Source organism: Pseudomonas sp. MCal1 (assembly GCF_026341415.1).
In the GTDB taxonomy this organism is placed as follows: Bacteria; Pseudomonadota; Gammaproteobacteria; order Pseudomonadales; family Pseudomonadaceae; genus Aquipseudomonas.
The window spans coordinates 56,663-168,263 of record NZ_JAKUMP010000006.1 but is presented as its reverse complement, the minus strand read 5'-3'; the positions used below and the strand labels follow the sequence as shown (position 1 = coordinate 168,263).

Annotated in this window: 110 protein-coding genes, 1 tRNA gene, 1 other RNA gene, 2 pseudogenes and 1 riboswitch (1 of these 115 only partly in view); of the genes and pseudogenes, 46 read left to right on the top strand and 68 right to left on the bottom strand. The window is 60.6% G+C overall.

What is annotated here, in order from left to right; all coding sequences use genetic code 11:
- Nucleotides 1–63 precede the first annotated feature (63 nt).
- On the top strand, nucleotides 64–882 hold the full coding sequence (gene suhB, locus MKZ87_RS12240; RefSeq protein ID WP_085699846.1) for an inositol-phosphate phosphatase: 819 nt from the start codon (nucleotides 64–66) through the stop codon (nucleotides 880–882).
- 95 nt (nucleotides 883–977) lie between these two features.
- On the opposite strand, the gene MKZ87_RS12235 is transcribed toward suhB, so the two are convergent.
- From MKZ87_RS12235 to queA, 6 genes are all read right to left on the bottom strand, one after another.
- Nucleotides 978–1,526: a glycine zipper 2TM domain-containing protein gene (locus MKZ87_RS12235; protein ID WP_011335818.1), complete on the bottom strand. Its 549-nt coding sequence runs from the start codon at nucleotides 1,524–1,526 to the stop codon at nucleotides 978–980.
- 121 nt (nucleotides 1,527–1,647) lie between these two features.
- A complete protein-coding gene (gene secF / locus MKZ87_RS12230) occupies nucleotides 1,648–2,562 on the bottom strand; it encodes a protein translocase subunit SecF (protein WP_085699848.1) in 915 nt (304 codons plus the stop codon).
- Between the two features lie 9 nt (nucleotides 2,563–2,571).
- The gene (secD, locus tag MKZ87_RS12225) at nucleotides 2,572–4,443 is read right to left on the bottom strand and encodes a protein translocase subunit SecD (RefSeq protein WP_085699850.1); all 1,872 of its coding nucleotides are present in this window, start codon (nucleotides 4,441–4,443) and stop codon (nucleotides 2,572–2,574) included.
- A gap of 64 nt (nucleotides 4,444–4,507) precedes the next feature.
- Nucleotides 4,508–4,843, bottom strand: a complete 336-nt coding sequence (yajC, locus tag MKZ87_RS12220; protein ID WP_065257675.1) for a preprotein translocase subunit YajC — start codon at nucleotides 4,841–4,843, stop codon at nucleotides 4,508–4,510.
- Between the two features lie 43 nt (nucleotides 4,844–4,886).
- Complete coding sequence (gene tgt, locus MKZ87_RS12215; protein ID WP_161794909.1) at nucleotides 4,887–6,002, bottom strand: tRNA guanosine(34) transglycosylase Tgt; 1,116 nt, start codon at nucleotides 6,000–6,002, stop codon at nucleotides 4,887–4,889.
- Between the two features lie 14 nt (nucleotides 6,003–6,016).
- Entirely contained in the window at nucleotides 6,017–7,066 is a 1,050-nt protein-coding gene (gene queA, locus MKZ87_RS12210) for a tRNA preQ1(34) S-adenosylmethionine ribosyltransferase-isomerase QueA (RefSeq protein WP_085701759.1), read from the bottom strand.
- A gap of 108 nt (nucleotides 7,067–7,174) precedes the next feature.
- Here queA and MKZ87_RS12205 point away from each other — a divergent pair.
- Together MKZ87_RS12205 and MKZ87_RS12200 are read left to right on the top strand one after the other, a co-directional pair.
- Nucleotides 7,175–7,259 (top strand) — tRNA-Leu (locus MKZ87_RS12205).
- Between the two features lie 93 nt (nucleotides 7,260–7,352).
- The gene (locus tag MKZ87_RS12200) at nucleotides 7,353–7,682 is read left to right on the top strand and encodes a hypothetical protein (RefSeq protein WP_085701760.1); all 330 of its coding nucleotides are present in this window, start codon (nucleotides 7,353–7,355) and stop codon (nucleotides 7,680–7,682) included.
- A gap of 42 nt (nucleotides 7,683–7,724) precedes the next feature.
- Here MKZ87_RS12200 and MKZ87_RS12195 read toward each other — a convergent pair whose 3' ends face one another.
- Nucleotides 7,725–8,474: a hypothetical protein gene (locus MKZ87_RS12195; protein WP_085701761.1), complete on the bottom strand. Its 750-nt coding sequence runs from the start codon at nucleotides 8,472–8,474 to the stop codon at nucleotides 7,725–7,727.
- Between the two features lie 118 nt (nucleotides 8,475–8,592).
- Here MKZ87_RS12195 and MKZ87_RS12190 point away from each other — a divergent pair, with 118 nt between their 5' ends.
- The 3 genes from MKZ87_RS12190 to MKZ87_RS12180 all read left to right on the top strand — a co-directional run bounded on the left by MKZ87_RS12190 (nucleotide 8,593) and on the right by MKZ87_RS12180 (nucleotide 11,816).
- The gene (locus MKZ87_RS12190) at nucleotides 8,593–8,967 is read left to right on the top strand and encodes a hypothetical protein (RefSeq protein WP_085699875.1); all 375 of its coding nucleotides are present in this window, start codon (nucleotides 8,593–8,595) and stop codon (nucleotides 8,965–8,967) included.
- Nucleotides 8,968–9,078: 111 nt separating this feature from the next.
- Nucleotides 9,079–9,825 carry a hypothetical protein gene (locus MKZ87_RS12185; RefSeq protein ID WP_085701762.1) on the top strand — a complete coding sequence of 249 codons (747 nt, stop codon included), beginning with the start codon at nucleotides 9,079–9,081 and terminating at the stop codon, nucleotides 9,823–9,825.
- A 71-nt stretch (nucleotides 9,826–9,896) separates the two neighbouring features.
- The gene (locus MKZ87_RS12180; protein WP_085701763.1) at nucleotides 9,897–11,816 is read left to right on the top strand and encodes an alkaline phosphatase D family protein; all 1,920 of its coding nucleotides are present in this window, start codon (nucleotides 9,897–9,899) and stop codon (nucleotides 11,814–11,816) included.
- A gap of 51 nt (nucleotides 11,817–11,867) precedes the next feature.
- Here MKZ87_RS12180 and MKZ87_RS12175 read toward each other — a convergent pair whose 3' ends face one another.
- Nucleotides 11,868–13,040, bottom strand: coding sequence for an aspartate aminotransferase family protein (locus MKZ87_RS12175; protein ID WP_266200970.1), 1,173 nt, complete (start codon nucleotides 13,038–13,040; stop codon nucleotides 11,868–11,870).
- A 102-nt stretch (nucleotides 13,041–13,142) separates the two neighbouring features.
- On the opposite strand from MKZ87_RS12175, the gene MKZ87_RS12170 reads away from it, so the two are divergent.
- The 4 genes from MKZ87_RS12170 (at nucleotide 13,143) to MKZ87_RS12155 (ending at nucleotide 15,965) form a co-directional block, all read left to right on the top strand.
- A complete protein-coding gene (locus MKZ87_RS12170; RefSeq protein ID WP_085701765.1) occupies nucleotides 13,143–14,048 on the top strand; it encodes a LysR family transcriptional regulator in 906 nt (301 codons plus the stop codon).
- 45 nt (nucleotides 14,049–14,093) lie between these two features.
- Entirely contained in the window at nucleotides 14,094–14,498 is a 405-nt protein-coding gene (locus MKZ87_RS12165) for a GNAT family N-acetyltransferase (protein ID WP_085701766.1), read from the top strand.
- Between the two features lie 64 nt (nucleotides 14,499–14,562).
- Entirely contained in the window at nucleotides 14,563–15,087 is a 525-nt protein-coding gene (locus tag MKZ87_RS12160; protein WP_085701767.1) for a hypothetical protein, read from the top strand.
- Nucleotides 15,088–15,260: 173 nt separating this feature from the next.
- Complete coding sequence (locus MKZ87_RS12155; RefSeq protein ID WP_085701768.1) at nucleotides 15,261–15,965, top strand: hypothetical protein; 705 nt, start codon at nucleotides 15,261–15,263, stop codon at nucleotides 15,963–15,965.
- Nucleotides 15,966–16,034: 69 nt separating this feature from the next.
- Here the strand turns inward: MKZ87_RS12155 and MKZ87_RS12150 are convergent, their stop codons facing one another.
- The 6 genes from MKZ87_RS12150 to cyoA form a co-directional block, all read right to left on the bottom strand.
- Entirely contained in the window at nucleotides 16,035–16,526 is a 492-nt protein-coding gene (locus MKZ87_RS12150) for a RidA family protein (protein ID WP_085699892.1), read from the bottom strand.
- A gap of 230 nt (nucleotides 16,527–16,756) precedes the next feature.
- A complete protein-coding gene (gene cyoE, locus MKZ87_RS12145) occupies nucleotides 16,757–17,644 on the bottom strand; it encodes a heme o synthase (protein ID WP_039765651.1) in 888 nt (295 codons plus the stop codon).
- A gap of 10 nt (nucleotides 17,645–17,654) precedes the next feature.
- On the bottom strand, nucleotides 17,655–17,990 hold the full coding sequence (gene cyoD / locus MKZ87_RS12140; protein WP_065261339.1) for a cytochrome o ubiquinol oxidase subunit IV: 336 nt from the start codon (nucleotides 17,988–17,990) through the stop codon (nucleotides 17,655–17,657).
- Nucleotides 17,990–18,616, bottom strand: coding sequence for a cytochrome o ubiquinol oxidase subunit III (locus MKZ87_RS12135; RefSeq protein ID WP_065261340.1), 627 nt, complete (start codon nucleotides 18,614–18,616; stop codon nucleotides 17,990–17,992). Before MKZ87_RS12135 ends, cyoD begins: the two co-directional genes overlap by 1 nt.
- Before the next feature lie 3 nt (nucleotides 18,617–18,619).
- Nucleotides 18,620–20,650 (bottom strand): cytochrome o ubiquinol oxidase subunit I, encoded by a 2,031-nt coding sequence (gene cyoB, locus MKZ87_RS12130; protein WP_085701769.1) that lies wholly within the window; start codon nucleotides 20,648–20,650, stop codon nucleotides 18,620–18,622.
- Nucleotides 20,651–20,653: 3 nt separating this feature from the next.
- Complete coding sequence (gene cyoA, locus MKZ87_RS12125; RefSeq protein WP_085606895.1) at nucleotides 20,654–21,595, bottom strand: ubiquinol oxidase subunit II; 942 nt, start codon at nucleotides 21,593–21,595, stop codon at nucleotides 20,654–20,656.
- Between the two features lie 347 nt (nucleotides 21,596–21,942).
- Here cyoA and MKZ87_RS12120 point away from each other — a divergent pair, with 347 nt between their 5' ends.
- Nucleotides 21,943–22,278 (top strand): hypothetical protein, encoded by a 336-nt coding sequence (locus tag MKZ87_RS12120; RefSeq protein ID WP_139834795.1) that lies wholly within the window; start codon nucleotides 21,943–21,945, stop codon nucleotides 22,276–22,278.
- A 141-nt stretch (nucleotides 22,279–22,419) separates the two neighbouring features.
- On the opposite strand, the gene MKZ87_RS12115 is transcribed toward MKZ87_RS12120, so the two are convergent.
- From MKZ87_RS12115 to hmpA, 3 genes are all read right to left on the bottom strand, one after another.
- Nucleotides 22,420–22,929, bottom strand: a complete 510-nt coding sequence (locus MKZ87_RS12115; protein WP_007956723.1) for a disulfide bond formation protein B — start codon at nucleotides 22,927–22,929, stop codon at nucleotides 22,420–22,422.
- Nucleotides 22,930–22,954: 25 nt separating this feature from the next.
- Complete coding sequence (locus tag MKZ87_RS12110) at nucleotides 22,955–23,515, bottom strand: ester cyclase (RefSeq protein ID WP_085701770.1); 561 nt, start codon at nucleotides 23,513–23,515, stop codon at nucleotides 22,955–22,957.
- 219 nt (nucleotides 23,516–23,734) lie between these two features.
- Nucleotides 23,735–24,916: an NO-inducible flavohemoprotein gene (gene hmpA / locus MKZ87_RS12105; protein WP_085701771.1), complete on the bottom strand. Its 1,182-nt coding sequence runs from the start codon at nucleotides 24,914–24,916 to the stop codon at nucleotides 23,735–23,737.
- A 163-nt stretch (nucleotides 24,917–25,079) separates the two neighbouring features.
- Here hmpA and norR point away from each other — a divergent pair, with 163 nt between their 5' ends.
- From norR to MKZ87_RS12080, 5 genes are all read left to right on the top strand, one after another.
- Nucleotides 25,080–26,633: a nitric oxide reductase transcriptional regulator NorR gene (norR, locus tag MKZ87_RS12100; protein ID WP_085700815.1), complete on the top strand. Its 1,554-nt coding sequence runs from the start codon at nucleotides 25,080–25,082 to the stop codon at nucleotides 26,631–26,633.
- Nucleotides 26,634–26,756: 123 nt separating this feature from the next.
- Entirely contained in the window at nucleotides 26,757–27,659 is a 903-nt protein-coding gene (locus tag MKZ87_RS12095; RefSeq protein WP_085700816.1) for a chemotaxis protein CheV, read from the top strand.
- Between the two features lie 27 nt (nucleotides 27,660–27,686).
- Nucleotides 27,687–28,145: a GNAT family N-acetyltransferase gene (locus tag MKZ87_RS12090; protein ID WP_085701772.1), complete on the top strand. Its 459-nt coding sequence runs from the start codon at nucleotides 27,687–27,689 to the stop codon at nucleotides 28,143–28,145.
- A 171-nt stretch (nucleotides 28,146–28,316) separates the two neighbouring features.
- A complete protein-coding gene (locus MKZ87_RS12085; RefSeq protein WP_085701773.1) occupies nucleotides 28,317–28,634 on the top strand; it encodes a hypothetical protein in 318 nt (105 codons plus the stop codon).
- A gap of 87 nt (nucleotides 28,635–28,721) precedes the next feature.
- Nucleotides 28,722–29,471 (top strand): YkgJ family cysteine cluster protein, encoded by a 750-nt coding sequence (locus tag MKZ87_RS12080; RefSeq protein ID WP_085701774.1) that lies wholly within the window; start codon nucleotides 28,722–28,724, stop codon nucleotides 29,469–29,471.
- Here the strand turns inward: MKZ87_RS12080 and MKZ87_RS12075 are convergent.
- The 4 genes and pseudogenes from MKZ87_RS12075 to MKZ87_RS12065 form a co-directional block, all read right to left on the bottom strand.
- Entirely contained in the window at nucleotides 29,468–30,532 is a 1,065-nt protein-coding gene (locus tag MKZ87_RS12075) for a methyl-accepting chemotaxis protein (RefSeq protein WP_371918953.1), read from the bottom strand. The two genes, MKZ87_RS12080 and MKZ87_RS12075, sit on opposite strands and share 4 nt — an antisense overlap.
- Nucleotides 30,533–30,775: 243 nt before the next feature.
- A pseudogene (locus tag MKZ87_RS29015) lies at nucleotides 30,776–31,057 on the bottom strand (PAS domain-containing protein); the annotation flags it as partial.
- Between the two features lie 147 nt (nucleotides 31,058–31,204).
- Complete coding sequence (locus MKZ87_RS12070; protein WP_085701776.1) at nucleotides 31,205–31,432, bottom strand: hypothetical protein; 228 nt, start codon at nucleotides 31,430–31,432, stop codon at nucleotides 31,205–31,207.
- A 133-nt stretch (nucleotides 31,433–31,565) separates the two neighbouring features.
- The gene (locus MKZ87_RS12065) at nucleotides 31,566–31,925 is read right to left on the bottom strand and encodes a DUF6124 family protein (RefSeq protein ID WP_085700822.1); all 360 of its coding nucleotides are present in this window, start codon (nucleotides 31,923–31,925) and stop codon (nucleotides 31,566–31,568) included.
- Between the two features lie 1,015 nt (nucleotides 31,926–32,940).
- Between MKZ87_RS12065 and MKZ87_RS12060 the strand changes: the two genes are divergently transcribed.
- The 7 genes from MKZ87_RS12060 (at nucleotide 32,941) to MKZ87_RS12030 (ending at nucleotide 42,835) form a co-directional block, all read left to right on the top strand.
- Nucleotides 32,941–34,101 carry an efflux RND transporter periplasmic adaptor subunit gene (locus tag MKZ87_RS12060; protein ID WP_085701777.1) on the top strand — a complete coding sequence of 387 codons (1,161 nt, stop codon included), beginning with the start codon at nucleotides 32,941–32,943 and terminating at the stop codon, nucleotides 34,099–34,101.
- Nucleotides 34,098–37,199, top strand: coding sequence for a multidrug efflux RND transporter permease subunit (locus MKZ87_RS12055; protein WP_085701778.1), 3,102 nt, complete (start codon nucleotides 34,098–34,100; stop codon nucleotides 37,197–37,199). The genes MKZ87_RS12060 and MKZ87_RS12055 overlap by 4 nt, the downstream gene beginning before the upstream one ends.
- 8 nt (nucleotides 37,200–37,207) lie before the next feature.
- Nucleotides 37,208–37,885, top strand: coding sequence for a heavy metal response regulator transcription factor (locus tag MKZ87_RS12050; RefSeq protein ID WP_227233495.1), 678 nt, complete (start codon nucleotides 37,208–37,210; stop codon nucleotides 37,883–37,885).
- A complete protein-coding gene (locus MKZ87_RS12045; protein WP_085700826.1) occupies nucleotides 37,875–39,239 on the top strand; it encodes a heavy metal sensor histidine kinase in 1,365 nt (454 codons plus the stop codon). Before MKZ87_RS12050 ends, MKZ87_RS12045 begins: the two co-directional genes overlap by 11 nt.
- Nucleotides 39,240–39,482: 243 nt before the next feature.
- The gene (locus MKZ87_RS12040) at nucleotides 39,483–39,707 is read left to right on the top strand and encodes a hypothetical protein (protein ID WP_085700827.1); all 225 of its coding nucleotides are present in this window, start codon (nucleotides 39,483–39,485) and stop codon (nucleotides 39,705–39,707) included.
- Nucleotides 39,708–39,900: 193 nt separating this feature from the next.
- Nucleotides 39,901–41,217, top strand: a complete 1,317-nt coding sequence (locus tag MKZ87_RS12035; protein WP_234205965.1) for an OprD family porin — start codon at nucleotides 39,901–39,903, stop codon at nucleotides 41,215–41,217.
- Nucleotides 41,218–41,329: 112 nt separating this feature from the next.
- Nucleotides 41,330–42,835: a sensor domain-containing diguanylate cyclase gene (locus MKZ87_RS12030; protein ID WP_227233500.1), complete on the top strand. Its 1,506-nt coding sequence runs from the start codon at nucleotides 41,330–41,332 to the stop codon at nucleotides 42,833–42,835.
- Between the two features lie 61 nt (nucleotides 42,836–42,896).
- On the opposite strand, the gene lpxC is transcribed toward MKZ87_RS12030, so the two are convergent.
- The 18 genes from lpxC to rsmI all read right to left on the bottom strand — a co-directional run bounded on the left by lpxC (nucleotide 42,897) and on the right by rsmI (nucleotide 62,451).
- Nucleotides 42,897–43,808, bottom strand: a complete 912-nt coding sequence (gene lpxC, locus MKZ87_RS12025; RefSeq protein ID WP_007956752.1) for a UDP-3-O-acyl-N-acetylglucosamine deacetylase — start codon at nucleotides 43,806–43,808, stop codon at nucleotides 42,897–42,899.
- 112 nt (nucleotides 43,809–43,920) lie between these two features.
- Nucleotides 43,921–45,117 (bottom strand): cell division protein FtsZ, encoded by a 1,197-nt coding sequence (gene ftsZ, locus MKZ87_RS12020; RefSeq protein ID WP_085700830.1) that lies wholly within the window; start codon nucleotides 45,115–45,117, stop codon nucleotides 43,921–43,923.
- A gap of 68 nt (nucleotides 45,118–45,185) precedes the next feature.
- Nucleotides 45,186–46,445, bottom strand: a complete 1,260-nt coding sequence (ftsA, locus tag MKZ87_RS12015) for a cell division protein FtsA (protein ID WP_266200967.1) — start codon at nucleotides 46,443–46,445, stop codon at nucleotides 45,186–45,188.
- A gap of 15 nt (nucleotides 46,446–46,460) precedes the next feature.
- On the bottom strand, nucleotides 46,461–47,327 hold the full coding sequence (locus MKZ87_RS12010) for a cell division protein FtsQ/DivIB (RefSeq protein ID WP_085700832.1): 867 nt from the start codon (nucleotides 47,325–47,327) through the stop codon (nucleotides 46,461–46,463).
- Nucleotides 47,328–47,331: 4 nt separating this feature from the next.
- Nucleotides 47,332–48,306, bottom strand: coding sequence for a D-alanine--D-alanine ligase (locus MKZ87_RS12005; RefSeq protein WP_007956758.1), 975 nt, complete (start codon nucleotides 48,304–48,306; stop codon nucleotides 47,332–47,334).
- Nucleotides 48,303–49,763: a UDP-N-acetylmuramate--L-alanine ligase gene (gene murC / locus MKZ87_RS12000; RefSeq protein ID WP_085700834.1), complete on the bottom strand. Its 1,461-nt coding sequence runs from the start codon at nucleotides 49,761–49,763 to the stop codon at nucleotides 48,303–48,305. The genes MKZ87_RS12005 and murC overlap by 4 nt, the downstream gene beginning before the upstream one ends.
- Nucleotides 49,756–50,826, bottom strand: coding sequence for an undecaprenyldiphospho-muramoylpentapeptide beta-N-acetylglucosaminyltransferase (gene murG / locus MKZ87_RS11995; protein ID WP_085701782.1), 1,071 nt, complete (start codon nucleotides 50,824–50,826; stop codon nucleotides 49,756–49,758). The genes murC and murG overlap by 8 nt, the downstream gene beginning before the upstream one ends.
- Entirely contained in the window at nucleotides 50,816–52,033 is a 1,218-nt protein-coding gene (gene ftsW / locus MKZ87_RS11990; protein ID WP_085700836.1) for a putative lipid II flippase FtsW, read from the bottom strand. Before ftsW ends, murG begins: the two co-directional genes overlap by 11 nt.
- Nucleotides 52,030–53,376: a UDP-N-acetylmuramoyl-L-alanine--D-glutamate ligase gene (gene murD, locus MKZ87_RS11985; protein WP_266200966.1), complete on the bottom strand. Its 1,347-nt coding sequence runs from the start codon at nucleotides 53,374–53,376 to the stop codon at nucleotides 52,030–52,032. Before murD ends, ftsW begins: the two co-directional genes overlap by 4 nt.
- A gap of 5 nt (nucleotides 53,377–53,381) precedes the next feature.
- Nucleotides 53,382–54,464, bottom strand: a complete 1,083-nt coding sequence (gene mraY / locus MKZ87_RS11980) for a phospho-N-acetylmuramoyl-pentapeptide-transferase (RefSeq protein ID WP_085700838.1) — start codon at nucleotides 54,462–54,464, stop codon at nucleotides 53,382–53,384.
- The gene (locus MKZ87_RS11975; RefSeq protein WP_266200965.1) at nucleotides 54,464–55,831 is read right to left on the bottom strand and encodes a UDP-N-acetylmuramoyl-tripeptide--D-alanyl-D-alanine ligase; all 1,368 of its coding nucleotides are present in this window, start codon (nucleotides 55,829–55,831) and stop codon (nucleotides 54,464–54,466) included. Before MKZ87_RS11975 ends, mraY begins: the two co-directional genes overlap by 1 nt.
- On the bottom strand, nucleotides 55,824–57,287 hold the full coding sequence (locus MKZ87_RS11970; RefSeq protein ID WP_085701785.1) for a UDP-N-acetylmuramoyl-L-alanyl-D-glutamate--2,6-diaminopimelate ligase: 1,464 nt from the start codon (nucleotides 57,285–57,287) through the stop codon (nucleotides 55,824–55,826). The genes MKZ87_RS11975 and MKZ87_RS11970 overlap by 8 nt, the downstream gene beginning before the upstream one ends.
- Entirely contained in the window at nucleotides 57,287–59,026 is a 1,740-nt protein-coding gene (locus MKZ87_RS11965) for a peptidoglycan D,D-transpeptidase FtsI family protein (RefSeq protein WP_170929795.1), read from the bottom strand. Before MKZ87_RS11965 ends, MKZ87_RS11970 begins: the two co-directional genes overlap by 1 nt.
- Complete coding sequence (gene ftsL / locus MKZ87_RS11960; RefSeq protein ID WP_085700842.1) at nucleotides 59,026–59,319, bottom strand: cell division protein FtsL; 294 nt, start codon at nucleotides 59,317–59,319, stop codon at nucleotides 59,026–59,028. Before ftsL ends, MKZ87_RS11965 begins: the two co-directional genes overlap by 1 nt.
- Entirely contained in the window at nucleotides 59,316–60,263 is a 948-nt protein-coding gene (gene rsmH, locus MKZ87_RS11955; RefSeq protein WP_085700843.1) for a 16S rRNA (cytosine(1402)-N(4))-methyltransferase RsmH, read from the bottom strand. Before rsmH ends, ftsL begins: the two co-directional genes overlap by 4 nt.
- A complete protein-coding gene (gene mraZ / locus MKZ87_RS11950; RefSeq protein ID WP_003205355.1) occupies nucleotides 60,260–60,715 on the bottom strand; it encodes a division/cell wall cluster transcriptional repressor MraZ in 456 nt (151 codons plus the stop codon). Before mraZ ends, rsmH begins: the two co-directional genes overlap by 4 nt.
- Before the next feature lie 403 nt (nucleotides 60,716–61,118).
- Nucleotides 61,119–61,472: RNase P RNA component class A (gene rnpB / locus MKZ87_RS11945), an RNA gene on the bottom strand.
- Between the two features lie 73 nt (nucleotides 61,473–61,545).
- Complete coding sequence (rsmI, locus tag MKZ87_RS11940) at nucleotides 61,546–62,451, bottom strand: 16S rRNA (cytidine(1402)-2'-O)-methyltransferase (RefSeq protein WP_266200961.1); 906 nt, start codon at nucleotides 62,449–62,451, stop codon at nucleotides 61,546–61,548.
- A gap of 177 nt (nucleotides 62,452–62,628) precedes the next feature.
- On the opposite strand from rsmI, the gene MKZ87_RS11935 reads away from it, so the two are divergent.
- The 4 genes from MKZ87_RS11935 (at nucleotide 62,629) to MKZ87_RS11920 (ending at nucleotide 66,073) form a co-directional block, all read left to right on the top strand.
- Nucleotides 62,629–64,440 (top strand): penicillin-binding protein activator, encoded by a 1,812-nt coding sequence (locus MKZ87_RS11935; protein ID WP_085701786.1) that lies wholly within the window; start codon nucleotides 62,629–62,631, stop codon nucleotides 64,438–64,440.
- Nucleotides 64,440–64,802 (top strand): YraN family protein, encoded by a 363-nt coding sequence (locus MKZ87_RS11930; RefSeq protein ID WP_085701787.1) that lies wholly within the window; start codon nucleotides 64,440–64,442, stop codon nucleotides 64,800–64,802. Before MKZ87_RS11935 ends, MKZ87_RS11930 begins: the two co-directional genes overlap by 1 nt.
- 102 nt (nucleotides 64,803–64,904) lie before the next feature.
- Nucleotides 64,905–65,498, top strand: a complete 594-nt coding sequence (locus tag MKZ87_RS11925) for a phosphoheptose isomerase (RefSeq protein WP_007928463.1) — start codon at nucleotides 64,905–64,907, stop codon at nucleotides 65,496–65,498.
- Nucleotides 65,495–66,073 (top strand): BON domain-containing protein, encoded by a 579-nt coding sequence (locus MKZ87_RS11920; RefSeq protein WP_085700847.1) that lies wholly within the window; start codon nucleotides 65,495–65,497, stop codon nucleotides 66,071–66,073. Before MKZ87_RS11925 ends, MKZ87_RS11920 begins: the two co-directional genes overlap by 4 nt.
- Before the next feature lie 52 nt (nucleotides 66,074–66,125).
- On the opposite strand, the gene MKZ87_RS11915 is transcribed toward MKZ87_RS11920, so the two are convergent.
- From MKZ87_RS11915 to rplM, 7 genes are all read right to left on the bottom strand, one after another.
- Nucleotides 66,126–66,539 carry a ClpXP protease specificity-enhancing factor gene (locus MKZ87_RS11915; RefSeq protein ID WP_085700848.1) on the bottom strand — a complete coding sequence of 138 codons (414 nt, stop codon included), beginning with the start codon at nucleotides 66,537–66,539 and terminating at the stop codon, nucleotides 66,126–66,128.
- 16 nt (nucleotides 66,540–66,555) lie between these two features.
- Nucleotides 66,556–67,173, bottom strand: a complete 618-nt coding sequence (locus MKZ87_RS11910; protein ID WP_085700849.1) for a glutathione S-transferase N-terminal domain-containing protein — start codon at nucleotides 67,171–67,173, stop codon at nucleotides 66,556–66,558.
- Nucleotides 67,174–67,321: 148 nt separating this feature from the next.
- Entirely contained in the window at nucleotides 67,322–68,104 is a 783-nt protein-coding gene (locus MKZ87_RS11905) for a cytochrome c1 (protein WP_085700850.1), read from the bottom strand.
- Nucleotides 68,104–69,315, bottom strand: coding sequence for a cytochrome b (locus MKZ87_RS11900; RefSeq protein WP_085684715.1), 1,212 nt, complete (start codon nucleotides 69,313–69,315; stop codon nucleotides 68,104–68,106). Before MKZ87_RS11900 ends, MKZ87_RS11905 begins: the two co-directional genes overlap by 1 nt.
- On the bottom strand, nucleotides 69,315–69,908 hold the full coding sequence (petA, locus tag MKZ87_RS11895; RefSeq protein WP_041479967.1) for a ubiquinol-cytochrome c reductase iron-sulfur subunit: 594 nt from the start codon (nucleotides 69,906–69,908) through the stop codon (nucleotides 69,315–69,317). The genes MKZ87_RS11900 and petA overlap by 1 nt, the downstream gene beginning before the upstream one ends.
- Nucleotides 69,909–70,176: 268 nt before the next feature.
- The gene (gene rpsI / locus MKZ87_RS11890; protein WP_007956794.1) at nucleotides 70,177–70,569 is read right to left on the bottom strand and encodes a 30S ribosomal protein S9; all 393 of its coding nucleotides are present in this window, start codon (nucleotides 70,567–70,569) and stop codon (nucleotides 70,177–70,179) included.
- Between the two features lie 14 nt (nucleotides 70,570–70,583).
- Entirely contained in the window at nucleotides 70,584–71,012 is a 429-nt protein-coding gene (rplM, locus tag MKZ87_RS11885) for a 50S ribosomal protein L13 (RefSeq protein ID WP_003228062.1), read from the bottom strand.
- 244 nt (nucleotides 71,013–71,256) lie between these two features.
- On the opposite strand from rplM, the gene MKZ87_RS11880 reads away from it, so the two are divergent.
- Complete coding sequence (locus tag MKZ87_RS11880) at nucleotides 71,257–72,297, top strand: NADP(H)-dependent aldo-keto reductase (RefSeq protein WP_085700851.1); 1,041 nt, start codon at nucleotides 71,257–71,259, stop codon at nucleotides 72,295–72,297.
- Nucleotides 72,298–72,353: 56 nt separating this feature from the next.
- Here the strand turns inward: MKZ87_RS11880 and MKZ87_RS11875 are convergent, their stop codons facing one another.
- Complete coding sequence (locus tag MKZ87_RS11875; protein WP_085700852.1) at nucleotides 72,354–73,490, bottom strand: acyl-CoA dehydrogenase family protein; 1,137 nt, start codon at nucleotides 73,488–73,490, stop codon at nucleotides 72,354–72,356.
- Between the two features lie 246 nt (nucleotides 73,491–73,736).
- On the opposite strand from MKZ87_RS11875, the gene MKZ87_RS11870 reads away from it, so the two are divergent.
- Nucleotides 73,737–74,633 carry a GlxA family transcriptional regulator gene (locus MKZ87_RS11870; protein WP_170929796.1) on the top strand — a complete coding sequence of 299 codons (897 nt, stop codon included), beginning with the start codon at nucleotides 73,737–73,739 and terminating at the stop codon, nucleotides 74,631–74,633.
- A 61-nt stretch (nucleotides 74,634–74,694) separates the two neighbouring features.
- Here the strand turns inward: MKZ87_RS11870 and zapE are convergent, their stop codons facing one another.
- The 3 genes from zapE to MKZ87_RS11855 form a co-directional block, all read right to left on the bottom strand.
- Nucleotides 74,695–75,789 (bottom strand): cell division protein ZapE, encoded by a 1,095-nt coding sequence (gene zapE / locus MKZ87_RS11865; protein ID WP_085700854.1) that lies wholly within the window; start codon nucleotides 75,787–75,789, stop codon nucleotides 74,695–74,697.
- A 90-nt stretch (nucleotides 75,790–75,879) separates the two neighbouring features.
- A complete protein-coding gene (locus MKZ87_RS11860) occupies nucleotides 75,880–77,235 on the bottom strand; it encodes a tryptophan--tRNA ligase (protein ID WP_085701790.1) in 1,356 nt (451 codons plus the stop codon).
- Between the two features lie 24 nt (nucleotides 77,236–77,259).
- The gene (locus MKZ87_RS11855; RefSeq protein ID WP_085700926.1) at nucleotides 77,260–77,889 is read right to left on the bottom strand and encodes an alpha/beta hydrolase; all 630 of its coding nucleotides are present in this window, start codon (nucleotides 77,887–77,889) and stop codon (nucleotides 77,260–77,262) included.
- 144 nt (nucleotides 77,890–78,033) lie between these two features.
- On the opposite strand from MKZ87_RS11855, the gene MKZ87_RS11850 reads away from it, so the two are divergent.
- Nucleotides 78,034–78,468 carry a YhcB family protein gene (locus MKZ87_RS11850; RefSeq protein WP_039766275.1) on the top strand — a complete coding sequence of 145 codons (435 nt, stop codon included), beginning with the start codon at nucleotides 78,034–78,036 and terminating at the stop codon, nucleotides 78,466–78,468.
- Between the two features lie 67 nt (nucleotides 78,469–78,535).
- Here the strand turns inward: MKZ87_RS11850 and MKZ87_RS11845 are convergent, their stop codons facing one another.
- The 7 genes from MKZ87_RS11845 to MKZ87_RS11815 form a co-directional block, all read right to left on the bottom strand.
- Complete coding sequence (locus MKZ87_RS11845) at nucleotides 78,536–79,267, bottom strand: OmpA family protein (protein WP_085700856.1); 732 nt, start codon at nucleotides 79,265–79,267, stop codon at nucleotides 78,536–78,538.
- Nucleotides 79,268–79,381: 114 nt separating this feature from the next.
- Nucleotides 79,382–80,026, bottom strand: coding sequence for an MBL fold metallo-hydrolase (locus MKZ87_RS11840; protein WP_085745362.1), 645 nt, complete (start codon nucleotides 80,024–80,026; stop codon nucleotides 79,382–79,384).
- 101 nt (nucleotides 80,027–80,127) lie between these two features.
- Nucleotides 80,128–82,863 (bottom strand): LuxR C-terminal-related transcriptional regulator, encoded by a 2,736-nt coding sequence (locus MKZ87_RS11835; RefSeq protein WP_227233509.1) that lies wholly within the window; start codon nucleotides 82,861–82,863, stop codon nucleotides 80,128–80,130.
- A 187-nt stretch (nucleotides 82,864–83,050) separates the two neighbouring features.
- Entirely contained in the window at nucleotides 83,051–84,415 is a 1,365-nt protein-coding gene (locus tag MKZ87_RS11830) for a DUF1329 domain-containing protein (RefSeq protein WP_085700859.1), read from the bottom strand.
- Between the two features lie 28 nt (nucleotides 84,416–84,443).
- Nucleotides 84,444–86,333: a DUF1302 domain-containing protein gene (locus tag MKZ87_RS11825; RefSeq protein WP_085700860.1), complete on the bottom strand. Its 1,890-nt coding sequence runs from the start codon at nucleotides 86,331–86,333 to the stop codon at nucleotides 84,444–84,446.
- Between the two features lie 336 nt (nucleotides 86,334–86,669).
- The gene (locus MKZ87_RS11820; RefSeq protein ID WP_266200954.1) at nucleotides 86,670–88,352 is read right to left on the bottom strand and encodes a fatty acid--CoA ligase; all 1,683 of its coding nucleotides are present in this window, start codon (nucleotides 88,350–88,352) and stop codon (nucleotides 86,670–86,672) included.
- A gap of 156 nt (nucleotides 88,353–88,508) precedes the next feature.
- A complete protein-coding gene (locus tag MKZ87_RS11815; RefSeq protein WP_085700862.1) occupies nucleotides 88,509–89,138 on the bottom strand; it encodes a LysE family translocator in 630 nt (209 codons plus the stop codon).
- Between the two features lie 91 nt (nucleotides 89,139–89,229).
- Between MKZ87_RS11815 and MKZ87_RS11810 the strand changes: the two genes are divergently transcribed.
- The 3 genes from MKZ87_RS11810 to MKZ87_RS11800 all read left to right on the top strand — a co-directional run bounded on the left by MKZ87_RS11810 (nucleotide 89,230) and on the right by MKZ87_RS11800 (nucleotide 92,063).
- Nucleotides 89,230–90,195, top strand: coding sequence for a 2-hydroxyacid dehydrogenase (locus MKZ87_RS11810; RefSeq protein ID WP_234205977.1), 966 nt, complete (start codon nucleotides 89,230–89,232; stop codon nucleotides 90,193–90,195).
- A 33-nt stretch (nucleotides 90,196–90,228) separates the two neighbouring features.
- Nucleotides 90,229–91,227 carry a class I SAM-dependent methyltransferase gene (locus tag MKZ87_RS11805; protein ID WP_227233512.1) on the top strand — a complete coding sequence of 333 codons (999 nt, stop codon included), beginning with the start codon at nucleotides 90,229–90,231 and terminating at the stop codon, nucleotides 91,225–91,227.
- A gap of 40 nt (nucleotides 91,228–91,267) precedes the next feature.
- Nucleotides 91,268–91,390, top strand: a riboswitch (yybP-ykoY riboswitch).
- 88 nt (nucleotides 91,391–91,478) lie between these two features.
- Nucleotides 91,479–92,063, top strand: coding sequence for a TMEM165/GDT1 family protein (locus MKZ87_RS11800; protein WP_007956837.1), 585 nt, complete (start codon nucleotides 91,479–91,481; stop codon nucleotides 92,061–92,063).
- 44 nt (nucleotides 92,064–92,107) lie between these two features.
- Here MKZ87_RS11800 and MKZ87_RS11795 read toward each other — a convergent pair whose 3' ends face one another.
- Nucleotides 92,108–92,926 (bottom strand): M48 family metallopeptidase, encoded by an 819-nt coding sequence (locus MKZ87_RS11795; RefSeq protein ID WP_085700865.1) that lies wholly within the window; start codon nucleotides 92,924–92,926, stop codon nucleotides 92,108–92,110.
- 262 nt (nucleotides 92,927–93,188) lie between these two features.
- Here MKZ87_RS11795 and MKZ87_RS29010 point away from each other — a divergent pair.
- A pseudogene (locus MKZ87_RS29010) lies at nucleotides 93,189–94,475 on the top strand (HAMP domain-containing protein); the annotation flags it as partial.
- A 12-nt stretch (nucleotides 94,476–94,487) separates the two neighbouring features.
- The gene (locus tag MKZ87_RS29005) at nucleotides 94,488–95,330 is read left to right on the top strand and encodes a methyl-accepting chemotaxis protein (RefSeq protein ID WP_416383550.1); all 843 of its coding nucleotides are present in this window, start codon (nucleotides 94,488–94,490) and stop codon (nucleotides 95,328–95,330) included.
- Between the two features lie 138 nt (nucleotides 95,331–95,468).
- Here the strand turns inward: MKZ87_RS29005 and MKZ87_RS11785 are convergent, their stop codons facing one another.
- Genes MKZ87_RS11785 through MKZ87_RS11775 form a run of 3 tightly spaced genes read right to left on the bottom strand, consistent with a single transcriptional unit; the run spans nucleotide 95,469 to nucleotide 96,581 of the window.
- A complete protein-coding gene (locus MKZ87_RS11785) occupies nucleotides 95,469–96,092 on the bottom strand; it encodes an SOS response-associated peptidase (protein WP_266200953.1) in 624 nt (207 codons plus the stop codon).
- A gap of 36 nt (nucleotides 96,093–96,128) precedes the next feature.
- A complete protein-coding gene (locus MKZ87_RS11780; RefSeq protein WP_085684752.1) occupies nucleotides 96,129–96,389 on the bottom strand; it encodes a putative signal transducing protein in 261 nt (86 codons plus the stop codon).
- 9 nt (nucleotides 96,390–96,398) lie between these two features.
- On the bottom strand, nucleotides 96,399–96,581 hold the full coding sequence (locus MKZ87_RS11775; protein ID WP_007951671.1) for a CPXCG motif-containing cysteine-rich protein: 183 nt from the start codon (nucleotides 96,579–96,581) through the stop codon (nucleotides 96,399–96,401).
- 139 nt (nucleotides 96,582–96,720) lie between these two features.
- Here MKZ87_RS11775 and MKZ87_RS11770 point away from each other — a divergent pair, with 139 nt between their 5' ends.
- Nucleotides 96,721–97,887 (top strand): 1-acyl-sn-glycerol-3-phosphate acyltransferase, encoded by a 1,167-nt coding sequence (locus tag MKZ87_RS11770; RefSeq protein WP_234205979.1) that lies wholly within the window; start codon nucleotides 96,721–96,723, stop codon nucleotides 97,885–97,887.
- A 49-nt stretch (nucleotides 97,888–97,936) separates the two neighbouring features.
- Here MKZ87_RS11770 and MKZ87_RS11765 read toward each other — a convergent pair whose 3' ends face one another.
- A complete protein-coding gene (locus tag MKZ87_RS11765) occupies nucleotides 97,937–98,215 on the bottom strand; it encodes a hypothetical protein (RefSeq protein ID WP_085700869.1) in 279 nt (92 codons plus the stop codon).
- Between the two features lie 193 nt (nucleotides 98,216–98,408).
- Here MKZ87_RS11765 and MKZ87_RS11760 point away from each other — a divergent pair, with 193 nt between their 5' ends.
- Nucleotides 98,409–98,615 carry a hypothetical protein gene (locus MKZ87_RS11760; RefSeq protein ID WP_039766399.1) on the top strand — a complete coding sequence of 69 codons (207 nt, stop codon included), beginning with the start codon at nucleotides 98,409–98,411 and terminating at the stop codon, nucleotides 98,613–98,615.
- Nucleotides 98,616–98,672: 57 nt separating this feature from the next.
- On the opposite strand, the gene MKZ87_RS11755 is transcribed toward MKZ87_RS11760, so the two are convergent.
- The gene (locus MKZ87_RS11755) at nucleotides 98,673–99,257 is read right to left on the bottom strand and encodes a YajG family lipoprotein (RefSeq protein WP_085684758.1); all 585 of its coding nucleotides are present in this window, start codon (nucleotides 99,255–99,257) and stop codon (nucleotides 98,673–98,675) included.
- 190 nt (nucleotides 99,258–99,447) lie between these two features.
- Here MKZ87_RS11755 and MKZ87_RS11750 point away from each other — a divergent pair, with 190 nt between their 5' ends.
- Nucleotides 99,448–99,681, top strand: coding sequence for a hypothetical protein (locus MKZ87_RS11750; RefSeq protein ID WP_234205981.1), 234 nt, complete (start codon nucleotides 99,448–99,450; stop codon nucleotides 99,679–99,681).
- Between the two features lie 700 nt (nucleotides 99,682–100,381).
- A complete protein-coding gene (gene mqo, locus MKZ87_RS11745; protein ID WP_085700870.1) occupies nucleotides 100,382–101,890 on the top strand; it encodes a malate dehydrogenase (quinone) in 1,509 nt (502 codons plus the stop codon).
- Nucleotides 101,891–101,965: 75 nt separating this feature from the next.
- Here the strand turns inward: mqo and MKZ87_RS11740 are convergent, their stop codons facing one another.
- The 3 genes from MKZ87_RS11740 to MKZ87_RS11730 all read right to left on the bottom strand — a co-directional run bounded on the left by MKZ87_RS11740 (nucleotide 101,966) and on the right by MKZ87_RS11730 (nucleotide 103,537).
- Nucleotides 101,966–102,253, bottom strand: coding sequence for a PA4642 family protein (locus MKZ87_RS11740; RefSeq protein ID WP_085700871.1), 288 nt, complete (start codon nucleotides 102,251–102,253; stop codon nucleotides 101,966–101,968).
- 63 nt (nucleotides 102,254–102,316) lie between these two features.
- Entirely contained in the window at nucleotides 102,317–102,796 is a 480-nt protein-coding gene (locus MKZ87_RS11735) for a hypothetical protein (RefSeq protein ID WP_234205982.1), read from the bottom strand.
- Between the two features lie 183 nt (nucleotides 102,797–102,979).
- Entirely contained in the window at nucleotides 102,980–103,537 is a 558-nt protein-coding gene (locus MKZ87_RS11730; protein WP_007951681.1) for a hypoxanthine-guanine phosphoribosyltransferase, read from the bottom strand.
- Nucleotides 103,538–103,702: 165 nt separating this feature from the next.
- Here MKZ87_RS11730 and upp point away from each other — a divergent pair, with 165 nt between their 5' ends.
- Together upp and MKZ87_RS11720 are read left to right on the top strand one after the other, a co-directional pair.
- Complete coding sequence (upp, locus tag MKZ87_RS11725; RefSeq protein ID WP_011335903.1) at nucleotides 103,703–104,341, top strand: uracil phosphoribosyltransferase; 639 nt, start codon at nucleotides 103,703–103,705, stop codon at nucleotides 104,339–104,341.
- A 2-nt stretch (nucleotides 104,342–104,343) separates the two neighbouring features.
- Nucleotides 104,344–105,618 (top strand): uracil-xanthine permease family protein, encoded by a 1,275-nt coding sequence (locus tag MKZ87_RS11720; RefSeq protein ID WP_085700874.1) that lies wholly within the window; start codon nucleotides 104,344–104,346, stop codon nucleotides 105,616–105,618.
- Between the two features lie 159 nt (nucleotides 105,619–105,777).
- Here the strand turns inward: MKZ87_RS11720 and hemH are convergent, their stop codons facing one another.
- Nucleotides 105,778–106,803, bottom strand: a complete 1,026-nt coding sequence (hemH, locus tag MKZ87_RS11715; protein WP_085700875.1) for a ferrochelatase — start codon at nucleotides 106,801–106,803, stop codon at nucleotides 105,778–105,780.
- A gap of 13 nt (nucleotides 106,804–106,816) precedes the next feature.
- Nucleotides 106,817–107,719, bottom strand: a complete 903-nt coding sequence (locus tag MKZ87_RS11710) for a TIGR01777 family oxidoreductase (RefSeq protein ID WP_227233519.1) — start codon at nucleotides 107,717–107,719, stop codon at nucleotides 106,817–106,819.
- Nucleotides 107,720–107,916: 197 nt separating this feature from the next.
- Between MKZ87_RS11710 and MKZ87_RS11705 the strand changes: the two genes are divergently transcribed.
- From MKZ87_RS11705 to phrB, 5 genes are all read left to right on the top strand, one after another.
- Complete coding sequence (locus MKZ87_RS11705) at nucleotides 107,917–108,903, top strand: NAD(P)/FAD-dependent oxidoreductase (protein ID WP_007951687.1); 987 nt, start codon at nucleotides 107,917–107,919, stop codon at nucleotides 108,901–108,903.
- A complete protein-coding gene (locus MKZ87_RS11700) occupies nucleotides 108,900–109,115 on the top strand; it encodes a TIGR02450 family Trp-rich protein (protein WP_085684777.1) in 216 nt (71 codons plus the stop codon). The genes MKZ87_RS11705 and MKZ87_RS11700 overlap by 4 nt, the downstream gene beginning before the upstream one ends.
- A gap of 110 nt (nucleotides 109,116–109,225) precedes the next feature.
- Complete coding sequence (locus MKZ87_RS11695; protein ID WP_234205984.1) at nucleotides 109,226–110,188, top strand: YbgA family protein; 963 nt, start codon at nucleotides 109,226–109,228, stop codon at nucleotides 110,186–110,188.
- A complete protein-coding gene (locus MKZ87_RS11690) occupies nucleotides 110,188–111,129 on the top strand; it encodes a MerR family transcriptional regulator (RefSeq protein ID WP_085701802.1) in 942 nt (313 codons plus the stop codon). Before MKZ87_RS11695 ends, MKZ87_RS11690 begins: the two co-directional genes overlap by 1 nt.
- Nucleotides 111,130–111,149: 20 nt before the next feature.
- Nucleotides 111,150–111,601, top strand: the beginning of a protein-coding gene (gene phrB, locus MKZ87_RS11685) for a deoxyribodipyrimidine photo-lyase (RefSeq protein WP_234205986.1). It continues 994 nt past the right edge of the window; only the first 452 of its 1,446 coding nucleotides appear in the window; its start codon is at nucleotides 111,150–111,152; its stop codon lies beyond the right edge, outside the window.

The following is a 111,601-nucleotide window of genomic DNA, read 5'->3' as shown; positions in this document are numbered from 1 at the left end:
TCACCTGAAGAAAAGTTCTGATAGAATGCGCGGCTTTCTTTAACAACCTTAGGTGACACATCCATGCAGCCCATGCTGAATATCGCGCTGCGCGCCGCCCGCAGCGCCAGTGAACTGATCTTCCGCTCCATCGAGCGCCTGGATACCATCAAGGTCGACGAAAAAGACGCCAAGGATTACGTATCCGAGGTGGATCGCGCTGCCGAACAGAAAATCATCGACGCCCTGCGCAAGGCTTACCCGAATCACTCGATCATGGGTGAAGAGACTGGCCTGCACGCCGGCACCGGCATCGAAGGCGAAGAATACCTGTGGATTATCGATCCACTGGACGGCACCACCAACTTCCTGCGCGGCATTCCTCACTTCGCTGTCAGCATTGCCTGCAAATACCGCGGCCGCCTGGAACACGCCGTTGTTCTGGATCCGGTTCGTCAGGAAGAATTCACCGCCAGCCGTGGTCGCGGCGCTCAACTGAATGGTCGTCGCCTGCGTGTCAGCGGTCGCACCAGCCTTGAAGGCGCCCTGCTCGGCACCGGTTTCCCGTTCCGTGACGACCAGATGGACAACCTCGACAACTACCTTGGCATGTTCCGCGCCCTGGTTGGCCAGACTGCCGGTATCCGCCGCGCCGGTGCGGCGAGCCTGGACCTGGCTTACGTAGCCGCCGGTCGTTTCGATGCGTTTTGGGAGTCGGGTCTGTCCGAATGGGACATGGCTGCCGGCGCCCTGCTGATTCAGGAAGCAGGCGGTCTGGTGAGCGACTTCACCGGCGGTCACGACTTCCTTGAAAAAGGCCACGTCGTTGCCGGCAACACCAAATGCTTCAAGGCAGTTCTGACGGCGATCCAGCCGCACCTGCCGGCCTCGCTGAAGCGCTAAGCGTTTCGCGAAACCAAAAACACCCTTCGGGGTGTTTTTTTATGGGCATGAAAAAAGCACCTCGAAAGGTGCTTTTTCTATAAGCCATCAGCCAATCACTGACCTGGCTGGTTCTGCGACAGGATCAGCTTGCCTTCCTTGTCGACCGGAATCTGGTTGCCCGGATCACGATCCATCCGCACCTTGCCTTCCTTGCCGTCCAGCGAATACCGGACGTCATAGCCCACGACCTTGTCGCTGATGTCATTCACCGTGTTGCAGCGAGTCTGAGTCGTCGTGTAGGTATCACGCTCCTGCATACCCTCCTGAACCTTGTTACCGGCGTAACCGCCACCGACCGCACCGGCCACCGTGGCAATCTTCTTGCCGGTACCGCCACCGATCTGGTTACCCAGCAGGCCACCTGCCAGCGCACCGACCACGGTGCCGGCGATCTGGTGTTGGTCTTTCACCGGCGCCTGCCGGGTCACCGTCACATCCTTGCACACTTCACGTGGAGTCTTGATCTGTGTCTTGACCGGCTCTACCGCCAGCACTTGCGCATACTCAGGGCCGCTTTTCACCAGGCTGTAGGTGGCAACAGCACCCCCGGCAGTCACACCGACAGCACCCAATACCGCACCAACCAGCAACGACTTGTTCACATGAACCTCCTGACCATCACATGCGGGAACGCGCCCGCGCTTCTCCCAGCCTTGGAGCAAAAAAAAAGACGCGAGTTCAACTCGCGTCTTTTTTGACTGACCGCCGGGAAAACGATGGCCGTTATGGACGGTCGTCGACTTCCTTCTCGGTGTTGGCCGGAGGAATGAGATCTTCAGAACTCAGGTTCAGCCAGATCAACACCACGTTCGCGATGTAGATCGACGAGTAGGTACCCGCCAGAACACCGATAAACAGGGCGATGGAGAAGCCGAACAGGTTATCGCCACCGAAGAACAGCAGCGCCGCGATCGCCAGCAGGGTGGAGATCGACGTCGCCATGGTCCGCAGCAGAGTCTGAGTTGTCGAGATGTTGATGTTCTCGATCAGCGAAGCCTTGCGCAGGACACGGAAGTTCTCACGCACCCGGTCGAATACGACGATGGTGTCGTTGAGCGAGTAGCCGATGATCGCCAGCACCGCCGCCAACACCGTCAGGTCGAAGGTGATCTGGAAAAACGACAGGATACCGATGGTCACGATCACGTCATGGACCAGCGATACGATGGCGCCGACCGCGAACTTCCACTGAAAGCGGAAAGCCAGGTAGATCAGGATGCCGCCGAGTGCCAGCAGCATGCCGAGGCCGCCCTGGTCACGCAGCTCTTCACCGACCTGCGGGCCGACGAACTCCACGCGCTTGACGGTAGCAGGATTATCGCCGCCGACCTTTTGCAGCGCTTCTGCAACCTGATGACCCAGTTGCGGGTCTTCACCCGGCATGCGCACCAGCAGATCGGTGGTTGCACCGAAGTTCTGCACGACGGCCTCGTGGTAACCCGAAGTCACCAGCTGCTCGCGCACCTTGGTGACGTCAGCCGGACGCTCGTAGGTCAGCTCGATGAGCGTACCACCGGTGAAGTCCAGTCCCCAGTTCATGCCCTTGTGGAACACACTGAAGATGGCCAGCAAGGTCAGAAATACTGTGACGCCGAACGCAAAGTTGCGGACGCCCATGAAGTTGATTGTACGTAACATGGCAGCCCCTTAAATCCACAACTTCTTGAAGTCACGTCCGCCAAAGATCAGGTTGACCATTGCGCGGGTCACCATGATGGCCGTGAACATCGAGGTAAAGATCCCGAGGGACATGGTCACTGCAAAGCCCTTCACCGGGCCGGTGCCCATGGCGAAGAGGATGCCGCCGACCAGCAAGGTGGTCAGGTTGGCGTCAAGAATCGCAGTGAATGCCCGGCCGAAGCCTTCGTTGATTGCACGCTGCACGGTCATGCCGGCGGCGATCTCTTCACGAATCCGCGAGAAGATCAGCACGTTGGCGTCGACCGCCATACCCATGGTCAACACGATACCGGCGATACCCGGCAGGGTCAGCGTAGCCCCCAGCAGCGACATCAGCGCCAGCAGCAACACCATGTTCACTGCCAGAGCAACGGTGGCGATGACGCCGAAGAAACGGTAGATGGCGATGATGAACAGCGAGACGAACAGCATGCCCCACAGCGATGCATCGATACCCTTGGTGATGTTGTCCGCACCCAGGCTCGGGCCGATGGTGCGCTCTTCAGCGAAGTACATTGGAGCAGCCAGGCCACCGGCACGCAGCAGCAGCGCCAGTTCGGACGACTCGCCCTGACCGTTCAGGCCGGTGATACGGAACTGCGCACCCAGCGGCGACTGAATGGTCGCCAGGCTGATGATTTTCTTCTCTTCCTTGAAGGTCTGCACCGGAACGTCTTTCTCGACGCCATCAACCATTTGCTTGACGTAAGTAGTGACCGGACGCTGCTCGATGAAGATCACCGCCATGCTGCGACCGACGTTGCTGCGGGTCGCGCGGTTCATCAGATCGCCACCGTGACCATCCAGGCGGATGTTCACTTCAGGCGTACCGTGCTGCGAATCAAAACCGGCCTTGGCATCAGTCACCTGGTCACCGGTGATGATCAGGCCACGCTCGATCTGGGCAGGAGGACGCTTGCCTTCACGGAACTCGAAGGTTTCGGAAGTGGCTTTCGAAGCGCCAGGTTCTGCAGCCAGACGGAACTCGAGGTTGGCGGTCTTGCCGAGGATACGCTTGGCTTCGGCAGTGTCCTGCACGCCCGGCAGCTCAACCACGATACGGTTGGCGCCCTGACGCTGGACGATCGGTTCGGCAACACCCAGCTCGTTGACGCGGTTACGTACCGTGGTCAGGTTCTGCTTGATGGAGTATTCACGGATTTCCGCCAGCTTGGCCGGGGTCATCGCCAGACGCAGCACCGGTTGACCGTTGAGGTCGGCCGGAACAATGTCGAAATCGTTGAAATTCTTGCGGATCAGCGCGCGGGCCTGTTCGCGGGAGTCAGCATCGCTGAAGCCCAACTGAATGGCGCCATTGAGTTGCGGCAGGCTGCGATAGCGCAGTTTCTCTTTGCGCAGCAGGCTCTTGACGTCGCCTTCATAGACTTTCAGGCGGGCGTCGAGGGCTTTGTCCATATCCACTTCCAGCAGGAAGTGCACACCACCGGACAAGTCCAGACCCAGCTTCATCGGGTGCGCGGCCAGGTTGCGCAACCATTGCGGGGTGGTTTGCGCCAGGTTAAGCGCGACGACGTAGTCATCACCCAATGCCTTGCGGACAACGTCCTTGGCCGGCAGCTGGTCTTCAGCCTTGGTCAGACGGATCAGACCGCCCTTGCCGTTCGCAGCCAGGCTCGAAGCCTTGACGTTGATCCCGGATTCCTTGAGCGCGGTGCTCGCGCGATCCAGATCGGCCTGATTGACCTGCAGGGCCGTGCTGGCGCCGCTGATCTGAATGGCCGGGTCATCGGGGTATAGATTCGGAGCGGAATAAATCAGACCGATCGCCAGCACCGCCAGGATCAGAATGTATTTCCACAGAGGGTATTTGTTCAGCATCACGCCGCCCGTTATGAACGCGGGGCGCCTTGCGCGCCCCGTCGATTGAGTAGAAGTTGGAACCTTAGATCGCTTTCAGCGTGCCTTTTGGCAGCGTGGCGGCGATGGCGCCCTTCTGGAACTTCATTTCCACGGTGTCGGAAACTTCCAGAACCACGAAGTCATCGGCCACTTTGGTGATCTTGCCGGCGATGCCGCCGGTGGTGACCACTTCGTCGCCCTTCTGCAGGCTGTTCAGCAGGTTCTTCTGCTCTTTGGCGCGCTTGGCCTGTGGACGCCAGATCATCAGGTAGAAGATGACCAGGAAGCCGACCAGGAAAATCCACTCGAAGCCGCCGCCCATAGGCGCTGCAGCCGGTGCAGCCGCGTCAGCCATGGCATTAGAGATAAAAAAGCTCATTTAGCACTCCAGTTGCAAATGTTGAATCTTGGGGTCAGAAAACTCAGTCCAAAGGCGGAACGGGAAGCCCGCGTTTGGCGTAGAAGGCATCGACAAAGGCGGCCAATGTACCCTGTTGAATAGCCTCGCGCAAACCAGCCATCAGCACCTGATAATGGCGCAAATTGTGGATGGTATTGAGCATGCTGCCGAGCATTTCGCCGCACTTGTCCAGATGATGCAGATAAGCGCGGGAGAAGTTCTGGCAGGTATAGCAATCGCAGGTGGGATCCAGAGGCGAATCATCATGGCGATGGAACGCGTTACGGATCTTCAGCACGCCTGTATCAATGAACAGATGCCCGTTGCGGGCATTACGGGTTGGCATCACGCAATCGAACATGTCCACACCGCGGCGCACACCCTCAACCAGATCTTCCGGTTTGCCAACGCCCATAAGGTAACGAGGTTTGTCAGCCGGCATCATGCCTGGCAGGTAATCCAGCACCTTGATCATTTCGTGCTTGGGCTCGCCCACCGACAGGCCGCCGATGGCCAGGCCGTCGAAACCGATCTTGTCCAGGCCTTCCAGCGAGCGCATGCGCAGGTCCTGGTGCATGCCGCCCTGGACGATGCCGAACAGCGCCGCCGTGTTGTCGCCGTGGGCGTTCTTCGAACGCTGGGCCCAACGCAGCGACAGCTCCATGGAGACACGGGCAACGTCTTCGTCAGCCGGATACGGGGTGCATTCGTCGAAGATCATCACGATGTCCGAGCCCAGATCGCGCTGAACCTGCATCGACTCTTCCGGGCCCATGAACACTTTCGAGCCGTCGACCGGGGAGGCGAAGGTCACGCCCTCCTCCTTGATCTTGCGCATGGCGCCGAGGCTGAACACCTGGAAACCGCCGGAGTCGGTCAGGATCGGGCCTTTCCACTGCATGAAATCGTGCAGGTCGCCGTGTTCCTTGATCACTTCGGTACCCGGGCGCAGCCACAGGTGGAAGGTGTTGCCCAGAATGATCTCCGCGCCGGTGGCGACGATGTCACGCGGCAACATGCCCTTGACCGTGCCGTAGGTGCCCACCGGCATGAAGGCCGGGGTCTCGACGGTGCCACGCGGGAAGGTCAGACGACCGCGACGAGCCTTGCCATCGGTGGCAAGCAGCTCAAACGACATACGGCATTGGCGACTCATAGTGTTTCCTCAGGGCCACGTGGTGCGGGATTACGGGTAATGAACATCGCATCACCGTAGCTGAAAAAGCGGTATTGGTTGTCGACGGCAGCTTTGTAGGCGGCCATGGTCTCGGGATAACCGGCAAACGCCGAAACCAGCATCAACAGCGTGGATTCGGGCAAATGGAAATTGGTGACCAGCGCATCGACCACATGGAACGGCCGGCCCGGGAAGATAAAGATGTCGGTGTCGCCGCTGAACGGCTTGAGCACGCCGTCGCGGGCGGCGCTTTCCAGCGAACGCACGCTGGTGGTGCCGACAGCAATCACTCGACCGCCACGGGCGCGACAGGCCGCGACCGCATCGACCACTTCCTGACCGACTTCCAGCCATTCAGTGTGCATGTGGTGATCTTCGATCTTCTCGACGCGCACTGGCTGGAACGTACCCGCGCCAACGTGCAGCGTGACGAACGCAGTCTCGACGCCCTTGGCGGCGATCGCGTCCATCAGCGTCTGATCAAAATGCAGCCCGGCGGTCGGTGCCGCCACCGCGCCGAGCTTCTCGGCATACACGGTCTGATAGCGCTCGCGATCCGAACCTTCGTCCGGGCGATCTATATAAGGAGGCAACGGCATGTGCCCGACGCGATCGAGCAGCGGCAACACTTCTTCGGCAAACCCCAGCTCGAACAGCGCATCGTGACGCGCCAGCATCTCGGCTTCGCCGCCGCCGTCGATGAGGATCTTCGAACCCGGTTTCGGCGACTTGCTGGAGCGCACATGGGCCAGCACGCGGTGGGAATCGAGCACGCGCTCGATGAGGATTTCCAGCTTGCCGCCGGACTCCTTCTGCCCGAACAGGCGCGCCGGAATCACCCGGGTATTGTTGAACACCATCAGATCGCCGGGGCGCAAATGCTCCAGCAGATCAGTGAATTGACGGTGTGCCAGGGCGCCGCTGACCCCATCCAGGGTCAACAGGCGACTACCGCGACGCTCGGCCAAAGGATGGCGGGCAATCAGCGAATCAGGAAGCTCGAAGGTAAAGTCAGCAACGCGCATGATGGGGTTCGTCTAGCAGGGCCGGAAAGTCTAGCGGAAATATCGAAAATTGACCATGAAACGTGATTGACCAACGGTAGGCACCTCTCTATACTTCGCCGCCATTGAGCCCTGATGGCGGAATTGGTAGACGCGGCGGATTCAAAATCCGTTTTCGAAAGGAGTGGGAGTTCGAGTCTCCCTCGGGGCACCAAAATCAAGAAAGGTCTTGCTTAGCAAGGCCTTTTTTTTCGTCTGTCGGAAAGTGCCGCTGGCCCTCCGGCGTGATCTCGCACAGGTTCACCCCATGGAAACGTCACTGGAAACCGTCGCCCTTTTCTCCCTGAAACTCGCTTACGAGGAAGAAGGCCTGAGCCCGATTCTGCGCGATGACATGGTCATGGGCGACTATCAGAAAGACGTATTCGAACTGCTGGTGCGCCGGGGTGATGTCGAGACGATCCAGTTCAAGATGAACGAGTGCCTGGCGCTGGCGATGGATGCGTTGGGTGGCGTCGAGAAACCGCTGGGGCGGGAACTGCACAAGTTGTCGACCGACCTCAGTCAGGCGCAATCGCTGGAGCAGCTGGATCAGCCGCTCCTCGCGCTCAAGGGTTATCTCAAGGACATTCTGTAATTCAGACGCGCGATCCGGAGAAACGGTGCGACTGCTTTGCAGTCAGCGCCGAGCCTTCAACACCCGAACATCCGTCGCAAAACCGTCCGCACCGACCATTTTCTTCCAGCCCACATACTGGAATTCGCCCCGCCCATCGATGTAATCCCCCTTCTCCACCGACCTGCCGCCGACGATCGCCACGCGTTTTTCCTCACCACAGCCGCCATCCGACGGCCGAACGGTGTAGATCACATACGGCTTCACATATTGCGTGGCGCGAAAGTATTGGCCGCAGACTTCATCGACGGTAATCAGCATGGTTTTCAGGCGTGCTTCGCCGTCCGTGTCTTCGTGAAGTTTGAGGAAGGAAATTTCGCCGACATCGCTGAAGCCGAGCGAACGGGCGCGTTGGTATTCGGGGGAGTTCTGGTGGGCGATGCGGCCTTGCTCGGCGGCCTGGTTCATTCTGTCGGCGAACTCGGCTTTGCCACGGGCAATCATCGCATCGGCCTCGGCCGCCACGTTTTCGCATTGAGCGAATTCCCGCGAGGCGAGGTATTGGGGAGGCAGGTTCGTGCGGCGTTCATTCATGCTCCCCAGGCTGTTCTCCAGATTGCCCATCACCTCAAAGGCGCCGGATACACGACCGCTCTGGACGTCGGCCATTTTTTCCTGCATGCGCTGACAGTTGGCAAGGTAATACTTCCAGCTGTTTTCCGGGTGCTCTTTCCAGGCGGCGAATACCGGGGTCATGGCGCTGGCGAAAGTGATTGCACACAGCAGACGCAGAGCAGGGGCGACTTTTGACATGAGTAGTCCATTACAGGAATCAGGAGTGGCGCGAAGCTACTATTTTGCTATCGTGCCGTCCACTGTCGCCAGGCTTATCAAACGCATGCAACGCGACTGATTCAAAAGGATGAATTCGATGGATGGTGTGATTGCCTTAATGGCTTGGGCCGGCATGTGGGTGTGGGTTGTCCGGCAACGCGGCGCGTGGAATCTGCTTCTCGCCAATGTGCTGGGCGCAGCCAGCGGCATGGTGGTGGCTGTGACGGTCAGCGAGCTCTGTATCGGCCTGTTCGGATCAACCCGACCGCCGATTTACGGCGTCATGGGCATATTGCTGGAAATAATGGCAACGGTTGCCACGCTGGTGGGTGTCTGGATGCTGGTTGCCCGTCGCTCGCAGGCTGAACACCCCGCCATGCGTCAGCTTCAAGGCGCCGCATGCGGCATGGGGGCGTGCTTGGCGGCGATCATATTGTTTGCAATCATCAATTCACCCAAAAACGGCATGTAAATGTCTTCGTGGCGTCAGACTTCCATTTTGGTATCTTGCCGCCCCATCGTCGGGACTCATTCTGCGCGACGCACTGTTTTCAGGTTTTTGCAGGTTTAAGGAAAGGATCGAATGGAGTTTCTGCGTTTTCTGGCATTTGTCGCGGCCTGGGGTTTGATGTGGCGCTGGGTGGTGAAAAACCGCGGCAGCTGGCATTTGTTTTACGCCAACCTGGTCGGTGTAGCGGGCGGTTTCATTGTTTCGATGGTGGTGCTGGCGATCACGTTTTCGCTGTTCCCGTCGGCGCATCGCTACGAAACTGCGCAGACTGAAAACGTCGTGGCACAGCAGGAAGCCGAGCCGACCTCGTTGCTGCCGGAAGCCGAGGCGGTCGCAAGCCCTGCTGTGCTGAAAGACGCGCCGGTGTTTGCCGCTATCGAGCCGGACAACAAGCCTTCTCCAGCGGATTCCGCATTGCTGCCGAACTACGCCAGTCGCGCCCCGAAGACGATGTCGGTGCAAACCGTGATCGACCAGAGTGACGATCAGGGGCGCAAGGCCCTGACGGCGCTGAGCAAAAAATCGCGCGCCGACGCCCAGGGCGACAAATCAATGCTCGCGTATGTGATGTGCAGCCCGTTTGTGACCAGCACCTTGCGCTTCCCCGCCTCTGCCCGGTTTGCCGACAGCAAAAGCCTCACGCCACAGCGCTTCAAGGATCAGGTTTACTCGTTCAGCAACACCGTCACCGCACGGAACATGAATGGCGACGACGTGACCTACCGCTTCGACTGCTCCGTACAGGAACGGCCAAGCGTCGACGCGACACCTGCCGAATGGCGCCTGCTGGCGCTGAAGCTGGAAAAAGCCGGCTCTTAAGCCTGGTTTAAGGGTTCAAGGCGCCGGCTGCGCTATCATCGCCGGCCTGTGCGCCTTGAGCTTTTTCCCCAATGCCTGCGACACCTGATGACCTGAGCCCGTTGCCTGCTGTTCTGGCCGGGCCACTGCTGCGCCGACTGGAACCGACGCGCCTGGTGCTTTGGCTGGTCGGCAGCCGCGAGCTGTCGCTGACCTTGCGCCTGCAAGGCGTAGGAGACATTCCACTGGATGCCGGGAAATGCACGGTCATTCCTGTGGGCACCGGGGCGTTTGTTCACCTGATCGACGTTGCGCTGGAAACGGCCCTGCCCTGCGACACCCGCATCGACTACGACCTGTTGATCGATGGCCAGCAGCCCATCGCCGACTGGGCGCCACACCTGCTCTACGACAACGCCAGCGGCCCGAACTTCGTCCTGCGCTCGCGCATCGACCAGTTGCTCCACGGTTCCTGCCGCAAGCCGCATCACCCGGCCGCCGACGGTCTGCTCTGCGTTGACCGGTTGCTGGCCGCCGAAACTGATCCGCAGCAGCGCCCCGCGCTGTTGATGATGAGTGGTGATCAGGTTTACGCCGATGACGTGGCCGGTCCGATGCTGCGGGCAATTCATGCCCTGATCGAGCGCCTCGGCCTGTTTGGTGAGCACCTCGAAGGCGCGGTGGTCAGCGACAGCGCGATGCTCTACGAACACCCGGCCAGTTACTACCACCGTGCGGATTTGCTGCCGGCACTGGAAAGTAACGAGACACTGCGCGAGCGTTTCTTCGGGGGTGCGCGCAAGCCGATCTTCACCAGCAGCAGCGCCGACAATCACCTCGTGACGTTTGCCGAAGTGATGGCGATGTATTTGCTGGTGTGGTCGCCAACCCCTTGGGCACTGGTCAACCCGCAACCGCCAGCGCTGACGACTGAACGCCTCAAGCGCTATGCCCTCGAGCAGACCCGCATTGACGGGTTCAAGGCCGGACTCGGCCAGGTTGCCCGGGCGTTGGCGCACTTGCCGAGCCTGATGATTTTCGATGACCACGACATCACCGACGACTGGAACCTGTCCGCGCAATGGGAGGAAACGGCCTACGGCCACCCGTTCTCCAAACGCATCATCGGCAACGCGCTGATCGCCTACATGCTGTGTCAGGGCTGGGGCAACCATCCGGATGCATTCAGCGCAGTGCTGGAGAAAACCCGAGGCCTGAGCGCGAGCGGTGACGATCGCTACCTCGACGCGCCCGTGCAGGACGCATTGATCGAGGAACTGCTGCGTTTTCAGCAATGGCATTTCGTATTGCCGACCAGCCCGGCGCTGGTGGTACTCGATACCCGCACCCGACGCTGGCGCAGCGAAATGGCGCTCAAGCAACCGTCGGGTCTGCTGGACTGGGAAGCTCTGAGCGAACTGCAGCAGGAACTGCTCGACCACCCTTCGGCGATCATCGTTTCGCCGGCACCGATCTTCGGTGTGAAGCTGATCGAAACCGTGCAACGAGTCTTCAGCTGGTGCGGTTATCCCCTGCTGGTGGACGCGGAAAACTGGATGGCCCATCGCGGCGCGGCCCAGGTGATCCTGAACATTTTCCGACACTCACGTACACCGGGCAGTTACGTGGTGCTGTCAGGCGACGTGCATTATTCCTTCGTCTACGAAGTCCTGATCCGACATCGCAAGGCCGGCCCGCGCATCTGGCAGATCACCAGCAGCGGCATCAAGAACGAATTCCCGCCGACCCTGCTGGAATGGTTCGACCGCCTCAACCGCTGGCTCTACTCGCCGCGCTCACCGCTCAACTGGCTGACCAAACGCCGCCGCATGCGCATCGTGCCTTATGTGCCCGAGCACGCCGAAGCGGGTGAACGCCTGTGGAATTCGGCGGGGATCGGCCAGGTGTTTTTCAATCAACAGGGACAGCCGAACGACATCATTCAGCACAACGCGAACGGCGCACCGAAGACCCGAATGCTGGCGCCGGATTTGTCGGACTACCCTGATTAAAAAAAATGGCTGCCGAAAAAACGGCAGCCATTTCAGACGCGACCGGGACAATCAGCTTTCGCCCAGCACCCGAGCCACCCCTCTGACAATCATCCCCACCTCCCGCTCATCAATCGTCAGCGGCGGCAGCAGCCGGATCGTCTTGCCGCGAGTGACGTTGATCAGCAGTCCATGATACCGCGCGGCAATCAGTGTCAGGTCGCGGACCGGCTGTTTGAGTTCGATGCCGATCATCAACCCTTGCCCCCGAATCGCCAGCACATTCGGATTGTCCGCCAACTCTGCGCGCAAACGGGTCAGCAGTCGCTCGCCTTGAACCCTGGCATTTTCCAGCAGGCCTTGTTCTTCGATGATCTCAAGCACGGTGCAACCCACCCGACACGCCAATGGATTGCCGCCGAAGGTGCTGCCATGGCTGCCGGGGGTGAACAGATCCGCCGCCCGGCTCCGTGCCAGGCAGGCGCCGATCGGCACGCCGTTACCCAGGCCTTTGGCGAGGGTCATGACGTCGGGAACGATGCCTTCGTGCTGGAACGCGAACCAGCGGCCGGTACGACCGATACCGGTCTGGATTTCGTCGAGCATCAGCAGCCACGCGTGGCGGTTGCACAACTCGCGCAGGGCCTTGAGGTAGCCAGGCGGTGCCAGTTGCACGCCGCTTTCGCCCTGGATCGGCTCGACCAGAATCGCCACGATCCGCTGGCCATGCTTGCGCTGCACTTGCTCCAGCGCTTGAAGATCGCCGAACGGCACTTTGACGAAATCCCCGGGCAAGTGATTGAAACCCAGGCGCACCGCCGGGCCATCGCTGGCGGACAGGGTGCCGAGGGTACGGCCATGAAACGCGTTGGCCATCACCACCACCAGCGGCTGTTCGATACCTTTGCGCCAGCCGTACAGACGCGCCAGTTTCAGCGCGGTTTCGTTGGCCTCGGCACCGGAGTTGTTGAAGAACGCCCGCTCCATCCCCGCCAGCCGCGTCAGCTTCTGCGCCAGCGATTGTTGCCAGTCGATGCTGTAGAGATTGGAAGTGTGCAGCAGCAATCCCGCCTGCTCGCTGATCGCCGAGACGATGCGCGGGTGCGAATGGCCGACATTGGTCACCGCCACGCCCGCCACCGCATCCAGGTATTCGCGGCCCGCCTGATCCCAGAGTCGGGTGCCCAGGCCTCTGATGAAGCTCAAGTCCAGCGGTTGATAAGTGTTCATCAGGGCGGCGGTCATGTCGGCAAACTCCAGCGAGGTGAGAGGTGCTGGCAGTATGGTTATCCACCTGAACTGGATAAACTCGGTAAAACTTCAATCATTTAAAAGCCGGGCTTGATAATGGATTTGTTCCAGTCGATGAGCGTGTACGTCAAGGTTGTGGAATCCGGCAGCATGACGGCGGCCGCGCTGCAGTGCGAAATGTCCACGACCATGGTGGGCAACCACCTGCGGGCGCTGGAGCAACGGCTCGGCGTACAACTGTTGCAACGCACCACCCGCCGCCAGCGACTGACCGAGTTCGGCAGCGTTTACTACCAGCGCTGCCTGGAAGTGCTCGGTCTGGTCGCCGACTCCGAGCGGCTCGCCGAGCAGACGCTCGATGAACCGCGCGGCATCCTGCGAGTTACTGCGCCGCTGACCTTTGGCGTCGAACGCCTGGCCCCGGCGCTCAGTGAGTTTTCCCTGCAATGCCCGCAGGTCAAACTCGATGTGATCCTGACCAACCGCCGTCCGGATCTCCTGGAAAGTGGTCTCGATGTGGCCTTCCGACTGGGGCACTTCGACCAGTCCAACCTGATCGCCCGCCCGCTGATCGACTACACCCTGACCGTCTGCGCCTCCCCGAAATACGTGGCCCGACGCGGCATGCCGCTCACGCCTGAGGAACTGCGCCAGCACGACTGCCTGTCCTTCGCCTATCCCGCCGGTGACGACTGGCAATCGGTGGAAAAGCAGTGGCGCCTCAGCGGCCCGGACGGCGAAATCATGGTCGATGTCAAAGGCCCGATGCTGATCAACAGTTCCGCCGGCCTGCATCAGGCCGCGCGCACCGGCATGGGGATCGTGATGTTGCCGGACGCGCTGGTGGAACAGGATCTGCGCGACGGCCGACTGGTTGTCGTGATGCCGCAATACCAGCCGCCAAACCGCCCGATGCATCTGCTCTACGCGCCTGATCGCTATCGGCTGCCGAAACTGCGTCGCTTCGTCGAGTTCGCCATGCAGACGTGGGGCAGACCGTAAACAACGCGACTACCGTTGGAAATACACCAGGGAAGGGATCAACGAATGAACGAAGACATTTCAGTACGCGATCTCATGTCCACGGAAGTGGAGGCAGCAAGGCAGTTTCTCGAGCGGCACGGCTGGGGCCATCGCACCGGCACCGCCGAACATTTCGCACAGCTTGTTCAGAACTCTCAGCGCACCGCCGTGGCATTGAGCGGCCAGCAGATTGTCGGTTTCGCCCGAGGCCTCACCGATGGTTTGTCCAACGGTTACCTGTCGATGGTAGTGGTCGACGGGCAACATCGGCGCTCGGGCATCGGGCGGGCGCTGGTTGAACATGTGATGGGCGACAACACCGACATCACCTGGGTCCTGCGTGCCGGGCGCGAAGGCGCGGAAGCGTTTTTCGCCAGTCTGGGATTTGAAACATCGGTGATTGCGATGGAGCGTTTGCGGCTGAAATAGCCGACGTTTACTGTGACCCCGGCTATGCTCCACCCTCCTCCTTCTCCAGCATGGATGCTGCGCAATGCTCACGATTCTGCAAAACACCCCGTTGCGGGTTTACCTGATTCTTCTGCTGGTGGTCTGTCTCGGTATCAAGGCATTTTCTCCTCGCCGTGAAAGCCGCGCCTCAATGCTCATAACACCCCCGGCGTTTCTCGCGTGGTCGCTGTACTGCGTGAGTCTGACGATCAACCCGGTCTTGTTTTTGAGCATCTGGTTCGGTTCGCTTATGTTGGGTGGAATCTCGGCCTGGCTGGTGTTCTCCCGGCGGGGCATAGAGCTCGACGACTCCGCGACCGGGCTGATCATGCCCGGCACGGTAAAAACCCTGATCATGTATTTGATGTTCTTTTTCGCAAACTACTACTTCAATTATCAGCATGACGTGCATCCGGAGCGTTCTGCGTCGCCGGACATGCTGCTGTTCAAGGCCGGCATTGCGGGTTTCATGTGCGGCCTGATCGGTACCCGCTCGTTGAAGCTCTACTGGACGCTGCGTAACCTGGCGTCCCGGCGGTTACCGATAAATGCCGTCGCCAATGAATAACGCAGGGCGCTCGCGGTGCCTGGTTACCCATCAGAAAACATCAGGATAAATAATCGGCACCGCCGGCCCCTTGCTCCGTGACAACGCCGCCGCGCTCCCCTAAATTAGTCGGCCTGAAAAAGCCTTCAGCGCTTTCTCGTCTCATCTCAAGTTAAAAAAGTAGTGAAATTTCAATGTCCGATTTCAACACCGCTGAATCCGTAGTCACTCTGTCGTCCAAAGCGGAATACGAAAACTCCATCAATCTTTCACAACACATCCCACAGGCGAAGATCATCAGCGAGATGGTGCTGGACGCGTTCCAGTCGAGCCGCGAGAGCGATCAGATCCGCGAGTTGCGCGCCGCGATCCGTCAGGCCCATGATCGCTTCGATGACGATCAGGCTTACGAACTGATGGGTCAGCTCAAAGCGCTGAAGGACGCCGAGGCCGCTGACACCGCCGCGCTCGAAGACCTGAGCAGCAAATTCCCGATCAGCCGCATCCTGTCCAGCTTCAAGGACGATCCGGCGTTCCAGGAAATCGTCTACGGCCTGGCCCTCAAAGTGCTGAACCAGACCCATCAAGCGATCAGCAACCCGAGCGGCGGCAAGGGCAAAGCCGCACGCGCCAAGAAAGACGTCGAAGTATTCAGCATCAGCAAGGACGGCATCAGCGTGACCTTGCCGATGCGCACACCACGTTCGCGCCTGAGCGTGGATCGCGAGGCGCTGGAATTCCTCGGTTTCACCTTCGTCGGTGAAGGCGATGAGGCGGAAATCGAAGGCGAAACGTTCGTCGACAACGCTGGCACCGAGCACGCGATCAACCGCAAGAACATCATCACCGCCCTGCAACAGCAGACCGCGTTCGACGGTTACAGCATCGCCGCCCAGTAATACCGGCGCTGACGAAAAAGCCCCGCTCTGAAATTCAGGCGGGGCTTTTTGTTGGGCTCTGATTGGCGATTATGCCGATGGGTGCACGGCGGCAATCATGTCGACTTCGATGGCTGCATTCTTCGGCAACTGATAAACGCCGACGGTGGTGCGAGTGTGACGCCCGACATCGCCCAACACATAACTGAATACATCCGAAGCGCCGTTGGCGACTTCGCTGAGGTCAACGAAATCCGGCGTGGACTTCACGTACACCGTGACCCGCAACAACGCCCTGACCTTGTCCAGCGAACCGACTGCATCGACGATGAACGCCAGGCAACGCATGGCGCTGATGCTCGCGGCGGCTTGCGCATCCTTGAGCGTCAGCTCCAGCCCGACCCGGCCGGGATACTGAATCTTGCCCTCGGTGCGCGGCACCATGCCACTGATGTACAGCTCATCGCGATGACGCACCAGCGGCGCGTAATTGCCGCCCACCGTGTTCTCGCCATTGATGTCGTAATTCAGCTCTTTTGCCAGGGCAATGAAGCGCTCGTCGCAGGTCATCCTCTCAGTCATTTCGCCCAGCCTCTTGATCGATGCATGTCGTTGGATCCGAATCTAGGGCTTTTGCCTACCGACCGCAACCTGTCGATTTCGAGCGAGTCGCTTCGGGAGAATGGCTGGTTACCGCGCCCTTTTGGGAGAAGGTCTGTCGGCGACAATTGACGTCGTTTCTCCAGCATCCGAGCAACAAAAAACCCCGCTCATCTCTCGATGAACGGGGTTTCTCGTACAACGTTCGAACCTTACGGCGCGTACGTCAGCAGCAGCTCGGTCGGCACCTTGAAGTCCAGGGACATCATGACGCTCAACGCGGTGATGGTGAAGATCGAGAACACGAACAGCTTGCGTGCCCAGACCGTGTCATCCACCGCCTTGTAGCCGGTCCAGGCCATGTACAGCCAGTACATGCCCATGGCCGCGGCGACGGCGAGGTAGCTCATGCCGGCGTAGCCGCTGAAGGTCAGCATCAGGGTCGCCACGAGGAAAGCCAGGATGTAGAACAGGATGTGCTTCTTGGCCACCTGGATCCCGCGCTTCACTGGCAGCACCGGAATCGATGCGGCCAGGTAATCGTTGAAGCGGAAGATCGCGATGGCGTAGGAATGCGGCATCTGCCACAGGCTGAACATCACCAGCAGAGTCAACGCGGCCATGTCGAAGCTGTTGGTCACGGCCACGTAACCGATCACCGGCGGCATGGCGCCCGACAGACTGCCCACCAGCGTGCCGTGAACCGACTTGCGCTTGAGGTACAGGCTGTAGAAGCCGACGTAGATGATGAAGCCGATCACGGCGAACAGGGCAGCCAACGGGTTGGCCACCTTGTACAGCAACGCAACGCCGGCGACACCCAGGACGGTCGCATAGACCAGGGCCAGTTTCAGGGAGATCAAGCCCTGAACCAGCACCCGGTTTTTGGTGCGCTCCATCTTCAGGTCGATGTCGCGGTCGATGCAGTTGTTGAACACGCAACCGGAGGCCACGACCAGGGAAGTGCCGATCATGGCGGCCAGGAACACCGCCAGATCCACATGCCCTTTCGAGGCCAGGAAGAACCCGCCTGCCACAGAAAGCACGTTACCGAAAATGATCCCCGGTTTGGTGATTTGGATAAAGTGCTTGAGCGACATCGGGTCTACCTCACTTCGCCATCATGAACGTGTGGATGCTGAACATGATCCACAGCGACAGGCCGACCAGCAGCAGGATCACGATGGCCGTAAAGACGAACGCGATCACGTTGTTACGCTGAGCCACGGAGCGGTCCAGGTGCAGGAAGTAATACAGGTGAACGATCACCTGGATCACGGCGAACAGCAGGACGATTGCCAGCGTCGTCGACTTCGGCAGGGTCGGGAACATCACCAGGCCGAACGGGATGACGGTCAGGATTACCGACAGGATGAAGCCGATGGCGTACGACTTTACGCTGCCGTGGCCAGCATCATGGCTGTCATGGGAGTGTGCATTAGCCATTACAGGGTCCCCATCAGGTAAACAACGGTGAATACGCAGATCCACACCACGTCCAGGAAGTGCCAGAACAGGCTCAGGCAGCTCAGACGGGTCTTGTTGGTCGCCGTCAGGCCGTGCTTGTTGACCTGGTACATCATGATGCCCATCCAGATCAGACCCGCGGATACGTGCAGACCGTGGGTACCGACCAAGGTGAAGAACGCCGACAGGAAGCCCGAACGGCTAGGACCGAAGCCCTCGGAGATCAGCAGGTGGAACTCGTTGATCTCCATGGCGATAAAGCCTGCGCCGAGCAGGAAGGTCAGGAACAACCAGCCCAGAACCTGCTGCTTCTTGCCTTTGTACAACGCCAGCATGGCGAAGCCGTAGGTGATCGAACTGAACAACAGCAGAGCGGTTTCGCCCAGCACGTATGGCAGTTCGAAGATGTCGTGGCCCGACGGGCCACCGGCGACGTTGTTTACCAGTACCGCGTATACCGCGAAGATCGACGCAAACAGAATGCAGTCGGTCATCAGGTAGAGCCAGAAACCGTATACGGTCATCTCGCCCGAGTCGTGGTGATGGTCATCGTGCCCATGGTCGTGGCCATGGGCGTGTCCAGCATTGGTCACTAAGTTCGACATTGTTTAAGCCTGTTCCAACTTGGTTTCAACACGGGTCGCGGAAGCAGGGATCTTCCCGGCCGCTACCAGACGCTTGTGCTGCTCGGCTTCGATGCGCTCGATCGTTTCAACCGGAACCATGTAGCCCTGGTCGTCACGTGCAGCGTGGATCACGAAGTAGATGACAGTGCCGGCCAGGCTGGCGATCGCCAACCACCAGATGTGCCAGATCATCGCGAAACCGAATACGGTCAGCAGTGCGCCCATCACCACGCCAGTGGCGGTGTTGTTCGGCATGTGGATCGGCTCGTACTTGGCCGGAGTCTGGTACGCAGTACCGTTTTCCTTGGCTTCGGTGAACGGGTCGATGCAGTCAGCCTTAGGCAGCACAGCGAAGTTGTAGAACGGAGGTGGCGACGAGGTCGACCATTCCAGGGTATGGGCATTCCACGGGTCACCGTGTTCGCACATGTTTTCCGGCTTGTTGCGGTCACGTACCGAGACGTACAGCTGGATCAGCTGGCAAGCGATACCAACGGCGATCAGGATCGCACCGAACATGGCAACGTACAGGTACGGTACCCACTCAGGGTTGGTGGTGGCGTTCAGACGACGGGTCATGCCCATGAAGCCCAGTGCATAGAGCGGCATGAACGCGACGAAGAAGCCCGAGATCCAGAACCAGAACGCTGCTTTACCCCAGCCTTCGTGCAGCTTGAAGCCGAACGCTTTCGGGAAGTAGAAGCCGAAACCTGCGATGTAGCCGAATACCGCACCGCCGATGATCACGTTGTGGAAGTGCGCGATCACGAACAGGCTGTTGTGCAGAACGAAGTCAGCACCCGGGATGGCCAGCAGTACGCCGGTCATGCCGCCGATGGCGAAGGTCACCATGAAGCCCAGAGTCCACAGAACCTGGCTGGTGAAGCGCAGACGGCCCTGGTAGATGGTGAACAGCCAGTTGAACAGTTTCACACCCGTCGGGATGGAAATCAGCATCGTCGCCAGACCGAAGAAGGCGTTGACGCTCGCACCCGAACCCATGGTGAAGAAGTGGTGCAGCCAAACCATGAAGCCCAGTACCGAGATCGCGCCCGAAGCGTAGATCATCGAGTGGTGGCCGAACAGTTTCTTGCCGGTGAAGGCCGAGATCACTTCCGAGAAGATGCCGAAGGCCGGCAGGATCAGGATGTAAACCTCAGGGTGGCCCCACGCCCAGAACAGGTTGACGTACATCATTGGATTGCCACCAAGTTCATTGGTGAAAATGTGGAAATCCATGTAACGGTCAAGGGTCAGCAGTGCCAGGGTAGCGGTCAGGATCGGGAACGAAGCCACGATCAGAACGTTTGCCCAGGTGCAGGTCCAGGTGAAGATCGGCATGTCCATCAGCTTCATGCCCGGGGTACGCATTTTCAGCACGGTCGCCAGGAAGTTAACCCCGGTTAACGTTGTACCCAGACCCGATAGCTGTAGCGCCCAGATGTAGTAGTCCATCCCCACGCCAGGGCTGTACTGCAGACCCGACAGCGGTGGATAGGCAACCCAGCCGGTCTTGGCGAATTCGCCGACGCCCAGGGACAGGTTGATCAGCACGACGCCGGACACCAGCAGCCAGAAGCTCAGGGAGTTCAGGAACGGGAACGCAACGTCACGCGCGCCGATCTGCAGCGGCACTGCAAGGTTCATCAGGCCGGTGAAGAATGGCATCGCCATGAAGATGATCATGATCACACCGTGAGCGGTGAAGATCTGGTCATAGTGTTCAGGTGGCAGGTAGCCAGGCGAACCCTCGGTGGCCATGGCCAGCTGGGTACGCATCATGATGGCGTCGGCAAAGCCGCGCAGCAGCATGACCATGGCGACGATGATGTACATCACGCCGATTTTCTTGTGGTCGACCGACGTCAGCCACTCGGTCCACAGGTAAGTCCACTTCTTGAAGTAGGTGATTGCAGCGAACAACGCCAGACCACCGAGCGCGATCATCGAGATGGTGACCATCACGATCGGCTCGTGGAAAGGGATCGCTTCCCAACTTAATTTACCAAACATCGTTTACTCCTCTGCCCCGGCAGCTGAATGCGAATTCGAGTCCATATCCGTTGCCGCCACTTCTTTCTCTTTCTTCTCGTGCTTCAGCGGCTTGCCCGGTTTCATGCCTTCGTACTTGTCGACGATGGTCTGGAACAGGTTCGGCGTGACCGAGGAGTAGAGCTCGACTGGATTGTTCTGGCTTGGCTTGGCAAGGGCTGCGTATTCAGCTGGTTCAAGCTGTTTAGGTGCCTTTTTGACTTCACTTACCCAGGCGTCGAAATCTTCCTGAGAAGTTGCGATCGCTTTGAATTTCATACCGGTGAAACCAGCGCCGCTGTAGTTGGCGGAGATACCGTCCATTTCAGCGTTGCGGTCAGCGATCAGGTGCAGCTTGGTGGTCATGCCCGCCATCGCGTAGATCTGGCCGCCCAGGCCCGGGATGAAGAACGAGTTCATCACCGCGTCCGAAGTGATCCGGAAGTTAACCGGGGTGTGCGCCGGGAACACGATCTTGTTGACCGTGGCGATGCCTTGTTCCGGGTAGATGAACAGCCACTTCCAGTCCAGCGCGACCACTTCGATGGTCACCGGCTTGACGTCGGATTCGATCGGACGATACGGATCCAGCGAGTGGGTCGACTTGTAGGTGATGTAACCCAGGGCAATGATGATCAGGACCGGGATGGTCCAGACTGCCACTTCGATCTTGGTCGAGTGCGACCATTTCGGGGTGTAGACGGCGTTCTTGTTCGAGGCGCGGTACTTCCAGGCGAACAGGAAGGTCATGACGATGACCGGCACAACAACCAACAGCATCAGCAGCGTAGCGGTGATGATCAGGTTGCGCTGTTCCAGGCCGACCTGGCCCGTTGGATTGAGCAAGGTCATGTTGCAGCCTCCCAGCAACAACGTGCCGAGCAGCGGCACTAGGCCTAGTAATCTGGGGTACCTGTTTTTACTCATCTCACGACCTCTAAAGCAGCTTGCGCAATGCAGTTGGGTTTTGATCGCCAACACTTCACCCTGCCAAGGGTTGGCATTTTCTTTGGATTGAATAAGGGCCGCCCGTCGCGCGTCAGACGCTCGACAAAACCTGGGACAGCGTTCAGTTCTTATTCGAATTCGTGGTCAAAGGCCTTGTTACAGACCAATTCCATTTGGTGCGGAAAGTTGGAAGGCACCGACACCTGGGTGTCTCGCATGCCTCTCGGCTGCTCGACACCCGACTTCCTGCTCGCCTCCTTAATAAAGGCTGAACAGTGCCGGGAATTCAGTGCGGGCGATTGTAGATAGGTAGCGCCCTATACACCATGTCTTATCCCGAAATAATTTTTATCGCTCAGAGCAACAATCCATCACCGTTTTTGCAAAAGTTCCGCATGTTATCGAAATCGATTCTCAACAAAAACACCAAAAAATGTAGGTCTATCGGCATCAGTTCAGACAGCTCCGAGGGCTTTTTCCCACCGCGCGATCCGCGCAAAGCCCGATATGCCAAGGCTTTTGGCCATCTGTCGGAGTCTGTTAAAACTGCCTGTTCCGGCACACGCGTGCAAAAACCGAAAAACGCTGAAACAGACCAATCCTTTTTTGTAACAGCACTCCAATGCGGCCCTGTGAATCGCCCTGCGACAGGGCGTGTGTGACAACATGTCGCACACCTGTCGCACCCTTCCTTGCCGTTCGTCACGGTGTTTTCACACAGACCCTGAAATGCAAAACGCCTCGAGTCGCATCACTGCAAATCGAGGCGTTTGTTTTATCGGCGCAAGCGCCGAAAAGTTGATTCAGCGCAGTGCTTTTCGGTTACGCGAGGTCAGCAGCGGCACCAGAATCACCACCAGCACGAAGGCCACCAGTGCCCATTGCGCCAGCGACAGGCCAAGGATCGGCGGGTACGGCGTCGAACAGAAACCGTCGACCTGGAAGCCCAGCGGGAAGATCTTCGCCAGCGGCAAATCATCGACGATCGGCTGCAACACATCGATGCCGCAACTCACCGCCGGATAAAACTGGGTGTACACGTGATGCCCGGCAACACCGGCCCCGGCGATGGCACAAATCACCACCAGCACCTCAAACACCGTGATGCTGCGGCGGGTGCGCATGGCCGCGCCGATGAACGCGAACAGCGCGATCAGCAGCAACGCATAACGCTGCAGGATGCACAGCGGGCACGGTGCCTCGCCCAGCACGATCTGCATGTACAGCGCGCCGCCGATCAGCGCCAGGCAGATGATGCCCAGCAACACCAGATAGCGCCGCTCACGTCCCAATCGAATCGTTTCCTCGCTCATCGCGTTTCCCTTTCATGTCCATGGTTCAGCTGGCCGGCGGCTGCGCTTGCAGTTGCGCCATCAGGCTGATGTTGTCTTCGATATGCCAATTGGCCGCGATGCGACCGTTGTCGATCTGATAGATATCGGTAGCCCGGAAGTCTACACGCTGGCCCTGCCCTTTGAGAGCCTTGAACGTGCCGGTGAAATGCCCGCGAAAGTGCAGATGCACCACCACGCGATCCCCGGCGACGATCATTTGCTCGATCTCGCAACTCAAGTCCGGCACCGCCGTGCGAAAGAACTTCGATGCCAGCAGTGGCCCGGTCGGCCCCTGCACCCGGCCTTCCGGTGGAGTCTTGTCGACAAACTGCGGCGACAGGGCCGCAGTGGCCAGCGCCTCTTCGCCGGTGTTCCAGAAACTGCCGTAACGCCGTGCCGCCAGTTCCATCGCATCACGCTGCGCCTTGGGCAGGCTCTGATCGACGATCAGGGTCCGGGGTTCGATCAAGGCGGACTCGGCAAAGGCAAACGGGCTGGACAACAAGGCAACCGACAGGCCCAACGTGGCCAGGCTGAAACGACGGGAAGAGGCGAAGTGCGACATGGGGCGATCCTGATCATGTAAACGAACGAGCGCCTATCATCAGCATCGGGGAATAAACGATAAACCGGTTAAGAAACGATTAACCTTTAAACAGAATTTAAGAATCAAGACCGCATAACGGCCAATCGTCGGATCGCCGCCCGGAGCAGGCTCGCTCCCACAACGGATTGCATTCCAGTATGGGAGCTTGCTCGCGAATGAAGGCGACTCGATTCCGGATTATTCCAGAGCAGCAGCCGGCCCGAAGAACTCATACCGGCTCTGCTTCTCCGGAACGCCCAGTGCCTTCAGATGACGCTTGATCGCCCCCATGAAGCCTTTGGGCCCAAGGAAGTAGGCGTCCACATCACGCTCCGCCGGCAACCACTCGCCCAGTTGCTCCTCGCTCAACAACCCGACCTTGTCCGCCGCCGGGCTCACGCCGTCATCTTCGGCGTAGCAATAGAAGCGCTTGAGCTGCGGATGACGCGCCGCGAGCCCGTCGATCCAGTCACGGAACGCATGCACGCTGCCGTTGCGGGCGCTGTGGATGAAGTACACCGGACGCTCGGTTTCCAGTGCCGCTTCCAACATCGCCAGCGTCGGCGTGATACCGACGCCGCCGCTGATCAGTACCAGCGGTTTGTCGCTGGCAGTCAGGGTGAACTCGCCCGATGGGGGGAACAGTTGGATGCTGGAACCGACATGCAACTGATCGTGCAAATAATTGGAAGCTCGGCCACCCGGTTCACGCTTGACGCTGATGCGGTACTGACCTTTGTTGGCCAGGGCCGACAGCGAGTAGTTACGGCGGATTTCTTCGCCGTCGAGCATCAGCTTCATGCCGATGTACTGACCGGGCTCGGCTGCCAGGATCGGGCCCTTGTCCGCCGGCTCGAAGTAGAACGAAGTGATTTCCGCACTCTCTTCGACCTTGGCTGCGACGATGAACTCCCGCGCCCCGCGCCAGCCGCCGACGGCTTGCTCTTTCTGGTCATAAATGGCGGTTTCGGCGCCGATCAGGATCTCGGCCAACTGACCGTAGGCAGCGCCCCAGGCACTCATCACTTGCGGCGTGGCGATTTCTTCGCCGAGCACTTCGGAGATCGCGCGCAACAGGCAGGTGCCAACGATCGGGTAGTGTTCCGGCAGGATCTGCAACGCCACGTGCTTGTTGATGATCTTCGCCACCAGATCGCCCAACTGGTCGAGCTGATCGATGTGACGGGCGTACATCAACACGCCGTTTGCCAAGGCGCGAGGCTGGTCACCGCTGGCCTGGTGGGCCTGGTTGAACAGCGGGCGGACTTGCGGGTATTCGGAGAGCATCATGCGGTAGAAATGGGTGATCAGCGCTTCACCGCCGCTTTCCAGCAGAGGCACAGTGGATTTGACGATGGCACGATCCTGGACGCTAAGCATAAGGGTGACTCCTGAGCTTTCTCTAAAAGTGCGTCATCCATTCCAGTAATCGTGCCAACTATTTTTTCTATATAAATCAAGCATTTGAAAATTATGTAGTCAGATCGACACAAGCACCTCTATAGTCGCTTCGACTACAACATGTCTCTTTGACTACAAACCCATGTCCGCCAAATCATTGCTCACCGCCCTGCTCCCCCTGGTCTCCGACCTGTCCCGCGAACTGCCCGAAGGCGAGCGCTACCGACGCCTGCTCGAAGCCATGCGCGCCCTGCTGCCGTGCGACGCTGCGGCCCTGCTGCGTCTCGACGGTGAATGGCTGGTGCCACTGGCGGTGGACGGTTTGAGTACCGATACCCTCGGCCGCCGCTTCAAGGTCAGCGAACATCCGCGTTTTGAAGTGCTGCTGGCCGGTGAAGGACCCACCCGCTTTGCCGCCGACAGCGATCTGCCCGATCCGTATGACGGACTGGTCGACGGCCTCGACGACCACCTCGAAGTTCACGATTGCCTCGGTTGCCCGTTGTTCGTCGATGAAAAACTCTGGGGGCTGATCACCCTCGACGCCCTCGATCCCGAACGTTTCGAACCGATCGAACTCGACGCCCTGCAAGCCTTCGCCAGCCTCGCCTCGGCCACGGTCAATGCCGCCGAACGCATTGAGCGCCTGGCCATTCGTGCCGAGGACGAACACCAGCGCGCCGAGGTCTATCGCCAGGCCAGCGGCCAGCAGAACCGCGAAATGATTGGCCAGAGCAAGGCGCATAAACGGCTGGTGGAAGAAATCAATCTGGTCGGTGGCAGCGACCTGACCGTGCTGATCACCGGCGAAACCGGGGTCGGCAAAGAGCTGGTGGCCCAGGCGATCCACGCCGCATCCAAGCGCGCCGACAAACCGATCATCAGCCTCAATTGCGCGGCCCTGCCGGACACGCTGGTGGAAAGCGAACTGTTCGGCCACGTGCGCGGCGCCTTTACCGGCGCCACCAGCGACCGACGCGGCAAGTTCGAACTGGCCAACGGCGGCACGCTGTTTCTGGATGAAGTCGGCGAGTTGTCGCTGACCGTCCAGGCCAAGCTGTTGCGGGTGTTGCAGAGCGGCCAGTTGCAACGTCTGGGTTCGGACAAGGAGCATCAGGTCGATGTGCGCCTGATCGCCGCGACCAACCGCGACCTGGCCGAAGAAGTGCGCAGCGGCCGCTACCGCGCCGACTTCTACCATCGCCTCAGCGTCTACCCGTTGCGGGTGCCGGCACTGCGTGACCGGGGGCGCGACGTGTTGCTGCTCAGCGGCTATTTCCTGGAGCAGAACCGCTCGCGCATGGGCCTTAACAGCCTGCGCCTGAACAGCGACGCCCAGGAAGCACTGCTGGCCTACACCTGGCCGGGCAATGTGCGGGAACTGGAGCATTTGATCGGACGCAGCGCACTGAAGGCGCTGGGTAACTGCAAGGTGCGGCCGAAGATCCTCAGCTTGAGCGCGATGGATCTCGATCTGCCGCGCGAGATTGTGGATAACTCGCCGGCGCCGTCTGAAGCGACTGCCACTGCGCCATTGATCAGCGGTGACCTGCGTGCAGCCACCGAGCAGTATCAGCGGCAGTTGATCAGTGCAGCGCTTGAGCGCAATCAGGACAACTGGGCCAGCGCCGCCCGCGAACTGGGGCTGGACCGGGCGAACCTGGGGCGGCTGGCCAAGCGGTTGGGGATGAAATAAAAGTCCCGCCGTCGGATTGGCGCCAGAATCCCTAAAGCCTGCCGGTTACAAGTCGATAACCCGGCATCGATACCTGCTGGCGATCCGTGCGATCGCCGCTCACCTTTTCCACAGAAGGTTTTTATGTCTTCCAACAAAGCCCGCGCAGATTCACTTTCGCTTCTGCTGTTTACCTTGCGCAGCGGCAAGCTGATGGCGATCAACCTGCTGAAGGTCAGTGAAATCATCCCCTGCCCGCCGCTGACCAAGCTGCCGGAGTCGCACCCGCACGTCAAAGGCATCGCCACCCTGCGCGGTGCTTCGCTGTCGGTGATCGACCTGAGCCGCGCCATCGGCGAGCGGCCGCTGGAAGATCCGAACGGCGGCTGCCTGATCGTCACCGACGTCAGCCGCTCGAAACAGGGCCTGCACGTGCAGGCGGTGAGCAAGATCGTGCATTGCCTGACCACCGACATCAAACCGCCGCCGTTCGGTTCCGGTGGTTCGCGCGCCTACATCACCGGCGTGACCTCGGTGGACGGCACGCTGGTACAGGTGCTGGACATCGAAAAAGTCATCCACGGCATCGCCCCGGCGCAGATCGAAATGGCCCCGACCGAGCTGAGCATGGAAGACGCCGAAGTGCTGGGCAACGCGCGAATCCTGGTGGTCGACGACAGTCAGGTGGCGCTGCAGCAATCGGTGCACACCCTGCGCAACCTCGGCCTGCAATGCCATACCGCGCGCAGCGCCAAGGAAGCCATCGACTGCCTGCTGGACCTGCAAGGCACGGCGCAGCAGATCAACCTGATTGTCTCGGACATCGAAATGTCTGAGATGGACGGCTACGCCTTCACCCGCACCCTGCGCGAAACCCCGGACTTCGCCCACCTCTATGTGCTGCTGCACACCTCGCTGGACAGCGCGATGAACAGCGAAAAGGCCCGCCTCGCCGGGGCCAACGGCGTGCTGACCAAGTTCTCCTCGCCCGAGCTGACTCACTGCCTGATCGAAGCGGCCAAGCATGTCGCTGCTCACGGCCACTGAGTCTTGAGCGAGACGTTCTGTTTTCTGATGCGGCGCGACCTGAACCAGGACGTGCCGGCCATCGAATGGCCGAACGGTACCAAACTCACCCCCTACAGCGCCGAACGCGCGGCCGTCGTGCATGAACTGATGCTGATCGGCTACCGCGAAGGCGGTGGTCGGGTGCCGGCGCTGGACGTCTGGCAACAGCAGTTCGAAAACGATCCGGAATACGATCCGGCACTGTGTTTCATTGCAAGCGATGCCGCAGGCGTCATTGGCGTGGCGCAATGCTGGACCAGTTCCTACATCAAGAATCTGGTGGTGCATCCTCGCGCCCAGGGCCATGGACTGGGTCGGGCGTTGCTGCTGCATGCGTTCAAGGTATTTCAGGATCGGCGTGAAGGGTTTGTCGACCTGAAGGTGCTGGAGAGCAACCATCGGGCGCTGAGCTTGTACGAAAGAACTGGAATGTATGTGGTCCGCCGGGAACTGGTGCCGGACTGACAGACTGCCATCACAGGCAAGCCAGCTCCCACAGGTTTCCGGGTGCTTGCAAAATCTGAATACGTCATCAATCCCCTGTGGGAGCGGGCTTGCCCGCGATGACGGCCGCAAGACAACTTTCCTCGCTCAGGCATACTCCAATCCTGGACTGAACCCAAGGATGCCCGAACCATGAAACGCCTCGCCCTCTCCGTACTTTGCCTCATCGCCCCATTGACCCACGCCTCCAGCCCCGACGCCTGGGCGGCCTACGACAAAACCGTGCTCGCCAGTTGCACCAAGGCCAGCGGCCTGAAAAACGCCAAACCAGTCGGTAACGCCGCGCAATTCGATGACCGCGTCGGCTACACCGCGCTGTTGCTGCAAGGCCAGTACCCGCAAAAACACATGAAGGGCCAGCAAGGCACCGAGCTGTGCCTGTACAACAAAAAGTCGAAAACCGCGTTTGTCACCGAGTGGGACTCGATCCGCCCGACTGCCAAACCCTGAGCGAGTGGCGCACAACTTGCTTCACTCCGGGCCTGTACGGCGGCTTTATGTCGCCGATTCACACCCTGATTGAAGATTGCCCGCTCAATGAATACGACCTTTTCCTGCGTAGGCTGCGGCAAATGCTGCACCGATCACCATGTGCCTCTGACCCTGGCCGAAGCCCGTATGTGGGCGGCCGACGGCGGTCAGGTGATCGTGCTGGTGGAGGCGTTTCTCGCCAACGGCCTGGGCCTCCCGCAACAGCAGCGCGAACATGCGCAACGTCGTTCGGCGGTGGTGCGCAGCGGAATGTCCGACGCCCATGTGGCAATCACTTTTGCCGCCTACAACGTCGGCCCCTGCCGGAATCTTGACGAAGACAAACTGTGCCGCATCTACGAGCGCCGACCGTTGGTGTGTCGCATCTATCCCGCCGAAATCAATCCGCACATTGCGCTGAACCCTGCCGCCAAGGACTGCCCGCCGGAGTCGTGGGAGCAAGGGCCGGACCTGATCGTCGGTGGTGAACTGGTGGATCAGGAACTGCTGACACTGATCCAGCGCTCCCGTCAGGCAGATCGCGATGACATCCGGATCAAGGATGCGATCTGCGGTTTGCTCGGCATCCGCACCACCGCGCTCAAGGGCGACGGGTTCACCGCATACCTGCCGGACATGAGCGCGTTTGCCTCGGTGATCGATCAGGTCACGTCGCAGCCACTGACTGCCGGCCACAGCGAATGGCTGTTCCATGTCTCCGGCGACGACATCGCCGGGCAAGTGCGCGCGGCCGGAGCACAAGTGGTGTCCGAGCCGCCGCAGACTTACGCGTTCATTTCGTTGCGGGCGGCCTAAACGCCCTGCCGCCGCCCCCAGAACTCCCGCGCCAGCGAACGCAAATCCCCCGCCAGCCCCGCCACGTCCTGTGAATTGAGCTGGCTCTGGCGCCCCTCATCCACTGTCAGCTCGCAAGCCGTGCGAATACTGACGATGTTGCGGTTGATGTCCTCACTCACCGCGCTCTGTTCTTCGACCGCTGCGGCAATCTGCAGGCTCATCTCGGTAATCTGCTCGACCCGCCCGCTGATCCCGTCCAGCGCCCGCGCCGCACGTTGCGCCTGTTCGACGCTGTTATCCACATGTTCGCTGCTCTGCTGCATCACCAGCACCGCATCCCGCGCACCGTTTTGCAGGGTGCTGATCATCCGTTGAATCTCGTTGGTCGACTGCTGGGTGCGCTGGGCCAGCCCCCTCACCTCGTCGGCCACCACCGCGAACCCACGCCCGGCATCCCCGGCCCGGGCCGCTTCGATCGCCGCGTTGAGCGCCAGCAGATTGGTCTGCTCGGCGATGCTGCGAATCACCTCCAGCACCCCGGAAATCTCGCTGCTGTGGTCTTCGAGCTGATGAATCACCTCGGTGGCCCGCCCCAACTCCTCGGCCAGCCGCAACACCGCACTGCGACTCTCGCCCACCAGCAGATGCCCTTCACGGGTTTCCGTCCCGGCCATATCCGCCGCCACCGAGGCCTGCTGCGCATGGCTGGCCACCTGCGCGACACTGGCCGCCATCTGATGAATCGCCGCCGCCACCTGATCGGTTTCCGCCTGCTGCGCCAACGTGCTGGTGTGACTGCTGTGCAGATGATCCACCAGTTGCGCCGCATGTCCGGCCAGCCGTTGCGACGCATCACCGATCCGCCCGACCACCGCGCCGACCTGTGCTTCAAGCATCTGCAAGGCAAACTCGATCTGCCCGAACTGATCCCGCCGCCCGGTATAAATGCCCTGGCTCAACGGGTTATCAGCAATCACCCGAGCACGCTCGGTCAGCCGCTCCAACGGCCCCAGCAACCAACCCACGCCCAGCGCACACGCGCCACTGCCAGCCACTAGCGCGACGGCTTCGATGCCCATGGATTCAGGCCGCAGCCAGGCTTCCATCCCCAGCACCACCGCCAGCACCGAACTGGTCAACGCCATGATCTTCGCCCGCAAACCCAACACCGGCAGCCGCTGCCACCACGCCACCCGCCCCTCGCGCAACTGCGCATACGCCCGCTGCGCCGCCGCAATCTGCCGCGCGTCCGGCCGCGTGCGCACCGACTGATACTCCACCGCCGCGCCGTTCTGCGTGACCGGCGTGACATAGGCACTGACCCAGTAGTGATCACCGTTCTTGCAACGATTCTTCACCAGCCCCATCCACGACCGCCCGCGCTTGAGCGTTTGCCACATATGGGCAAACGCCTGCGCGGGCATGTCCGGATGACGCAGCAAATTGTGCGGCGCGCCCAGCAGCTCGTCGCGGCTGTAACCGCTGATCCTGATGAAATCGTCGTTGGCGTAGGTGATCGCGCTGGTCAGATCGGTGGTCGAGAGAATGTTCGCATCCGGCGCAACATCGACATTGCGCCCGGTCACCGGGAGATTGATCTTCATGGAAAGCGCGCTCGTTTTATTGGAAAGAGTCGGCAGGGCTGCTGACTCTAAGCGCACTCATCGGTTAAACGTTGATCTGGCTCAGGAACTGAGCAATTAGCCATCACTGTGACCGAAAATCACAGCGACGGCCGAGGCGGGAATGAATCAGCGCTTGCCCATCGAACGGCGCGTGCCCGACGGCGCCACACCCGGGGTCCTGGCGTGACGGTCACCGTCCTTGCCCTTGAACTGCGGCTGCCTGGCGCCTTTGGCGGCGGCCAGCTCACCTGGTTTGAACGGAAACTTGAAGGCAGGAATGGTCGGTTTAGTCTCGCCGGCCTCGGCCAGCTCTGCCGGGACATCGCTCACAGCGTTGTCGATTGGGGAAGTCATGAAAGCTCCGGGAAGCAAAAGTCCGGCCCGGTGAATGAGCCGCGAAGACGCGCAGTATACCTGCGCGCGCAGACTTTAAAGAGCCCCCGAAAGGGCATGACCGGTTCCTTTTCGGGACTCTTCGCCTAGCGGATCACGTTGGCGGATCAACCCGATCCAGCGCCCGATTCACTGCAAGCTCAGCCAGCATGATGATCTGCTGGATCCCGAGCGCCGTACTGCGCTGCGGGCCTGTGAGTTCGTTGGCGAAATTGCTGGCGATGGTACTGGCCGAGGCCAGGGATTCGCAGGCATTGACCAACAGGCTTTCGGTATCGACGTTGGGAGTGACCATGTACATCGTGCTCGGGCGTGGTTTCGAGGGCTTCGGGCAAAGGTAATAGTCGAGGGCGCGTTTGATGGCTTCGCGGTTACGGGCGAGGTCTTCGGCGCGCATGGCTTCTTCGAGAGGGGTGGGGGATTCGTAGGGTGGATCGGGTATCAGTTTGTCCATGAAAAACTCCTACTTGGCTATGGAGCCATCCCTCGTCGTTTCCACACGACAAAAGGTGGCAGCTGTACGCAGGGTGGAAAACCGATAAGTAGGCAACCGGCCAGACCGAAGTCTGCCTGCGCACAGCCGCCGCGACGCAGTTTGCAGACGAAAGAAGACGTCGGCAACGGTTACGGGGAGAAGCTTTGCAACTACTTGAAATCAGGTTTCCACACCTGTTCGCTGAATTGGCAGCGACAGCCAAAGACTAGAGAGCGTGCTTCCGACGGACAACCTGAAAACCTTGTGGGAAGGTTCAGTGAATCCCACACATCTTTAAACATTCGAAAATGGAACGCGGAGCGTCCCGGGCTGCATTCCCACGCGGAGCGTGGGAACGATCAAAAGCACTGCAACAACAAACGGTACCCCCCCCCCCACATTTCCAAACATCCGAAAATGGAACGCGGAGCGTCCCGGGCTGCATTCCCACGCGGAGCGTGGGAACGATCAGAGCAAAAGCAGTCCGCTTTCTGCTTTCTGCTTTCTGCTTTCTGCTTTCTGCTTCTAACCACTCAACACAATGAGCGTTAGCTCGAGTACCGCTTTTGACGTGCCGGCCCCATCGGAAGGCTGAGTGGAGGGATTTATCCGGGGGTGGGAGCGCAGCGACCGTGCGGCGCAGCCGCATGCATCGAGAGGAGGTGCAGCGAAGCAAACCGTAGGCGATGCCCCCGGATGAATCCCGGAACGAAGGAACGCCGAGCCACAGCGAGGCGCCGAACGCAGGGGCCAAGCCTTTTGGTTCCTTTTTGGCGTTTGAAAAAGGGACTCGCCGTAAGGGCGAAACCGCCAGCCGCAACACCCGAAGAAACGGATATACACCCAAACCCAAAACAGCATGGTCGGCCCAAAGGCCGCCAAGTCAAAAGCTGAAACTGACAGCGCCGTCAGTTAGCCGTCACCCTCCTGACCCGCAAACAAGTTTATAAAGACAAAACCTGCCCAAACCCCGTCCCCCTGGCGCCCCACAAGCATGCAAATCCAGAAGAAAAAGGCCCTGCTCGCCACCCTGCTGATCGCCCTTGCAGCCGCCGGCCTGTGGTATGCGGTAAAACCCGCCCCGGCCAAACTGGCCGCCCCCACCGCCATCCCGGTGCGGGTCGTCGCCGTCAGCGAAAAAGACGTACCCCGCTACACCAGCGGCATCGGCTCGGTCCTCTCGCTGCACAGCGTGGTGGTGCGCCCACAGATCGACGGCATCCTCACCAAGCTGTTGGTCAAGGAAGGTCAACTGGTAAAACAGGGCGACCTGCTCGCCACCATCGACGACCGCTCGATCCGCGCCAGCCTCGACCAGGCCCGGGCGCAACTGGGCGAAAGCCAGGCGCAACTGCAAGTCGCTCTGGTCAACCTCAAGCGCTACAAACTGCTGAGCGTCGACGACGGCGTATCGAAGCAGACCTACGACCAGCAACAGGCACTGGTCAACCAGCTCAAGGCCACCGCCCAGGGCAATCAGGCTTCGATTGACGCGGCTCAGGTACAACTTTCCTACACCCAGATTCGCTCCCCGGTCACCGGCCGCGTCGGGATTCGCACGGTCGACGAAGGCAATTTCCTGCGCATGACCGACACCCAGGGTCTGTTCACCGTGACCCAGATCGACCCGATCGCCGTCGAGTTTTCCCTGCCCCAGCAAATGCTGCCGACCCTGCAAGGCTTGATCAGCGATCCGCAGCGCGCTCAGGTCAAGGCGTACATCGGCGCCGACACCGACGGAGAAACCGGCAACCTGCTGGGGGAAGGTCACCTGACGCTGATCGACAACCAGATCAACGCCAACACCGGCACCATCCGCGCCAAGGCCGAATTCGACAACCCGGACCAGAAGCTCTGGCCCGGCCTGCTGGTGACGGTAAAGATTCAGACAGCGCTGGATAAAGATGCGCTGGTGGTCCCGCCCACCGTCGTACAACGCGGCCTCGATCAACACTTCGTGTACCGGGTCAACGGCGACAAGGTTGAAGCCGTGCAAGTGCAGATGGTTTACCAGGGCAGCGGCCAGGACATCATCAAGGGCGTGAAACCCGGCGACGTATTGGTCAGTGATGGCCAGTCGCGGCTCAAGCCCGGCTCGACCGTGCAGGTCATGAGCGAACCGCCGCAGGTGGTGCAAGCGGAGCCCCAGCCATGAAGCAGCACAAAGGCGTTTCGACCTGGTGCATCGATCATCCGGTGGCGACGATTCTGCTGACCATCGCGCTGGTACTGGTCGGAGTGATTGCCTTCCCGCGCCTGCCGGTCGCCCCGTTGCCGGAAGCGGAATTTCCGACGATTCAAGTTTCCGCACAGTTGCCCGGCGCCAGTCCGGACACCATGGCCTCGTCCGTGGCCACGCCGCTGGAGGTGCAATTCAGCGCCATCCCCGGCATGACCCAGATGACCTCCAGCAGTGCGCTGGGCTCCACTCTGCTGACCCTGCAATTCACCCTCGACAAGAGCATCGACACCGCCGCCCAGGAAGTGCAGGCCGCAATCAACACCGCCGCCGGCAAACTGCCAAAAGACATGCCGACCCTGCCGACCTGGAGGAAGGTCAACCCGGCCGACAGCCCGGTGCTGATCCTCAGCGTCAGCTCCACGCAAATGCCCGGCACCGAACTCAGTGACCTGGTGGAAACCCTCCTTGCGCGTCAGATCAGTCAGATCGACGGCGTAGGCCAGATCAACATCACCGGCCAGCAACGTCCGGCGATTCGCGTACAGGCCTCGGCGGACAAACTGGCAGCCATCGGCCTGACCCTCGCCGATATTCGCGTGGCGATCCAGCAGACCAGCCTCAACCTCGCCAAAGGTGCGCTGTACGGCGAGTCGAGCATTTCCACGCTGTCGACCAACGACCAGTTGTTCCACCCCGAGGAATACAGTCAGCTCATCGTTTCCTACAAGGACGGCGCCCCGGTTCACCTCAAGGATGTCGCCAAAGTCGTCAACGGTTCGGAAGATGCCTACGTGCAAGCGTGGGCTGGCGATCAGCCGGGCGTGAACCTGGTGATCTTCCGCCAGCCCGGCGCCAACATCGTCGAAACGGTGGACCGGATTCAGGCCGCCCTGCCCGGCCTCGAAGCCATGCTGCCAGCCTCGGTGCAGGTCAAAACCCTGATTGACCGTACCCAGACCATCCGCGCCTCGCTGCATGAAGTGGAAATCACTTTGCTGATCGCGATCCTGCTGGTGGTGGCGGTGATGGCACTGTTCCTGCGTCAGCTGTCGGCAACGATGATCGTTTCGGCGGTACTCGGCGTGTCGCTGACCGCCAGTTTCGCCCTGATGTACTTGCTCGGTTTCAGCCTGAACAACCTGACGCTGGTGGCCATCGTCGTGGCGGTAGGTTTCGTGGTCGACGATGCGATCGTGGTGGTGGAAAACATTCACCGCCACCTCGAGGCCGGCGACAGCATGCGCGACGCCGCAATCAAGGGCGCCGGCGAGATCGGTTTCACCGTGGTCTCGATCAGTTTTTCGCTGGTGGCGGCGTTCATTCCGCTGCTGTTCATGGGTGGCGTGGTCGGGCGGTTGTTCAAGGAATTTGCCCTGACGGCCACCTCGACCATCCTGATTTCCGTGGTGGTGTCGCTGACTCTGGCGCCAACCCTCGCCGCGCTGTTCATGCGCAAACCGGTGCATCACGCCCATGACAGACCGGGCTTCAGCGAACGCCTGCTCGGCTGGTACGAGAAGGGCCTGCGCCGCGCCCTCGCCCACCAGAAACTGATGATCGGCGTGTTCGGCCTTTCCGTCGCACTGGCGATTGGCGGCTACGTGTTTATCCCCAAAGGGTTCTTCCCGGTGCAGGACACCGGCTTCGTCCTCGGCACCACCGAAGCTGCAGCCGATATCTCCTACAGCGACATGGTGAAAAAACACCTGGCGATGGCCGAAATCGTCGCCGCCGATCCGGCCGTCCAGGCGTTTTCCCACTCGGTGGGCGTATCCGGCAGCAACCAGACCATCGCCAACGGGCGCTTCTGGATTGCGCTGAAAAAACGCGGCGACCGAGATGTTTCAGCCAGCCAGTTCATCGACCGCATTCGTCCGCAACTGATGAAAGTCCCCGGCATCGTGCTTTACCTGCGCGCCGGCCAGGACATCAACCTCAGCTCCGGCCCGAGCCGTGCTCAGTATCAATACGTGCTCAAGAGCAACGACGGGCCGACCCTCGCCACCTGGACCCAGAAACTCACCGAAAAGCTGCGCAGCATTCCGGCGTTCCGTGACATTTCCAACGACCTGCAACTGGGCGGCAGCATCACCCACATCAGCATCGACCGCAGCGCCGCCGCGCGTTTCGGCCTGACGGCGAGTGATGTCGATGAAGCGCTGTACGACGCCTTCGGCCAGCGGCAGATCAACGAATTCCAGACTCAGGTCAACCAGTACAACGTGATCCTGGAGCTGGACACCAAGCAGCGCGGCAAGGCCGAAAGCCTCAACTATTTCTACCTGCGCTCACCGCTGAGCGGAGAAATGGTGCCGCTGTCGGCGCTGGCCCGCTTCGACGCGCCGACCATCGGCCCGCTGTCCATCGCCCACGACGGCATGTTCCCGGCCGCCAACCTGTCGTTCAACCTGGCGCCCGGTGTGGCACTGGGCGATGCAGTGATTCTGCTCAATCAGGCCAAAGCCGAAATCGGCATGCCGACCGCAATCAGCGGCAACTTCCAGGGCGCGGCCCAAGCGTTCCAGAGTTCGCTGAAAAGTCAGCCGTGGCTGATTCTCGCGGCGCTGGTGGCGGTGTACATCATCCTGGGCGTGCTCTACGAGAGCTTCGTCCATCCGCTGACGATCATCTCGACCCTGCCGGCGGCGGGTCTGGGCGCGGTGATCATGCTGTGGATCTGCGGTCAGGACTTTTCGATCATGGCGCTGATCGGGCTGGTACTGCTGATCGGTATCGTCAAGAAGAACGGAATCCTGATGATCGACTTCGCCCTTGAGGCGCAGCGTCATCGCGGGCTGTCGCCGCAGGATGCGATTTTCGAAGCGTGTATCACGCGGTTCCGGCCGATCATCATGACCACCCTCGCCGCGCTGCTAGGCGCGCTGCCGCTGATGCTCGGCTACGGCACCGGCGCCGAACTGCGCCAGCCGCTGGGGATCGCGGTGGTGGGCGGCTTGCTGGTCAGCCAGATGCTGACGCTGTTCACCACGCCGGTCATATACTTGTGGCTTGAGCGGCTGTTCCACAAGCCCAAACCTGCGCCCGTCGCGGCGCTGGCAACGACAGACTGAGGCGGGTCATGCGCGTTCTGATTATCGAAGACGAAGAGAAAACCGCGGACTACCTGCACCGCGGCCTGACGGAACAGGGTTACACCGTGGATCTGGCCCGCGACGGTATCGAGGGCCTGCACCTGGCGCTGGAAAGCGACTACGCGGTGATCGTCCTCGACGTGATGCTGCCGGGCCTCGACGGTTTCGGCGTGCTGCGCGCATTGCGTGCGCGCAAGCAGACACCGGTGATCATGCTCACCGCCCGCGAGCGGGTCGAGGACCGGATCAGGGGCCTGCGCGACGGCGCCGACGATTACCTCGGCAAACCGTTTTCCTTCCTCGAACTGGTGGCGCGCCTGCAAGCGCTGACCCGCCGCAGCGGTGGCCATGAACCGGTGCAAGTGAGCATCGCCGACCTGTGGATCGACCTGATCAGCCGCAAGGCCACCCGCGCCGGTACCCGGCTGGATCTGACGGCGAAAGAGTTTTCGCTGCTCAGCGTGCTGGCCCGGCGTCAGGGCGAAATCCTGTCGAAAACCGCGATTGCGGAAATGGTCTGGGACATCAATTTCGACAGCGACGCCAACGTCGTCGAAGTCGCGATCAAGCGCCTGCGGGCCAAGCTCGACGGGCCGTTCGAGGAGAAATTGCTGCACACGATCCGCGGCATGGGTTATGTGCTGGAGAGCCGCGGTGTCCAGTAACTCAATAGCGCTGCGCCTGAGCGGGATGTTCACGCTGGTGGCGCTGCTGGTCTTCCTGTTGATCGGCGGCGCGCTGTATCAACAAGTGGACAAGGGCCTCGGCCTGCTGCCGGAAGCGGAACTGGATGCGCGTTACAGCGTGCTCGAATCCGCGCTCAACCGCTATGGCACTCCCGAGCATTGGGTAAAGATCAATGCCAAGCTCAAGCTGCTCGGCGAAGAAGACAAGCGCATCCATTTCTGGGTGGTCAGCGGCAATCCGGGGTACGAATTCGGCGAGCCGGATGCCTTGATCCGTGCGTTCGCCCAAGGTGCGCCGGGCATGCGCGACCTGCAACTGCCCAACCATCCTTACCCGCTGAAAGTGCTGCTGACCGAACTGCCGGCCAAGGATCAGCGCCCGCCGCTGCGCTTCATGATCGGCATCGACACCGAGACCCTTCACCAGACCCAGCATCAGTTGCTGATCGCGCTGATCAGTCTGGCGGTGATCGGCGTGCTGCTGGCCTCGGCATTGGGTTACTGGGTGGCGCGAATCGGCCTCAAACCGCTGATCAAACTGTCCCATGAAGCCCAACGTCTGGCGCCGCCGTTGCGGGCCGGGCGCCTGCGCATGTCGCCATTGCCGCCGGAACTGGAGCAGTTCGTCGACTCGTTCAACTCGACGCTGGAGCGGGTTGAACAAGCCTATTCGCGGCTTGAATCCTTCAACGCCGACGTCGCCCATGAACTGCGCTCGCCGTTGACCAACCTGATCGGCCAGACCCAGGTCGCGCTGACTCGCGGGCGCTCTGCCGAGCATTATTTCGAAGTGCTGCAATCCAACCTCGAAGAGCTGGAACGCCTGCGCTCGATCATCAACGACATGCTGTTTCTGGCCAGCGCCGATCAGGGCAGCAAGGCCACCAAACTGACCTCGACTTCACTGGCCGATGAAGTGGCGACCACCCTCGAATACCTCGACTTCATTCTCGAAGATGCGCAGGTTCAGGTTCGGGTGAGCGGCGATGCGCAGGTGCAGATCGAGATCGCTCATCTGCGCCGGGCGTTGATCAATCTGCTGAGCAACGCGGTGCAACACACCGCGCCCGGACAGGTGATCGAAGTGCAGATCGCGGTCGAGGAACATCAGGTCAGCATCGGCGTGGCCAACCCCGGCTCGCCGATTGCCAGCGAGCATTTACCGCGCTTGTTCGAGCGTTTCTACCGGGTCGATGCATCGCGCACCAACAGCGGCAACAATCACGGGTTGGGGCTGGCGATCGTCAAGGCGATTGCGTTGATGCATGGCGGCGACGTGTTTGTGCGCAGTGATCGCGGGATCAATACCTTCGGGATTCACTTGCCGGTCTGACCCCACCCCTCATCGTTCCCACGCTCTGCGTGGGAATGCCGCCCGGGACGCTCCGCGTTCCATTCCAAAGTCGAACACAGAGCTTCCATCAAGGTGTTCCCACGCCGAACCCAGTAATGTTCACCTGTTGATCTTTGCTTGCGCTGTAACAGTCATTTATGAAAATCACGCTGTTTCCCAACGCCCGGCAACCTTATCTTTGCCCGCACCAAACAGCACTTGCCAAGCAAGAAGGTTTTCAAGATGTCCAACAGTATGGGTATTGCCAGCGCTTTCGTTTTGTCCTCATTGATCCTGTCGCCGATGGCGATGGCTGAAGAATCGCAGTCGTTCGCAGCGCACAATGCAGCTCGCGCTCAAGCGTATGAACAGCATCAGGCAGAAATGATGGCCAAGGCCAAGGACGCCACGCAAGCCCCGCAGGCCGGCCTTTCCCAAGCGCAGTCCGACTCCGGATCCGACAGCTGAGGCGCGCACCGCTCCGTTTCCCTCGACGCGGTTGTTTGGCTCTTCCCGTTCAACCGTCGTCCTTCCAGGCCGCTGATTTTCAGCGGCCTTTTTTCGTTGTGGTGTGAAAGCTGTCTGGTGCGTCTTTAACAACTGAAACATCCCGCACCTCAAGACATTGAAGTGTCAGTTGACCCAAGGAGCTTTACCGCACGTGCGTTACCCAGTTCGCTTTACCCCGCTGTTCATTGCAATTGCCGCAACGATTGCCCCCGCCGCCCATGCTGCCGAAGCCGAGAAACAAGGTTTCATCGAAGGCGCGAGTCTCAACCTCAACGCGCGCAACTACTACATGAATCGCAACCGTCTGCAGCAGACGGATGACAACATCGAGTGGGGCCAGGGTTTGCTCGGCAAATTCGAGTCGGGTTACACCGAAGGCACGGTCGGCTTCGGCATTGATGCCCACGCCATGCTCGGTCTGAAACTCGACGGCGGTGGCGGCACCGATAACTCCAGCATCCTGCCCGTCAGCGACGGCAACGGCAAAGCGCCGGGCTCGTTCTCCACGGCGGGCGGTACGCTGAAAATGCGTGCGTTCGATACCGAACTGAAGGCCGGTGACCTGTTCCTCGCCAATCCGGTGATCGCCGGTGGCGAGACGCGCATGCTGCCGCAGACTTTTCGTGGCCTCAGCCTGACCAACCACAGCTTCGACGGCTGGATGATCGAAGGCGGCCAGGCCAGTTTCACCAAACCCTACAACCAGAGTGGCCACAAACGCATCGGCACTTCTTACGGCACCCTCGCCGACGGCGACAAGAGCCGACACCTGAACTGGGCCGGCGTGGCCTGGAGCGGTGTCGAAGGCCTGACCAGCAGTCTGTACGCCTCCGAGTTGAAGGACATCTGGAACCAGTACTACTACGACCTCGACTACACCTGGGCGCTGAACGATCGGGTGACCCTCAACCCGGGCCTGCACTTCTATCACACGCAGGACACCGGCGACGCGCTGCTGGGCAACATCGACAACAACACCTACAGCCTGCATCTCACCGTGGGTATCGGCAATCACAGCGTCACCGCCGCGTACCAGCGGATCAACGGCAACACGCCGTTCGATTACATCAGCCAGGGCGACAGCGTTTACCTCGACAACTCGCAGCAGTACTCGGACTTCAACGGCCCGAACGAGCGCTCGTGGAAACTCAAGTACGCCTACGATTTCGCAGGACTCGGCTTGCCAGGCCTGACCTCTTCGTTGTCCTACTCGCGCGGCACGCTGGACCTGACCAAGGTCGATCCGCAGAGCAAGGGTTACGCCTCGTGGTACAGCGCCGATGGCGGCAACGCCAAACACTGGGAGCGCGATATCGACCTCAAGTACGTGGTGCAGAGCGGTCAGGCCAAAGACCTCGCAGTGCGCCTGCAATGGGCGACCAACCGTGGCGGCAACGGTTACGGTGCGCTGGATACGGACACGGATGAATACCGTGTGATCATCGACTACCCGATCAACGTCTTCTAAGATCGGCGCTACAGTTGAGAGGCCGGCCTTATGCGCTGGCCTTTTTCTTGCGTGTGCGGCAGCGACGTTTGTACAACTACGCTTATAAGACTCCTCAACCGACAACCCAACCATGATCGCGAGCCGTACCCCACCTGCTGCGGGCAAGACCGGACGTCCCGAGCTGCTGCTGATCCTCGGCAGCCTGCTGAGCGTGATCGCGATTGTGTGTATCGTCACGTTCCTGCTGATCCGCGAACACGCCAACGCTCAGGAATCGGCCACCCGCAGCGCCACTACCATTGCCCAGTTGATCGACGCCGATGTGCTGCGCACCGTCGAGTTGTATGACCTGACGTTGCAAGGACTGATCGCCGCCGCCCAGCGCGACGACCTGAAAAACGTGTCGCCGCAGATCCGTCACCTGGCGCTGTTCGATCGCTCCACCACAGCGCGTTTCAAGGGCGACATTCTGCTGCTCGACAAGCATGGCGAGGTCATCGCCGACTCCTCGCGGGTCGAACCGCTACCGGGCAATTTCGCCGACCGCGATTACTTCCTGGCCCACGCCTTCAACCGCGACGCCGGCATGTTCATCAGCCGCCCGTTCAAGCCCCGTTGCGATTGCGACGACGCCAACCAGTGGCGGATCAGTTTCAGCCGGCGGATTTCCTCGGACACCGGCGATTTCCTGGGCGTGGCCGTGGCGTCGATGAAACTCGACTACTTCGATCAGCTGTTCAACAGCCTCGATATCGGCATCGACAGCACCCTGAACATCATCAACAACGACGGCATCCTGCTGGCGCAAAAGCCTTACCTGCAAAGTGATTCGATCGGCAAGAGCTTCGCCACCCGGCCCAATGTGGTGCGGATCCTGCGCGACAGCAACGGCAGCGGCAGTTTCAACAGCATTTCGAGCATGGATTATCAGCAACGGCTGTACACCTATTCGCGGGTCGGCAATCTGCCGCTGACGGTGATCGTTGCCCTGTCCAGCGAAGAAGTATTCGGCGCGTGGCGACGCACGGCGATCCTGATCAGCGGCGCCACCGGCGTGCTGTGTGCCGGCCTGCTGTGGCTGACCTGGCTGCTGGCCCGGGAGCTGCGCCTGCGCCAGCGGGCCGAACGGGAACTGGCGCAATTGGCGGCGACCGATGCCCTGACGGGGGTCGCCAACCGGCGAATGCTCGATCAGTCGCTGCGCCACGAATGGTTCCGCGCCCAGCGCTCGGGCAAGCCGCTGTCATTGCTGATGATCGACGCGGACCACTTCAAGGCCTTCAACGACCGACACGGGCACCAGGCCGGGGATCAGGCGTTGCGTGAACTGGCCAGGGTAATCACCTCCAATGTGCGGCGTCCGGCGGATCTGGTGGCGCGGTATGGCGGTGAGGAGTTTTCGGTGATTCTCGCAGAGACCGACAGCCTGGGAGCACAACAGATCGCCGAGCACATTCGCGCGGCGGTGGAACAACTGCCGGGCGTGAATCAAGACCAGTCACCGATGACCGTGAGCATCGGCATCAGCACCTGGACAGCCACCAGCGAGATCAGCCTGGAGCAGCTGTTGTTCGCAGCGGACAAGGCGCTGTATCAAGCCAAGGAAGGTGGGCGAAACCGGGTAGTCATGGCCTGAGAGCAGGCATAAAAAAAGGCCACCCAAAGGTGGCCTTCAAAAAACTAGAGAGGTTTTTTACTTACACCGCCGCAACCGGGCGCATGTAAGAGATTGGTGCAGTGCTGGCGTCTTCGAACGTCACGACTTCCCAGGCATCTTTCTGCTCAATCAACTTGCGCAGTAGCTGGTTGTTCAGTGCGTGGCCGGACTTGAAGCCCTTGAACTCACCAATCAGGCTGTTGCCCAGCAGGTACAGGTCGCCAATCGCATCGAGGATCTTGTGCTTCACGAATTCGTCTTCATAGCGAAGGCCGTCTTCGTTCAGTACGCCATCGGCATCGACCACGATCGCGTTTTCCACGCTACCGCCGAGTGCGAGGTTGTGCTTGCGCAGGTACTCGATGTCACTCATGAAACCGAAAGTACGGGCGCGGCTGACTTCTTTTACGAACGAAGTGCTGGAAAAGTCCACGCTTGCACTTTGGGTGCGGTCCCGGAAAACCGGGTGATCGAAATCGATCTCGAAGCTCACCTTGAACCCTTCGAAAGGGACGAAAGTGGCGCGCTTGTCGCCGTCTTCCACTGTCACTTCACGCAGGATGCGGATGAATTTCTTGGCGGCGTCCTGTTCTTCCAAGCCAGCCGATTGAATCAGGAATACGAAAGGTCCTGCGCTGCCATCCATGATCGGGACTTCAGACGCGGAGAGCTCGACGTAGGCGTTATCGATGCCCAGGCCAGCCATGGCCGAGAGCAGGTGCTCCACCGTGTCTACCTTCACGTCACCGTTGACCAGCGTCGTCGACATGGTTGTCTCGCCGACGTTGGCCGCGCGAGCCGGTATCTCGACAACCGGATCGAGATCGGCACGACGAAAGACGATCCCGGTGTCGACAGGTGCAGGCTTGAGGGTCAGGTAAACCTTCTCCCCGGAGTGCAGACCTACACCGGTGGCACGGATAATATTTTTCAGTGTGCGTTGTTTAATCATGGCATGGGCCGCTTCAGCGCAAATTGCGAACTGGTATCAACAAAGGCTGGCGATGATAGCAGACCGAGCCTTTGCTGAACACCAATCACCTGAATACCCCTGATACATTTCATCAATCGGCCTGACGACGCAGGAAAGCCGGGATGTCCAGGTAGTCCAGGTCATCTTGCGGATTCATCTTCGCGGCAGTCGCAGCACCGGCCTGAGCCTGGTTGCGCATGACGGTCGGACGGTCCAGGTCACGGTAGTTCACCGCTGGCTGTTCCTGACGAGCGGGTGCCGGTTGCTGCACTGGAGCAGCCGCCATCGAGGTGTGAACGGTGTTGTCGATGACCTTCACAGGCTTCTCGATTTTCGCGCCCAGACCGGTAGCAACCACGGTCACGTGCAGTTCATCGCGCATGTCCGGATCGATCACGGTACCGACCTTGACCATTGCGTGCTCGGAAGCGAAGGCTTCGATGATCGAACCCACGTCGGAGTACTCACCCAGAGACAGGTCAGGACCGGCAGTGATGTTCACCAGGATGCCGCGTGCGCCTTGCAGGTTCACGTCTTCCAGCAGCGGGTTGCGGATGGCTGCTTCGGTCGCTTCACGTGCACGGTTCGGACCGCTGGCGCAGCCAGTGCCCATCATCGCCATGCCCATTTCGCTCATCACGGTGCGCACGTCGGCGAAGTCGACGTTGATCATGCCCGGACGCTTGATGATGTCGGAGATACCGCGAACGGCGCCGGCCAGTACATCGTCAGCCTTGGCGAAAGCCGACAGCAGGCTTGCGTCTTTACCGAGAATGGTCAGCAGTTTTTCGTTCGGAATGGTGATCAGCGAGTCGACGCTTTCCGAGAGCATGCGGATGCCTTCGTCGGCGATCTGCATACGCTTGCGACCTTCGAACGGGAACGGACGGGTCACGACCGCAACGGTCAGGATGCCCATTTCCTTGGCCACTTCGGCGATGATCGGCGCAGCACCGGTACCGGTACCGCCGCCCATGCCGGTGGTGATGAACACCATGTTGGTGCCGGCCAGCACTTCAGCAATGCGCTCGCGATCTTCCAGCGCAGCCTGACGGCCGACTTCCGGGTTGGCGCCGGCGCCCAGGCCTTTGGTCACGCCGGTGCCCAGTTGCAGAATGGTGCGCGCGCCGATGTTTTTCAGCGCTTGAGCATCGGTGTTGGCGCAGATGAATTCCACGCCTTCGATGTTGCTCTTGACCATGTGGTTGACAGCGTTGCCGCCGCCACCGCCAACACCGATAACTTTGATTACCGGGCTTGCGGGGATGTTGTCTACGAGTTCGAACATTTTCCCTCTCCTTACATTCTCTAGTTTTTTCGCCTACTGCTGATTTGTTGCGGTGCTGCGGTAAAGCGTTAGAAGTTGCCTTGAACCCACTTCTTCAAACGGTCCAGCAACGGCGCCTGCGGCTCATCGCTGCTGTAGCTGTCGCGGTTGCTGATGCCCGAGAACGAGATCCCGTCGGACTGCTTCTGCAGGCCGTACATCAACAAGCCAACGCCAGTGGAATAAATCGGGTTGCGTACCACGTCATCCAGCCCCTTCACGCCGTGCGGCACGCCCAAGCGGACCGGCATGTGGAAGATTTCTTCGGCCAGTTCGGTAGCGCCTTCCATCTTCGAGGTACCACCGGTCAGCACGATGCCGGCCGGGATCAGGTCTTCGTAGCCGCTGCGGCGCAGCTCGGCCTGGATCAGGGTGAACAGTTCGTCGTAACGCGGCTCGACCACTTCGGCCAGTGCCTGACGCGACAGTTCGCGCGGCGGACGGTCGCCGACGCTCGGCACCTTGATGGTCTCGCCGGCACCGGCCAGTTTGGCCAGGGCGCAGGCGTAACGGATCTTGATTTCTTCGGCGTACTGGGTCGGAGTGCGCAACGCCATGGCGATGTCGTTGGTCACCTGGTCGCCCGCGATCGGGATCACCGCCGTGTGGCGGATGGCGCCTTCGGTGAAGATCGCGATGTCGGTGGTGCCGCCGCCGATGTCGACCAGGCAAACGCCCAGCTCTTTTTCGTCGTCGGTCAGGACCGAGTAGGCCGAGGCCAGTTGCTCAAGAATGATGTCGTCGATTTCCAGACCGCAGCGACGCACGCATTTTTCAATGTTCTGTGCAGCGTTGACGGCGCAGGTGACCACGTGAACCTTGGCTTCCAGACGCACGCCGGACATGCCCAGCGGCTCGCGCACGCCTTCCTGGTTATCGATCACGTAATCCTGCGGCAGGGTGTGCAACACACGCTGGTCAGCCGGGATCGCCACGGCCTGGGCGGCGTCGAGTACGCGCTCCAGGTCAGCGGAGCTGACTTCGCGGTCGCGGATCGCGACGATGCCGTGGGAGTTCAGGCTGCGGATGTGATTGCCTGCCACGCCGACGAACGCCGAGTGAATGCGGCAGCCCGCCATCAACTGGGCTTCCTCGATCGCGCGCTGGATCGACTGCACGGTGGACTCGATGTTGACCACCACGCCTTTTTTCAGGCCGCGGGACGGATGGGTGCCGATCCCGACGATATCGAGCGTGCCGTCGTCCGCAACCTCGCCGACCAGCGCCACCACCTTGGAGGTGCCGATATCGAGACCGACGATCATTTTGCCGCTTTGCACGTTTGCCATGGGTCCTGCCTCTTCTTAATTCTTTGCGACAGCGGGTTGGGCTGTCGTCGGCGCTACTGGTTCCCGCCAGCCAACAGCGAGGCCGTTGGCGTAGCGCAGATCGATGCGCGCAATGTTCGTAATCTGGTCTTTAAGCGTCTTGTCGTAGATGGCAATGAAGCGGCGCATCCTTTCCACCAGGTTGCCGCGTCCCAGCAGCAGTTCGATCCCGGGACCGGAACTGCCGGCACCGGTGGTCAGGAACCAGCTGCCACGTTCACGCAGCTCGAGCCGCGCAATCGAGAAGCCCAATGGCCGGAGCATCTGGCTCAGTACCTGGTATTGCTGCATCACTTGCTGCTGGGCCCGCTGCGGGCCGAACAGCTGCGGCAGGTGTTCGTAGTTCGCCAGTTCCTTGGGCGTGAACGCCTGGCCCTGGTTGTTGAGCAACGACTCGTCGCCCCAGCGGGCCACCGGCAGTTGCTCTTCGAGGCGGATCACCACCTGATCCGGCCAGACCCGACGTACTTCGGCGTGGGCGATCCACGGCATCTGCTCAAGCTCGGTGCGCATGCTCGCCAGGTCGATGGTGAAGAAGCTCGACGCCACGTACGGGGCGATCCGCTGCTGCACCGCTTGCTGGCTGATGTAACTCAGGTCGCCCTGCACGGCGATCTTGGTGATCGGCCGGTCGGCGTACGGCAACAAACGCTGCGCGCCTTCGTAAGTACCGAACCCCAGGGCCACCAGCAGCACCGGCCAGAACAGACTTTTCAAGAAGCCGAAGTTGGCTTTCGGCAGGCGCGCGGACATCGGCTCTTTGGCCACCATTCGGCTGGCACCCCGCGGCACCGGCTTGCGGCCGGGTGCGGGTGGCTGATGTCTGAGATGTGCGCCTTGCATGGTCTTAACCTCGCGCCTCTTTCTTGCCATCGGCATCGACACTGGCGGCCAGAATGGCCAGGACCAGTTGCTGGAAATCCAGACCGGCCGCTTTCGCCGCCATCGGTACCAGACTGTGATCGGTCATGCCGGGAGCGGTGTTGACTTCCAGAAACCAGAATTTGCCGTCGGCGTCCTGCATCACGTCCGCCCGGCCCCAACCGGCGATACCCAGCGCCTCGCAGGCTTGCGCCGTGAGGTCCATGAGTTCCTTTTCCTTGGCGGCATCGAGCCCGCACGGAATCCGATACTGGGTATCGTTGGCGATGTACTTGGCGTCGTAGTCGTAGAACGTGTGTGGCGTGCCCAGCGCGATAGGCGGCAACACCTGGTCACGCAGGGTGGCGATGGTGAACTCGGGACCGTGGATCCATTGCTCGACCAACACTTGCGAATCGTAGGTACTGGCCGCTTTCCATGCGTCGATCAACTCGGACGCAGAACTCACTTTGGCCATCCCGATACTTGAACCTTCATGCGCCGGTTTGACGATCAAAGGGAAGCCCAGTTCCGTCGCTGCCGAAATACAATCGGCCTCGCTGCGCAGCACGGCGTGACGCGGCGTCGGAATCCCGAGCGTGTGCCAGACCTGCTTGGTGCGCAGTTTGTCCATCGCCAGCGCCGAAGCCAGGATGCCGCTGCCGGTGTATGGAATGCCGGCCACTTCAAGCAGGCCTTGCATGCTGCCGTCTTCACCGCCACGACCGTGGAGGATGATGAACGCGCGGTCGATTTTTTCGCTCAGCAAGCGCTGCAGAATGTCTGCGCCGACGTCGATCCCGAACGCGTCCACACCGGCGCTTTGCAGCGCAGTGAGCACAGCGTTGCCGGACTTCAGCGAGACTTCACGCTCGGCACTCAAGCCACCGAACAGCACGGCAACGCGGCCGAAGTCTTTCGGGGCAATGGTGGAGAACAGATTGGCGTAGGCAGCAGTCATTTCAACTTCCCCTCGACCGGCGCCGCCACGGCACCGGCGAACAACTCGCTTTTCAACAGTTTCGGTGCGAGGCCGCCGATGTCACCGGCGCCCTGGCACAGCAGAATGTCGCCGGCACGCAGCAGCGGCTTGACCAGCGGCGCCAGATCGACACCGCGCTCGATGTAGATCGGGTCCAGCTGACCGCGCTGACGGATGCTGTTGCACAGCTTGCGGCTGTCGGCCCCCGGGATCGGCTCTTCGCCGGCCGGATAGACTTCCATCAGCAGCAGCACGTTGGCGTCGGCCAGTACATTGACGAAATCGTCGTACAGGTCACGGGTGCGGCTGTAGCGGTGCGGCTGATAGACCATCACCAGCCGGCGCTCAGGCCAGCCACCGCGCACGGCTTTGATGACTGCTGCGACTTCGGTCGGGTGGTGACCGTAGTCGTCGACCAGCATCACCTTGCCGCCGTCCACCGGCAGTTCGCCGTAGACCTGGAAACGCCGGCCAACACCCTGGAACCCGGACAGGCCCTGGACGATGGCTTCATCGCTGACGCCTTCGTCGGTGGCGATGCAGATGGTTGCCAGTGCGTTGAGTACGTTGTGGTTGCCCGGCATGTTCACGGACACATCCAGCGGCTCACGCTCGGGGCGCAGTACGGTGAAGAAGGTCTGCATGCCCTGCTGGCGAACATTGATCGCGCGCACGTCGGCTTCTTCGCTGAAACCGTAGGTGACGACCGGACGTTTGACCTGCGGCAGGATTTCACGCACCACCGGATCGTCCAGGCACACCACTGCCAGACCGTAGAACGGCAGGTTGTGCAAAAACTCGACGAAGGTTTTCTTCAGCTTGTTGAAGTCACCGTCGTAGGTCGCCATGTGGTCGGCGTCGATGTTGGTGACCACGGCCACCAGCGGTTGCAAGTGCAGGAAGCTTGCGTCGCTCTCATCGGCTTCGGCGATCAGGTAACGGCTGGTGCCGAGCTGGGCATTGGTGCCCGCGGCGTTCAGACGGCCGCCGATGACGAACGTCGGATCCAGGCCACCGGCCGCGAACACCGAAGCGATCAGGCTGGTGGTGGTGGTCTTGCCGTGAGTACCGGCGACGGCGATGCCGTGGCGGTAGCGCATCAGTTCGGCGAGCATTTCGGCACGCGGAACCACCGGGATGCGGCGTTCCAGAGCGGTCGCCACTTCCGGGTTGGACGTGTTGACGGCGCTCGACACCACCAGCACATCGGCGGCAGCGGCGTTCTCGGCACGATGGCCGATAAAGATCTGCGCACCGAAGGATTCCAGGCGCTCGGTCACCGGCGAAGCTTTAAGGTCCGAACCGGATACTTCATAGCCCAGGTTCAGCAGCACTTCGGCGATGCCGCACATGCCCACGCCGCCGATCCCGACGAAGTGGATGCGACGGATGCGGCGCATTTCCGGTTGTGGCATGGCTTTCTGATTCTCAACCATGGGCCACCTCCAGACAGGTATCCACCACGCTGCGGGTGGCTTCGGGTTTTGCCAGACGGCGGGCCGCTTGGGCCATTTGTTCGAGTCGTTGCGGTTGCATCAAGACCTCTGTCAGGCGCGCGGCAAGGTCCGCGGCGCCAGTCGTTCTTTGCGGCATCAGGAAGGCAGCGCCTTCGCGGGCCAAATAATCGGCGTTGCGGGTCTGGTGATCGTCGATCGCGTGGGGCAAAGGCACCAGCATCGAGGGCAGACCGGCGGCGGCCAGTTCGCTGATGGTCAATGCGCCGGCGCGGCACACCACCAGGTCAGCCCAGCCATAGGCCTGGGCCATGTCTTTGATGAACGGCTGCACCTGCGCATCCACGCCGGCGGCGCGGTAGCGCTCTGCAGTCACTTCATCGTGGTTTCTGCCCGCCTGATGGAACACTTCCGGACGCAAGTCGGCAGCGACTTGTGCCAGGGCTTCAGGCAGCAACTTGTTCAACGGCTCTGCACCCAGGCTTCCGCCCAGGATCAGCAAACGCGCCTTGCGTCCGGCCAGGGCCGGGCGCGGTGTTTCGAGGAACAGCTCGCTGCGCACCGGGTTACCGGTGGTACGGCGGCTGTCCGACAGGGTAAAGGTGTCGGGGAAGGCTTCACACACCCGGGCGGCGAACGGCACCAGCAACCGATTGGCGGTCCCGGCCACGGCGTTCTGCTCATGAACGATCACCGGCACGCCGGCCAGTTTGGCGGCGATACCGCCGGGGCCGGTCACATAGCCGCCGAATCCGACCACGCACACCGGACGCAACCGGCGAATGATCGCCCGCGCCTGCCATACCGATTTCAGCAACATGAACGGTGCCTTGAGCAACGACAGCTTGCCCTTGCCGCGCAGGCCGGTGGCGTTGATGCGGTGCAATTCAAGACCCGCCGCCGGCACCAGATCGTTTTCGATTCCGCGCGGCGTGCCGAGCCAGTGCACGGTGTAGCCGCGCGCCTGGAATTCACGGGCACAGGCCAGCGCCGGGAATACGTGGCCACCGGTGCCGCCAGCCATGATCAAAACGTTAGCGCCCATGGTTCGGCTCCTCGGCGAAGTCGCTCTCATGGAACTCCATCTCTTCACTGCCCAGGTGGGTCCGGCTCTCCCATTCGATCCTCAGCAACAAGCCAAGGCAGGCGCAGCAGATCACCAGGGAACTGCCGCCATAGCTGAGGAACGGCAAGGTCAGGCCCTTGGTCGGCAGCAGGCCGACGTTCACGCCGATGTTGATCAGGAACTGGCCGATCCACAGGAAGGACAACCCATAGGCAACGTAAGCGGCAAAGAACTGTTTGGCTTTCTCGGCCCACAGACCGATGTACATGCCGCGAATACACACGAACACGAACAGCGCCACGGTGCACAGAGAACCCACGGCGCCGAGCTCTTCGGCCAGAACCGAGAACACGAAGTCGGTGTGTGCTTCCGGCAGGTAGAACTGCTTCTGCACGCTGTTGCCCAGGCCTACGCCCAGCCATTCACCGCGACCGAACGCGATCAAGGCTTGCGACAACTGATAACCGGCACCGAACTGGTCGGCCCACGGGTCGGCGAAGTTGGTCAGACGCGCCATCCGGTACGGTTGCATCTGAATCAGCAACACCACCGCCGCCACGGCCAGCACCACCATCAGCGAGAACCGGAACAGCCCGACCCCGCCGAGGAACAGCATCGCCGCCGCGGCGCCCATCATCACGACGGTGGCACCGAAGTCCGGCTCCATCAGCAACAGGCCGGCCATCGGCAGCAGCACGATGAACGGCTTGAAGAAGCCCATCCAGCTCTCGCGCACTTCTTTCTGGCGACGCACCAGATAACCGGCGAGGTAGATCACCACGAACACCTTGGCGATCTCGGACGGCTGGACGTTGAAGAAGCTGAAACCGATCCAGCGCATCGAACCGTTCACCTCACGACCGATCCCCGGGATGATCACCATCACCAGCAGACCGAACGCACCGATCAGCATCATCCAGCCCAGGCGCTGCCAGGTGGCGATCGGGATCATCATCGTGACGACGCAGGCCCCCAGGCCCAGCACCACGTAAATCAGGTGACGAATCATGTAGTACAGCGGGCTGCCCGACTGTACGGCGGCCACTTCGGTGGAAGCCGAGGCGATCATGATCAGGCCCAGGCCGAGCAACGCCAGGCAACCGGCGAGCATCGGGAAGTCGAGGTCGATCCCACGTCCGGTAATGAGTGGCGACGGGTATGGCTTGATGATGTTTCTCAAGCTCATGCCAGATCCTCCACGGCGCGGACGAACTGGTGACCACGGTCTTCGTAGTTCTTGAACATGTCGAAACTGGCGCAGGCCGGCGACAGCAGCACCACGTCACCCGGTTGGGCGGCGGCGCGGCATTTCTCGACGGCGTCGATCAATGTGGTGGCGCGGATCAACGGCACGGCATCGCCAATGGCTTCGCCGATCTTGTCGGAGTCGCGCCCCATCAGGATCACGGCACGGCAATGGGCCGCCACCGGATCGCGCAGGTCCTTGAAGTCGGCACCCTTGCCGTCGCCACCGGCGATCAGCACGACCTTGCCGGTGATGTCCGCACCCAGACCCTCGATGGCAGCCAGTGCGGCGCCCACGTTGGTGGCCTTGGAATCGTTGTAGTAACCGACGCCGTCCAGATCACGCACCCACTGGCAACGGTGTTCGAGACCGGCGAAGGTGCGCAGCGCTGCCAGCATGGCGTCGAACGGCAGCCCGACCGCGTGGCCGAGCGCCAGCGCCGCCAAGGCGTTGGACTGGTTGTGGGCACCGCGAATCTTCAATTCGCGCACCGGCATCAGGTTCTGGAATTCGAAGGCCAGGTATTTCTCGCCATTCTCTTCGCGCAGACCGAATGCCTTGAAATCGGGTTTGGTCAGGCCGAAGGTCCAGCAAGGCTGGCCCTCGCCCATCAGCGGCCGGGTCAGGGCGTCCTGACGGTTGACCACGAACTGCTTCGCACCACGGAAAATCCGGTGCTTGGCCAGGTGATAGGCCGGCAGACCGCTGTAGCGGTCCATGTGGTCTTCGCTGATGTTGAGCACGGTCGCCACTTCGGCGTTGAGCTGGTCGGTGGTTTCCAGCTGGAAACTCGACAGCTCCATCACGTACAGCTCGACGTCATCGCTGAGCAGATCCAGCGCCGGCGTACCGAGGTTGCCGCCCACAGCGACGCGTTTGCCGGCCGCAGCCGCCATCTCGCCGACCAGAGTGGTGACGGTGCTTTTGGCGTTGGAGCCGCTGATGGCCACGATCGGCGCCTTCGCGTTACGCGCGAACAGCTCGATGTCGCCGGACAGCTTCACGCCACGGGCCGCAGCGGCTTGCAGGGCCGGGGTCGCCAGCGCCAGGCCGGGGCTCACGTAGAGCTCGTCGGCACGGCACAGGAACTCGACGTCCAGCTCGCCACAACGCACTTCCACGTGCGGATAGTCACGCTGGAGCGTGGCCAGTTCCGGTGGATTTTCCCGCGTGTCGGCCACGGCAAACGCCACGCCCCGGTTCGCCAGGAAGCGAACCAGGGACATGCCGCTCTTGCCGAGGCCGACAACGATGCGGAAGTGGTCAGAAGCGATCAGAGACACTCGTTCTACCTCAGCTTCAGGGTGGCAAGGCCGATCAGCACGAGAATCACGGTGATGATCCAGAAACGGACGATCACGCGCGGCTCGGGCCAGCCCTTGAGTTCAAAGTGGTGGTGAATCGGTGCCATGCGGAACACACGGCGACCGGTCAGCTTAAAGGACGCAACCTGAATGACGACTGACAGGGTTTCCATCACAAACACGCCGCCCATGATGAACAGGACGATTTCCTGACGGACGATCACCGCGATGGTGCCCAGGGCCGCGCCCAGCGCCAGTGCGCCGACGTCGCCCATGAAGACTTGCGCCGGGTAGGTGTTGAACCACAGAAAGCCCAGGCCGGCACCGATCAGCGCGCCGCAGAACACGATCAGCTCGCCTGCGCCCGGTACGTAAGGGATCAGCAGGTACTCAGCGAATTTCACGTTACCCGACAGGTAGCAGAAGATGCCCAGGCCGCCGCCGACCATTACTGTCGGCATGATCGCCAGACCGTCGAGGCCGTCGGTGAGGTTGACCGCGTTGCTCGAACCGACGATCACGAAGTACGTGAGCACGATGAAGCCTGCGCCCAGCGGAATGCTGTAGTCCTTGAGCATCGGCAGGATCAGGGTGGTTTCCACCGGCGTGGAGGCGGTCATATAAAGGAAGATCGCCGCGCCGAGGCCGAACACTGACTGCCAGAAATATTTCCAGCGACTCGGCAGACCACGGGAGTTCTTCTCGATCACCTTGCGATAGTCGTCGACCCAGCCGATGGCGCCGAACAGCAGGGTCACCAGCAACACGACCCACACGTAGCGGTTGCTCAGGTCGGCCCACAACAGGGTGCTGACACCGATCGAAGACAGAATCAGCGCGCCGCCCATGGTCGGCGTACCGGATTTGGACAGGTGCGATTGCGGGCCGTCGTTACGAACGGCCTGACCAATCTGACGGTTCTGCAGGGTGCGGATCATCCACGGGCCGTAGCACAGCGACAAGACCAGCGCGGTCAGCACACCGAGAATCCCGCGCAGGGTCAGGTACTGGAAGACCGCGAAGCCTTTGTAGAACTGTTGCAGATACTCCGCTAGCAGCAGCAGCATTAATGTTTCTCCAGACTGGACCCGCACAGGGCCGCAACAATGTTTTCCATCGCCGCGCTGCGCGAACCCTTGATCAAAATGGTGGTGTTTGTGTCCTGCTCGGCGTCGAGGGCCTGGATCAGTTCGGCCTGTGTGCCGAAGTGATGCGCCTGTTCGCCGAATGCGTTGACGGCGTGGATCATGTTCGGCCCGACGGCATAAAGCGCGGAAACCTTGCCCCGGGCGTACTCGCCCACGTCGCGGTGCCCCTGCTCCGCCCAGTCGCCCAACTCGCCGATATCCCCGAGCACCAGGACGGTGCGGCCGGAAAAGCCGGCGAGTATATCAACGGCCGCGCACATGGAGGTGGGGTTCGCGTTGTAAGTGTCGTCAATCACGCGCATGCCGTTTTTCGCCAGCTGCGCGACGGTGCGACCCTTGACCGGTTGTACCGCGCCAAGCCCCGTGGCGATGCCGAACAGCGACACGCCCAAGGCGTGCGCGGCAGCGGCGGCAGCCATGGCGTTGGCGACGTTATGGGTGCCGAGCAGGTTCAGTTGAACCCGTTCCACACCTTCAGGAGTGTGCAGGTTGAACGCCGGGCAGCCACGGGCATCGGTGGCCAGGTCGCTGGCGTAAAAATCCGCCTGAGTGTTGCTCAGAGCAAACGTCAGTACCTTGCGACCGGCAGCGCGGGTCTTCCAGATGCCAAACGCCTTGTCATCGAGGTTCAGCACCGCGACGCCATCGGCTGCCAGTCCTTCGATGATTTCGCCCTTGGCTTCAACGATTTTCTCCGGCCCGCCAAACTCGCCGACATGGGCGGTTCCGGCGTTGTTGAGTATCGCCACGTGTGGCTTGGTCAGCCCTACGGTGTAAGCGATTTCACCCAGACGCGAAGCACCCAGTTCGATCACCGCCGCGCTGTGCTCCGGGGCGAGTTCGAGCAGGGTCAGCGGTACGCCGAGGTCGTTGTTCAGGTTGCCACGGGTCGCGTGTACCGAACCGCGCGTACGCAGGATGCTCGCGAGCATTTCCTTGACTGTGGTCTTGCCACTGGAACCGGTAACGGCGGCGACCGGTTTGGTGAACGCGGCACGGTTTAGCGCACCCAATTGGCCGAGCGCCTGGCGGGTGTCCTTGACCAGCAACTGCGGCAGCGTGCTGTCGGCGACTTCGCGCTCGACCAATGCAGCAACGGCGCCTTTGGCAGCCACTTCATTCAAATAGTCATGACCGTCGAAACGCGGGCCGGTCAGGGCGATAAACAGTTGGCCGGCCTTGATCGCGCGGCTGTCGATGCTCACGCCGTCAAAACTGGCGTCGGCACTGATCAGACGGGCATCGAGCGCGTTGGTCAACTCGCTGAGTTTCAGGGCCTTAAGCATGGGCCACCTCCCACGCGGTCAAGGCGTGATCGGCCTCGACCAGATCCGAGAATGCATGGCGTTCGCCGTTGATTTCCTGATAGTCCTCGTGACCTTTGCCGGCCAGAACGATCACGTCATCCGCCGAAGCACCGGCGATCAGTTGCGCGATGGCCTGACCGCGACCGGCCACGAACGTCACCTTGTCCACAGCCGTGAAACCGGCGCGGATGTCATCAAAAATGACGGCTGGATCTTCGGTACGCGGATTGTCATCGGTCACCAGCACGCGGTCGGCCAGACGCTCGACCACTTCGGCCATCAGCGGACGCTTACCGCGATCGCGATCACCGCCGCAGCCGAACAGGCACAACAATTGGCCTTTGACGTGCGGACGCAATGCGGTCAGAACTTTTTCCAGGGCATCCGGCGTGTGGGCGTAATCGACCACCACCAGCGGCTGGGTACCGCCGCCGAGACGCTGCATGCGTCCGGCCGGACCTTCGAGTTTCGGCAACACCTTGAGGATTTCGTCGAGCGCGTAGTCGAGACCGAGCAAGGCGCCGACGGCGGCCAGTACATTGCTCAGGTTGAAACGACCGAGCAGCGTGCTGCGCAGATGATGCTCGCCCTGTGGCGTCACCAGCGTGGCGCGCACGCCATGGTCGTCGAACTGCGCTTCACGCACATAGAGATAGGCACTGCTGTCGAGCAGGCTGTAAGTGATCAACCGCGACTCGCGTTTTTCAGCGGCCAGTTGCCGGCCGAAATCGTCGTCAAGGTTGACCACGCGGCACTTCAGGTCATTCCAGGCGAACAGCCGGGCCTTGGCCTCGGCGTACGCTTCCATGGTGCCGTGGTAATCCAGGTGATCGCGGGACAGGTTGGTCATCACCGCGACGTCGAACGCCAGCGCGGTAACCCGGCCCTGATCCAGACCGTGGGACGAGACTTCCATGGCCACGGCTTTGGCGCCGGCCTTTTTCAGGTCGCCCAGAGTCGCTTGCATGGCAATCGGGTTCGGCGTGGTGTGCAGGCCGCTTTGCAGCGAGCCGTGGAAACCGGAGCCCAAGGTGCCGACGATGCCGCAATGCTGACCGAGCAGGTCCAGCGCCTGCGCCACCAACTGAGTCACGCTGGTCTTGCCGTTGGTGCCAGTGACGCCAATCAGATTCAGATGATGACTTGGCTCACCATAAAAACGCCCGGCGATGTCCGACAGCTGCGCAGCCAGGCCTTTGACCGGAATCAGCGGCACTTCGGTGATCGGCAGCACGGTGGCGCCTTCCACTTCATAAGCCACGGCAGCCGCGCCGCGCTGCAAGGCGTCGGCGATGTGCGCACGACCGTCGAACTTGCCGCCCGGCACCGCGAGGAACAGGTCACCCGCGCGCACGTTGCGACTGTCGAGCGCCAGTTCACGGATCAACAGATCGTGGCCGGCGTGGGGGAAAATCTTGTTCAGACTCAGAGACATCAGCCGCGCCCTCCATTGGCTTTCAGCGGAACGGCCGGGGTGGCGTTGGCCTGTTGTGTCGTCGGCAGGTTGTCCGGGGTGACGTTCATCAGGCGCAGGGTGCCCGACATCACGCGACTGAACACCGGCGCCGAGACCAGACCACCGAAGTAACCGGCCTTGGTCGGTTCATCGATCACCACGACAATTGCATAACGTGGATCGCTCATCGGGCCGAAGCCGGCGAACAGCGAGCGGTAAGAGTTTTCGGCGTAGCCCTTGGTGCCGACCGATGTCTTGCGCGCGGTACCGGACTTGCCGCCCACGTGATAGGCCGGCACCTGCGCACGGAACACCCCGCGCGGGGCTTCGATCACTTGTTGCAGCATGCCTTGCATGGTTTTGGCGACGGCTTCCGGCAGCACCTGGGTGGTCTGCGGCGCCTTGTCGGTTTTGATCAGGGTCAGCGGTGCGAGACGACCGTTGTTGGCCAACGCCGAGAACGCATGCACCAGTTGAATCGCGGTCACCGAAATACCGTAGCCGTACGACAGCGTTGCAGTCTCGGCCTTGCGCCACTCGCGGTAGTTCGGCAGGTTGCCGACACGCTCGCCCGGGAAGCCGAGGCCGGTGTCCTGGCCGAGGCCGACTTTCTGTGCGAGGCGGAAAATGGTTTCGCCGCCGATATCGAACGCGACCTTGCTCATGCCGACGTTACTGGAATTGATCAGAATACCGGTCAGGTCGAGTACCGGACCTTCGGTTTTCGATACGTCCTTGATCGTGTATTTACCGATCTGCAGGGAGCCCGGATACACCTCGACGGTGTCGCTCGGTTTCCAGCGGCCGGTTTCGATCGCGGCGCTCATCGAGATCGCTTTCATGGTCGAACCGGGTTCGAACACGTCGATCATTGCGCGGTTACGCATCATCGCCGGTTGCAGGTTGCGACGGTTGTTCGGGTTGTAGGTCGGCTGGTTGACCATGGCGAGGATCTCGCCGGTCTTCACGTCCATGATCACCAGACTGCCGGCCTTGGCGCCGTTCTCGATGATCGCGTTGCGCAGCTCGCGGTTGGCCAGATATTGCAGACGCAGGTCAATCGACAACGCCAAGGGCTTGCCGGCCTTGGCGTTTTTGGTGACCTGGACATCCTTGATCAGCCGTCCGCGCCGATCCTTGATGACTTGCCGCTTGCCGGGCACGCCGGCCAGCCATTCATCGTAGGCCAGCTCGACGCCTTCACGACCGTGGTCATCGATGTCGGTGAACCCGACCATGTGCGCCGTCACTTCACCGGCCGGGTAGAACCGGCGGAATTCTTCGATGCCGTAGACGCCCGGCACTTTCAGGTCGAGCACGGCCTGGCCCTGCTCAGGGGTCAACCCGCGCACCAGATAAATGAATTCTTTGTTGGCCTGTGCTTCAAGACGTTCGGCCAGTGCTTTAGGATCCTGCCCCAGCGCCGCAGCGAGTGCCGGCCACTTCTCTTTGGCCAGCTGCATTTCCTTGGCGTTGGCCCACAGGGTGGTCACCGGCGTACTGACGGCCAGCGGCTCGCCGTTACGGTCGGTGATCAGGCCACGGTGCGCCGGAATCGGGATATGACGAACGCTGCGCGCATCGCCCTGGCCCTTGAGGAAGTCGCGGTCGACCACTTGCAGGTCGATGATGCGCCAGCAGATCGCCGCCACCATCATACCCAGCAGACCGACCACCAGACGGAAGCGCCACGGGAAGAGTGCCCCTTCGAGCTTCATCATGGCGCCACCATCTTCACGTCAGCTGCGCCGGGGATGTGCATCTTCAGTTGTTCGGTAGCCAGCACTTCGATCCGGCTATGGGCGGTCCAGGTGCTTTGCTCCAGAATCAGGCGCCCCCACTCGGCCTGCGCCTTGTCGCGCACGCTCAGCTCGTTGTAAAGGGTGTTGAGCAATTGCCGGTTCCAGTGGGCGCTGTAAGACACGCCGATGGCCGACACCAGCACGCCGATGAACAACAGCAGCATCAAAAAGCTGCCGCCGGGCAATGGCTTGGCGAAAAGCTTGCTCACCGCAATTTCTCCGCGACGCGCATGACGGCGCTACGGGAACGTGGGTTGGCTTTGAGTTCGGCATCGGAGGCCGTCTGCGCTTTGCCATGGACTTTGATTTTCGGTTCGAACGCAACGTGGCGAACCGGCAGGTTGCGCGGCAAGTTGTCGGCTTCGCCTTTCACCAGCTTGCGCATGAACAGTTTGACGATACGGTCTTCCAGCGAGTGGAAGCTGATTACGACCAGACGACCGCCCACTTCCAGGCATTCGAGCGCGGCTTCGAGGCCCGCTTCCAGATCGCCCAGTTCGTTGTTGACGTGAATGCGCAGGCCCTGGAAAGCGCGGGTTGCCGGGTTCTTGCCCTTTTCCCACGCCGGGTTGGCGACTTTCAGGACTTCAGCCAGATCGGCGGTGCGCTCGAACGGCGTGATGTCACGACGCTCGGCCACGGCACGGGCCATGCGACCGGAGAAACGTTCTTCGCCGTATTCCTTGAAGACACGGGCGATTTCTTCCACCGGCGCGGTATTGACGAACTCGGCGGCGCTGATGCCACGGGACGGATCCATGCGCATGTCCAGCGGGCCGTCGTTGAGGAAACTGAAGCCGCGCTCGGCATCATCGAGCTGAGGCGAAGACACGCCCAGATCCAACAGAATGCCGCTGACCTTGCCTGTAAGCCCCTGTTCGGCAACCACCGAGCCGAGCTCGGCAAAGCTGCGTTGCACAACGACAAAGCGGCCGTCTTCGGCCGCTAGCGTTTGCCCGGTGGCAATCGCTTGAGGATCCTTGTCGAATCCGATGAGCCGACCATCCGGCCCGAGCTTGCTCAGGATCAACCGGCTGTGCCCGCCGCGTCCGAACGTGCCGTCCAGATAGCAGCCATCAGGACGTACGGCGAGAGCCTCGACGGCTTCGTCAAGCAGTACGGTGATGTGGTTGAAGCCGCTATCAATAGTCACAGGATCAGATCACGCAGTTCGTCAGGCATGGCGCCCGGTTGTTGTATGGCAGCCAGGTCAGCGGCAGAAACCGCGTTCCAGGCATCTTCGTCCCACAGTTGGAACTTGTTCAGTTGGCCCACCAGCATTGCGCGCTTGTCGAGCTTCGCGTATTCGCGCAGACGCGGCGGCACCAGGAAACGACCACTGCCGTCGAGCTCGAGGTCAACGGCATTACCAATCAATAAACGTTGCAGACGACGGTTCTCTTCGCGAAGAGAAGGAAGTGCGCGCAACTTGGTTTCAATAATTTCCCACTCATCGAGCGGGTAGACACACAAACACGGATCAACGGCATCAATGGTCACGATCAACTGGCCGGAGCTGCGCGAAACGAGCTCGTCACGGTACCGGCTCGGCATGGCGAGACGGCCCTTTGCGTCGAGACTGATAGCGTTAGCTCCGCGAAACACGTCAGCGTTTCTCCAATTTTTATCGTTTTGAGCTCAAAAAACCCACTTCATGCCACTTTCCGCCACTTGCGCACACTATAGGAATGCGCCCACCACACCGTCAAGGCGCGGATTAAAGGAAAACCCTTACAGAACGGAGATTTAGGAGCATAAAAGGAGGAGCAACGAGAATCTGGCGGATGCTTTTATCCAATAACTTGAAGCAGCACTGAAAGCTGCGCTCGAAAGTTAAAGTAATTTGTTAAGAGTAAGATTTTTTCGGTATTACAAAAGCGCTTCTGCTGTTGATTGAAGCAAGGTGGGAAATGGCTATTACTGCGTTTGCCGCTGCCGGATTTCCAGCGCAGGCCTGCTGATAATAAACAGCCCTGTCGCCTTTAATTCAAGCAGGGAAAAGAAAAAGGTGGAGAGTCGATCTGTAAGCCGGGTTCTGTCTTGAACAGTCATTCGTCTACGATGGCCATCACTGGACATCTTTAGCAACCTACCCGGTCCCAGCGCGGGCCACGCCTTGGGACCCTATTTGGTCTTGCTCCAAGTGGGGTTTACCTAGCCACGAACTGTTGCCAGACGTGCGGTGCGCTCTTACCGCACCTTTTCACCCTTACCGGCGCCGAAGCACTTAGGCGGTTATTTTCTGTGGCACTTTCCGTAGGCTCACGCCTCCCAGGCATTACCTGGCACTTCGCCCTATGGAGCCCGGACTTTCCTCCCCCCTCTAATTTTCATAGAGGGCAGCGACTGTCCGATCGACTCTCCGCCGCGCAGGTTAACGGCAGAGCGGCCGAAGAACAAGCGCTAATAGCCCGCAAACCGGTCTGCGCGACGGGTTACGCGTCTTTTTGCTGATCCAGCGCCACCTGATACAGCACGTTTTTGCGCTCACCGGTGATTTGCGCCGCCAGGGCCGCCGCACGCTTGAGCGGCATCTCTTCCAGCAACAGATTGAGGATGCGCATCGCCTCGCTGCTGACGGCGTCTTCGGATTCCTGCGCGGTCCAGCCCGCCACCACCACGACGCATTCGCCACGCTGCTGATTGCTGTCGGCCTCGACGAATGCCCGCAACTCACTCAGCGGCAATCCCTTGAGTGTTTCAAAGGTCTTGGTGATTTCACGAGCGAGCAATGCCGGACGATCAGCGCCGAATACCGCCTCCATATCCTGCAGGCACTCCAGAATACGATGCGGCGCCTCGTAGAAAATCAGTGTGCGCGATTCTTCCTTGATAGCTTCCAGGCGCGCTTTGCGCCCTACGGCCTTGGCCGGAAGAAAGCCTTCGAAGATGAAACGGTCAGACGGCAGGCCGGCAGCCGATAACGCTGCGATCAACGCGCATGCGCCCGGCACCGGCACCACATTGATCCCGGCGGCACGCGCCTGACGCACCAGGTGATAACCCGGATCGGAAATCAGCGGCGTACCGGCGTCGGAAATCAGCGCGACATTGTCACCCGCCAGCAGACGGGTAATGAAGCGACTGCCTTCATCCCGCTCGTTGTGCTCGTGGCAGGCTGCAAGCGGAGTGGAGATGCCGAAGTGCTGCATCAGGCGCTGGGAATGGCGCGTATCTTCCGCAGCAATCAGTGCCACCTCGCGCAGGATCTTCAACGCCCGGGCGCTGATGTCATCCAGGTTGCCGATGGGCGTCGCCACCACATAAAGCGAGCCCGCAGCGGAATTCAAAGGACCTGGAGCAGTCAAAGCGCACACCTCATGATCGGTAAAAGCCGCCATTGTAGCGCGTCGTGCGCCGGACGATGCGTCCGGGTCGGACACGGTTTGTCGCACCATTGTGAGGCTGCGCACTCTTTGTATCAGCTAAATTCACGGTTTCACGCCAGTAACATCGCGCCCCGGCCAGTGCTTGGGTACAATTCGACGCTAATTTGATCGAGTATCAGGAACACTTACATGATCGCTTGCCTGCGGCTGTTCACTGCCCTCTGCCTCGCTGCCTTGCTGGCGGCTTGCGCCAGCTCCCCTTCCTCCAGCCTTGGCGAACTTCCACGGACCCCGGATGCCACCATCGAGCAACTGCTCGAACAGGCTGCCCAGGCCAAATCGCCGGACAAGGCTGCGCTGCTGCGCCTGAGTGCGGCAGACATGGCCTACCGTCAGGGCAATGCCGGACAGTCCGCGCAAATCCTGCAGCAAGTACCGATGGATCAACTCCAGCCTGGCCAGCAGGCGTTCGCCAGCACGCTGTCAGCTGAACTGGCCATGACCCGTAACCAGCCGAAAGCCGCGCTGACTGCCCTGAGCCATCCAAGCCTGCAACGCCTGAGCGAAATGTCCGTACCGCTGCAAGTTCGCGCCGGCACCGTTCACGCCCGCGCCCTTGAGGCCGACGGCCAGACTCTGGCCGCCGCCCGCGAGCGCATCTTCATCGCGCCGATGCTGGAGGGCGAAGCCGCCAGCAAGAACCACGAGGCGATCTGGACCCTGATCGCATCGCTGCCGGCCGATCAACTGCAAGCGAACACCACCGATGATCTCGGTGGCTGGATGAGCCTGGCCCTGGCAGTGAAAACCGCCGGCACTCTGGAACAACAGCAAGCCGCCATCGACAACTGGCGCAACCAGCATCCAAAACACCCGGCCGCGATCAATCTGCCTCTACCCCTGACCAAACTCAAGGAGCTGGCCAGCCAGCCCCTGAGCAAGATCGCCCTGCTGCTGCCACAGGACGGCCAACTGGCCTCGGTCGGCAAGGCCCTGCGTGACGGCTTCATGGCTGCGCACTACCAGGCTCAGCAAGCCGGCCAGAAACCACCAGCCATCGAGTTCTATGACAGCTCGAAGCTGACCAACCTCGACGAGTTCTACCGCAAGGCCCAGGCCGATGGCGTGCAACTGGTCGTCGGCCCGCTGGAGAAGCCGCTGGTCAAACAGTTGAGCACCCGTCCGCAACTGCCGATCACCACCCTCGCCCTGAACTACAGCGAAGGCGATCAAGGCCCGGCGCAATTGTTCCAGTTCGGCCTGGCCGCTGAGGACGAAGCCCGCGAAGTCTCCCGCCGCGCCCGTGCCGACGGCCTGCATCGCGCCGCCATCATGGTGCCGAAAGGCGAATGGGGCGACCGCGTTCTGCGTGCCTTCAGCCAGGACTGGCAGGCCAACGGCGGCAGCATCGTCGCCACCGAACGTGTCGACCAGCCGGTGCAACTGGCCCAGCAGATCGCCGACATGTTCCAGCTGCGTCAGAGCGAAGCCCGCGCCAAGAGCCTGCAGAACGCTGCCGGCACCAACGTTGCCGCCCAGCCTTCGCGTCGCCAGGACATCGAATTCATCTTCCTCGCCGCCACCCCGCAGCAGGCGCAGCAGATCAAGCCGACCCTGAACTTCCAGTACGCCGGTGACGTGCCGGTCTACGCAACCTCCCACGTGTTCAGCGCCAGCGGTGATGTCAACCAGTACAACGACATGAACGGCGTGCGCTTCTGCGAAACCCCATGGCTGCTGGAAACCAGCGACCCGCTGCGTCAGCAGGTCACCGCGCAATGGCCACAAGCCGCCGGCAGCCTCGGCCGTCTTTATGCGATGGGCGTCGATGCCTATCGCTTGGCGCCGCGCCTGGATCAGCTCAAGGCACTGCCGGACAGCCGCATCGAAGGTCAGTCGGGCAGCCTGGGCATGACCCAGTCCCAACGCGTCGTACGTCAGTTGCCATGGGCGCAGTTTGTCAGCGGCCAGATCCAGCGCCTGCCGGACACTCCACGCTGATGCCCGACAGGTCACACCTGCAAAGCGGCAAGGATGCCGAGCGCCAGGCGCTCGAGCATCTGCAGTGCCAGGGTCTGCGCCTTCTGGCGCAGAACTGGTCATGCAAACGCGGTGAGCTTGATCTGGTCATGCTTGATGGCGATACAGTAGTATTCGTCGAGGTTCGTTACCGAAAGAACACTCAATGGGGCGGCGCACTCGATAGCATCGATGGGCGCAAACGGCAGAAACTGATTTTCGCCGCGCAGTTTTTTCTTCAGCGCGAGTCGCGTTGGGCCAATTCCCCCTGCCGCTTCGACGTGGTGGCCATCGACAGCCACCAGGGTCAGCTGAACTGGTTGCAGAATGCGTTCGACAGCTGAGCACCTGCTCCGACCCGGACATTTTCACTCAACACTTTTGCTCTTTGCTTTGCGGGCTGCACATTCACGTGCCGGACAGCCGCGCTAATTAAGGTCACACAGATGGACATGCAATCCCGAATTCGCCAGCTTTTCCAGGCCAGCATCGACACCAAGCAACAGGCGATGGACGTACTTGCACCGCACATCGAGCAAGCCAGCCAGGTGATGGTCAACGCCCTGCTCAACGAGGGCAAAATGCTCTCGTGCGGCAACGGCGGCTCGGCCGGCGATGCCCAGCACTTTTCTTCGGAACTGCTCAACCGTTTCGAACGTGAACGCCCCAGCCTGCCGGCGATCGCGCTGACCACCGACAGCTCGACCATCACCTCGATCGCCAACGACTACAGCTACAACGAAGTGTTCTCCAAGCAAATCCGCGCACTCGGCCAGCCGGGTGACGTGCTGCTGGCCATTTCGACCAGCGGCAACTCGGCGAACATTATTCAGGCGATCCAGGCCGCACATGATCGCGAAATGATTGTCGTAGCATTGACCGGACGCGACGGCGGCGGCATGGCTTCGCTGCTGCTGCCCGAAGACGTCGAGATTCGCGTACCGGCCAACGTCACCGCACGTATTCAGGAAGTCCACTTGCTGGCGATCCATTGCCTTTGCGATCTGATCGACAGCCAACTGTTCGGGAGTGAAGAATGACCCCTAATCGCCTTGGCCTTCTGGCCTTGACCCTGTGCCTCGGCATCAGCGGCTGCACGTCGGTGGTGAATGCCAGCCGTGAAGCGCCGATCGAAGACGACCGTGGTACCCGCACATTCGGCAGCAAGATCGATGACTCGCTGATCGAAACCAAAGTCGGCGTCAACGTGGCCAAGGCCGATCCGGCCCTGGACAACGACTCGCACATCGTCGTCACCAGCTTCAACGGCGTCGTGCTGCTGGCCGGCCAGACCCCGCGCGCAGACCTCAAGGAAAAGGCCGAACAAGCCGCTGCCAACGTTCAGCGCGTGAAAAAGGTCCATAACGAACTGCAAGTAATCCCCCCTTCCGGCTTCATTGCCCGTCAGAACGACTCGTGGCTGACCACCAAGATCAAGACCCAGATGCTCACCGATGCCAGCATTCCCGGCTCGCGCATCAAGGTCGTGACCGAGAACGGTATCGTCTATCTGCTGGGCCTGCTGACCAAACAGGAAGCCGCCCAGGCGACCAACCTGGTTCAGGGTGTTTCCGGTGTGCAGAAGATTGTGAAGCTGTTCGAGTACATCGACTGAACCGCAAAATGCAGGCACAAAAAAAGGCGATCCAACTGGATCGCCTTTTTTATTACTTCACCACTTTCAGGCTTGGCCGGCCGCTTGGGCGCGGTGGCTCGCTGTCCGGTGGAGGAACATCGTCATCCTGCTCGATCTCGTCTCCGTCATCCATCGGCGACTCCAGATCGAACACCATGCCCTGACCGTTTTCCCGGGCGTAGATCCCCAGGATTGCAGCAATCGGCACATAAAGGCTGTGCGGGACGCCGCCGAAGCGACCTTCAAAGGTCACAACGTCGTTGTCCATGTGCAAGTGCCGCACGGCACTTGGCGAAATGTTCAGGACAATTTGCCCGTCGCTGGCAAAACCCTGTGGCACCTGCACTGCCGGGTACTCGGAATTGACCAGCATGTGCGGGGTGCAATCGTTATCCACAATCCACTCGTAGAGCGCGCGGACCAGATAAGGTCGACTGGAGTTCATAGCGGCTCCTTAAGCCTTAGCGCATGTCGCGTTCGACACCAGACAGACTCGCCTGGAAAGCCTCACGCGCAAACTGACGCTCCATATAATCAAGCAGCGGCTTGGCCTGCCGCGGCAGTTCTATACCCAGAATCGGTAAACGCCAGAGTATTGGCAATAGGCAGCAATCCACCAGACTTTGTTCCTCACTGAGGAAAAACGGCTTGTCGGCAAACAGCGGCGACACGCCCGTCAGGCTTTCGCGCAATTCCTTGCGCGCCACGGCACGAGCCGCTTCCTTGGTGCGCGAATCCAGAATCAGATCCACCAGACCACACCAGTCGCGCTGAATGCGGTGAATCAGCAGACGGCTGTTGGCACGCGCCACCGGGTACACAGGCATCAATGGCGGATGCGGGTAACGCTCATCCAGGTACTCCATCACCACGGTCGACTCCCACAACGCCAAGTCACGATCGACCAGCGTGGGCAGACTGCCGTAAGGGTTCACTTCAATCAGTTTAGGCGGCTGACGACCAGCCTCCACAAAAATGATTTCGGCGCTGACACCCTTCTCTGCAAGCACGATGCGCACTCGGTGGGAATAGTGGTCGGCGGGGTCGGAGTAACAGGCCAACCGATTGGTCACGCCCATGGCGATCCTCCTCGCTTGTTGAAATGGTCGGAGCCGGAAAAACGCGCGCGCCCAGAGGGCGCCTCCCGCAACGGCCGGCGAACCAGGCGTTGCGTTTTCAGAGGCGCCCTTGGGCGCGCGCGATTAACAGCAATTGCTTGAAGCGTTATCAGTGCACGTCTTTCCAGTATTCACGCTTGAGCAGGTAGGCGAACACAAAGAAGAACGCCAGGTACAGCAAGACGTAAGTACCGATGCGCTGATGTTGCAGCTTAACCGGGTTAGCCGAGTAAGCCAGGAAGGTTACCAGATTCTTGACCTTCTCATCGAACTGCTCTTCGTTGAGGGTTCCGGTTTTCGGCACGATGGTCAGTTGATCGCACGCTTCATGAGTCAGAGGCGTACCGGTCAGCGGGTCATATTGTTTCTTGCCGTCTTCGACGATCTGTACCTGTTTGCAACCCACAACCTGACGACCTTGCAGGCCGACCAGCACGTTAGGCATGCCGACGTTCGGGAAGACCTTGTTGTTCACGCCCCATGGACGCGCAGGATCTTCGTAGAACGACCTGAGGTAACCGTAGAGCCAGTCGGTGCCGCGAACACGAGCCACCAGGGTCAGGTCAGGCGGCGCTGCGCCGAACCAGGTCTTGGCGTCGGCCGGCTGCATGCCGATGTTCATGTGATCGCCGATCTTGGCGCCGGTGAACACCAGTTTTTCCAGCATCAGTTCGTGCGGGATTCCGAGGTCATCGGCCACACGCTCGTAACGCTGGAACTTGGCACTGTGGCAACCCATGCAATAGTTGGCGAAAGTACGCGCACCATCCTGCAGGGCAGCCTTGTCGGAAACGTCGATGTCGACCTTTTCCAGTTCCGGACCACCGTGTTCGGCGGCAAAGGACAGCACTGGCAGAGCAGCAAAAATCAGAGCAAAAAATAACTTTTTCATCAGCCAGTCACCCTTTCCGGAACCGGTTTGGTCTTCTCGAGCCTGGTGTAGAACGGCATCAGAATGAAGTAGGCGAAGTACAGGAAGGTGCAGACCTGCGACAACAGCGTACGACCTGGCGTCGGGGCCAGAACACCCAGAATGCCGAGGATCACGAACGAAATGCAGAACACCACCAGCCAGATTTTGCTCATCCAGCCTTTGTAGCGCATCGACTTGACCGGACTGCGGTCGAGCCACGGCAGAACGAACAGCACCGCAATCGCTGCGCCCATGGCGATAACGCCCATGAGCTTGTCAGGGACTGCACGCAAGATTGCGTAGAACGGTGTGAAGTACCAGACCGGTGCAATGTGCTCAGGCGTCTTGAACGGGTTGGCTTGCTCGAAGTTAGGTTTTTCGAGGAAGTAGCCGCCCATTTCCGGGAAGAAGAACACAATGAAGCAGAAGATAAACAGGAACACCACAACGCCGACGATATCTTTCACGGTGTAGTACGGGTGGAAGGCGATGCCGTCCAGCGGGACACCGTTTTCGTCCTTGTGTTTCTTGATGTCCACGCCGTCCGGGTTGTTCGAACCGACTTCGTGCAACGCCAGGATGTGCAGCACCACCAGACCGAGAATCACGATCGGCAGGGCAACCACGTGCAGGGCGAAGAAGCGGTTCAAGGTGATCCCGGAAATCAGGTAGTCACCACGGATCCACTGGGTCAGGTCGTTGCCGATGACCGGGATCGCGCCGAACAGCGAGATGATCACTTGGGCACCCCAGTAGGACATCTGGCCCCACGGCAGCAGGTAACCCATGAAGGCTTCGGCCATCAGCGCCAGATAGATCAGCATGCCGAAGACCCACACCAGCTCACGGGGTTTCTGGTACGAACCGTAGAGCAGACCACGGAACATGTGCAGATAGACCACGATGAAGAACGCCGAAGCGCCGGTGGAGTGCAGCAGACGCAGGATCGAACCGTACTCGACGTCGCGCATGATGTATTCGACAGAAGCGAACGCTTCTTCCGCCGACGGGGTGTAGCTCATGGTCAGCCAGACACCGGTGACGATCTGGTTGACCAGAACGAGCAGCGCCAGCGAGCCGAAGAAGTAGAAGAAGTTGAAGTTTTTTGGAGCGTAATATTTGCTGAGATGGTCTTCCCACATTTTGGTGGCGGGGAAGCGCGCATCAACCCAATCCATGAACTTGCTCATCACGCTTTCTCCGTATCGACGCCAATGACAATCAGCTCATCGGTCTCATAGGAATGCGGGGGTACTGGCAGGTTCAAAGGCGCAGGTTGCGACTTGTAGACGCGGCCAGCCAGATCGTAGTGGGAACCGTGGCAAGGGCAGAAATAGCCGCCTACCCAGTCTTTGCCCAGATCCGCGGGTGCAACTTCGGGACGGAAGGTCGGTGAGCAACCCAGGTGAGTACAGATCCCGATCAGCAGGAGGATTTCCGGCTTGATCGATCGCACTTCTGGGTCGACATAAGTGGGTTGCGTGGAGTTTTTGGAGGTCGGATCGGAGAGCTGGCCCTCGATCTTTTTGAGATTCCCCAGGATTTCCTCGGTACGGCGGACAATGAACACCGGCTGGCCGCGCCATTCAGCAATCATCTGCTGCCCTGGCTCGATTTTGCTGACATTCACTTTCACCGGTGCTCCGGCAGCCTTCGCCTTGGCACTGGGAAACCATGACCCCACGAACGGGACCGCAGCCCCCACCGCTCCTGCAGCACCCACCACGGATGTGGCTGCTACCAAGAAGCGACGCCGGCCTGCATTCACGCCGTCATTGCTCATTCAGTCCTCTCCCATCAGCTTTGTGGCCTGTTAAATCAGGCATCTACTAAATTGAAACTATGTACTTATAAAAATTTTGCCGAATGGTAATGAAAACCCCCAATTCTGACAAGGTAATTACCCGGAGGGCTGGCCCTCAAGCCTTGTAGTATAGGGGGTCTACGAATGTGGCAAGTTGTCACAGCGCAATTATTCAAGAAATCGCACGCATAAAAAAACGCCCGGTTCCGTGAGGAATCGGGCGTTCTTTTTGAACGTGGAAGCGAAATTAACGCTTCGAGTACTGCGGACGCTTACGCGCTTTACGCAGACCAACTTTCTTACGTTCAACTTCACGGGCGTCGCGAGTAACGAAGCCAGCTTTGCGCAGAGCGCTACGCAGGGTTTCGTCGTAGTCCATCAGAGCGCGAGTGATGCCGTGGCGGATTGCGCCAGCCTGACCACTTACACCACCACCGATGACGGTGACGTAGATGTCGAACTTCTCGACAGTCTCAGTCAGTTCCAGCGGCTGACGAACTACCATGCGGGCAGTTTCGCGACCGAAGAACGTGTCCAGGGAGCGGTTGTTGATGGAGATGTTACCAGTACCCGGACGCAGGAAAACGCGTGCGGTTGCGGTCTTGCGACGGCCAGTGCCGTAATTTTGAGTCGCCGACATAATGAACTATTCCGTTAAATCTTCAGTTCTTGGGGCTGCTGAGCAGTATGAGGGTGTGCAGCGCCCGCATAGACTTTCAGCTTACGGTACATGTCGCGACCCAGTGGGTTTTTAGGCAGCATGCCTTTAACCGCGGTCTCGATCACGCGCTCAGGGGCCTTGGCGATCAGCTTTTCAAAGTTGATCGACTTGATACCGCCCGGAAAACCGGAGTGGGAGTAGTACATTTTGTCAGTGGTTTTAGCGCCGGTAACACGGATCTGCTCGGCGTTGATTACGACGATGTAGTCGCCGGTGTCAACGTGAGGAGTGTACTCAGGCTTGTGCTTGCCACGCAGACGGCTCGCGATTTCGGTGGCCAGACGACCCAGGGTCTGACCAGCAGCGTCGACGACAAACCAGTCGCGCTTTACTGTTTCCGGTTTAGCAGTAAAAGTTTTCATTCTTTATAGCCTCAGGGGCCGCCTGTAAATAAGACGGCGGATCTTACTGAATAGTGCGTACTTTGACAAGTCAAAGGCAGCCGGATACAGACGCTTTCGGGGGCTCGGGTCGGCGCGTCCGTTCAACGGCAAGATTCTTCGGCGGCGGGGCATCACTTCCACTGCAGAAAGAGGTCGGCAATTATGCAGATTGCGAAAAAAATTTCAACCTGCTTTTATGCTTGTTTTGCCCAAGGAGCACCCGATGGACTATCGCCAGCTAGGCCGTACCGACCTGAACGTGAGTGCAATCTGCCTCGGCACCATGACCTGGGGCGAGCAAAACACTGAAGCTGAAGCCTTCGCCCAGATCGAACGGGCAAAAGAGGCCGGGATCAACTTCCTCGACACCGCCGAGATGTACCCGGTGCCACCGAAAGCCGAAACCTACGCCACCACCGAGCGCTACATCGGCAATTACTTCAAGAGCCGCGGCGACCGCGCCGACTGGATCCTCGCCAGCAAGATCGCCGGCCCCGGCAACACCATCGACTACATCCGCGACAAGAACCTGCGCCACAACCGCCAGCACATCACCGAAGCGGTGGACGCCAGCCTCAAGCGCCTGCAGACCGACTACATCGATCTGTACCAATTGCACTGGCCGGAGCGTAGCACCAACTTTTTCGGACAACTGGGCTACAAGCACCAGACCGAAGCCAACCTGACGCCGCTTGAAGACACACTCGAAGCACTCGATGAGCAAGTGAAGGCCGGCAAGATCCGCCACATCGGTCTGTCCAACGAAACGCCGTGGGGCACCATGCGCTTTCTCGCGCTGGCCGAAGCCCGTGGCTGGCCGCGCGCGGTGTCGATCCAGAACCCGTACAACCTGCTCAACCGCAGCTTCGAGATCGGCCTGGCGGAAATCGCCATCCGCGAACAGTGCGGCCTGCTCGCCTATTCGCCGCTGGCGTTCGGTTTCCTGTCGGGCAAGTACGAAGGCGGGGCGCGTCCGCCGAAAGGCCGCCTTAGCCTCTACAGCCGTTTCAGTCGCTACTTCAACCCGCAATCGGAAGTGGCGTGCAGCCGTTACGTGGCCCTCGCCCGGGAACATGGCCTGGATCCGGCACAAATGGCCCTGGCGTTTGTAAATCAGCAACCGTTCGTCACCAGTAACATCATCGGTGCGACGACGCTGGAGCAACTGGACAGCAACATCGCCAGCTACGAACTGAAACTATCGAAGGAAGTACTGGAAGGGATCGAAGCGATCCACAAGGATCATCCGAATCCGGCGCCGTAATAAAGGACGATGATCGTTCCCACTTTGCGTGGGAACGATCATGCTCACTGCAAAACTCAAAGCGACCGCGCAATGATCTCTTTCATGATTTCATTGGTGCCGGCATAGATCCGCTGCACCCTTGCATCCGCCCAGGCCCTGGCCACCGGGTACTCCCACATGAAACCGTAGCCGCCATGCAGTTGCACGCACTCGTCGAGCACCTTGCATTGCAGGTCGGTGCCCCAATACTTGGCCATCGCCGCTGTCGGCACATCAAGCTTGCCTTGCAGGTGCAACTCCAGGCAGCGATCGACGAACACGCGGCCGATCTGAATCTCGGTGGCCATTTCCGCCAGTTTGAAGCGGGTATTCTGGAAGTCGGCAATCGACTTGCCGAACGCTTTGCGGTCACGGGTGTAATCCAGCGTCCATTGCAGCGCCGCCTCGGCTGAAGCCAGTCCGCCAATGGCCACGGTCAAACGTTCCTGCGGCAATTCCTGCATCAGATAGGCAAACCCCGCCCCGGCCTGCCCCAACAGGTTTTCCTTCGGCACGCGCACGTCCTGGAAGAACAATTCCGACGTGTCCTGAGCCTTCATTCCGACCTTCTCCAGGCGTTTGCCCTTGTCGAAGCCTGGCGTATTCGCCTCCACCAGAAACAGGCTGGTGCCCTTGGCGCCGGCCTTGGGATCCGTTTTGGCGACGACGATCACCAGATCCGCCAGAAAGCCATTGGTGATGAAGGTTTTCGAACCGTTGATCACATATTCGTCGCCATCCAGCACGGCCGTGGTCTTGACCCCTTGCAGGTCGGAACCGGCGCCCGGCTCGGTCATGGCGATCGCGGTGACCATCTCGCCGGACACCAGTTTCGGCAGGTATTTCTGCTTCAGCGCCTCGCTGCCGTAATGCAGGATGTACGGCGCGACGATGTCCGAATGCAGCGAGAAACCGATGCCGGTCAGGCCCAGCCGCCCTACTTCTTCGATCACGACCGCGCTGTAGAGAAAGTCCGCCCCCAACCCGCCGTATTCCTCTGGCAGATGCGAGCAGAGCATCCCCGCTTCCCCCGCCTTGTTCCACAGATTGCGGTCGATGTAGCCTTGCTTTTCCCATTGTCCATGGAACGGCACGGCCTCTTTTTCGAGGAATGTTCGTACGCTGTCGCGGAACAATTCGTGCTCGGAGCTGAACAAGGTTCTGGGAATCATGCGGCACCTTTTCTTTATTGTTGGAGGGATCAGACCTTCAGAGACTAAGCCTCGCTTTCGATACAGGACACTGGACACATCCGACAAAAAATAAGACGATCCAGCCGTCTGGTGACCACTTTCCCTTATAAAAACAAAAGTTGAATTATGTCCAAGCAAGTCTCCACGCCCTTGCGGCGCGTCAGCATCCTGGCGATCGACCGGGTTTTCGCTTCCACCCTCATGCAAGCCAAGGATTTCTTCCATCTGGCCAGCCTGCGTTACGGCAAACAACTGGGCCACGGCCTGACTCCGGTGTTCGAAACCCGCCTGGTCAGCCCCGACGGCAAACCGGTGAACAGCTTCAGTGATGTGGTCATGCCCGTGGACGGCGGCCTGGAAAACGCCGACGTCATCATCCTCCCGGCCTTCTGGGACGATTTCGATACGCTGTGCCAACGTTATCCACAGATCCTGCCGTGGCTGCGCGAACAGCACGCCCGGGGCGCCGTGCTCTGCGGCGAGGCCACCGGGGTGTTCTGGCTGGCCGAGGCAGGGTTGCTCAACGGCAAGGAAGCGACCACCTACTGGCGCTTCTTCAATGCCTTCGCCGAGCGTTTCCCCAAGGTCTATCTCAATCAGGACAAGCACCTGACCGACGCCGACAATCTGTATTGCGCCGGCGGCACCACCTCAGCCTGCGATCTCTACATTTACCTGATCGAGCGTTTCTGCGGTGCCAATGTGGCCCAGGCCGTGGCCCGCGACATTCTCTATGAGGTGCAACGCAGCTACGCACCTGGCCGCATCGGCTTCGGCGGTCAGAAGCTGCACCAGGACGTGATCATCCTGCAGATCCAGCACTGGCTTGAAGAGCATTTCGCCGACAAGTTCCGCTTCGAAGACGTGGCGCGCGAGCACGGCATGAGCATTCGCAACTTCATGCGCCGCTTCCAGACCGCCACCGGCGACAAGCCGCTGCACTACCTGCAACGGCTGCGCATCGAGACTGCCAAGGGCCTGCTCTCCGGCAGTCGCAAGAGCATCAAGACCATCAGCTACGAAGTCGGCTACGACGATGCGAGCTTCTTCGCACGGCTGTTCCGCCAGCACACCGAACTGTCGCCGAACCAGTACCGGCAGCAGTTCCAGCAAGCTGCCTGACGATTCGACCAGACACAAAAAAAGGCCTGCATCTGCAGGCCTTTTTGTTTGCCGATTCCGCTTAAGGCTTGTGTGCCCGGGACAGGAATTCGTGCGATTGCATCTCCAGCAGACGGCTGAGGGTACGCTGGAACTCGAACGTCAGGCGTCCGCCGGTGTACAGGTCTTTCAACTCGACTTCGGCAGAAATGATCAGTTTGACGTTACGGTCGTAGAACTCGTCGACCATGTTGATGAAGCGTCGGGCGATGTCGTCGGTAGTGACGCTCATCTGCTCCACGCCACTGAGCAGCACGGCGTGGAAGATCTTGCCCAGCTCGATGTAGTCGTTCTGGCTGCGCGGGCCATCGCACAGCTCGCGGAAGTCGAACCAGGCCACGTCATCGCAAGTACGCAGGGCACGGATTTCGCGGTTTTCGATGATCAGCACATCGTTTTCCACGGCGGCGGTGCATTCCGGCGTCAGTGCGCGGAAGCTCTTGCGCAGGCTTTCGTGGGCAACTTCGTCGAGCGGAAAGTGGAACAGTTCCGCTTGTTCGAGGTGGCGCAGACGGTAGTCGACGCCGCTGTCGACGTTGACGATCTCGGTGTTCTGCTTGATCAGCGCGATGGCCGGCAAGAAGCGCGCGCGCTGCAGGCCATCCTTGTACAGACCGTCCGGCACGATGTTCGAAGTGGCAACCAGCGTTACGCCGTTCTTGAACAGTTCTTCCATCAGCGTGCCGAGGATCATGGCGTCGGTGATGTCGGAGACGAAGAATTCATCAAAACAGATGACCCGCGATTCCGTCGCGAAACGCTTGGCGATGATGGTCAGCGGGTTTTTCTCGCCGCCGAGGGTTTTCATCTCTTCGTGCACGCGCTTCATGAAGCGGTGGAAGTGAGTGCGGGTCTTTTCCTTGAATGGCAGCGCTTCGAAGAAGGTGTCCACCAGGTAAGTCTTGCCACGACCCACGCCGCCCCAGAAGTACAGACCCTTGACCGGCGTCTGATCCTTTTTGCCAAACAGCTTGCCCAGCAAACCCGGCTTGTTCTGCTCGGCCGCGATCAGGTCGTCGTACAGGCGTTGCAGATGACGCACGGCAGTTTCCTGCGCCGCATCGTGGAAGAAGTCCGGGCGTTTCAGATCAGCTTGATATCGTTCTAGGGGCGTCATAATTCGTTAGCAAGGCAACAAAAACGGGCCGTCACTGTAGCGATGGCCCGTGGGAATGGCAATCGGCCCTTGGTCGGGCCGGCCCGTTGATTATTCCTGAACCGGTGTCAGAGCGATCCGCAAGGCCTCGACGGCCGCGTCCCGCGCTGCCACGTCGGCAAACGCCGGGCTGTCGCCGACACACTCGCCTTCCAGCCAGACACTGAAACTCAGGTCTTCGCTGCGCACATCCAGTGCCTGACCCGACTGCAGCTGCTTGGTCACCTGACCGGCGGTCTTGCCGTCGGCGAAGTTGCGCGACAGCAGCAGTTGCTCGCCATCGGCCGCCAACAGACGGAAACGGAAGCTGCCGTCGTCTTCGCGGAAACTGACGAAACGTGCGGCTTTAGCGGCTTTCTTCTTGGTGGTCGCGGTCACCTGAACCTGATTGACGAAGGAGCGCAGGCCGACCGCTTCGCGCAGCTCGTTGAGGAACGGCGTCGCCACCGCACGGGCCTTTTTGGCACCGTGTTGCAGGATGTCTTCCAGATCGGCCGGACGCTCGATCAACTGGTGATAACGCTCGCGGGACTCGCCCAGCTCGTTATCGAGCAACTGGAACAGACGGTTCTTCGCCTCGCCCCAGCCCAGACCACCCAGCAGTTCGCTGCGGAACTCGTCGGCCTGCGCCGGCGTGGAGAAAGCCTGGAACAGGGTGAACAGGTGCGAGTTGTCCGGATCTTTCGCTTCGCCCGGCGCGCGGGAGTCGGTGACGATCCGCGAGATCGCGTCCTTCATTTCCTTGGCGCTGGAGAACAGCGGAATGGTGTTGTCGTAGCTCTTGGACATCTTGCGACCGTCCAGGCCCGGCAGCGTGGCAACGCTTTCTTCGATCAGCGCTTCGGGCATGGTGAAGAACTCCTTGCCCTGGCCGAACAGGTGGTTGAAGCGCTGGCCGATGTCACGAGCCATTTCCACATGCTGGATCTGGTCGCGACCGACCGGCACCTTGTGTGCGTTGAACATCAGGATGTCGGCCGCCATCAGCACCGGATAGCTGTACAAGCCCATGGTGATGCCGGCATCCGGGTCTTCGCCGGTCTCGAGGTTCTTGTCCACCGAAGCCTTGTAGGCGTGGGCACGGTTGAGCAGGCCCTTGGCCGCGACACACGTCAGCAGCCAGGTCAGCTCGGGGATTTCCGGGATGTCGGACTGACGATAGAAGGTCACGCGATCCACATCCAGGCCACCGGCCAGCCAGGTCGCGGCGATTTCCAGACGCGAGCGCTGAATGCGCAGCGGGTCATCGCATTTGATCAAGGCATGATAGTCGGCCAGGAAGTAGAACGAATCGGCATTGCTGTCGCGGCTGGCGAGAATCGCCGGGCGAATGGCACCGGCGTAGTTGCCCAGGTGCGGGGTGCCGGTGGTGGTGATGCCGGTGAGGATGCGGGTACGGTTCGTCATGGGTAATCGCTTGTCAGACTGCAATCAATTCGAGAGACGCGGCAGGATCAGATCCTTGAGATCGGTCAGCTTGCCATGAAAAAAGTGTCCGCATTCTGCCACTTTCAGCAGCTCATGGGGGCGCTGGAGTTTGTCGGACCAGTCGTAGACCCGCTGCGGCTCGATCACTTCGTCGGTTTCCGGCTGGATTACGGTCAGTTCGCCCTGCTGCGGCAGTTGATCCTGCTCGCCCAGGCGCATCACCGCCGGTGCGACCATGAACAAGTGCTTGAGCGTGATGCCTTGGGCTTCGAGACGGCCGCCGAGACTTGCTGCAACAAATCCACCGAAGGAGAAACCGAACAGGGTCAGTGGCAGACCCGGATGTTTGTCCAGCAGCCATGCGGCGGCAGCCTGGGCGTCGTCGACCTCACCCGTGCCCATGTCATGAGAGCCTTCGCTGGCACCGACGCCGCGATAGTTGAAGCGCAAGGTGATCAGGCCGGCATCGCGCGCGGTGCGCTGCAGGGTCGAGACGACCTTGTTGAGCATGGTGCCGCCCTGCACCGGGTTGGGATGGCAGATCAGCGCGATGCCTCGCGGCTGCTCATTGTCCAGGTACAAAGACTCAAGTTGACCCACCGGGCCATCAATCACTACAGGGGTTTCACGCATCAGCAAGGAAGGAACTCCGTGACCTCGGATCGGGTCGACTCGTCTAGCAAATTGTCTGTGCCAGTCTATTGCGAGTGAATCGCGGTATACAGCGCAGGTTCGAGCCGTTAACGTAAAGCAAAGCCGTTTATAGAGGAAGGACTCGTGGAACACTCGCTCTTAGTTTGGTTGTTACCGACTCTTGCCCTGGTTGTGGGTGTCGCCATTGGTTTCCTGATCGCTCGCGTTGCGCCGAACGCCGCGCCCAGCCGCACGCAGCGTCAACTGGATGATATTCAGGAACGTTTCGACAGTTATCAGAACGAAGTGGTGACCCACTTCAACAGCACCGCCAATCTGGTCAAGAAACTGACCCAGAGCTATCAGGAAGTGCAGGACCACCTCGCCGAGGGCGCCAACCGCCTGGCCCTGGACGAGCAGACTCGTCAACGCCTGTTGGCTTCTTTGCACTCCGAGGCAGCACAGGCCCCACGGGAACGCCTGACGCCGCCACGGGATCAGGAACCGCCGCGTGATTACGCGCCGAAGACCCCGAACTCGCCGGGCATGCTCGACGAGCATTACGGCCTGAAGAAGTAATCAGCCTTCGCGCCAACAAAAAGCCCCCGGACAATCACTTGTCCGGGGGCTTTTTTGTACCTGACGGTTACGGGTATTGCTGAACGGTGCCCGGCTGTTGCTGGCCACCGTACTGCTGGCCCGGGATTGCCTTGAGGTTGACCTCGACGCGACGGTTCTGCGCGCGGCCATTGACATCACCGTTGCTGGCGATCGGATTATCCGGACCGGCACCGCGGGCGCTCAGGTTGGCACCGCTGACACCTTGCGACGTCAGGTAGGTCGCCACACTCTGCGCACGACGCTGGGACAGGTCCATGTTGTGCTGACGGCTGCCAGTGCTGTCGGTGTAGCCGACGATTTCGATCTGGTTCTGGTTGAACTCTTTGAGCGAGTTGGCCAGGTTGTTCAACGGCTGATAGAAGCTGGGAGCGATGTTCGCCGAATCGGTGGCGAAGGTGATATTGCCCGGCATGATCAGCTTGATCTGATCGCCCTGACGCTGCACTTCAACCCCGGTGTTGGCCATGCTGGCGCGCAGTTTTTTCTCCTGCTGGTCGGCGTAGTAGCCGTAACCGGCGGCCGAGGCACCGACGACAGCTGCGCCAATCAGCGCTCCCTTGCCGCGGTTGTTGTGGTCGATGGCGGCACCGGCCAGCGCGCCGGCCAGTGCTCCGAGGCCACCGTACTTGGCGGTTTTGCTCATGCCCTGGGAGCCACCGTCGGCCTGACCCTGATTGTCATACGGGTTGGGCGAGGCGCAGCCGGACAAGACGGCCACGGCAGTAGCGACAATAATCAAACGACGCGTGGTGAACATGGAGAGCTCCTACATTTTGCATTCTGTGGTGCAGCGGCCATTGGCAACTGGCCCGTGCGGGCGTTGGATCATGACAATGCACAAAAATTCCGCTGCACACCCGTGACAAAATGTTTAGGCACGCACAAACGGGTTCTCGCGCATTTCATCTCCAAGACGCGTATCCGGACCATGCCCGGCCACGACAGTCGCGTCTTCATCCAGGGTGTACAGCCGCTGCTTGATCGATCGCACGATGGTCGCCTGATCGCCGCCCCACAAATCCGTGCGCCCTACTCCGCGACGAAACAACGTGTCGCCGGCAATCAACAGCTTAGCCTCGGAAAACCAGAAGCTCATGGAACCTGGCGTATGCCCCGGTGTGTGCAGTGCCACGCCACAGCCACAGGCCAGCTCTTCATCGTCGCTCAACCAGCGATCCGGTGACGGCACGGGGGTGTAGGGCACGCCGAACATCTGGCACTGCATCTCGAGGTTGTCCCAGAGAAACTGGTCTTCCTTGTGCAGATGCAAGGTGGCGCCGGTCTTCTCTTTCATCTGGCCGGAAGCCAGGAAGTGATCGAGGTGCGCGTGGGTGTGAATGATGCTGACCACTTTAAGGCCCAGCGCATCGAGCCGGGCCATGATCAGGTCAGGGTTGCCGCCCGGGTCGACGACGATGGCTTTTTTGGTGATCGGGTCGCCGATGATCGTGCAGTTGCACTGAAGGGGGCCGACGGGGAAGGTTTCGCGAATGAGCGCGGGATTTGCAGCGGTCATGGGGGATCCTGAAAAGACATTCGAAACAATGCGCAAAGGCTGATTTGCGCCATTTTACGTTGTTGGCTCGCAGGATGACGACACAGCGCAAAACAGCAGATTCAGTTCAACACTCCCAACTCTTTCGCCCGCGCCACCGCCTGCGTGCGCCGCTCCACACCCAGCTTGCTGTTGATGTGACTGGCATGGGTTTTCACGGTGTGCAGAGAGATGAACAGTTGATCGCTGATTTCCTGATTCGAGCAACCCTGAGCGATCAGACGCAGCACCGCCAGTTCACGGCTGCTGAGCTGTTCGGTAGCGGCAGACTCCGCAGTGGGGCGAGCCTGGGTCTGAGGGAATTGCTCAAGCAATTGCTGACCGACGGCTGCCGGTGCAGTCAGTGACAGTTGCCCGCGCAACCAGTCTGCATGCTCTTTGATGAGTAGATCGAAAGGCTGCAGGACACCGCCGGACGCCGCTTCCAATGCCTGAGCCAAAGCCTTGCGGGCCTCAGGTTCGCGGCCACCGGCCAGCAGCAGTGAAACCTTTTGCGTCAACGCCATCACGCTCAACAATTGCCTCCCGGTCTGCTGACCGTTTTCCAGGAGGACATTCAACCGCCCTTCAGCGAGCATCGGCTGCCCCTGAATGACATCCAGCAACGCCTGCTGCAACTCGACATGCAACGGCAGCTGCGGATGAAATTCCGGCGGAGCCGCTGCACGTTCGCCCGTGTAGGTCTGCCCCAGTCGTGCCAGCCACGCTTCGGCCAGATCGATGCGCCCCTGCGCCAGCCACAATTCGCATTTGACCAGGGTGATCATCGCCAGGTAGTAAATTGGCGGGACGTCCCAGATGTGCATCAGGCGTTCGGCTTCGGCCAGCTCGGCGAAGGCCCGTGCGTAGTCGCCGCTGCTGCCGTCAAGTCGGGCGATGACGCAATGGCCGATCAACACGCTGATATCCCGACAGGCCCGAGCTTCGCTCAAACCCGCCTGTAATCGCTGGCGCGCCGCTTCGGGCTGCAATCGCATGGCCAGCAGAAAACCCTCATACAGCGTCAGGCGCGCACGCACGGCGTACAAACGCTGTGCAGACAATCCGCGCAGGCGCTCCAGCCCTTGGCGCACTTCATCGAGCGCGCGCAGGATTTCGCCGCGCGCCTGCAGGACGCGGGCACGATCATAATGCGCCAACGCCTCGAACAAGGGATTGCCGACCCGCTGCGCCAGCTCAAGCGACTCGCGGTTCAGACCCCGTGCGCGCCACAGATCGCCGTCGGCAATTGCCAGGTTGGACAAGGTCGACAGGCACATCAGGCGCTGGCCGTAACGCTTGGCCGGCAGGCTTTCCAGTGCCTCGCTGCAATACTCGATGGTCTGCTCGCGATGGCCTCGCCCACGGGCGATGATGCCCTTGAGCGCCAGCCATTGGGCCAGCATCGATTTCTGTGCGGTGGCCGAGGGTGCTGGCAGAAACCGGCTCAAATGGCTGGCCAGTTCTTCGGCCGCATCTAGCTGACAGGCAAGCCCCAACGCCCAGCTGTACAACACAATCAGGCGCGGGGTGCTGATCAGCAGGCTGTCAGGCAAGTCCATTTTCCAGCGCAGCAGCATGCCGACGTTCTGCTCGGCCAGCAGTTGCTCCTCGGAGAGGTTTTGTACCAGATTGGCCGCGACGTCCAGATGCCCCGCGCGCAAGGCCTGCTCGACGGCTTCATCCAGCAGGCCCTGGGCGTTGAACCAGCGGCAGGCGCGCAGATGCAGCGTCGCGGCGGGGACCAGTGCCCGGGCGATAGGCCGGCTGCGCAACAGGTCGGAAAACAGGTGGTGATAACGGTACCAGTGCCCGTGCTCGTCCAGCGGCACCAGGAACACCTGATGCGCCAGCAGGAAACGCAGGATTTCGGCGCTGTCATGGGCCTCACGCACCGCGTCACACAACTCGCTGCAAAAGCGCTCCTGCGGTGCGGTGTCATAAAGAAACGCCTGCACCTCGGCGGGCAGGCAATCGATGACTTCCTCCAGCAGGTATTCGCGGATCAGCCCTTCCCCGCCGTTCAGCGCTTGCGGCAACGCCGACTCGGTGCCGACTTCGGAAATTGCCAGCAGCCAGAAGCGCAGGCCGGCCACCCAGCCTTCGCTGCGCTGGATCAGGTTTTCCAGCGCTTCACCGCGCAGGGAACTGCTGTGACGATCAAGCAGTGCCAGAGCTTCGTCGTGGGTCAGGCGCAGATCCTGTTCGTGCAGTTCCAGCAATTGGCGCGACAGCCGCAGACGGGCCAGGTGCCAGTCCGGGCGCTGCCGACTGGTGACCATGACCACAAGGCCGTCCGGTAAATGATTGAGGAAAAACTGCAGGCAACGATCGAGCACCGGCCCTTGAGCAAGATGGTAGTCATCCAGTACCAACAGCAGCGGGGCCGTGGGTTGCAGATGCAGCGTCAGCTCATCCAACAGGCCGTCCAGCCATTCTTCGAAGGCAAACGGTTGATGGCGTTGACGCATTTTCAGCAGCCCCAGTGCGCGGCTGCCGAGTTCCGGGAAGTAGTCCTGCAGGCCTTCGAGCAGTCGTTCGAGAAACCGCCCCGGATCGTTATCCCGCGGGCTCAGCCCCAACCAAAGGCTTTGCCAGTGCGCCGGCAGGCTCTGACAGAACTCCACCGCCAGCGAGCTCTTGCCGAACCCGGCCGGAGCGCTGACCAGCAACAGGCGCCCTCCGAGACCGGCGCCAAGGCGTTCGCACAAACGGGGTCGCAGCACGTAGCCATCGGGTAATGGCGGGCGAAAAAAACGTCCGTCCAGTGCCGCGACGGCAACGCTTGCGGGACCCGGAAGTGGGGACAGATCAGTCATGGCCGGCTCTTGTTCGTATGGCTGTTGGCGGCGTAGCAGATGCCCGCAGACTAGCCTTAAACGGAGCGGTTATGAAGGTCGTTGCTACAAATGGCTACAAAAAGGCTACGGAAAAAGCGACAGACAAAAAAACGCCCCGAACCTGTCGGGGCGTTTTCACGAGGATGCGGCCTCGGTTTACAGGGGCTTAGCGAACACCATCCTGACGCAGAGCGGCTGGAGTGAAGTCGCTGGTGGTGGCGGTAAAACCGAAGTCATACGCCGACTTCTCTTCGTTCTTCATGCCCAGCGCCAGGTAACGGCCGGACTGCAGATCGTAAAGGGTCTCCAGGGTGTACCACGGTACCTGAACGTTGTAGTAGTCCTGCGCGTGAGCTTCCGCCACGCGCCACAATTGACCACGACCGTCGTAGTGATCGATCACCGCCGCTTGCCAGGTGTCTTCGTCGATGAAGAAGTCGCGCTTGGCATAGATGTGACGCTGACCTTCCTTCAGGGTCGCGGTCACGTGCCAGACCCGACGCAGTTCATAACGAGCCAGATCCTGGTTGATGTGCCCGGCCTTGATGATGTCGGCGTACTTGAGCTTCGGATCGTCGAGCTTGTAGCTGTCAGAGGCGATGTACATTTCTTGCTTGCCGATCAGTTTCCAGTCGTAACGGTCCGGTGCGCCGTTGAACATGTCCAGGTTGTCGGAAGTCCGCAGGCCGTCCGCCGCGGTACCCGGGCCGTCATAGGACACTTGCGGTGCACGGCGCACACGACGCTGACCGGCGTTGTAGACCCACGCCGAACGCGGTTCCTTCACCTGGTCGAGGGTTTCGTGCACCAGCAGCACGCCACCGGCCAGACGTGCCGGCGCGGTCACTTTCTGCTTGAAGTAGAACAGGATGTTGCCCGGGTTCGCCGGATCGTAGTCCTTCATCTTGTCGCGGAATACGAACTGGTCCTGGAAGTACACCAGGCTGAACGAGCCGTTCGGTTGCGGCGTGGCCTGGGTCACCAGACGGGTCACGCTGCCGCCGCGATAGCGGGTGATGTGGTTCCAGATGACTTCCACACCGCTTTTCGGAATCGGGAACGGTACGGCGGTATCGAAGTTTTCCAGGCCGTTGCCACCCGACACCAGGGTCGTGGTGGTGGCGTTCTTCTTGATGGCGGCGAATACCTCATCCGGCACGGTGGCACCACGATGAGACGGATAGACCGGCATCTTGAAGGTGTCAGGGTAACGCTGGAACATCGCGTACTGACCCGGCGCAAGCTTGGCTTTGTACTGATCGACGTTCTGCTTGGTGATGGTGAAGAGCGGCTTTTCACTGGCGTACGGGTCGGACAGGAAGCCTTTGCTGTCGACGGTGCCGGCATTCTTCGGCATCGGTTTCCAGGCCGGGATCGAGCCGTCCGCGTTACCGGCCATTTCGGCGCCCATCGGGGTCAGGCTCTTGCCCAGCTTGTCCGCTTCGGCGGCAGGCACCGCCGCCATGACGCCGGTCGCCAGCAGCGACAGGCCCAGAACACCGGCGTGGAACAGACTTTTTGTTATTTTCATAAATTCGTTCGTCCTGAAAATGCAGTGCTTAGAAGTTCACGCCGAGGCTGAGCGCCACGAAATCGCGGTCATCCACGGTGCTGTACTTGCCGTCGAAGAAGTTGGTGTAGGCCAGGCTCGCGGTGTAGGTGTTCTGGTACTCGGCATCGACACCCAGGCTGACAGCCTTGCGACCTTCCTCGAAGTTGCCGCCAGGGCCTGGCGAGTAGCCGCTGACGTCGTGGGACCAGGCCACGTTCGGCTTGAGGTTCACGCCGGCGAACACATCGTTGTATTCCCAGATCGCACGACCGCGATAACCCCAGGACATCGACGTGGTGAAACCGTCATTGTCGCAATTGCGACTACGGTTGTTCTGCGGTGAGCCAGGTCCGGCGCCATTGATGGTGCCGTTGTTGAGGATGTTGACGCAGGTGTTGGTGGTACCGGTGGCTGGCAATTCGCCCGGGCCGAAGACCGGATCACGGCCATAGCGCTTGTCGGACCGGCTTTCCAGACCGCCCACGTAAGTCATGCCCACCTCACCCACCAGGGTCAGACGGCTAGCGCCCATGACCTGATCGAAGAAGTGCGTGAAGGTGGTTTGCAGTTGAGTGATTTCCTTGCGCTCGTAGCCATGCAGATCCTGGCCTGGCACACCGTTGAGCAGCGAAGCGTTGGCATACGGGCCGCCCAATGGACGCACACCGGCGAACAGGATGTCCGTGGAGTTCAGTTGTACCGGCGCATTCGGGCGATAGCTGATCTCACCGCTCCACGCCGTACCGGTAGGCAGGGTGGTGGAGAAGCTCAGACCGTAGAGGCGGATGTCCTCTGGGTATTCGACGAAGTACTTCGAATTGCCGGCGACCAGCAGAGGCCCGAGCGCCTGGAACGGACCTGGCAATGCGGCCACGCCGTTGTAGACCGATTGCGGCGCGCCAGTGGCACTGAAGATCGGCGCACGGCTGTGGTAATTCATGAAGTAGGCACCGAACTCGGTGTCCAGCGGTTCGAACATGTACTTGAGGGACGCGCCCCACTGGCCGCTGTCGCGCGCATCGCGATCGGCGCCGCGCGGCACCAGCACACCTTCTTCATTGACGTTGACGCCGTTGGCCGCCAATGGCCCCAGGGCAATGGCCGGGATCTGCGAGCGCTTGTTCAGCACGCGCAGGTTGTCGGTGCAGCCATCGGCAATGATGTCCGGCTGGGAGAAGAACGTGCCGCAGTTGTCGACGACGGTCTGGTCCCACTCCAGCTGATAGAAAGCTTCGGCCGACAGGTTGTCGGTCAGGCTCTGGGACACATAGAACATGTTGACCGGGATCAGGCCTTCCTTGATCTCGGCGCCCGGACGACGGAACGCGGAAACGTCGATCGGGTTGATCGAGTTGATGCCGCCGCCGATGAAGGTACTTTCACCCCAGCTCACCACCTGCTTGCCCAGACGCACGGAGCCTGGCTGATCGGCGATCGCGTAGTTGTGGTAGACGAAGGCGTCGAGGATCTGACCGCCGGCGGACTTGGCGCCTTCCTTGCGGTTGCTGTCGCTGATGTCCTTGAACTCGCGGCTCTCGTCCTTCAGTTCGAAGTCGTACCAGTACTTGCCACGGACGAACACGCCGGTGTCGCCGTATTTCAGCTCGAGGTCATGGATGCCCTTGAAGATCTTCGAGAAGGTCTCGCCGCTCTTGAAGTTGGCATGGCCGTCGTCGGAAGTCTGGGACAGACCGTGGCCGCCGTTGTTGACGCCGATGAGGTTCTTGTTCGGGCTCTGGGTGGACCAGCTGGCACCGATCGACAGGGAGGAGTCGAACTGGCCTTCGATTTCACCGACGTTGAAACTGACGCCGAAAGCGGGCCCGGCGAGCGAAGAAGCAAGACTGACGGCCAGAGGCAGCTTTGCCCGGCGCCAGAACTGGTTTACTGAGGTCATCGACGCTACTCCATGTGCATTATTGTTATGGCAGTGAGTACTTTTAAAAACGCCTGAAGGACCGGGCGCCAGAGGCTTACCGAAATCGCTTCAATGTTGCATCGCCCCGTTAGTGCGTGTGCCCCGTTCTTAAAAATCCTTGAGCGGACTATAGCCAGCAGGGGGTACTGCTTGATCCCTCTAAAGTGTGATTTGCAGCTGCCGGCCACTCTGGAACAGTCCTTTCGCCAGTCCGACACATGTCGGCACGGCAAGGATGGCTGAAAATTCGGATTTCACAAGCCAAGCGCTTGCTTGGTGGGTCTGGCGCGCCGTTTTCGGCGCGCCAGCGGACGCTCAGAGCGTCGAGAGGAAGGTGCTGTTGTTGGCCTGCCATTCGGTGATGTCGAGGCGGATGCGCTTCTTGTCGAGCTTGCCGACACTGGTCTTGGGAATTTCAGTAACAAGCGCGATCTGGCTCGGGATCGCCCACTTGCTCAAGTGCCCCAATTCAACGAATGGCTTGAGGTGTTCCTTGAGCTCGCGCGCCCCGATGGCATGCCCTTCGCGGACCACCAGCAAGGCAAATGGACGCTCGCCCCACTGTGGATCGGCAATGCCCACCACTGCTACTTCACGTACCGCGACATGGCGACTGATCAGGTCTTCGAGATCCAGCGAGGAAATCCATTCGCCGCCGGTCTTGATCACGTCCTTGATCCGGTCGCGGATGTCGATCACGCCCATGCTGTCGATCGTGGCGACGTCACCGGTGTGCAACCAGCCTCCGGCCCACAGCTCGGCGCCCTTCTGCGGTTCGTTGAAATAGCCTTCGGTCAGCCACGGTGCGCGCAGCACCAGTTCGCCTTGGGTTTCACCGTCGGCCGGGAGGAAATTGCCCTCGCTGTCGATGATCGCCGCCTCGACCAACGGTCCCGGCACGCCGGCCTTGATCCGGTAAGTAGTGCGCTCGTCTTCGGTGCCCGCCATCAACTCATCGTTCAAATGCGCGCAAGAGACCAACGGCCCGGTTTCCGACATGCCATACGCGGCCGTCAGTTGAATGCCCTTGCTCTTGGCCGTTTCATACAGCGTGCGATTGAGCGCACTGCCACCGATGACGATTTTCCAGCCGCCGAAATCGGTGTCTTGCGCGCCCTTGGCGTTGAGAACCATCTGCAGGATGGTCGGCACGCAGTGGGAAAACGTGACCTTTTCCTTGCGCCACAGCTCGACCAGAAATTCCGGGTCGTAACGCCCCGGATAAACCTGCTTGAGCCCGAGCATGGTCGCCACATACGGCAGGCCCCAGGCATGCACGTGGAACATCGGGGTGATCGGCATGTACACGTCGTTGGTGCCCAGCAGCCGCACGCTGTCGATGGCGCCCATGATGGTCGACACACCCATGGTGTGCAGCACCAGTTGCCGATGGGTGAAGTACACGCCCTTCGGATTGCCGGTGGTGCCCGTGGTGTAGAACGTTGTGGCGACCGAGTTTTCGTCGAAGTCCTGGAAGTCGTACAGCGGACTCGCCGCCGCCAGCAGTTGCTCGTACTCGCCCACCAGGTTCGGCAGATCGGCGCTTTTTTCCGGCAGATCGGTCAGCAGCAGGGTTTTCTCCACCGTGGCCAGGTGTGGCGCGATGGCCTGGTAAAGCCCGACGAACTCGCTGTTGACCAGCACGAAGCGGTCCTCGGCGTGGTTCATGGTGTAGAGAATCTGTTCCGGCGACAGGCGCACGTTGATGGTGTGGATCACCGCGCCGATCATCGGGATCGCAAACATGCATTCGAGGTAGCGATGGCTGTCCCAGTCCATCACCGCCACGGTATCACCGGCCTTTACGCCGGCCGCCGTCAGCACGTTGGCCAGCCGCGCGACCCGCTCGATCAGGGTCGGGTAGCTGTAGCGCAACTGGTCACGGTAGATGATCTCGCGGGTTTTCTCGTAACGGGCGCCCGACATCAGCAGCCGTTTAATCAGCAGTGGATACTGGTACGCCCCTTCGGCGGGCGGAATAACGCGAGTCTGCAACATAAGAATCCCTTTTCTGACTGCACGGTGTTGGCTTTGGAGTTTCGTACTCTAGAACCGTTATACGTCAGCCAAATCAGCCAAAGGAATGATTTGCAGAGCCGTACAAATGCTAGCTTTGCGCCAGCATTTGCCGAAACAGATGACAGCTCAGAAGGATCAATGCATCTCGGTGAACGCGAGTTTCACGCCGATGGCGATCAGCACCGCGCCCATGGTGCGGTCGAACCAGTGGCCCATGCGGGCGAAACCGGCACGCACGCGCTGCTGGCTGAACAGCATCGCCACCAGGCAGAACCAGGTTGCAGTCGCAGCCGCCAGGTAAATGCCGTAACCGGCCTGCACTGCCAGTGGCGTGTGCGGGTTGATCACCACGGTGAACAGCGACAGGAAAAACAGCGTGGCTTTCGGGTTCAGGCCGTTGGTCACGAAGCCTGAGGTGAAGGCGCCACGTGCGGTGCGCTCGCCGGCCTCTTTGTGCAGATCATCGGTCACGGTTTTCGCCGGTTGCGCACGCAGGGCCTTGAAACCGATGTACAGCAGATAAGCGGCGGCGGCCCATTTCAGAGCGTTGAACAGCACGATCGATTGGGAAACGATCAGGCCGATCCCCAGCAGCGAATAACCGACGTGCAGGAAAATCGCCGTGCCCACGCCCAGTGCCGTCCAGGTGCCGGCGCGACGCCCGTGGGTCACGCTCTCGCGCACCACCACGGCGAAATCAGGACCGGGGCTGGCGACGGCCAACAGGTGGATCAGGGCAACGGTCAAGAATTCGGTCCAGTACATGGGGGCTCCTTTCGGCCAAGCGTAACGAGTTGTTTCATCTGGTAGGCTCGGCAGATTACGCCTTCCCTTCAAAGCACAACAGGTACAGTTGATGACGAACGCCCACCGCGCCGTATTCCTCGATCACCCGTCGCTGGATCTTGGCGATCTCGATCTGAGCCCTTTGCGTGACTGCTTCAGCGATCTGCAACTGTTCCCCCAGACGTTGCCTGGGCAAGTGAGCGACCGCCTGCAAGGGGCGACCGTGGCGATCAGCAACAAGGTCCTGATCGACGCCGCCGCCATGGCCGCCAACCCACAGCTGAAACTGATCCTGATCACGGCCACCGGCACCAATAACGTCGATCTGGCCGCCGCCCGCGCCCACGGCATCACCGTGTGCAACTGTCAGGGTTACGGCACGCCGTCAGTGGCGCAGCACACGATCATGCTGCTGCTCAACCTCGCCACGCGCCTGGCCGATTATCAAAAAGCCGTCGGCGAGGGCCGCTGGCAACAAGCGAAACAGTTCTGCCTGCTGGATTACCCGATCGTCGAGCTGGAAGGCAAAACCCTGGGTTTGCTCGGACACGGTGAACTCGGCGGCGCAGTCGCGCGACTGGCCGAAGCCTTCGGCATGCGCGTGTTGCTGGGGCAGATTCCGGGGCGCCCGGCCCGTCCGGATCGCCTGCCGCTGGAAGAATTGCTGCCGCAGATCGACGCCCTGACCCTGCACTGCCCGCTCAACGAACATACCCGGCATTTCATCGGAGCCCGCGAACTCGCCGCGATGAAACCCGGCGCCTTCGTGGTCAATACCGCCCGTGGCGGGCTGATCGACGAACAGGCCCTGGCCGATGCCCTGCGCAGCGGTCATCTGGGCGGCGCGGCCACCGATGTGCTGAGCATCGAACCACCGACCAACGGCAATCCGCTGCTGGCGGTCGACATCCCACGCCTGATCGTCACGCCGCACAACGCCTGGGGCAGCCGCGAAGCGCGGCAACGAATCGTCGGCCAACTGGTGGAAAACACCCAGGCGTTCTACAGCGGTAAGGCGCTGCGGGTCGTCAGTTGATAAACTGCGGCACTTTTTTTCACAGGAGCAGTTATGGATCCGCGCAGTGAAGTACTGCTTCGTCAGGCCGAGTTATTCCAGGGTTCGGTATTGTTGGCCGGTTTGCCTGCCGATGATTTGCTGGGGCGTCTGCCCGACGCGTTTGGATGGTGCTGGCACGCCGGCGATCAGGCCGCACTCGATGCGCGTTTCGAAGGTCGCAGCCATTTTGGCGTAAACGTGCCGGAACGCGAATTCACCAGCGCCGTGGTGTTCCTGCCCAAGGCCAAGGACCTGACCGATTACATCCTCAATGCCGTGGCTGCGCGTCTGGCCGGGCGCGAGGTGTATCTGGTCGGGGAAAAGCGCAGCGGCATCGAAGGCGCGTCCAAACAGCTCAACCCGTTCGGCAAACCACGCAAGCTCGACAGCGCGCGCCATTGCCAATTGTGGCAAGTGACCGTGGCCAATGCCCCGCAAGCCAAACCACTGGAAAGCCTGGCGCAGACTTACGAACTGCCGCTGGCCGAAGGCCCATTGAAGGTCATCAGCCTGCCGGGCGTATTCAGCCACGGCCGACTGGATCGCGGCAGTGCCCTGCTGCTGGAACACCTGGACAAACTGCCGAGCGGACATTTGCTGGACTTCGGTTGCGGCGCCGGCGTGCTCGGCGCGGCGGTCAAGCGTCGTTACCCGCACAATCAGGTCACGTTGCTCGATGTTGACGCCTTCGCTGCCGCCAGCAGCCGTTTGACTCTGGCGGCCAACGGTCTGGAAGCCGATGTGCTGACCGGTGACGGCATCGACGCCGCACCGATGGGTTTGAACGCGATTTTGAGCAATCCGCCGTTCCATGTCGGCGTTCACACCGACTATTTCGCCACCGAGAACTTGCTGCGAAAAGCGGCCAAACATCTGAAAAACGGCGGTGAACTGCGCCTGGTTGCGAACAGCTTCCTGAAGTATCAACCGTTGATCGAAGAGCATCTCGGAGTCTGCGCGATCAAGGCCGAAGGCAATGGTTTCCGGATTTACCGGGCCAAGCGCGGCTAAAAATTAGCACTTGCCGAATGGATTCGGCCTAGGCAGAATCCGCTCCGTCCTAGGGGAGTAGTCTCCCACGAGCGCCAAGCTCGTCCGGCATACGTCAACATACTTGATCCTCAGATCATGGCGTATGCGACCCAAGCGTCCGCAGCAGACGGATCGCAGGGTTTGACAAGACCTATGACACGCACACCTTACCCGGGGCGGGAAGGCTGTACGTGTCATAGCCGTGTCGACCCGCCCCTTAGGAAATCCTGATGCTGGACTCGTTACTCGTTCCCACCGCAATCGTTGCCTTGGCCGAAATCGGCGACAAGACGCAACTGCTCGCGCTGATTCTCGCCGCTCGCTTCCGCAAACCCTGGCCGATCATTGCCGGTATCGTCGCTGCGACCCTGGCCAACCACGCAGCAGCCGGTGCGGTTGGCGCCTGGTTCGGCAGCTTCTTCTCGGATTCCGTCCTGCACTGGATTCTCGCCGCGAGCTTCGCCGCCACCGCCCTGTGGACGCTGGTGCCGGACAAGATGGATGACGATGAAGCCAGCACCGCCCGCAAGTTCGGGCCATTCCTGACCACGCTGATCGCGTTCTTCCTGGCGGAAATCGGCGACAAGACCCAGATCGCCACGGTGATGCTGGCCGCGCAATACCCGGAGCTGTGGCTGGTGATTATCGGCACCACGGCGGGCATGCTGATCGCCAACGTGCCGGTGGTACTGGCGGGTAATTTTGCAGCAGAGAAACTGCCGTTGACCCTGATCCGTCGACTGGCCGCCTCGGCGTTCCTGATCCTGGCGATCGTTGCGGTGTACAAGGCGATGCAGAGCAGCGGCTGGGTTTGATCCGGCAGAACGCTCCCGCACTCAGTGCGGGAGCGATCATTGTTTCAGGACTTGGGCGCTTTCTCGTACAGCGGCATGACCTTCGGAATTGCCGCTTCCAGGGAAGCGATCCGGCTGGACGACGCCGGGTGAGTGCTCATGAATTCTGGCGGTGCACCTTCGGACGCCTTGCTCATCTTGTTCCACAGGGTGATCGCGGCATTCGGGTTGTAGCCGGCACGTGCGGCCAGTTCCAGGCCGATCAGGTCGGCTTCGTTTTCGTTGGCGCGACTGTTGGGCAGCGTCATGCCGTAGTTGGCCACGGTGTCAGCCAGCGCCAGGCTGTCCTGACCCAGACCGAGCAACGCACCGGCGCCCTGCTTGGCCATTTCGATGCCATAGGCCTTGGACATTGCTTCACGACCGTGCTCGCGCAGGGCGTGGGCGATTTCATGGCCCATGACCGCAGCGATTTCATCGTCGGTGAGTTTCAGGCTGTCGATCAGCCCGGTGTAGAAAATGATCTTGCCGCCAGGACCGCAGTTGGCGTTGAGTTCGTCACTCTTGATCAGGTTCACTTCCCACTTCCACTGCGCCGAATCCGGACGGAAATTCGGTGCCTGGGCGATCAGCCGGTTGGCGATGGCCTGAATGCGCTTGGCATCGTTGCTGGTCTTGTCCAGCACGCCTTTGCTGGACGCTTCGCCCACGGTCTTCTGATAGGACTGGGCATACATCTGGTCGACCTCTTGCGAGGACAGCATGCTGAACATGTACTGCTTGCGCTCCACGCCCACGGCACCGCCGCTGGTGGTGTTGACCGACTGACAACCGGCCAGCAACAGCGCCGCGCTCAGTGCACTTACAACCAATGTCTTGTTCATTCAAAAGCTCCCTGAAAACCTGCCGCGTATCCTAGGCGGGTAATTGTATCGACGCCAGATACAACGGACGTGTTGCACGCACTTTCAGAAAACGCCCTCTGACCTGTAGGAAAAAATTCATACCCGCCGGCAAATCCTGCGCATCCGCGTCGCGCACGGGTCCATTTGCGACATCCGCCTGCAATTACTCGTCCGCAACCTCATGGCGCAATAGCGGCTGCCGATACAACAGCGCAGACGTCCTCTCGCGTGCGGAGCTCCCATGAAGTTCAAGTCGATCCAGTTTTCCGTGGCCGCCCTGGCCGGCGCCATCGTACTCAGCGTAGTCGCCGCGCTGGTGCTGTATGCGCTGTTCTCCGGTGCCCGCACCCAGGAAATGGTCCAGCAACGGACCCAGGCCCAGTTCGAGCAAGTCATCGAACAGCGCCTGACCTCGCTGGCACAGACCCAGGTCAGCCAGATCCAGCGCGAACTGGAAGCGCCGCTGTTGATCGCCGGCGGACTGGTGCGGGTCAACGCCCTGCTCGGCACGCCGGGCGCCGATGGCCAGCCGCGACTGACCGTCAGCCGCGAGCAACTGATCAGCCTGATCAAAGAAAACGTCGAGAAGAACCCGAAGATTCTCGGCACCTACATCGGCTGGGAAAAGAACGCGCTGGATCACAATGACGCGGCTTTCGTCGGCACTAGTGTGGTCGGTATCGACCCTGCCAACGGGCGCTTCCTGCCATGGTGGTTCCGCAACGACGACGGCACCCTCGGCCTGGACAAACTGGTGGACGTCGATGACCAGAAAGTCCTGTCCACCGGCATACGCGCCAGCGAGTACTACCTGTGCTCGAAAGAAACCAAAAAATCCTGCGTGATCGATCCCGCCCCGTACAAGGTCGGCGACAAGATCGTCATGCTCGCCTCCTTTATTGAACCGATCATGCTCAACGGCGCCTTCCAGGGCATCGTCGGCGCCGACCTGTCGGTGAACTTCATCCAGGAAATGCTCCTGGGCGCCAACCAGAAGCTGTACGGCGGCGCCGGGCAAATGGCCCTGATCGGCGGCAACGGCCGGATCGTCGCCTACACCAAGGACCCGAGCAAATTCGGCGAGAAGGTCAGCGATATCCTCGACGCCCAGCAGATTGCCAACATGGCCAACCTCAAGCGCGGCGAAGTGACCTATTCCGTCAATAAAGAGCAAGGCCGGATCGAGCTGTACCTGCCGTTCGGCATCGGCCAGACCGACGCGCGCTGGACGCTGATGCTGCAACTGCCGCTCGACGCGGTGATGGCCGATCTGCAAAAGCTGCAAGGCGACCTCGACGCCCAGCGCAAATCCGACACGTTCGGCATGGCCATGGTCGGCCTGCTCATCGCCGGCCTCGGCCTGCTGGTGATCTGGCTGGTGGGCCACGGCATCGCCCGACCGCTCAAGCAAATGGTGACCATGCTTGATGACATCGCCCAGGGCGAAGGCGACCTGACCCGTCGCTTGAGCAGTGACCGCAATGACGAACTGGGCTCGATCGCCAAGGGCTTCAATACCTTCCTGGCCAAGTTGCAGGCGATGATCACCCAAGTGGTGACTTCGGTGCAGAGCGTCAGCGACTCTTCGGAACACACCGCCGATATCGCCATCCGCACCAACATCGGCGTGCAGAAACAAATGGCAGAAATCGATCAGGTCGCCACTGCCGTGCAGGAAATGACCGCCACCGCCCAGGACGTGGCGCGCAATGCGACCCAGGCGGCGCAAGCCGCCAGCCATGCGGATCAGGCAGCGGCGCAAGGCATGCAGATCGTGCGCGACACCTCCAATTCGATTGGCGTGCTGGCCGTGGAAATCGGCAAGGCCGTGGATGTGGTGCAGACGCTGGCCAAGGACAGCGAAAACATCAACGCGATCCTCATCGCCATTCGCGGGATCGCCGAGCAGACCAACCTGCTGGCCCTCAACGCGGCGATCGAAGCCGCCCGTGCCGGTGAGCAGGGACGCGGTTTTGCAGTAGTGGCCGATGAGGTGCGCAATCTGGCGCAGAAAACCCAGCAGGCCACCGAAGAAATCCAGAGCATGATCCAGCAACTGCAACAGGGCACCCGCGATGTGGTGCGGGTCATGGAAGACAGCCAGAATCGCACCGATGAAAGCGTGCAGCACGCGGCCAAGGCCGCCGAGGCGCTGGAGACCATCACTCAGGCAGTGTCGGTGATCAACGACATGAACACCCAGATCGCCAGCGCCGCCGAAGAACAGAGCGCGGTGGCGGACGATATCAACCGCAACGTGATCAATATCGGTCAGGTGGCCAATGAAGTGGCCGGTGGCGCGGATGAGTCGAGTTCGGCGAGTGCCGATCTGACCAAACTGGCGGAGCAGCAGCGGCGGTTGATCAACCAGTTCAAGGTGTAAAGACGCCGGAAGGTCCTTCGGACCTTATCGCGAGCAAGCTCGCTCCCACAGGGGAGCGTGTGATCACAAAGTGTGTGAGCACCGAAAATCCAGTGTGGGAGCGAGCTTGCTCGCGATTGGGCCGCGAGCAGCGACACATCAGGCCGGAGTCAGACACTCCGGCCCGTTGAGCTTCGGATCATTGACCAGGTTCGCCAGCACCCGCTCGCGCAAGGCGGCGGGCTCGCTGGCGAGCAAACCCTGCAGGACATGCAGCGGCGTTTCGGGATCAAGCCACGCCGCCTGCCCCGCCTCATCAAGAATCAACGGTCGGCGCTGACTGGCCGCAGGCTGGGTGATGACCGCCGTGCTCAGCCACACTTGTTCCTGCACCGGATACGCTTCCCAGATCGCCGCAAAAAACAACGAAGAACCTTCCCCCGGCGTCAGCCAGTACGGACGCTTGCGCGTGGTGCCGCGCCATTCGTAGAAGCCGTTGGCCGGCAACAGGCAGCGGCGCAGGCGCAGGGCCTCACGGAACATCGGTTGCTCGGCGACGGTTTCGGCCCGGGCGTGGGCCGGCGTACGAGAAAGATCGGTCAGCCACGGCGGTGTCAGCCCCCAACGGGCACGAGCCAGCGCGCGCTGGCCGTCGGGTTCGGCGCGCAGCATCAATACCGAATCGTTGGGGGAAATGTTCCACTGCGCCTGCTGGTCGGCAGGAAAACCGGGCAGGTTCGCGAAATCGCGGTTCCAGCGAAACAGGGCATAACGTCCACACATGGGGCAACACGACTCACAAATAAAACGAACGCCAGCCTAACAGACCAGCGTCCCGGGATAGCTGTCCGGTTCATCGCCGGGCAGCGGCAGCGCGGCATTGTACGCACTGATCAGCTCGCGGGCGTATTCCGCCTGGTCATCATCCACCGACAGGCCCAACAGACCGAAGATCGGCAACTCGCCCGTACCGCCCAGCAGATCGCGCCCGACCAGGTGCGCCTCGATGCCTTCGCTGGCAAGCATGCCCTTGAGCATCTCGCCTTCCATCAGGTTTTCCGGCTCGTAGATTCGCTGCATGGGCGCGCCTCACTCGTTTTCGCTGAAGACTTCCAGAAACCAGTCCTCTCCATGGACCTGCAACACAAAGGTGATCGGCCGACAACAGACCTGACAGTCCTCAATATAAGTCTGGTCGCCACCGGAGAGATCCACGGTCGTCTCGACCTCTTCACCACAATACGGACATTCATATACTGCGCTTTCCAGCATCGCGGTCTCCCAGGTGACTTGTGCGTATAATCGCCGGTCTATTTGCAGGGCTATTTTTGTCTGGCTACTTTTTCAGACCGTGCCCCGTTGGTTTTCGATCAAAACCTTTACTTACCCTAGCCGTTTCCAACAAGAGAGCATGATGGGCGAATTCGATGCCATCCGACCTTACGACGACAGCGAAGTACCTGCGGTACTGGCGCGACTGCTCGGCGACAAGGCGTTTCTAGATATCCTCACCCACTTCCGCTTCCCGCGTTTTGCCGGTGCCTTCGGCTGGATGCTCAAACCACTTATAGCCCATCGGCTGCGTCGTGAGTTTGCCGACGTGACCTCTGTGGCCACATTGCAGGACAAGGTCGAGTTCTACGTCGACCACACCATCGAGCGCGCCACCGATGGCGTGACCTACACCGGTGTCGAGCAATTCAAGTCCGGCAGCGCCTATCTGTTCATCGCCAATCACCGCGACATCGTGATGGATCCGGCCTTCGTCAACTACGCCGTGTACCACGCGGGCCTGCCGACGCCGCGTATCGCGATTGGCGACAACCTGCTGCAAAAGCCGTTCGTCAGCGACCTGATGCGCCTGAACAAGAGCTTCATCGTGCACCGCTCGATCACCGGGCGCCGGGAGAAAATGGCCGCGTACCAGTTGCTGTCGGCCTATATCAACCACTCGATCCGCAACGACTGCGCCTCGATCTGGATCGCCCAGGCCGAAGGCCGCGCGAAGGACGGTGACGACCGTACCGAGTCGGCGATCCTCAAGATGTTCCACATGAGCCGCAAGGACGAGCCGTTCGGCGAGGTCATCCGGTCGCTGAACCTGACCCCGGTGTCGATCAGCTACGAATACGATCCGTGCGATCAGGCCAAGGCCCGCGAGCTATATATCCGCGCCACCACCGGCACCTACAGCAAGGCGCCGGGCGAGGATGACGTGAGCATCGCCAAGGGCATCACCGGTTATAAGGGCCGGGTGCACGTGAACTTCGCCGCGCCGATCACCGAGCTGTTCGAAGACACCAAGCAATTGGCGGTCGAGATGGACAAGCAGATTCTCGGCGGCTACCGGCTGTTCCCGGTGCATTACCTGGCGTACGCACAGTGGGCCGATGCCGATCCGCAGTTGAACGTGCCGAAGGCTGCCGAAGTGTTCGGTGCCGAAGAACTGGCCAAGGCCGAGGAAGAATGGCAGAACCGTCTGGACGCCTGCCCCGAGGAGCATCGTCCGTATCTGGTGCTGCAATATGCGACGCCGGTGCGCAATCAGTACCGGGTCAAGGCTGGACTGCCGCTGTAAGCGGTATCGGCCAGATACAGGAACGGCGCCTTCGGGCGCCGTTTTTCGTTCAGAAGCGGGTACTGATCCAGGACACCAATAACGCCAGACCAAGGCAGGCGAAACCGAAGCGGTAGAAAAAGCGGTTCATGCGCAGAGTCGCCCAATCGAGCACCGGCTCCTGATCAGGTTTCTGCTGACGCTGGGCCGCGATACTGGCCATGGCCCGTTGTTCACGGCGACGGGTCGCATGCAGCAGCCAACTGCCGGGGAAGGCCAACAGCAGGGCCAGCAGGTTGATCAGTTTGGCGGGATGGGCGGTAAACAGCGTCATCAAGTGCAGCGACATCACAGACCTCAATCTAGACCGGTTTGGCGAACGCCAGACCGACGACCGCGGCGCGGATTCTACCGAAACACTCCCCGACTGCCCTACCCTTTGCGACAAATAACCCGTCAATCGACCGATGGCTGTCCTGTGTCACGGCATCGTCATTTGTTTCAGTCACCCTGCGCGCCTCGAAACCGACACGGAACGCGACATGCTTCACGCTGAAAACCAGGATCGCCTGTACCTCATCTCTCCGTCCGACGAACAGCAGACCCTCGTCGGCAGCCTGGCCTTCAATGTTCAGGATCGTCACTGGCTCGTGTACTGCGCCCTCGGCGGGCACCAGCATGCGGACTTGCCCGAGACCGATCTGCTGACCGGCGTCAGCGTCCTCGACTTCTATTCGCAAGCCGCCTGAACGAAAAAAACCCGGGGCCATCACTGGCTCCGGGCTTTTTCACATCTGGCGCATGCCTTATTCGGCGAGGATCTGGCCGATGCTCGGGTCCTTGAACAGACGAGTCAGCGCATCGCTCAGCACGTCGCTGACCAGTTTGGTGTTGGTCTCCTGATTCGGCGCCATGCCGAAACGCTGGTCCAGCGACGCGCCGTAACGGCCGCTGTAGCGACGGTTGCCGCTCTGCACGTCGGAGCGGAATGTCGCGCCGATGGTGGCTTCGGTCACATACATGCCTTCTTTCGGCGACTGGTATTTCAGTTCAGTCAGGGTCACGGTCAGCTGTGGAGCATTCATCGCGCCATTGGACGGGGTGAAGCCCAGCAGACGCACCGCCGCTTCGGCCTGGGCCTGCAACTTCGGCAGGATCTGCTCGCGCTGCACGGTGATGGCGCTGGTCTCCGGGTACAGACCGCCACGGGTGCCAAGGGTTGGCGACGGACGACCGTCCACGACGCGAACCACGACAGGCTGGCCGTGGCCGACCGGTGCCAGCTGAGTGGTCAGCTTCGGTTCCGGGCTCAGTTGTTGCGGGCTGTGGGCGCAGCCAACCAGGGTCAAACTGGTCACAGTGATCAAACCGAACAACAGGCGTTGCAACATGCTCTTCTCTCCAGAATCAGGCACAGACAGGCCGGCAGTATAGCGGTGGGCCACTGTGGGTCACCAGCACTGAAATCTCAGACAAAACCCGTTGCCAGCGGTTCCTGTCACACATTCTTCACCCCCCATACACGTTCGCGTCACGGCGTTTTGACAAGCTTCCTCACAGATCCCCAAAAGGAACACTGCCATGCGCTATCTGATCTCGTTGTTCGCTCCACGCCCGCTGCACCGCAGCTTTGCCCTGCTCGACCGCAACGGCCATTGCCAGGCTTTCAAACAGTGCCGCCTGCAGCCAATGGGTGACGGCTGGGTGGAAATCGAGGAAATCCGTCTCAACTGGTTGCACCAGCCACTGCCTGCCAGCGCCCGGGTCGAACAGCAGCGCCCACGCGCACGCGCTCAGGCGATGTTGAGCATCTGACCGGATGCCTAATAAAAGTCATTAAACTCGACCAACTCCCCGCATTTCTTCGATACAATCTCCCCCCGATTATAAGGACGTCTCCTGATCGGGCCTCGCAACAGCGTCAATGCGCTTGCATTGGCATCCAAATCGCCCACAGAGAGCCGCCCACACAGATCGAGTGAAGCTGGCGTGCTTGCTGTTTCCCTGGCAAATCCCGCTTTTCGCGAATCTGCAGAGCTGTCATGACGCTCGGCCACTGAGTTGTTTGCCCCTCCGGGCACGGTGCCAGCCCCGGACAGCCCTTTTTGAGGTTCACGTCTTCAAAAGAGCGTGAAAAAAACGGGTTTTCACAACTTCACAAGAGTGTGGCGAGCAAATGAATAGTTTTGCGTCTGAACATGCACCATTAGCGTCTGAAACAGCCCAACGACACAGGAACGGGAACGCCTCGAATACCGGAGCCTGAAGCCTGTCCGCTACGGATTTGGTTGCACAAACGGATGTCTCGACCATAAGTCGAATTGCCAGCCGCGTGCCGAAATGAGTTCATGGAACTCTTTAAGCCAGGCCGCACGCATCCGTCGAAGTTGCGAAAAATTGCGAAGATTCGGACATGGCACACCTGACCAAGGATACCCGGGGCCCAACTGACCTGCCCTGGACGCCTGGCAGCCATGCCGACAATTTGGTGCTGCAGATTTTGGAGACGCGTTAAATGGCGCATAACGAAGCAGTCGACGTAGTTCTGGTTGGGGCCGGCATCATGAGTGCCACCCTCGCAGTACTGCTCAAAGAGCTCGACCCGGCGATCAAGCTGGAAGTCGTCGAGCTGATGGATTCCGGTGCCGCGGAGAGTTCCAACCCATGGAACAACGCCGGTACCGGCCACGCCGGCCTGTGCGAGCTGAACTACACGCCGCAGGCTGCCGACGGCACCGTCGACATCAAGAAGGCCGTGCACATCAACACCCAGTTCGAGGTGTCGAAGCAGTTCTGGTCGTACCTGACCAAAAAGGGCACGTTCGGCTCATGCAAATCCTTCATCAGCCCTGTGCCGCATCTGAGTTACGTCGAGGGTGAGAAAGGCGTGTCGTTCCTCAAGGAACGCTTCAACGTGCTGCACAAGCACCACGCTTTCGCCGACATGGAATACACCGAAGACAAGGCGAAGATGGCCGAGTGGATGCCGCTGATGATGCCGGGTCGTCCGAAAGACCAGGTGCTCGCCGCCACCCGCGTGATCAACGGCACCGACGTCAACTTCGGCGCCCTGACCAATCAGTTGCTCAAGCACCTGACCAGCGCACCCGATGCTCAGGTCAAGTACTGCAAGCGCGTGACCGGCCTCAAGCGTAACGCCAACGGCTGGACCGTCAGCATCAAGGACGTCAACAGCGGCAACACCCGTGAAGTCGACGCCAGGTTCGTGTTCCTCGGCGCTGGTGGCGCGGCCCTGCCGCTGCTGCAAGCCTCGGGCATCGAAGAAAGCAAAGGCTTCGGCGGCTTCCCGATCAGCGGCCAGTGGCTGCGTTGCGACAACCCGGAAGTGGTCAAGCATCACCAGGCCAAGGTTTACAGCTTGGCCGCCGTGGGTTCGCCGCCGATGTCGGTACCGCACCTGGACACCCGCGTGGTCGACGGCAAGAAATCCCTGCTGTTCGGGCCATACGCCGGTTTCACCACCAAGTTCCTCAAGCACGGTTCCTTCATGGACCTGCCGCTGTCGGTTCGCGCCGGCAACATTGGCCCGATGCTGGCCGTGGCGAAAAACAACATGGACCTGACCAAGTACCTGGTCAGCGAAGTGATGCAGTCGATGGAGCAGCGCCTGGAATCCCTGCGTCGTTTCTACCCGGAGGCGAAAGCTGAAGACTGGCGCCTGGAAGTGGCCGGCCAACGGGTGCAGATCATCAAGAAAGACCCGAAAAAAGGCGGCATCCTGCAGTTCGGTACCGAACTGGTCGCGGCGAAGGACGGCTCGCTCGCCGCCCTGCTCGGCGCTTCGCCAGGCGCTTCGGTGACCGTTTCGATCATGCTGGAACTGATCGAGAAATGCTTCCCGGAAAAGGCCAAGGGTGAGTGGGCTGCCAAACTGGCGGAAATCTTCCCGGCCCGCGAAAAGGTCCTGGAAACCGACGCTGCGCTGTATCGCAAGATCAACACGCAGAACAACGTCGCGCTGGAACTGGTTGAAGCCAGCAACGAGACCGAAAGCTACGCCTGATTCGGCTCCATGAAAAAACGCCCCGCACTCGGTGAGTGCGGGGCGTTTTTTATGCCTGTGGAAAACTTCGGGCTATCAGCCGCGCGCTTTCTCGATCAGCTCGATGTATTCCGCCGCGTTGCGTTGATCGCGGATCTGGTCGACGAAGGTCTTGCCGTGCTCGTCCTTGCCATCCAGGTCATAACCGGCTGCAACGAAGAACGTCAGGAAACGCTCGAAATCGTCGATGCGCAGGCCCCGGTAAGCCTTGACCAGCTTGTGCAGCGACGGCGAGGTGGCGTCGACCGGCTCAAAATCGAGGAACAGCTTGATCTGCTCATCGCCGATCTCGTCACCAATCACTTGCTTCTTATCTTTACGCATTGCCGACTCCAGCTCGCAGACATTTCACGGGGCGGGCAGTTTACCCCTGCGCAGGCACAAGGCTCAACGCGAGCGCGTGCTGCCGGTGTGCAAATCGGCCCAGATGTGGCCGTTGGCGTAACTGAGGAACTGCACGTACACAGTGTCATTGCGCAGCAGGTCGATGATTACCCGGTACTGGGCCAGCGGATAGAACAGCGTCAGCGTCTTGCTCTTGTCGTCATACACCGGTTTTTTCAGGCTTTTGCTTTCGCCATCGAAGTTGACCAGCACCTGATTGATCGTCGCGCCCTTGTTCAGGAACTTGCCCTTGAGGCGGATCATCAGCGGCGAGGTCACCGGGATCGGCTGCTGATTGGACTGACGCTGGGTGCCCACGACGACCGAATAATCGGTGACCTGCAACAGTTGCTGCTGCTCGGGTTCGGCATCGCGCAGGGTCAGGTCGTCCGGCGGCAGGAACTGGCTGTGCATCGGGGCGGCGGCCAAAGGCAGGCTGAGGGTCAGCAACAGGGCGGCGCAGCTGCGGATCAAAAGGCTCATGACAGGCTCCGGGGGGCGGGGCCGAGCACTCTAGCATGGGTATCGCGGATGGATCAGCACACGCAAAACAACTGCGGGAGCGTGGCTTGCCCGCGAAAGCGTCGATTAATCCGACATCAATGTGTCAGACAATCCGCCATCGCGGGCAAGCCCGCTCCCACAGGGATCGGGGGTTACCCGCAATTACATGCCTTTGACGGCGAAGATCCCGTTGGCGTTGCGCCAGTAGCCTTTGTAGTCCATGCCGTAACCGAAGATATAACGGTCGATGCACGGCAGACCGACGAAGTCGGCTTTCAGGTCAGGACGGGCCTTGCGGTCGTGGTCCTTGTCGATCAGCACGGCGGTGTGCACTTTGCGCGCGCCGGCGTGACGGCAGAAGTCGATGATCGCGCCCAGGGTGTGACCTTCGTCGAGGATGTCGTCGATGATCAGCACGTCGCGGTCGATGAACGAGACTTCCGGCTTGGCTTTCCAGAACAGGTCGCCGCCGCTGGTTTCGTTGCGATAACGGGTGGCGTGCAGGTAGGACGCTTCCAGCGGGAACTGCAGATGAGTCAGCAGTTTGCCGGAGAAGATCAGGCCGCCGTTCATCACGCAGAACACCACCGGGTTGCTGTCGGCCAGTTGTTCGTTGATTTGTGCACCGACGCGGGCAATGGCAGCCTCGACTTCAGCTTCGGTGTACAGGCAGTCAGCCTCTCGCATGATTTGACGGATATGCTCGAGATCAGCGGACATGGCGCTCTCCAGGGGGGACGGATTTCGGAAAAGCGGGCAAAGGTACGCATCAACCGGAGCCGAATCAAGCATTTGTGGACTAACGTACTGTATGTCCTATAGGACATCACCCTCGGATAGATTAATCTAGGCCGGTTTTTTTGCCCGCCGCCGGAGCCTTTCCCCATGTCCATCCAAGAGATCCGCCATCCGCTGATCCGTCACAAACTTGGCCTTATGCGCCGTGCAGACATCAGCACCAAGAATTTCCGTGAGCTCGCTCAGGAAGTCGGTGCCCTGTTGACCTATGAAGCTACCAAAGACCTGCCGCTGGAAACCTACGATATCGAAGGTTGGTGCGGCACGGTGTCGGTCGAGAAAATCGCCGGCAAGAAGATTACCGTCGTGCCGATCCTGCGTGCCGGCATCGGCATGCTCGAAGGTGTGCTGAGCCTGATCCCGGGCGCAAAGGTCAGCGCCGTCGGCGTTGCCCGTAACGAAGAAACCCTGCAGGCCCATACCTATCTGGAAAAACTGGTTCCGGAAATCGACGAACGCCTGGCGATGATCATCGACCCGATGCTCGCCACCGGCAGCTCCATGGTTGCGACCATCGACCTGCTGAAGAAGGCCGGTTGCAAGGACATCCGCGCGATGGTGCTGGTGGCCGCGCCGGAAGGCATTGCCGCTGTCGAGCAGGCTCACCCGGACGTGATCATCTACACCGCGTCCATCGATCAGAAACTCAACGAGCACGGTTACATCATTCCTGGGCTTGGCGATGCCGGTGACAAGATTTTCGGCACCAAGCAGAAGGACGCGTAAGCATGCAGCAAGAGTTTAACGATCCGCTCTGGCGCACGGTGCTGTCCGGCGCACAGATGCTGTTCGTGGCTTTCGGCGCCCTGGTGCTGATGCCACTGATCACGGGCCTGGACCCGAACGTGGCACTGTTTACCGCAGGTCTGGGCACGATTTTGTTCCAGATCGTCACCGGGCGTCAGGTGCCGGTATTCCTGGCGTCGAGCTTCGCCTTCATCACCCCGATCATTCTCGCCAAGGGCCAGTTCGGCCTCGCCGCGACCATGGGCGGCGTGATGGCGGCCGGTTTCGTCTACACCTTCCTCGGCCTTGCCGTGAAGATCAAAGGCACCGGTTTCATTGACCGTCTGCTGCCGCCGGTGGTGATTGGCCCTGTGATCATCTCCATTGGCCTGGCCATGGCGCCGATTGCCGCGAACATGGCGATGGGCAAGGCCGGCGACGGTTCGGAGCTGATCCATTACCAGACCGCGATGATGATCTCGATGCCGGCGCTGCTGACCACGCTGGTCGTGGCGGTGTTCGGCAAGGGAATCTTCCGTCTGGTGCCGATCATTTCCGGCGTGCTGGTGGGCTTTGCCCTGTCCTTCTACTTCGGCGTGGTCGACACCGCGAAGATTGCCGCGGCACCGTGGTTCGCCCTGCCCGCCTTCACCGCACCGGAATTCAACTGGCAGGCGATCCTGTTCATCGTCCCGGTGGCGCTGGCCCCGGCCATCGAACACATCGGCGGCGTGATTGCAGTCGGCAGCGTGACCGGTCGCGACTACCTGAAGAAGCCGGGCCTGCATCGCACCCTGCTGGGTGACGGCATCGCCACCACCGCAGCCGGCCTGTTCGGCGGTCCGCCAAACACCACCTACGCGGAAGTGACCGGCGCGGTGATGCTGACCAAGAACTACAACCCGAAAATCATGACCTGGGCGGCGATCTTCGCCATCGCCCTGGCATTCATCGGCAAGTTCGGGGCCCTGCTGCAAAGCATTCCGGTACCGGTGATGGGCGGGATTCTGTGCCTGCTGTTCGGTTCGATTGCGGCGGTGGGGATGAACACCCTGATCCGTCACAAGATCGACCTGGGCGAGGCGCGCAATCTGGTGATCGTTTCGGTGACCCTGGTGTTCGGTATCGGCGGTGTGCTGGTCGGCACCGGCACAGGTCCCGACGACTTCGGCCTCAAAGGCATCGCGCTGTGTGCGGTGGTGGCGATTGCGCTGAACCTGCTGCTGCCGGGCAATGACGGCTGGAAGCAGAAGAAGGCGGATGAGCCGCTGATCTAAGCCCTAGCTTCAAGATCGTTCCCACGCGGATCACCCCACACTGATCGTTCCCACGCTCCGCGTGGGAATGCCTCTGGGGACGCTCCGCGTCCAGTGACGCGGAGCGTCACGGGCTGCATTCCCACGCGGAGCGTGGGAACGATCAATCATCTACGATCATCAAAGGGCCAGTGGCGCCCGTTCGCACAGCGTTGCCAATGCCTTCGCCCATTGCGGGTCATCATTCAGGCATGGCACCAGCACCAACTCCTCTCCCCCTGCCTCCCGGAACTGTTCCTTGCCGCGATCGCCGATCTCTTCCAGGGTCTCGATGCAATCGGCAACGAACGCCGGGCACATGACCAGAATCTTCTTCACGCCGCTTTTGGCCAGTTCATCCAGCCGCGCTTCGGTGTAGGGTTCGATCCATTTCGCCCGGCCCAGCCGCGATTGAAACGACACCGACCACTTGCCGTCCGGCAGCCCCATGCGCTCAGCAAACAACGCCGCCGTGCGCAGGCACTGGGCGCGATAACAGGTGGCCAAGACGGCAGCCGAAGCGTTTTTGCAGCAATCTTCATTCTTGAAGCAATGATTGCCGGTCGGGTCGAGCTTGGTCAGGTGCCGCTCCGGCAAACCGTGGAAGCTGAGCAACAGGTGATCGTAATCCTGCTGCAAGTGCGGCTTGGCGCTCGCCACCAGCGCGTCGAGGTATTCCGGCTGATCGTAGAACGGCTGCAACACCGACAGTTGCACATCGAGCTTCTTCTCGCGCAGCACGCGCCTGGCTTCTTCGATCACCGTGGTCGTGGTGCTGTCGGCGAACTGTGGATAAAGCGGTGCGAGGGTAATGCGTTTGTGCCCCGCCGCGACCAGCTTCAACAGGCTTGTCTCGATCGACGGCTCGCCGTAACGCATGGCCAGCTCAACCGGGCCGTGAGTCCACTGCGCCTTCATCTGCTGTTGCAGACGACGGCTGAGCACCACCAGCGGCGAACCTTCCTCCCACCAGATCGAGGCGTAGGCATGGGCCGACTGCTCGGGGCGCTTGATCAGGATCAGCGACACCAGCAGACGTCGTACCGGCCACGGCAGGTCGATCACGTATGGGTCCATCAAAAATTGATTGAGGTAGCTGCGCACGTCGGCCACCGAAGTGGAGGCCGGCGAACCCAGGTTGACCAGAAGCAAGGCGTGATCGGTCATGCAACGTCCTATTTCAGAGGCGGCCGGAAAGATCATCCAGGGCCGCGCGTAAATCCGTGAACCGGAAAGTGAATCCCGCTTCCAGCAAGCGTTTCGGCGTGGCCCGTTGGCCACCCAGTAACAGCAATGACATCTCGCCGAGCCCGACCTTCAAGGCGAGGGCCGGCATCGGCATGAACGCCGGGCGGTGCAGCACGCTGCCCAGCGTCCTGGCAAATTCGCGATTGCGCACAGGGTTCGGCGCGCACGCATTATAAGGACCGCTCGCCTGATTGCGGTGCAGAAGAAAATCAATCAGGGCGATTTGGTCATCGATATGAATCCACGGCATCCACTGCCGACCGTTGCCCAAAGGCCCGCCCAGCCCAAGCTTGAACGGCAGCAGCAGGCGCGACAAAAAGCCGCCCTCGGCCGACAGCACCAGCCCGGTGCGCACCAGCACCACGCGAATGTCCATCGCTTCGGCGCGCTGCGCGGTTTCCTCCCAGGCGATGCACAACTGGCTGGCGAAATCATCGATCACCGGTGGCGAGTCTTCGGTCAACTCGCGCTCGCCGCCGTCACCATACCAACCCACGGCCGAACCCGAGATCAGCAGCGATGGTTTCTGTCCGCGATTTTCCAGCCACGCCAGCAACGATTCGGTCAACGTGATCCGGCTGCTCCACAACAGCGCCTTGCGTCGATGGGTCCACGGCCGGTCGGCAATCGGCGCGCCGGCGAGGTTGACAATCACGTCGACCGGCTCATCGCCAAGGTCCTCCAGACGCGCGATTCCACGCACCTGGGCGCCACAGATTTTCGCGACTTTTTCCGGACGACGACTCCAGACCGTCAGGCGATGCCCCTGCCCGGACCAGTGCCGGCAAAGCTGACGTCCGATCAATCCAGTACCGCCGGTCAGCAATATGTGCATGACTTCTTCCTCGCGTGGCGTTTTACCCCGATCACTAGTCTATTTTTATAAACAGGGATCTTTTCTATCGGGCAGGCTCTATTGTTTAACCATAGGCCAAGCTGTCAGAACCAGAACGCTGGAAGTTATACCAAAAAACAAAATTGTACAGGTTTCATCGACGGCGTAGTCTGTACAGAAAGGTAAACGAGGCCCCTATGACTGTACCTATCGCAATCATTGGCACCGGCATCGCCGGACTCTCCGCCGCCCAGGCCCTGACGGATGCCGGGCATACCGTTCAGTTGTTCGATAAAAGCCGCGGCAGCGGCGGACGCATGTCGAGCAAACGCAGCGACGCAGGCTCTCTGGACATGGGCGCGCAATACTTCACCGCCCGTGATCGGCGCTTCGTGACTGAAGTTCAGCGCTGGCAAAGCAAGGGCTGGGTCGCCGAATGGGCCCCGCAGCTCTACACCTTTCACGGCGGGCAGTTGAATCTGTCACCGGACGAACAGACCCGCTGGGTCGGCACGCCGCGCATGAGCGCCATCACCCGGGGACTGCTCGATGGGCTGGAAGTGCATTTCGCCTGCCGGATCACTGAGGTCTATCGCGGCGAAGAACACTGGCATCTGCAGGACGCCGAAGGCTTTACCCATGGGCCGTTCAGCCATGTGGTGATCGCCACGCCGGCGCCGCAGGCCACTGCCCTGCTGGCCGCTGCGCCGAAACTCGCCGGTGCCGCTGCCGGGGTGAAAATGGACCCGACCTGGGCCGTCGCCCTGGCCTTCGACACGCCGCTGGATACGCCGATCGAAGGCTGCTTCGTCCAGGACAGCGCACTCGACTGGCTGGCCCGCAACCGCAGCAAACCGGGCCGCGACACCACGTGCGATACCTGGGTCCTGCACGCCACCAGCGCCTGGAGCCGCCAACACATCGACCTGCCCAAGGAAGCGGTGATCGAACAATTGCACGGCGCCTTCGCCGAATTGCTGCACAGCGCCATGCCGGCCCCGACCTTCAGCCTCGCCCACCGCTGGCTCTATGCCCGCCCGGCCAGCAGCCATGAATGGGGCACCCTGGCCGACGCCGATCTGGGCCTGTACGCCTGTGGCGACTGGTGCCTGTCGGGTCGCGTCGAAGGGGCCTGGCTCAGTGGTCAGGAGGCGGCAAGACGCTTGCACGAACACCTGCAGTGAATCGCATCAATCCGCGCAAATTGCTGCTGTCGAAATGGACAGCAGCCCACCCGCAAAACCGTGAAAAGCATTTTCTGGTGACCGAACTGTTCCGCGACGAGGACGGCACGGTGCTGGAAATCGAGTTGCAGGCAGTGCTGACCCGGCGTACCGAGCAATGCGACTGGCATGCTCTGCAAGATGATTCACGCTGGAAAATGGGCTGGTGCTGAAAATCGCATAAACTTGTACAAACCATTTGACTTGTACACCTTTGAATCTATGCTTGAAGAATGTTGTACAGATTTACTCGTCTGTACAGGTTCAGATTCGAGGTTGCTGCATGTCCGACTCATCGACGTCCCTGCCAAAAATCGCCATCAGCGCCTGCCTGATGGGGGCCGAAGTTCGCTACAACGGTGGCCACAAGGAGTCGCGGCTGTGCAGCCGCACCCTGGCCGAGCATTTTGAATTCGTTCCGGTATGTCCTGAAGTAGCGATCGGCCTGGGAATTCCTCGCGAGCCGATCCGGCTGGTGGGCGACCCCGCCCGGCCTGAAGCGGTCGGCACCGTCAATCCAGCGATCAATGTCACTCAGCCACTGGCCGCTTACGGCGAGAAAATGGCCGGCGAGCTCAGTGACATCTGCGGCTACATCTTCATGCAGCAATCGCCGTCCTGCGGACTGGAGCGGGTCAAGGTCTACCACGCCAACGGCGCCCCGGTGAATGGCGGCGGGCGCGGCATTTACGCCGACGCGTTCTGTGCACAGCAACCGGACCTGCCGGTGGAAGAAGCCGGGCGTCTTAACGATCCGGTGCTGCGGGAAAATTTCATCACCCGCGTACTCGCCTACCGCGAATGGCAGCAAGTGCTCAAGCAAGGCTTGAGCCGCCGCGCCCTCACCGACTTTCACTCGCGCTACAAATATCTGCTGATGGCCCACAACCCGGTGCAATACAAGGCGCTGGGCAGTCTGCTGGGCAACATGGGCCGGACCGACCCGATCGAGCTCGGCCCACGCTATTTCAGCGAACTGATGGCGGCGCTGAAGAAATGCGCCACCCGCCGCACCCACAGCAATGTCCTGCAGCACATCAGTGGCTATCTGAAGCAGGTCATCAGCCCCGAAGAAAAACAGGAAGTGCAACACATCATCGGTCAGTACCGGCACGGCATCGTGCCCCTGGTGGTGCCGCTGACGTTGCTCAAGCATCACTTTCGCCTCCACCCGGATCCCTACATTGCGCAGCAGGTGTACCTGCAACCGCATCCGGAAAACCTCAGCCTGCGAAACGCCATTTGATGAACGACTCACTCGACACCAGCGCCCGTGAAGACCTCGGCGCCGACTTCAAGAAAGCCCTCGACGAAGGCTGGCTGCCGATTCGCGAAGTCGCACGCCAGACCGGCGTGAATGCCGTGACTCTGCGCGCCTGGGAACGCCGCTACGGGCTGATCGTTCCGCACCGCACGCCCAAGGGCCATCGCCTGTACAGCGCCGACCACGTGCAGCGGATCCAGAACATCCTCACCTGGCTCAACCGGGGTGTTGCGGTCAGCCAGGTCAAACCATTGCTCGATACGGCGCAGGCGTTCAACGAACCGGTGGAGGACGAATGGCATCCGCTGCGCCAGGCCGCCCTTATGGCGGTCACTCACCTGAACGAGCGCAGCCTCGACGACTGCATCAACCAGGCGATGGCGCTGTACCCGCCGCGCACCCTGTGCGAGCAATTGCTGCTGCCGCTGCTGAGCGATCTCGAACAGCGCTGGCAAGGCCAGTTTGGCGCGCAGATGGAGCGCGTGTTCTTTTTTGCCTGGTTGCGCAGCAAATTCGGCGCGCGCATCTACCATAACAATCGTCAGTTGCGCACCGCGCCGCTGCTGCTGGTCAATCAGTCGGATCTGCCACTGGAACCGCACCTGTGGCTCTGCGCCTGGCTGATCAGCAGCGCCGATTGCCCGGTGCAGGTGTTTGACTGGCCGCTGCCTGCCGGAGAGCTGGCGCTGGCAACCGATACCCTGCAAGCCCGTGGCGTCCTGCTGTATTCCAGCAAAGCCCTGAGCCTTGCGCAGCTGCCGAAACTGTTGAATGGCATCAGCTGCCCAAAACTGATTGCCGGACCAACGGTGTGCATTCACCACGCCGAGTTGTCCGCAAGAACTTCCGAAATCACTGACCTGCTCCTGGCCGAGGACCCTCTTTCGGCGCATCGGGTACTCATTCAGCGTGGGTTGATTTAATGATTCAGGCAGAGACCGACATGCAATTGATCTGGCTGCGCAGCGACCTGCGCCAACACGACAACACCGCCCTCGCGGCCGCCGCCGAGCGTGGCCCGACCTTGGCCGTGTATCTGTTGAGCCCGCAGCAATGGCAGGAACATGACGACGCGCCGTGCAAGGTCGATTTCTGGCTGCGCAATTTGCGTGAGTTGAGCAAAAGCCTTGGCGACCTGAACATCCCGCTCCTGATCCGCACCGCGCCTCACTGGGATCAGGCACCCGACGTGCTGCTCGAACTGTGCCGGCAGCTGAAGATCGATGCCGTGCACGTCAACGAGGAATACGGCATCCACGAAAGCCGTCGCGATGCCGCCGTCGCCGAGGCGTTGCAAGCGGCAGGCATAACCTTCCACAGCTACCTCGACCAATTGCTGTTCAAGCCAGGCAGCGTTCTGACCAAGACCGGTACCTACTTTCAGGTGTTCAGCCA

Excerpts from the sequence above, each read along its gene's own strand:
- MKZ87_RS11695 (WP_234205984.1), top strand. The coding sequence starts at position 109,226 with ATGTCCGACTCATCGACGTCCCTGCCAAAAATCGCCATCAGCGCCTGC.
- MKZ87_RS11720 (WP_085700874.1), top strand. The coding sequence starts at position 104,344 with ATGCAGCAAGAGTTTAACGATCCGCTCTGGCGCACGGTGCTGTCCGGC.
- MKZ87_RS11930 (WP_085701787.1), top strand. The coding sequence starts at position 64,440 with ATGCCCGACAGGTCACACCTGCAAAGCGGCAAGGATGCCGAGCGCCAG.
- MKZ87_RS11800 (WP_007956837.1), top strand. The coding sequence starts at position 91,479 with ATGCTGGACTCGTTACTCGTTCCCACCGCAATCGTTGCCTTGGCCGAA.
- MKZ87_RS12040 (WP_085700827.1), top strand. The coding sequence starts at position 39,483 with ATGTCCAACAGTATGGGTATTGCCAGCGCTTTCGTTTTGTCCTCATTG.
- MKZ87_RS12080 (WP_085701774.1), top strand. The coding sequence starts at position 28,722 with ATGAATACGACCTTTTCCTGCGTAGGCTGCGGCAAATGCTGCACCGAT.
- MKZ87_RS12185 (WP_085701762.1), top strand. The coding sequence starts at position 9,079 with ATGGAGTTTCTGCGTTTTCTGGCATTTGTCGCGGCCTGGGGTTTGATG.
- MKZ87_RS11830 (WP_085700859.1), bottom strand. The coding sequence starts at position 84,415 with ATGAAAATAACAAAAAGTCTGTTCCACGCCGGTGTTCTGGGCCTGTCG.
- zapE (WP_085700854.1), bottom strand. The coding sequence starts at position 75,789 with ATGACGCCCCTAGAACGATATCAAGCTGATCTGAAACGCCCGGACTTC.
- MKZ87_RS12010 (WP_085700832.1), bottom strand. The coding sequence starts at position 47,327 with ATGCAAGGCGCACATCTCAGACATCAGCCACCCGCACCCGGCCGCAAG.
- norR (WP_085700815.1), top strand. The coding sequence starts at position 25,080 with ATGTCCGCCAAATCATTGCTCACCGCCCTGCTCCCCCTGGTCTCCGAC.
- MKZ87_RS11705 (WP_007951687.1), top strand. The coding sequence starts at position 107,917 with ATGACTGTACCTATCGCAATCATTGGCACCGGCATCGCCGGACTCTCC.
- ftsA (WP_266200967.1), bottom strand. The coding sequence starts at position 46,445 with ATGGCAAACGTGCAAAGCGGCAAAATGATCGTCGGTCTCGATATCGGC.
- MKZ87_RS11820 (WP_266200954.1), bottom strand. The coding sequence starts at position 88,352 with ATGTTGCAGACTCGCGTTATTCCGCCCGCCGAAGGGGCGTACCAGTAT.
- MKZ87_RS11855 (WP_085700926.1), bottom strand. The coding sequence starts at position 77,889 with ATGCGTGAAACCCCTGTAGTGATTGATGGCCCGGTGGGTCAACTTGAG.
- ftsW (WP_085700836.1), bottom strand. The coding sequence starts at position 52,033 with ATGAGCTTGAGAAACATCATCAAGCCATACCCGTCGCCACTCATTACC.
- rplM (WP_003228062.1), bottom strand. The coding sequence starts at position 71,012 with ATGAAAACTTTTACTGCTAAACCGGAAACAGTAAAGCGCGACTGGTTT.
- MKZ87_RS11770 (WP_234205979.1), top strand. The coding sequence starts at position 96,721 with ATGATGGGCGAATTCGATGCCATCCGACCTTACGACGACAGCGAAGTA.
- MKZ87_RS11835 (WP_227233509.1), bottom strand. The coding sequence starts at position 82,863 with ATGACTGATCTGTCCCCACTTCCGGGTCCCGCAAGCGTTGCCGTCGCG.
- MKZ87_RS11785 (WP_266200953.1), bottom strand. The coding sequence starts at position 96,092 with ATGTGTGGACGTTATGCCCTGTTTCGCTGGAACCGCGATTTCGCGAAC.
- MKZ87_RS11815 (WP_085700862.1), bottom strand. The coding sequence starts at position 89,138 with ATGTACTGGACCGAATTCTTGACCGTTGCCCTGATCCACCTGTTGGCC.
- MKZ87_RS11840 (WP_085745362.1), bottom strand. The coding sequence starts at position 80,026 with ATGACCGCTGCAAATCCCGCGCTCATTCGCGAAACCTTCCCCGTCGGC.
- MKZ87_RS12030 (WP_227233500.1), top strand. The coding sequence starts at position 41,330 with ATGATCGCGAGCCGTACCCCACCTGCTGCGGGCAAGACCGGACGTCCC.
- MKZ87_RS11730 (WP_007951681.1), bottom strand. The coding sequence starts at position 103,537 with ATGTCCGCTGATCTCGAGCATATCCGTCAAATCATGCGAGAGGCTGAC.
- MKZ87_RS12190 (WP_085699875.1), top strand. The coding sequence starts at position 8,593 with ATGGATGGTGTGATTGCCTTAATGGCTTGGGCCGGCATGTGGGTGTGG.
- cyoD (WP_065261339.1), bottom strand. The coding sequence starts at position 17,990 with ATGGCTAATGCACACTCCCATGACAGCCATGATGCTGGCCACGGCAGC.
- MKZ87_RS11975 (WP_266200965.1), bottom strand. The coding sequence starts at position 55,831 with ATGCTTAAGGCCCTGAAACTCAGCGAGTTGACCAACGCGCTCGATGCC.
- MKZ87_RS11795 (WP_085700865.1), bottom strand. The coding sequence starts at position 92,926 with ATGAACAAGACATTGGTTGTAAGTGCACTGAGCGCGGCGCTGTTGCTG.
- MKZ87_RS11905 (WP_085700850.1), bottom strand. The coding sequence starts at position 68,104 with ATGAAAAAGTTATTTTTTGCTCTGATTTTTGCTGCTCTGCCAGTGCTG.
- MKZ87_RS11755 (WP_085684758.1), bottom strand. The coding sequence starts at position 99,257 with ATGTTGCAACGCCTGTTGTTCGGTTTGATCACTGTGACCAGTTTGACC.
- MKZ87_RS11805 (WP_227233512.1), top strand. The coding sequence starts at position 90,229 with ATGGATCCGCGCAGTGAAGTACTGCTTCGTCAGGCCGAGTTATTCCAG.
- MKZ87_RS11780 (WP_085684752.1), bottom strand. The coding sequence starts at position 96,389 with ATGCAGCGAATCTACGAGCCGGAAAACCTGATGGAAGGCGAGATGCTC.
- secD (WP_085699850.1), bottom strand. The coding sequence starts at position 4,443 with ATGCTGAACAAATACCCTCTGTGGAAATACATTCTGATCCTGGCGGTG.
- MKZ87_RS11710 (WP_227233519.1), bottom strand. The coding sequence starts at position 107,719 with ATGCACATATTGCTGACCGGCGGTACTGGATTGATCGGACGTCAGCTT.
- MKZ87_RS11915 (WP_085700848.1), bottom strand. The coding sequence starts at position 66,539 with ATGAACTCCAGTCGACCTTATCTGGTCCGCGCGCTCTACGAGTGGATT.
- cyoB (WP_085701769.1), bottom strand. The coding sequence starts at position 20,650 with ATGTTTGGTAAATTAAGTTGGGAAGCGATCCCTTTCCACGAGCCGATC.
- MKZ87_RS11825 (WP_085700860.1), bottom strand. The coding sequence starts at position 86,333 with ATGACCTCAGTAAACCAGTTCTGGCGCCGGGCAAAGCTGCCTCTGGCC.
- MKZ87_RS11880 (WP_085700851.1), top strand. The coding sequence starts at position 71,257 with ATGGACTATCGCCAGCTAGGCCGTACCGACCTGAACGTGAGTGCAATC.
- MKZ87_RS12175 (WP_266200970.1), bottom strand. The coding sequence starts at position 13,040 with ATGACCGCCGCCCTGATGAACACTTATCAACCGCTGGACTTGAGCTTC.
- MKZ87_RS12095 (WP_085700816.1), top strand. The coding sequence starts at position 26,757 with ATGTCTTCCAACAAAGCCCGCGCAGATTCACTTTCGCTTCTGCTGTTT.
- murG (WP_085701782.1), bottom strand. The coding sequence starts at position 50,826 with ATGGGCGCTAACGTTTTGATCATGGCTGGCGGCACCGGTGGCCACGTA.
- petA (WP_041479967.1), bottom strand. The coding sequence starts at position 69,908 with ATGAGCAATGACGGCGTGAATGCAGGCCGGCGTCGCTTCTTGGTAGCA.
- MKZ87_RS11925 (WP_007928463.1), top strand. The coding sequence starts at position 64,905 with ATGGACATGCAATCCCGAATTCGCCAGCTTTTCCAGGCCAGCATCGAC.
- MKZ87_RS12055 (WP_085701778.1), top strand. The coding sequence starts at position 34,098 with ATGAAGCAGCACAAAGGCGTTTCGACCTGGTGCATCGATCATCCGGTG.
- MKZ87_RS29005 (WP_416383550.1), top strand. The coding sequence starts at position 94,488 with ATGATCACCCAAGTGGTGACTTCGGTGCAGAGCGTCAGCGACTCTTCG.
- ftsZ (WP_085700830.1), bottom strand. The coding sequence starts at position 45,117 with ATGTTCGAACTCGTAGACAACATCCCCGCAAGCCCGGTAATCAAAGTT.
- MKZ87_RS12195 (WP_085701761.1), bottom strand. The coding sequence starts at position 8,474 with ATGTCAAAAGTCGCCCCTGCTCTGCGTCTGCTGTGTGCAATCACTTTC.
- cyoE (WP_039765651.1), bottom strand. The coding sequence starts at position 17,644 with ATGTCGCTCAAGCACTTTATCCAAATCACCAAACCGGGGATCATTTTC.
- MKZ87_RS12165 (WP_085701766.1), top strand. The coding sequence starts at position 14,094 with ATGAACGAAGACATTTCAGTACGCGATCTCATGTCCACGGAAGTGGAG.
- MKZ87_RS12160 (WP_085701767.1), top strand. The coding sequence starts at position 14,563 with ATGCTCACGATTCTGCAAAACACCCCGTTGCGGGTTTACCTGATTCTT.
- MKZ87_RS12200 (WP_085701760.1), top strand. The coding sequence starts at position 7,353 with ATGGAAACGTCACTGGAAACCGTCGCCCTTTTCTCCCTGAAACTCGCT.
- murC (WP_085700834.1), bottom strand. The coding sequence starts at position 49,763 with ATGGTTGAGAATCAGAAAGCCATGCCACAACCGGAAATGCGCCGCATC.
- secF (WP_085699848.1), bottom strand. The coding sequence starts at position 2,562 with ATGTTACGTACAATCAACTTCATGGGCGTCCGCAACTTTGCGTTCGGC.
- MKZ87_RS11810 (WP_234205977.1), top strand. The coding sequence starts at position 89,230 with ATGACGAACGCCCACCGCGCCGTATTCCTCGATCACCCGTCGCTGGAT.
- MKZ87_RS12070 (WP_085701776.1), bottom strand. The coding sequence starts at position 31,432 with ATGACTTCCCCAATCGACAACGCTGTGAGCGATGTCCCGGCAGAGCTG.
- MKZ87_RS11690 (WP_085701802.1), top strand. The coding sequence starts at position 110,188 with ATGAACGACTCACTCGACACCAGCGCCCGTGAAGACCTCGGCGCCGAC.
- MKZ87_RS11860 (WP_085701790.1), bottom strand. The coding sequence starts at position 77,235 with ATGACGAACCGTACCCGCATCCTCACCGGCATCACCACCACCGGCACC.
- mqo (WP_085700870.1), top strand. The coding sequence starts at position 100,382 with ATGGCGCATAACGAAGCAGTCGACGTAGTTCTGGTTGGGGCCGGCATC.
- MKZ87_RS12150 (WP_085699892.1), bottom strand. The coding sequence starts at position 16,526 with ATGACTGAGAGGATGACCTGCGACGAGCGCTTCATTGCCCTGGCAAAA.
- MKZ87_RS11900 (WP_085684715.1), bottom strand. The coding sequence starts at position 69,315 with ATGAGCAAGTTCATGGATTGGGTTGATGCGCGCTTCCCCGCCACCAAA.
- MKZ87_RS12120 (WP_139834795.1), top strand. The coding sequence starts at position 21,943 with ATGTCTTATCCCGAAATAATTTTTATCGCTCAGAGCAACAATCCATCA.
- MKZ87_RS12135 (WP_065261340.1), bottom strand. The coding sequence starts at position 18,616 with ATGTCGAACTTAGTGACCAATGCTGGACACGCCCATGGCCACGACCAT.
- MKZ87_RS11935 (WP_085701786.1), top strand. The coding sequence starts at position 62,629 with ATGATCGCTTGCCTGCGGCTGTTCACTGCCCTCTGCCTCGCTGCCTTG.
- hemH (WP_085700875.1), bottom strand. The coding sequence starts at position 106,803 with ATGACCGATCACGCCTTGCTTCTGGTCAACCTGGGTTCGCCGGCCTCC.
- MKZ87_RS11765 (WP_085700869.1), bottom strand. The coding sequence starts at position 98,215 with ATGTCGCTGCACTTGATGACGCTGTTTACCGCCCATCCCGCCAAACTG.
- MKZ87_RS12065 (WP_085700822.1), bottom strand. The coding sequence starts at position 31,925 with ATGGACAAACTGATACCCGATCCACCCTACGAATCCCCCACCCCTCTC.
- rpsI (WP_007956794.1), bottom strand. The coding sequence starts at position 70,569 with ATGTCGGCGACTCAAAATTACGGCACTGGCCGTCGCAAGACCGCAACC.
- MKZ87_RS11875 (WP_085700852.1), bottom strand. The coding sequence starts at position 73,490 with ATGATTCCCAGAACCTTGTTCAGCTCCGAGCACGAATTGTTCCGCGAC.
- MKZ87_RS11920 (WP_085700847.1), top strand. The coding sequence starts at position 65,495 with ATGACCCCTAATCGCCTTGGCCTTCTGGCCTTGACCCTGTGCCTCGGC.
- MKZ87_RS12085 (WP_085701773.1), top strand. The coding sequence starts at position 28,317 with ATGAAACGCCTCGCCCTCTCCGTACTTTGCCTCATCGCCCCATTGACC.
- MKZ87_RS11910 (WP_085700849.1), bottom strand. The coding sequence starts at position 67,173 with ATGGGCGTGACCAATCGGTTGGCCTGTTACTCCGACCCCGCCGACCAC.
- MKZ87_RS12115 (WP_007956723.1), bottom strand. The coding sequence starts at position 22,929 with ATGAGCGAGGAAACGATTCGATTGGGACGTGAGCGGCGCTATCTGGTG.
- queA (WP_085701759.1), bottom strand. The coding sequence starts at position 7,066 with ATGCGCGTTGCTGACTTTACCTTCGAGCTTCCTGATTCGCTGATTGCC.
- suhB (WP_085699846.1), top strand. The coding sequence starts at position 64 with ATGCAGCCCATGCTGAATATCGCGCTGCGCGCCGCCCGCAGCGCCAGT.
- MKZ87_RS11740 (WP_085700871.1), bottom strand. The coding sequence starts at position 102,253 with ATGCGTAAAGATAAGAAGCAAGTGATTGGTGACGAGATCGGCGATGAG.
- upp (WP_011335903.1), top strand. The coding sequence starts at position 103,703 with ATGTCCATCCAAGAGATCCGCCATCCGCTGATCCGTCACAAACTTGGC.
- MKZ87_RS12170 (WP_085701765.1), top strand. The coding sequence starts at position 13,143 with ATGGATTTGTTCCAGTCGATGAGCGTGTACGTCAAGGTTGTGGAATCC.
- MKZ87_RS12110 (WP_085701770.1), bottom strand. The coding sequence starts at position 23,515 with ATGTCGCACTTCGCCTCTTCCCGTCGTTTCAGCCTGGCCACGTTGGGC.
- yajC (WP_065257675.1), bottom strand. The coding sequence starts at position 4,843 with ATGAGCTTTTTTATCTCTAATGCCATGGCTGACGCGGCTGCACCGGCT.
- MKZ87_RS12180 (WP_085701763.1), top strand. The coding sequence starts at position 9,897 with ATGCCTGCGACACCTGATGACCTGAGCCCGTTGCCTGCTGTTCTGGCC.
- MKZ87_RS11760 (WP_039766399.1), top strand. The coding sequence starts at position 98,409 with ATGCTTCACGCTGAAAACCAGGATCGCCTGTACCTCATCTCTCCGTCC.
- MKZ87_RS12155 (WP_085701768.1), top strand. The coding sequence starts at position 15,261 with ATGTCCGATTTCAACACCGCTGAATCCGTAGTCACTCTGTCGTCCAAA.
- MKZ87_RS11735 (WP_234205982.1), bottom strand. The coding sequence starts at position 102,796 with ATGAGCCTTTTGATCCGCAGCTGCGCCGCCCTGTTGCTGACCCTCAGC.
- cyoA (WP_085606895.1), bottom strand. The coding sequence starts at position 21,595 with ATGAGTAAAAACAGGTACCCCAGATTACTAGGCCTAGTGCCGCTGCTC.
- MKZ87_RS11775 (WP_007951671.1), bottom strand. The coding sequence starts at position 96,581 with ATGCTGGAAAGCGCAGTATATGAATGTCCGTATTGTGGTGAAGAGGTC.
- lpxC (WP_007956752.1), bottom strand. The coding sequence starts at position 43,808 with ATGATTAAACAACGCACACTGAAAAATATTATCCGTGCCACCGGTGTA.
- MKZ87_RS12060 (WP_085701777.1), top strand. The coding sequence starts at position 32,941 with ATGCAAATCCAGAAGAAAAAGGCCCTGCTCGCCACCCTGCTGATCGCC.
- MKZ87_RS12050 (WP_227233495.1), top strand. The coding sequence starts at position 37,208 with ATGCGCGTTCTGATTATCGAAGACGAAGAGAAAACCGCGGACTACCTG.
- tgt (WP_161794909.1), bottom strand. The coding sequence starts at position 6,002 with ATGTCGTTTGAGCTGCTTGCCACCGATGGCAAGGCTCGTCGCGGTCGT.
- mraY (WP_085700838.1), bottom strand. The coding sequence starts at position 54,464 with ATGCTGCTGCTGCTAGCGGAGTATCTGCAACAGTTCTACAAAGGCTTC.
- rsmI (WP_266200961.1), bottom strand. The coding sequence starts at position 62,451 with ATGGCGGCTTTTACCGATCATGAGGTGTGCGCTTTGACTGCTCCAGGT.
- MKZ87_RS11970 (WP_085701785.1), bottom strand. The coding sequence starts at position 57,287 with ATGTCTCTGAGTCTGAACAAGATTTTCCCCCACGCCGGCCACGATCTG.
- MKZ87_RS12075 (WP_371918953.1), bottom strand. The coding sequence starts at position 30,532 with ATGGGCATCGAAGCCGTCGCGCTAGTGGCTGGCAGTGGCGCGTGTGCG.
- MKZ87_RS11965 (WP_170929795.1), bottom strand. The coding sequence starts at position 59,026 with ATGAAGCTCGAAGGGGCACTCTTCCCGTGGCGCTTCCGTCTGGTGGTC.
- MKZ87_RS11845 (WP_085700856.1), bottom strand. The coding sequence starts at position 79,267 with ATGTTCACCACGCGTCGTTTGATTATTGTCGCTACTGCCGTGGCCGTC.
- MKZ87_RS12090 (WP_085701772.1), top strand. The coding sequence starts at position 27,687 with ATGCGGCGCGACCTGAACCAGGACGTGCCGGCCATCGAATGGCCGAAC.
- hmpA (WP_085701771.1), bottom strand. The coding sequence starts at position 24,916 with ATGCTTAGCGTCCAGGATCGTGCCATCGTCAAATCCACTGTGCCTCTG.
- MKZ87_RS11750 (WP_234205981.1), top strand. The coding sequence starts at position 99,448 with ATGCGCTATCTGATCTCGTTGTTCGCTCCACGCCCGCTGCACCGCAGC.
- MKZ87_RS12005 (WP_007956758.1), bottom strand. The coding sequence starts at position 48,306 with ATGACTGCTGCCTACGCCAATCTGTTCTCCACCATTGCCCCGAAAGAC.